The sequence below is a fragment of the Tenacibaculum sp. M1.3A genome, from assembly GCF_057732375.1.
This window is the reverse complement of sequence record NZ_JBYJEF010000002.1, coordinates 230686-346028: the sequence shown is the minus strand read 5'-3', so window position 1 is coordinate 346028 and position 115343 is coordinate 230686. Positions and strand designations below refer to the sequence as shown.

Annotated in this window: 124 protein-coding genes, 1 tRNA gene and 1 pseudogene (2 of these 126 only partly in view); 55 read left to right on the top strand and 71 right to left on the bottom strand. The window is 31.3% G+C overall.

The genetic code is table 11. From position 1 onward, the window contains the following. The 9 genes from msrA to AC28QF_RS04215 form a co-directional block, all read left to right on the top strand. On the top strand, positions 1-141 hold the 3' end of the coding sequence (gene msrA / locus AC28QF_RS04255; protein WP_488200608.1) for a peptide-methionine (S)-S-oxide reductase MsrA. Its footprint begins 399 nt before the window's first position; the window shows 141 of its 540 coding nt (coding positions 400-540); its start codon lies beyond the left edge, outside the window; it ends in the stop codon at positions 139-141. Positions 142-167: 26 nt separating this feature from the next. Continuing rightward, positions 168-1733, top strand: a complete 1566-nt coding sequence (locus tag AC28QF_RS04250) for a protein adenylyltransferase SelO (RefSeq protein WP_488200609.1) — start codon at positions 168-170, stop codon at positions 1731-1733. A 36-nt stretch (positions 1734-1769) separates the two neighbouring features. Continuing rightward, positions 1770-2381 carry a hypothetical protein gene (locus tag AC28QF_RS04245; RefSeq protein ID WP_488200610.1) on the top strand — a complete coding sequence of 204 codons (612 nt, stop codon included), beginning with the start codon at positions 1770-1772 and terminating at the stop codon, positions 2379-2381. A gap of 2 nt (positions 2382-2383) precedes the next feature. Continuing rightward, a complete protein-coding gene (locus AC28QF_RS04240; protein WP_488200611.1) occupies positions 2384-2863 on the top strand; it encodes a (2Fe-2S)-binding protein in 480 nt (159 codons plus the stop codon). Positions 2864-2866: 3 nt separating this feature from the next. Beyond that, a complete protein-coding gene (locus AC28QF_RS04235) occupies positions 2867-5011 on the top strand; it encodes a xanthine dehydrogenase family protein molybdopterin-binding subunit (protein WP_488200612.1) in 2145 nt (714 codons plus the stop codon). Between the two features lie 3 nt (positions 5012-5014). Then, a complete protein-coding gene (locus tag AC28QF_RS04230) occupies positions 5015-6034 on the top strand; it encodes an XdhC family protein (protein WP_488200613.1) in 1020 nt (339 codons plus the stop codon). 121 nt (positions 6035-6155) lie between these two features. Beyond that, positions 6156-6737 (top strand): nucleotidyltransferase family protein, encoded by a 582-nt coding sequence (locus AC28QF_RS04225; protein ID WP_488200614.1) that lies wholly within the window; start codon positions 6156-6158, stop codon positions 6735-6737. A 27-nt stretch (positions 6738-6764) separates the two neighbouring features. Continuing rightward, positions 6765-10421 carry a metallophosphoesterase gene (locus AC28QF_RS04220; RefSeq protein WP_488200615.1) on the top strand — a complete coding sequence of 1219 codons (3657 nt, stop codon included), beginning with the start codon at positions 6765-6767 and terminating at the stop codon, positions 10419-10421. 13 nt (positions 10422-10434) lie between these two features. Beyond that, entirely contained in the window at positions 10435-10803 is a 369-nt protein-coding gene (locus AC28QF_RS04215; RefSeq protein WP_488200616.1) for a DUF423 domain-containing protein, read from the top strand. Here the strand turns inward: AC28QF_RS04215 and AC28QF_RS04210 are convergent. Genes AC28QF_RS04210 through AC28QF_RS04185 form a run of 6 tightly spaced genes read right to left on the bottom strand, consistent with a single transcriptional unit; the run spans position 10796 to position 14849 of the window. Continuing rightward, positions 10796-11644, bottom strand: coding sequence for a hypothetical protein (locus tag AC28QF_RS04210; protein WP_488200617.1), 849 nt, complete (start codon positions 11642-11644; stop codon positions 10796-10798). The two genes, AC28QF_RS04215 and AC28QF_RS04210, sit on opposite strands and share 8 nt — an antisense overlap. A gap of 13 nt (positions 11645-11657) precedes the next feature. Then, positions 11658-12473: a TPM domain-containing protein gene (locus tag AC28QF_RS04205; RefSeq protein WP_488200618.1), complete on the bottom strand. Its 816-nt coding sequence runs from the start codon at positions 12471-12473 to the stop codon at positions 11658-11660. 6 nt (positions 12474-12479) lie between these two features. Beyond that, the gene (locus AC28QF_RS04200) at positions 12480-12920 is read right to left on the bottom strand and encodes a TPM domain-containing protein (protein ID WP_488200619.1); all 441 of its coding nucleotides are present in this window, start codon (positions 12918-12920) and stop codon (positions 12480-12482) included. A gap of 2 nt (positions 12921-12922) precedes the next feature. Further along, positions 12923-13519, bottom strand: coding sequence for a LemA family protein (locus AC28QF_RS04195; RefSeq protein ID WP_488200620.1), 597 nt, complete (start codon positions 13517-13519; stop codon positions 12923-12925). A gap of 13 nt (positions 13520-13532) precedes the next feature. Next, positions 13533-13862, bottom strand: coding sequence for a MerR family transcriptional regulator (locus tag AC28QF_RS04190; RefSeq protein ID WP_483707100.1), 330 nt, complete (start codon positions 13860-13862; stop codon positions 13533-13535). Between the two features lie 18 nt (positions 13863-13880). After that, the gene (locus AC28QF_RS04185) at positions 13881-14849 is read right to left on the bottom strand and encodes a M23 family metallopeptidase (protein WP_488200621.1); all 969 of its coding nucleotides are present in this window, start codon (positions 14847-14849) and stop codon (positions 13881-13883) included. A 152-nt stretch (positions 14850-15001) separates the two neighbouring features. Here AC28QF_RS04185 and alaS point away from each other — a divergent pair, with 152 nt between their 5' ends. Then, positions 15002-17629, top strand: a complete 2628-nt coding sequence (gene alaS / locus AC28QF_RS04180) for an alanine--tRNA ligase (RefSeq protein WP_488200622.1) — start codon at positions 15002-15004, stop codon at positions 17627-17629. A 54-nt stretch (positions 17630-17683) separates the two neighbouring features. Here the strand turns inward: alaS and AC28QF_RS04175 are convergent, their stop codons facing one another. From AC28QF_RS04175 to AC28QF_RS04105, 15 genes are all read right to left on the bottom strand, one after another. Then, complete coding sequence (locus AC28QF_RS04175) at positions 17684-18970, bottom strand: cryptochrome/photolyase family protein (RefSeq protein WP_488200623.1); 1287 nt, start codon at positions 18968-18970, stop codon at positions 17684-17686. Next, complete coding sequence (locus AC28QF_RS04170; protein ID WP_488200624.1) at positions 18960-19445, bottom strand: SRPBCC family protein; 486 nt, start codon at positions 19443-19445, stop codon at positions 18960-18962. The genes AC28QF_RS04175 and AC28QF_RS04170 overlap by 11 nt, the downstream gene beginning before the upstream one ends. Beyond that, the gene (locus tag AC28QF_RS04165; RefSeq protein ID WP_488200625.1) at positions 19446-19988 is read right to left on the bottom strand and encodes a glutathione peroxidase; all 543 of its coding nucleotides are present in this window, start codon (positions 19986-19988) and stop codon (positions 19446-19448) included. Then, positions 19989-20519: a CIA30 family protein gene (locus tag AC28QF_RS04160; protein ID WP_488200626.1), complete on the bottom strand. Its 531-nt coding sequence runs from the start codon at positions 20517-20519 to the stop codon at positions 19989-19991. 2 nt (positions 20520-20521) lie between these two features. Next, positions 20522-21199: an SDR family NAD(P)-dependent oxidoreductase gene (locus AC28QF_RS04155; RefSeq protein ID WP_488200627.1), complete on the bottom strand. Its 678-nt coding sequence runs from the start codon at positions 21197-21199 to the stop codon at positions 20522-20524. Positions 21200-21245: 46 nt separating this feature from the next. Next, complete coding sequence (locus AC28QF_RS04150) at positions 21246-22664, bottom strand: SDR family oxidoreductase (protein WP_488200628.1); 1419 nt, start codon at positions 22662-22664, stop codon at positions 21246-21248. 1 nt (position 22665) lies between these two features. Then, the gene (locus AC28QF_RS04145; RefSeq protein WP_488200629.1) at positions 22666-23277 is read right to left on the bottom strand and encodes a flavin reductase family protein; all 612 of its coding nucleotides are present in this window, start codon (positions 23275-23277) and stop codon (positions 22666-22668) included. Continuing rightward, entirely contained in the window at positions 23277-24587 is a 1311-nt protein-coding gene (locus AC28QF_RS04140) for an ABC1 kinase family protein (protein WP_488200630.1), read from the bottom strand. The genes AC28QF_RS04145 and AC28QF_RS04140 overlap by 1 nt, the downstream gene beginning before the upstream one ends. After that, entirely contained in the window at positions 24584-25237 is a 654-nt protein-coding gene (locus AC28QF_RS04135) for a TetR family transcriptional regulator C-terminal domain-containing protein (protein ID WP_488200631.1), read from the bottom strand. Before AC28QF_RS04135 ends, AC28QF_RS04140 begins: the two co-directional genes overlap by 4 nt. Positions 25238-25243: 6 nt before the next feature. Further along, the gene (locus AC28QF_RS04130; RefSeq protein WP_488200632.1) at positions 25244-25717 is read right to left on the bottom strand and encodes a TspO/MBR family protein; all 474 of its coding nucleotides are present in this window, start codon (positions 25715-25717) and stop codon (positions 25244-25246) included. Next, the gene (locus AC28QF_RS04125) at positions 25704-26405 is read right to left on the bottom strand and encodes a lycopene cyclase domain-containing protein (protein ID WP_488200633.1); all 702 of its coding nucleotides are present in this window, start codon (positions 26403-26405) and stop codon (positions 25704-25706) included. The genes AC28QF_RS04130 and AC28QF_RS04125 overlap by 14 nt, the downstream gene beginning before the upstream one ends. After that, positions 26402-26848, bottom strand: a complete 447-nt coding sequence (locus AC28QF_RS04120; protein WP_488200634.1) for a sterol desaturase family protein — start codon at positions 26846-26848, stop codon at positions 26402-26404. The genes AC28QF_RS04125 and AC28QF_RS04120 overlap by 4 nt, the downstream gene beginning before the upstream one ends. Further along, positions 26848-27690 carry a phytoene/squalene synthase family protein gene (locus AC28QF_RS04115; RefSeq protein WP_488200635.1) on the bottom strand — a complete coding sequence of 281 codons (843 nt, stop codon included), beginning with the start codon at positions 27688-27690 and terminating at the stop codon, positions 26848-26850. The genes AC28QF_RS04120 and AC28QF_RS04115 overlap by 1 nt, the downstream gene beginning before the upstream one ends. A 1-nt stretch (position 27691) precedes the next feature. Beyond that, positions 27692-29155, bottom strand: coding sequence for a phytoene desaturase family protein (locus AC28QF_RS04110; RefSeq protein ID WP_488200636.1), 1464 nt, complete (start codon positions 29153-29155; stop codon positions 27692-27694). Between the two features lie 133 nt (positions 29156-29288). Beyond that, positions 29289-30182 carry a MerR family transcriptional regulator gene (locus tag AC28QF_RS04105; RefSeq protein WP_488200637.1) on the bottom strand — a complete coding sequence of 298 codons (894 nt, stop codon included), beginning with the start codon at positions 30180-30182 and terminating at the stop codon, positions 29289-29291. Between the two features lie 111 nt (positions 30183-30293). Here AC28QF_RS04105 and AC28QF_RS04100 point away from each other — a divergent pair, with 111 nt between their 5' ends. After that, positions 30294-31250, top strand: a complete 957-nt coding sequence (locus AC28QF_RS04100; RefSeq protein WP_488200638.1) for a GSCFA domain-containing protein — start codon at positions 30294-30296, stop codon at positions 31248-31250. A gap of 9 nt (positions 31251-31259) precedes the next feature. Here the strand turns inward: AC28QF_RS04100 and AC28QF_RS04095 are convergent, their stop codons facing one another. Together AC28QF_RS04095 and AC28QF_RS04090 are read right to left on the bottom strand one after the other, a co-directional pair. Next, complete coding sequence (locus AC28QF_RS04095; RefSeq protein ID WP_488200639.1) at positions 31260-31541, bottom strand: rhodanese-like domain-containing protein; 282 nt, start codon at positions 31539-31541, stop codon at positions 31260-31262. 47 nt (positions 31542-31588) lie between these two features. Continuing rightward, positions 31589-33331, bottom strand: a complete 1743-nt coding sequence (locus AC28QF_RS04090; protein ID WP_488200640.1) for an aromatic amino acid hydroxylase — start codon at positions 33329-33331, stop codon at positions 31589-31591. A gap of 110 nt (positions 33332-33441) precedes the next feature. Between AC28QF_RS04090 and AC28QF_RS04085 the strand changes: the two genes are divergently transcribed. Next, entirely contained in the window at positions 33442-34215 is a 774-nt protein-coding gene (locus AC28QF_RS04085; RefSeq protein WP_488200641.1) for a M48 family metalloprotease, read from the top strand. A 155-nt stretch (positions 34216-34370) separates the two neighbouring features. Next, positions 34371-34625, top strand: coding sequence for a hypothetical protein (locus AC28QF_RS04080; RefSeq protein WP_488200642.1), 255 nt, complete (start codon positions 34371-34373; stop codon positions 34623-34625). A gap of 66 nt (positions 34626-34691) precedes the next feature. Here AC28QF_RS04080 and AC28QF_RS04075 read toward each other — a convergent pair whose 3' ends face one another. Then, positions 34692-35186: a hypothetical protein gene (locus AC28QF_RS04075; RefSeq protein WP_488200643.1), complete on the bottom strand. Its 495-nt coding sequence runs from the start codon at positions 35184-35186 to the stop codon at positions 34692-34694. Between the two features lie 145 nt (positions 35187-35331). Between AC28QF_RS04075 and gpmI the strand changes: the two genes are divergently transcribed. The 5 genes from gpmI to AC28QF_RS04050 are packed head-to-tail and all read left to right on the top strand — an operon-like array spanning position 35332 to position 39206. Further along, positions 35332-36849 carry a 2,3-bisphosphoglycerate-independent phosphoglycerate mutase gene (gpmI, locus tag AC28QF_RS04070; RefSeq protein ID WP_488200644.1) on the top strand — a complete coding sequence of 506 codons (1518 nt, stop codon included), beginning with the start codon at positions 35332-35334 and terminating at the stop codon, positions 36847-36849. A gap of 10 nt (positions 36850-36859) precedes the next feature. Next, positions 36860-37390: a thioredoxin family protein gene (locus AC28QF_RS04065; protein ID WP_488200645.1), complete on the top strand. Its 531-nt coding sequence runs from the start codon at positions 36860-36862 to the stop codon at positions 37388-37390. Positions 37391-37420: 30 nt separating this feature from the next. Further along, complete coding sequence (gene map / locus AC28QF_RS04060) at positions 37421-38224, top strand: type I methionyl aminopeptidase (RefSeq protein WP_488200646.1); 804 nt, start codon at positions 37421-37423, stop codon at positions 38222-38224. A 13-nt stretch (positions 38225-38237) separates the two neighbouring features. Beyond that, positions 38238-38435, top strand: a complete 198-nt coding sequence (locus AC28QF_RS04055; protein ID WP_488200647.1) for a gliding motility protein GldL — start codon at positions 38238-38240, stop codon at positions 38433-38435. Next, the gene (locus AC28QF_RS04050; RefSeq protein ID WP_488200648.1) at positions 38436-39206 is read left to right on the top strand and encodes a class I SAM-dependent methyltransferase; all 771 of its coding nucleotides are present in this window, start codon (positions 38436-38438) and stop codon (positions 39204-39206) included. It begins immediately after the preceding gene. On the opposite strand, the gene AC28QF_RS04045 is transcribed toward AC28QF_RS04050, so the two are convergent. Then, entirely contained in the window at positions 39203-40177 is a 975-nt protein-coding gene (locus AC28QF_RS04045; protein ID WP_488200649.1) for an FAD:protein FMN transferase, read from the bottom strand. The genes AC28QF_RS04050 and AC28QF_RS04045 overlap by 4 nt on opposite strands. A 120-nt stretch (positions 40178-40297) precedes the next feature. Here AC28QF_RS04045 and AC28QF_RS04040 point away from each other — a divergent pair, with 120 nt between their 5' ends. The 12 genes from AC28QF_RS04040 (at position 40298) to AC28QF_RS03985 (ending at position 53669) form a co-directional block, all read left to right on the top strand. Continuing rightward, on the top strand, positions 40298-41146 hold the full coding sequence (locus AC28QF_RS04040; protein ID WP_488200650.1) for an OmpA/MotB family protein: 849 nt from the start codon (positions 40298-40300) through the stop codon (positions 41144-41146). Between the two features lie 98 nt (positions 41147-41244). Beyond that, on the top strand, positions 41245-43206 hold the full coding sequence (locus AC28QF_RS04035; RefSeq protein ID WP_488200651.1) for an LTA synthase family protein: 1962 nt from the start codon (positions 41245-41247) through the stop codon (positions 43204-43206). 100 nt (positions 43207-43306) lie between these two features. Beyond that, positions 43307-43762, top strand: coding sequence for a 50S ribosomal protein L13 (rplM, locus tag AC28QF_RS04030; protein WP_028888421.1), 456 nt, complete (start codon positions 43307-43309; stop codon positions 43760-43762). After that, positions 43762-44148, top strand: a complete 387-nt coding sequence (gene rpsI, locus AC28QF_RS04025) for a 30S ribosomal protein S9 (protein ID WP_028888420.1) — start codon at positions 43762-43764, stop codon at positions 44146-44148. The genes rplM and rpsI overlap by 1 nt, the downstream gene beginning before the upstream one ends. 154 nt (positions 44149-44302) lie before the next feature. After that, positions 44303-45076, top strand: coding sequence for a 30S ribosomal protein S2 (rpsB, locus tag AC28QF_RS04020; RefSeq protein WP_488200652.1), 774 nt, complete (start codon positions 44303-44305; stop codon positions 45074-45076). Positions 45077-45156: 80 nt separating this feature from the next. Further along, the gene (gene tsf, locus AC28QF_RS04015; protein ID WP_488200653.1) at positions 45157-46125 is read left to right on the top strand and encodes a translation elongation factor Ts; all 969 of its coding nucleotides are present in this window, start codon (positions 45157-45159) and stop codon (positions 46123-46125) included. Between the two features lie 114 nt (positions 46126-46239). After that, complete coding sequence (gene pyrH, locus AC28QF_RS04010; protein WP_488200654.1) at positions 46240-46950, top strand: UMP kinase; 711 nt, start codon at positions 46240-46242, stop codon at positions 46948-46950. A gap of 47 nt (positions 46951-46997) precedes the next feature. Then, entirely contained in the window at positions 46998-47552 is a 555-nt protein-coding gene (gene frr / locus AC28QF_RS04005) for a ribosome recycling factor (RefSeq protein WP_488200655.1), read from the top strand. Between the two features lie 98 nt (positions 47553-47650). Continuing rightward, positions 47651-50014, top strand: a complete 2364-nt coding sequence (locus AC28QF_RS04000) for an efflux RND transporter permease subunit (RefSeq protein ID WP_488200656.1) — start codon at positions 47651-47653, stop codon at positions 50012-50014. Between the two features lie 78 nt (positions 50015-50092). Further along, on the top strand, positions 50093-51526 hold the full coding sequence (gene asnS / locus AC28QF_RS03995) for an asparagine--tRNA ligase (RefSeq protein ID WP_488200657.1): 1434 nt from the start codon (positions 50093-50095) through the stop codon (positions 51524-51526). Between the two features lie 83 nt (positions 51527-51609). Further along, the gene (gene rpoN / locus AC28QF_RS03990) at positions 51610-53070 is read left to right on the top strand and encodes an RNA polymerase factor sigma-54 (RefSeq protein ID WP_488200658.1); all 1461 of its coding nucleotides are present in this window, start codon (positions 51610-51612) and stop codon (positions 53068-53070) included. Then, positions 53070-53669, top strand: coding sequence for a hypothetical protein (locus AC28QF_RS03985; RefSeq protein ID WP_488200659.1), 600 nt, complete (start codon positions 53070-53072; stop codon positions 53667-53669). The genes rpoN and AC28QF_RS03985 overlap by 1 nt, the downstream gene beginning before the upstream one ends. Here AC28QF_RS03985 and AC28QF_RS03980 read toward each other — a convergent pair. From AC28QF_RS03980 to AC28QF_RS03955, 6 genes are all read right to left on the bottom strand, one after another. After that, the gene (locus AC28QF_RS03980; protein ID WP_488200660.1) at positions 53664-54332 is read right to left on the bottom strand and encodes a porin family protein; all 669 of its coding nucleotides are present in this window, start codon (positions 54330-54332) and stop codon (positions 53664-53666) included. The two genes, AC28QF_RS03985 and AC28QF_RS03980, sit on opposite strands and share 6 nt — an antisense overlap. Before the next feature lie 90 nt (positions 54333-54422). Beyond that, positions 54423-54893, bottom strand: a complete 471-nt coding sequence (locus AC28QF_RS03975) for an ExbD/TolR family protein (protein ID WP_488200661.1) — start codon at positions 54891-54893, stop codon at positions 54423-54425. A gap of 17 nt (positions 54894-54910) precedes the next feature. Then, positions 54911-55537 (bottom strand): ExbD/TolR family protein, encoded by a 627-nt coding sequence (locus AC28QF_RS03970; RefSeq protein ID WP_488200662.1) that lies wholly within the window; start codon positions 55535-55537, stop codon positions 54911-54913. 6 nt (positions 55538-55543) lie between these two features. Next, the gene (locus tag AC28QF_RS03965) at positions 55544-55987 is read right to left on the bottom strand and encodes a hypothetical protein (protein ID WP_488200663.1); all 444 of its coding nucleotides are present in this window, start codon (positions 55985-55987) and stop codon (positions 55544-55546) included. A gap of 3 nt (positions 55988-55990) precedes the next feature. Then, entirely contained in the window at positions 55991-56716 is a 726-nt protein-coding gene (locus tag AC28QF_RS03960) for a MotA/TolQ/ExbB proton channel family protein (protein ID WP_488200664.1), read from the bottom strand. Positions 56717-56958: 242 nt separating this feature from the next. Continuing rightward, the gene (locus AC28QF_RS03955) at positions 56959-57990 is read right to left on the bottom strand and encodes an asparaginase (protein ID WP_488200665.1); all 1032 of its coding nucleotides are present in this window, start codon (positions 57988-57990) and stop codon (positions 56959-56961) included. 96 nt (positions 57991-58086) lie between these two features. On the opposite strand from AC28QF_RS03955, the gene AC28QF_RS03950 reads away from it, so the two are divergent. Further along, positions 58087-58785 carry a zinc metallopeptidase gene (locus tag AC28QF_RS03950; protein ID WP_488200666.1) on the top strand — a complete coding sequence of 233 codons (699 nt, stop codon included), beginning with the start codon at positions 58087-58089 and terminating at the stop codon, positions 58783-58785. 94 nt (positions 58786-58879) lie between these two features. Here AC28QF_RS03950 and lepA read toward each other — a convergent pair whose 3' ends face one another. Then, positions 58880-60676, bottom strand: a complete 1797-nt coding sequence (gene lepA / locus AC28QF_RS03945) for a translation elongation factor 4 (protein WP_488200667.1) — start codon at positions 60674-60676, stop codon at positions 58880-58882. Between the two features lie 102 nt (positions 60677-60778). Here lepA and dusB point away from each other — a divergent pair, with 102 nt between their 5' ends. Beyond that, positions 60779-61780 (top strand): tRNA dihydrouridine synthase DusB, encoded by a 1002-nt coding sequence (dusB, locus tag AC28QF_RS03940; protein WP_488200668.1) that lies wholly within the window; start codon positions 60779-60781, stop codon positions 61778-61780. A gap of 2 nt (positions 61781-61782) precedes the next feature. Here the strand turns inward: dusB and AC28QF_RS03935 are convergent, their stop codons facing one another. The 6 genes from AC28QF_RS03935 to AC28QF_RS03910 are packed head-to-tail and all read right to left on the bottom strand — an operon-like array spanning position 61783 to position 66167. Beyond that, positions 61783-62985, bottom strand: a complete 1203-nt coding sequence (locus AC28QF_RS03935; protein WP_488200669.1) for an ABC transporter permease — start codon at positions 62983-62985, stop codon at positions 61783-61785. Positions 62986-63025: 40 nt separating this feature from the next. Further along, on the bottom strand, positions 63026-63421 hold the full coding sequence (rbfA, locus tag AC28QF_RS03930; RefSeq protein ID WP_488200670.1) for a 30S ribosome-binding factor RbfA: 396 nt from the start codon (positions 63419-63421) through the stop codon (positions 63026-63028). A gap of 21 nt (positions 63422-63442) precedes the next feature. After that, entirely contained in the window at positions 63443-64087 is a 645-nt protein-coding gene (locus AC28QF_RS03925) for a response regulator transcription factor (RefSeq protein WP_488200671.1), read from the bottom strand. A 53-nt stretch (positions 64088-64140) separates the two neighbouring features. Continuing rightward, positions 64141-64890, bottom strand: a complete 750-nt coding sequence (locus tag AC28QF_RS03920; RefSeq protein WP_488200672.1) for a sensor histidine kinase — start codon at positions 64888-64890, stop codon at positions 64141-64143. After that, positions 64863-65477, bottom strand: coding sequence for a hypothetical protein (locus AC28QF_RS03915; RefSeq protein WP_488200673.1), 615 nt, complete (start codon positions 65475-65477; stop codon positions 64863-64865). The genes AC28QF_RS03920 and AC28QF_RS03915 overlap by 28 nt, the downstream gene beginning before the upstream one ends. 6 nt (positions 65478-65483) lie before the next feature. Then, positions 65484-66167: a hypothetical protein gene (locus tag AC28QF_RS03910; protein WP_488200674.1), complete on the bottom strand. Its 684-nt coding sequence runs from the start codon at positions 66165-66167 to the stop codon at positions 65484-65486. 237 nt (positions 66168-66404) lie between these two features. On the opposite strand from AC28QF_RS03910, the gene mce reads away from it, so the two are divergent. The 5 genes from mce to truB all read left to right on the top strand — a co-directional run bounded on the left by mce (position 66405) and on the right by truB (position 69490). Further along, a complete protein-coding gene (mce, locus tag AC28QF_RS03905) occupies positions 66405-66806 on the top strand; it encodes a methylmalonyl-CoA epimerase (RefSeq protein WP_488200675.1) in 402 nt (133 codons plus the stop codon). Positions 66807-66868: 62 nt separating this feature from the next. Then, a complete protein-coding gene (locus AC28QF_RS03900) occupies positions 66869-67747 on the top strand; it encodes a cell division protein FtsX (protein WP_488200676.1) in 879 nt (292 codons plus the stop codon). A gap of 6 nt (positions 67748-67753) precedes the next feature. Next, entirely contained in the window at positions 67754-67996 is a 243-nt protein-coding gene (locus tag AC28QF_RS03895) for a DUF3098 domain-containing protein (protein WP_488200677.1), read from the top strand. A 2-nt stretch (positions 67997-67998) separates the two neighbouring features. Beyond that, positions 67999-68793, top strand: a complete 795-nt coding sequence (locus tag AC28QF_RS03890) for an undecaprenyl-diphosphate phosphatase (protein ID WP_488200678.1) — start codon at positions 67999-68001, stop codon at positions 68791-68793. 1 nt (position 68794) lies between these two features. Then, the gene (gene truB / locus AC28QF_RS03885) at positions 68795-69490 is read left to right on the top strand and encodes a tRNA pseudouridine(55) synthase TruB (RefSeq protein ID WP_488200679.1); all 696 of its coding nucleotides are present in this window, start codon (positions 68795-68797) and stop codon (positions 69488-69490) included. Between the two features lie 102 nt (positions 69491-69592). Here truB and AC28QF_RS03880 read toward each other — a convergent pair whose 3' ends face one another. The 3 genes from AC28QF_RS03880 to AC28QF_RS03870 all read right to left on the bottom strand — a co-directional run bounded on the left by AC28QF_RS03880 (position 69593) and on the right by AC28QF_RS03870 (position 71838). Next, a complete protein-coding gene (locus tag AC28QF_RS03880; RefSeq protein WP_488200680.1) occupies positions 69593-70087 on the bottom strand; it encodes an ABC transporter ATPase in 495 nt (164 codons plus the stop codon). A 90-nt stretch (positions 70088-70177) separates the two neighbouring features. Next, positions 70178-70768, bottom strand: coding sequence for a thioredoxin family protein (locus AC28QF_RS03875; protein ID WP_488200681.1), 591 nt, complete (start codon positions 70766-70768; stop codon positions 70178-70180). A gap of 101 nt (positions 70769-70869) precedes the next feature. After that, entirely contained in the window at positions 70870-71838 is a 969-nt protein-coding gene (locus AC28QF_RS03870) for an NAD-dependent epimerase/dehydratase family protein (RefSeq protein ID WP_488200682.1), read from the bottom strand. A 180-nt stretch (positions 71839-72018) separates the two neighbouring features. On the opposite strand from AC28QF_RS03870, the gene AC28QF_RS03865 reads away from it, so the two are divergent. Continuing rightward, on the top strand, positions 72019-72543 hold the full coding sequence (locus tag AC28QF_RS03865; RefSeq protein ID WP_488200683.1) for a hypothetical protein: 525 nt from the start codon (positions 72019-72021) through the stop codon (positions 72541-72543). On the opposite strand, the gene AC28QF_RS03860 is transcribed toward AC28QF_RS03865, so the two are convergent. From AC28QF_RS03860 to AC28QF_RS03840, 5 genes are all read right to left on the bottom strand, one after another. Next, complete coding sequence (locus AC28QF_RS03860) at positions 72536-73000, bottom strand: regulatory protein RecX (protein ID WP_488200684.1); 465 nt, start codon at positions 72998-73000, stop codon at positions 72536-72538. The two genes, AC28QF_RS03865 and AC28QF_RS03860, sit on opposite strands and share 8 nt — an antisense overlap. 76 nt (positions 73001-73076) lie before the next feature. After that, complete coding sequence (locus AC28QF_RS03855; RefSeq protein ID WP_488200685.1) at positions 73077-76538, bottom strand: efflux RND transporter permease subunit; 3462 nt, start codon at positions 76536-76538, stop codon at positions 73077-73079. A 27-nt stretch (positions 76539-76565) separates the two neighbouring features. After that, complete coding sequence (locus tag AC28QF_RS03850) at positions 76566-77732, bottom strand: efflux RND transporter periplasmic adaptor subunit (RefSeq protein WP_488200686.1); 1167 nt, start codon at positions 77730-77732, stop codon at positions 76566-76568. Positions 77733-77743: 11 nt separating this feature from the next. Beyond that, positions 77744-79084, bottom strand: a complete 1341-nt coding sequence (locus AC28QF_RS03845; protein WP_488200687.1) for a TolC family protein — start codon at positions 79082-79084, stop codon at positions 77744-77746. Between the two features lie 5 nt (positions 79085-79089). Continuing rightward, positions 79090-79698, bottom strand: a complete 609-nt coding sequence (locus AC28QF_RS03840; RefSeq protein WP_488200688.1) for a TetR/AcrR family transcriptional regulator — start codon at positions 79696-79698, stop codon at positions 79090-79092. Between the two features lie 127 nt (positions 79699-79825). Between AC28QF_RS03840 and AC28QF_RS03835 the strand changes: the two genes are divergently transcribed. Together AC28QF_RS03835 and AC28QF_RS03830 are read left to right on the top strand one after the other, a co-directional pair. Then, entirely contained in the window at positions 79826-80797 is a 972-nt protein-coding gene (locus AC28QF_RS03835; protein ID WP_488200689.1) for a polyprenyl synthetase family protein, read from the top strand. A gap of 52 nt (positions 80798-80849) precedes the next feature. Then, positions 80850-80923 (top strand) — tRNA-Ile (locus AC28QF_RS03830). A 42-nt stretch (positions 80924-80965) separates the two neighbouring features. Here AC28QF_RS03830 and AC28QF_RS03825 read toward each other — a convergent pair. Next, a complete protein-coding gene (locus AC28QF_RS03825) occupies positions 80966-81553 on the bottom strand; it encodes a riboflavin synthase (protein WP_488200690.1) in 588 nt (195 codons plus the stop codon). Positions 81554-81616: 63 nt separating this feature from the next. Between AC28QF_RS03825 and pdxA the strand changes: the two genes are divergently transcribed. The 6 genes from pdxA to accC all read left to right on the top strand — a co-directional run bounded on the left by pdxA (position 81617) and on the right by accC (position 86525). Next, a complete protein-coding gene (gene pdxA, locus AC28QF_RS03820; RefSeq protein ID WP_488200691.1) occupies positions 81617-82651 on the top strand; it encodes a 4-hydroxythreonine-4-phosphate dehydrogenase PdxA in 1035 nt (344 codons plus the stop codon). Between the two features lie 72 nt (positions 82652-82723). Then, a complete protein-coding gene (locus AC28QF_RS03815; RefSeq protein WP_488200692.1) occupies positions 82724-83260 on the top strand; it encodes a YceD family protein in 537 nt (178 codons plus the stop codon). Positions 83261-83268: 8 nt separating this feature from the next. After that, positions 83269-83463 (top strand): 50S ribosomal protein L32, encoded by a 195-nt coding sequence (gene rpmF, locus AC28QF_RS03810; protein ID WP_218771557.1) that lies wholly within the window; start codon positions 83269-83271, stop codon positions 83461-83463. A 151-nt stretch (positions 83464-83614) separates the two neighbouring features. Next, the gene (locus AC28QF_RS03805; protein ID WP_488200693.1) at positions 83615-84610 is read left to right on the top strand and encodes a beta-ketoacyl-ACP synthase III; all 996 of its coding nucleotides are present in this window, start codon (positions 83615-83617) and stop codon (positions 84608-84610) included. A 26-nt stretch (positions 84611-84636) separates the two neighbouring features. Continuing rightward, on the top strand, positions 84637-85122 hold the full coding sequence (gene accB / locus AC28QF_RS03800; RefSeq protein WP_488200694.1) for an acetyl-CoA carboxylase biotin carboxyl carrier protein: 486 nt from the start codon (positions 84637-84639) through the stop codon (positions 85120-85122). A 65-nt stretch (positions 85123-85187) separates the two neighbouring features. Then, on the top strand, positions 85188-86525 hold the full coding sequence (gene accC, locus AC28QF_RS03795; protein ID WP_488200695.1) for an acetyl-CoA carboxylase biotin carboxylase subunit: 1338 nt from the start codon (positions 85188-85190) through the stop codon (positions 86523-86525). Positions 86526-86606: 81 nt separating this feature from the next. Here accC and AC28QF_RS03790 read toward each other — a convergent pair whose 3' ends face one another. Next, positions 86607-87599, bottom strand: a complete 993-nt coding sequence (locus AC28QF_RS03790) for a stealth family protein (RefSeq protein ID WP_488200696.1) — start codon at positions 87597-87599, stop codon at positions 86607-86609. A gap of 345 nt (positions 87600-87944) precedes the next feature. On the opposite strand from AC28QF_RS03790, the gene AC28QF_RS03785 reads away from it, so the two are divergent. Next, positions 87945-88505, top strand: coding sequence for a YeeE/YedE family protein (locus AC28QF_RS03785; RefSeq protein ID WP_488200697.1), 561 nt, complete (start codon positions 87945-87947; stop codon positions 88503-88505). A 1-nt stretch (position 88506) separates the two neighbouring features. Beyond that, positions 88507-88920 (top strand): DUF6691 family protein, encoded by a 414-nt coding sequence (locus tag AC28QF_RS03780; RefSeq protein ID WP_488200698.1) that lies wholly within the window; start codon positions 88507-88509, stop codon positions 88918-88920. Here the strand turns inward: AC28QF_RS03780 and AC28QF_RS03775 are convergent. The 6 genes from AC28QF_RS03775 to AC28QF_RS03750 form a co-directional block, all read right to left on the bottom strand. Beyond that, positions 88917-89519, bottom strand: coding sequence for a DUF4230 domain-containing protein (locus AC28QF_RS03775; RefSeq protein ID WP_488200699.1), 603 nt, complete (start codon positions 89517-89519; stop codon positions 88917-88919). The genes AC28QF_RS03780 and AC28QF_RS03775 overlap by 4 nt on opposite strands. 60 nt (positions 89520-89579) lie before the next feature. Continuing rightward, the gene (locus tag AC28QF_RS03770) at positions 89580-90164 is read right to left on the bottom strand and encodes a lipoprotein signal peptidase (protein ID WP_488200700.1); all 585 of its coding nucleotides are present in this window, start codon (positions 90162-90164) and stop codon (positions 89580-89582) included. A gap of 43 nt (positions 90165-90207) precedes the next feature. Then, positions 90208-90831 carry a hypothetical protein gene (locus tag AC28QF_RS03765; protein WP_488200701.1) on the bottom strand — a complete coding sequence of 208 codons (624 nt, stop codon included), beginning with the start codon at positions 90829-90831 and terminating at the stop codon, positions 90208-90210. An 82-nt stretch (positions 90832-90913) separates the two neighbouring features. After that, the gene (locus AC28QF_RS03760) at positions 90914-91291 is read right to left on the bottom strand and encodes a TraR/DksA family transcriptional regulator (protein WP_488200702.1); all 378 of its coding nucleotides are present in this window, start codon (positions 91289-91291) and stop codon (positions 90914-90916) included. 4 nt (positions 91292-91295) lie between these two features. After that, positions 91296-94694: an isoleucine--tRNA ligase gene (gene ileS, locus AC28QF_RS03755; protein ID WP_488200703.1), complete on the bottom strand. Its 3399-nt coding sequence runs from the start codon at positions 94692-94694 to the stop codon at positions 91296-91298. 111 nt (positions 94695-94805) lie between these two features. Next, a complete protein-coding gene (locus AC28QF_RS03750) occupies positions 94806-95564 on the bottom strand; it encodes a TerB family tellurite resistance protein (RefSeq protein ID WP_488200704.1) in 759 nt (252 codons plus the stop codon). 117 nt (positions 95565-95681) lie between these two features. Here AC28QF_RS03750 and AC28QF_RS03745 point away from each other — a divergent pair, with 117 nt between their 5' ends. Then, positions 95682-96095 carry a BrxA/BrxB family bacilliredoxin gene (locus AC28QF_RS03745; protein ID WP_218771570.1) on the top strand — a complete coding sequence of 138 codons (414 nt, stop codon included), beginning with the start codon at positions 95682-95684 and terminating at the stop codon, positions 96093-96095. A 53-nt stretch (positions 96096-96148) separates the two neighbouring features. Here the strand turns inward: AC28QF_RS03745 and AC28QF_RS03740 are convergent, their stop codons facing one another. The 5 genes from AC28QF_RS03740 to AC28QF_RS03720 are packed head-to-tail and all read right to left on the bottom strand — an operon-like array spanning position 96149 to position 99176. Then, on the bottom strand, positions 96149-96586 hold the full coding sequence (locus tag AC28QF_RS03740; protein ID WP_488200705.1) for a LexA family protein: 438 nt from the start codon (positions 96584-96586) through the stop codon (positions 96149-96151). 4 nt (positions 96587-96590) lie between these two features. After that, positions 96591-97847, bottom strand: coding sequence for a Y-family DNA polymerase (locus tag AC28QF_RS03735; protein WP_488200706.1), 1257 nt, complete (start codon positions 97845-97847; stop codon positions 96591-96593). Between the two features lie 27 nt (positions 97848-97874). Then, positions 97875-98081: a helix-turn-helix domain-containing protein gene (locus AC28QF_RS03730; protein WP_488200707.1), complete on the bottom strand. Its 207-nt coding sequence runs from the start codon at positions 98079-98081 to the stop codon at positions 97875-97877. Between the two features lie 2 nt (positions 98082-98083). Beyond that, positions 98084-98593: a DUF2975 domain-containing protein gene (locus AC28QF_RS03725; protein ID WP_488200708.1), complete on the bottom strand. Its 510-nt coding sequence runs from the start codon at positions 98591-98593 to the stop codon at positions 98084-98086. A gap of 10 nt (positions 98594-98603) precedes the next feature. Next, on the bottom strand, positions 98604-99176 hold the full coding sequence (locus AC28QF_RS03720) for a DUF2975 domain-containing protein (protein WP_488200709.1): 573 nt from the start codon (positions 99174-99176) through the stop codon (positions 98604-98606). A 102-nt stretch (positions 99177-99278) separates the two neighbouring features. On the opposite strand from AC28QF_RS03720, the gene AC28QF_RS03715 reads away from it, so the two are divergent. The 4 genes from AC28QF_RS03715 to AC28QF_RS03700 are packed head-to-tail and all read left to right on the top strand — an operon-like array spanning position 99279 to position 102371. After that, entirely contained in the window at positions 99279-99740 is a 462-nt protein-coding gene (locus AC28QF_RS03715; RefSeq protein WP_488200710.1) for an Lrp/AsnC ligand binding domain-containing protein, read from the top strand. A gap of 9 nt (positions 99741-99749) precedes the next feature. Further along, complete coding sequence (locus AC28QF_RS03710) at positions 99750-100331, top strand: HupE/UreJ family protein (RefSeq protein WP_488200711.1); 582 nt, start codon at positions 99750-99752, stop codon at positions 100329-100331. Positions 100332-100390: 59 nt separating this feature from the next. Then, positions 100391-100819 carry a deoxycytidylate deaminase gene (locus tag AC28QF_RS03705; RefSeq protein ID WP_315943997.1) on the top strand — a complete coding sequence of 143 codons (429 nt, stop codon included), beginning with the start codon at positions 100391-100393 and terminating at the stop codon, positions 100817-100819. Beyond that, complete coding sequence (locus AC28QF_RS03700; RefSeq protein WP_488200712.1) at positions 100806-102371, top strand: S41 family peptidase; 1566 nt, start codon at positions 100806-100808, stop codon at positions 102369-102371. The genes AC28QF_RS03705 and AC28QF_RS03700 overlap by 14 nt, the downstream gene beginning before the upstream one ends. Here AC28QF_RS03700 and AC28QF_RS03695 read toward each other — a convergent pair. The 12 genes from AC28QF_RS03695 to thiL form a co-directional block, all read right to left on the bottom strand. After that, the gene (locus AC28QF_RS03695; RefSeq protein WP_488200713.1) at positions 102368-102925 is read right to left on the bottom strand and encodes an MOSC domain-containing protein; all 558 of its coding nucleotides are present in this window, start codon (positions 102923-102925) and stop codon (positions 102368-102370) included. The genes AC28QF_RS03700 and AC28QF_RS03695 overlap by 4 nt on opposite strands. Positions 102926-103381: 456 nt before the next feature. Continuing rightward, complete coding sequence (locus tag AC28QF_RS03690) at positions 103382-104125, bottom strand: LytR/AlgR family response regulator transcription factor (RefSeq protein WP_488200714.1); 744 nt, start codon at positions 104123-104125, stop codon at positions 103382-103384. Between the two features lie 477 nt (positions 104126-104602). Further along, positions 104603-106192, bottom strand: a complete 1590-nt coding sequence (locus AC28QF_RS03685) for a sensor histidine kinase (protein WP_488200715.1) — start codon at positions 106190-106192, stop codon at positions 104603-104605. Positions 106193-106319: 127 nt separating this feature from the next. Next, entirely contained in the window at positions 106320-106805 is a 486-nt protein-coding gene (locus AC28QF_RS03680) for a hypothetical protein (protein ID WP_488200716.1), read from the bottom strand. 446 nt (positions 106806-107251) lie between these two features. Further along, positions 107252-108745 carry a GH3 auxin-responsive promoter family protein gene (locus AC28QF_RS03675; RefSeq protein ID WP_488200717.1) on the bottom strand — a complete coding sequence of 498 codons (1494 nt, stop codon included), beginning with the start codon at positions 108743-108745 and terminating at the stop codon, positions 107252-107254. Positions 108746-108823: 78 nt separating this feature from the next. Next, positions 108824-109687: a M23 family metallopeptidase gene (locus AC28QF_RS03670; RefSeq protein ID WP_488200718.1), complete on the bottom strand. Its 864-nt coding sequence runs from the start codon at positions 109685-109687 to the stop codon at positions 108824-108826. 47 nt (positions 109688-109734) lie between these two features. Then, positions 109735-110319, bottom strand: coding sequence for a nicotinate (nicotinamide) nucleotide adenylyltransferase (gene nadD / locus AC28QF_RS03665; RefSeq protein WP_488200719.1), 585 nt, complete (start codon positions 110317-110319; stop codon positions 109735-109737). Between the two features lie 34 nt (positions 110320-110353). After that, on the bottom strand, positions 110354-110938 hold the full coding sequence (gene gmk, locus AC28QF_RS03660) for a guanylate kinase (RefSeq protein WP_488200720.1): 585 nt from the start codon (positions 110936-110938) through the stop codon (positions 110354-110356). A 1-nt stretch (position 110939) separates the two neighbouring features. Continuing rightward, complete coding sequence (locus tag AC28QF_RS03655) at positions 110940-111806, bottom strand: YicC/YloC family endoribonuclease (protein WP_488200721.1); 867 nt, start codon at positions 111804-111806, stop codon at positions 110940-110942. 34 nt (positions 111807-111840) lie between these two features. After that, positions 111841-112737 (bottom strand): DMT family transporter, encoded by an 897-nt coding sequence (locus AC28QF_RS03650; protein WP_488200722.1) that lies wholly within the window; start codon positions 112735-112737, stop codon positions 111841-111843. Positions 112738-112897: 160 nt separating this feature from the next. Beyond that, positions 112898-113368, bottom strand: a complete 471-nt coding sequence (gene lysM / locus AC28QF_RS03645) for a peptidoglycan-binding protein LysM (protein WP_488200723.1) — start codon at positions 113366-113368, stop codon at positions 112898-112900. Positions 113369-113526: 158 nt separating this feature from the next. Beyond that, a complete protein-coding gene (gene thiL, locus AC28QF_RS03640; protein ID WP_488200724.1) occupies positions 113527-114573 on the bottom strand; it encodes a thiamine-phosphate kinase in 1047 nt (348 codons plus the stop codon). A gap of 130 nt (positions 114574-114703) precedes the next feature. On the opposite strand from thiL, the pseudogene AC28QF_RS03635 reads away from it, so the two are divergent. Together AC28QF_RS03635 and AC28QF_RS03630 are read left to right on the top strand one after the other, a co-directional pair. Further along, a pseudogene (locus AC28QF_RS03635) lies at positions 114704-114949 on the top strand (thrombospondin type 3 repeat-containing protein); the annotation flags it as partial. Then, positions 114926-115343, top strand: partial view of a choice-of-anchor B family protein gene (locus tag AC28QF_RS03630; RefSeq protein ID WP_488200910.1) — the 5' portion only. The gene runs 1007 nt beyond the window's last position; 418 of the gene's 1425 nt are visible here — the first part of the coding sequence; the start codon lies at positions 114926-114928; its stop codon lies beyond the right edge, outside the window. The pseudogene AC28QF_RS03635 and the gene AC28QF_RS03630, both read left to right, overlap by 24 nt.

Genomic DNA, 115343 nt, shown 5'->3' with positions numbered 1-115343 from the left:
ACTACTTACACTAATTTTTATGAGGCTACTCAAGAGCATCAAAATTATTATGTCGAAAACACTAAACAAGGATATTGTACATTTGTTATTGAACCAAAATTAGCAAGACTCAGAAAACTACATGCTGATAAACTAAAGTAAGCACAACACTTTTTTGTTAAAAAATTATGAAACTAAATATCCAAGACACTTTTAATAACGAATTACCTGCTGATAAAATTACAGGAAGTGAACGCCGACAAGTTTTAGACGCTTGTTTTTCGTATGTTAAACCTACAAAAACAGCTAATCCAACATTAATTCACGTTTCTAAAGAAATGTTAGAAGCAATTGGTTTATCTGAAGAAGATACAAAATCTGATGATTTTCTAAAGGTTTTTACAGGGAATAAAGTGCTCGAAAATACGCATCCGTTTGCGATGTGTTATGGCGGACATCAGTTTGGTAATTGGGCAGGACAGTTAGGCGATGGTCGTGCTATTAACTTAACCGAAGTTGTACACAATAATAAACGCTGGGCAATTCAATTAAAAGGCGCAGGTGAAACCCCGTATTCTAGAACCGCAGATGGCTTAGCCGTTTTACGCTCTTCAATTAGAGAGTATTTGTGCAGCGAAGCCATGTTTCATTTAGGCGTTCCAACCACCCGCGCATTATCATTAAGTTTGTCTGGTGATGATGTTTTACGAGATGTTTTATACGATGGGAATCCTGCGTATGAAAAAGGAGCAATTGTGGCTCGTTTGGCGCCAAACTTTATCCGTTTTGGTAACTTTGAAATTTTATCTGCAAGACAAAATCATCCTACTTTAAAAAAGTTGACGGATTATACTATTAAACATTTTTATCCTGAAATTACATCCAAAGGAAAACAAAAATATCTCGATTTTTTAACAGCAGTAAGAAATAAAACCATCGATATGATTGTGCATTGGCAACGCGTTGGTTTTGTACACGGAGTGATGAATACCGATAACATGTCGATTCTCGGACTAACAATCGATTTTGGACCTTACGGATGGTTAGAAGGATACGATTTTGGTTGGACACCCAATACAACAGACAATCAACATAAGCGATATCGCTACGGGAATCAGTCGCAAATCGGACTATGGAATTTATTTAAACTCGCAAATGCTTTGTATCCGCTTATTGAAGAAGTAGCTCCTTTACAAGATATTTTAGATGTCTATGCTGATATTTATAGCCAGAAGCAACATGAAATGATGAAATCTAAATTAGGTTTATTTTCTGAGGATGAAAACGACAAAGAGTTAATTGGCAGGTTAGAAGAAACTTTACAGTTAACAGAAACTGATATGACTATTTTCTTTAGAAATTTATCAAATATTTCTAAAGAAGATGATTCTGAGAACGCTTTCAAAAAAATTAAAGATTCTTTTTATACGATTGATGAACTAAAAGATGAAATAAAAAACCATTGGGCAGATTGGTGTAATCGTTATTTAAAAAGAATACAACAAGAAACTTTTTCTGACCAAGAAAGAAAAGAAAAAATGGATTTAGTAAATCCCAAATATGTACTTAGAAATTACATGGCTCAATTAGCAATTGACGCCGCTGATAAAGGGGATTATAAATTAATTAATGAATTATATGAATTATTAAAAAATCCGTATTCAGAGCAATTAGAACATAAAAAATGGTTTGCAAAACGACCAGAATGGGCACGTCATAAAGTTGGTTGTTCTGCCTTAAGTTGTAGTTCTTAAAAAAAGAGTAACTTTAGGTCGACTTATAATTTTTATATGAAACTTAAAAGCAAATGGTTTGTGGCCTTACTCTTAATTATAACAAGTTTTGTTATCGCCGCAAATTTAAAAAAACCTCAACCTAAATACACTGCAGTAACTTCGATCACCACAAACGAAGATAACTTTAATAAAATGATGGATGTTCTTACGCACAAACGCTGTATGAATTGCCACCCTAATGATAATATACCAAAACAAGGTGAGGATTCGCATCCTCATTATTTTGGCATGTCTAGAGGAACCAATAACTTAGGTTTCGAAGCCACAAAGTGTACAACTTGTCATCAAACAGAAAACAATAAATATTCTGGAGTTCCAGGTGCACCTGAGTGGTCTTTAGCTCCTCCTGAAATGTTTTGGGAAGGATTAGATAGGTATCAAATTGCAGCATCTATGATGGATACAAAACGAAACGGTGGGCGAACACCTAACGAAACAATGCATCATTTAATTGAACACGAACTCGTATTATGGGCATGGAATCCTGGCGTAAATGCCGAAGGAATTCAAAGAGAATTGCCTCCTGTTTCGTTAGAAGAATATAAAAAAACCGTAAAACAATGGTTTAAAGACGGAGCCATAATTCCTAATAAACCAACTAAATAATTATGAAAATAACATTCGAAGTAAATAACCAATCAAAAACAATTACTATTGATGATGGCAATACACCTTTACTTTGGGTGATTAGAGATATGCTTAACTTAAAAGGAACCAAATTTGGTTGTGGTAAAGCCGCTTGTGGTGCCTGCACTTTACATGTTGATGATGAAGCTGTTCGTTCTTGCTCTTTTCCTGTTAAATTTGCAGAAGGTAAAAAAATAACGACTATTGAGGGTTTAGGAACCGAAGAAAATCCTCATCCCGTTCAACAAGCTTGGGTAGAAGAAATTGTTCCTCAATGTGGTTATTGTCAGCCTGGTTTTATGATGGCAACTGCTGCTTTATTAAACGAAAACCCAAACCCTACAGATGATGATATCGACAAAAATATTGTAAACATTTGTCGTTGTGCAACGTATTATAGAATGCGAAAAGCAATTCATCGCGCAGCAGAATTAAACAATACTAATCTTTTAAAATCTTAAATTATGAGTGCTAAATTATCACGTCGTAAATTTTTGGTTCGAGGAGCTCTCGGTACGATAGGTGTTGTTGCTGTAGGAACCTATTTATTCAGAAACCCTATACGTAGAGAAGTTTTAGGATATTTAAATTCGGCAGAATCTCCTTATTCAGGAAGCGGAATGAAACCAATGATATGGTTTGAAATCACAAAAAACAACACCATTATTTTACATTCTCCAAAGGTAGAAATGGGACAGGGAACCTTTACTGGTTTGGCGCAAATTGCAGCTGATGAACTAGGTGTCTCTATAAAACAAATTGATGTTGTACATGCAGCAACTGCTACAGGAAATTTAGATTCTTTCGCCACAGGCGGAAGTACTTCTATTGCTAGTTTATGGCAACCACTGCGTGAATTAGCAGCTACAACTCGCGAAATGCTAAAGATAGAAGCTGCTAAAAAATTAGGTATTAAAGCTAGCACTTTAAAAGCAAATAAAGGTGTTTTTTCTGACGGAAATAAAACAATGTCTTTTTTAGAAACTACTAAAGATGTTACCGATTGGGAAATTCCTGATACACCAAAACTAAAAGATATTAGTGACTATAAATTTGTAGGAAAACCAATACCACGTATAGATTTAAATGCAAAAGTTTTTGGAAATCCGATTTTTGGAATGGATGCAGAAATGCCAAATATAGTACATGGTGCTGTTGTTCGCGCAACACATATTGGAGCAAAATTTATAAGTGCAGATACTACTGATGCTGAAAAATTACCAGGAGTTATAAAAATTATTAAAGAAGATGATTTTGTAGGTGTAGTTGCTAATTCTTACATAGAAGCTTTAAATGCTAAAAACGCTATTAAGGTTAAATGGGAATATAACAACACTTTAAATACTGAAAACATTGAAGAAATGATGAAAGTTGGTAAAGGAAATCCAACTATCATTCAAAAAATAGGCGATGATATAGAGGAAGAAGCAAGTATTTCGATGGAATTTAAAAGTCCGATTGGAGCACATGCACAAATGGAGCCTAATGGAGTTTTAGCCTTTGTTGAAGGAGATAAAGCAACTATTAAAATCTCTACACAAGTAGTGGCTATTACACGAAAAGAAGTTGCTGCTCGTTTAAATATTAATGAAGAAAATGTTAATGTAATCCCCACTTATTTAGGTGGAGGATTTGGGCGCAGATTACACACGCCACATGCTGTTCAGGCAGCTGTAATGTCAAAAGCAGTTGGTAAGCCCGTAAAATATTTTTTTACCCGAAAAGAAGAGTTTCAGCACGATATGTTTCGTCCGCCAACACATCATGTTGTAAAAGGAACCTTAAATTCTGATGGTATGATAAAAGCTATACGTCACGATTTTTCTAGTGGAGATGTTGCTATAGATTCGGCAATACTACCAGGTTTTATAAATACTATTTTAGGTGCCGATATTGGTGCTGTTCGTGGTGGATTTTGCCAATATGGTTTAATTCCCAATATCCGTGCAGTTTCTTGGCATGTAAAACTACCTTTTGCAACCAGTTGGTGGCGTAGTTTAGGACTATTAGCAAATACTTTTGCATGGGAAAGTATGATGGATGTTTTAGCCGAAAAAGCAGGTAAAAACCCTATTGATTTCCGCTTAGCTCATATTCAGGACGATGAAAACGGAAAACGATTAAAAGCAGTTATTAAAGCGGCTAAAAAAAGTGCTAATTATAAAAATGAAGCAGAAAACGGTCGTGTAATGGGTTTCGCCGCCTCTACAGATGCAGGAACACCTTGTGCACAAATTGCTGAAGTTTCTATAGAAAACAATCAAATTAAAGTACATAAAGTTACCTGTGCTATGGATCCCGGAATTGCAGTAAATCCGGATCAAGTAAGAGCACAATGTGAAGGTGCAATTATAATGGGTATGAGTGCCTCTATGCATGAACAAATGTTTGTAGAAGAAGGACAATTACACCCAACAATTTATGGGCCTTATGATATGGCTTTAATGAAACATGCTCCTAAAGAAATTAATGTTATCTTATTACAAGGTATAGATAAACCAAGCGCAGTTGGCGAACCTCCTTTAGGCCCAATTGCGGCAGCAGTTGCAAATGCTGTTTATCGATTAACAGGAAAACGATTAACTTCTTTACCTTTAAAATTAAGTTAATACATGACCCACGAATTCATAGAAATTATACAGCAAATTATTTTAAATCAACAAAACGGAATACAAAACGTATTAGCTACCGTTGTTGACTTAGATGGTTCTTCGTATAGAAAACCCGGAGTTAGAATGTTACTATCTGACGACGGAAAAATGATTGGAGCTGTTAGTGGTGGCTGTGTAGAAAAAGAAGTACAACGAAGAGCGCAATCGGTTTTTAGAAATCAAAAATCAAAAGTTATAACCTACGATGGGCGTTATCGATTAGGCTGCGAAGGAGTTTTATATATTTTATTAGAACCTATTAAAATTTCAACAGCGTTCATAAATGCTTTTTCTGATACTTTATCCAATAGAAAATCATTTAAAATGCAATCCTTTTACAAAAAGGAAGATGAAGCTTTTGGCGATTTTGGCTCTCTTATTCAGTTTGATACTAGCTATAAATTTACTTTTCATGAAGGTTTTAAATCAACAGAAAAAAATAAATCACTCGTTTTCGAACAAACACTAAAACCTTTATTTCGTTTATTGATTATTGGTGGAGAGCACGATGCTGTAAAATTATGCTCACAAGCAACGCAACTAGGTTGGGAGGTAGATGTGGTTACATCTATTAACGACCCAAAAGAGTTAATAGATTTTCCTACAGCAAAATCGGTAGTAGCACAAACACCAGAAATTATTGATTTAGATGATATCAATGAGCACACAGCAATTGTGATAATGAATCATAATTTTACGTATGATTTGCGTTGGCTCGTAAAATTACAAGAACAAAACCCTGTTTATATCGGTATTTTAGGCGCCGCAAAACGACGTGAAAAATTACTAAATGAATTGTTTGATTTCGCTCCTGAAATAAGTGATACTTTTTTAGACAAAATACACACACCTGCCGGTTTAAATATTGGTGCAGAAACTCCGGAAGAAATTGCTTTATCTATTTTAGCTGAAATCTTATCCGTAGTTCGCAAAAAGGAAGTTTTTTCTTTAAAAAAAATTACAGGAAAAATACATACCTAATTTCAAAATACGTCATTGCGAATGCAATGAAGTAATCTCTCACTAAATAAAACAGATTACTTTGCTTTACTCGTAATGGCAATAAAAATTGAAATTCCGTTTAAAATAATACTAATCAAGAATGAAAAAAATTGCAATACTAATACTTGCTGCAGGAAATTCTTCTCGAATGGGAACCGCAAAACAATTACTTCCTTATAAAAAAACTACGCTGTTAGGGTGGACTATTGAACAAGTAAAAACATCAAAAGCAAACGCTATTTATTGTGTTTTGGGAGCAAATGCCGCAATAATTAAAGAACAAATTGATCAATATAAAATTGAAACCATTTTTAACGCTGATTTTAAAAACGGACTAAGCACAAGTATTGTAGCTGGAGTAAACCACATGATTGCTAAAAATTTCGATTCCGTTTTAATTATGCTAGCCGATCAACCAAATATAAACCCGAAGTATTTAGATGAGTTGATAGTTGCATCTGAAGAAAATCCGAAGAAAATAATAGTTTCTAACTATGAAACAAGAATAGGTGTGCCTGCAATTTTTCCAAAAAACTATTTTAATCAATTATTAAATTTAAAAGGTGATAGAGGTGCTTCGGTTTTTTTGAACAATCATGTATCTGAAACTATAAAAATGCCGCTTTTTAACTTAGTTGACATTGATACGAAGGAAGATTATCAAAAACTAATCAATAAATAGTATTTTTACAGTTCAATTAATCACTTTATGAACTTTAGATATTTTCTATATTTTGCCACTCTTTTTTTAATAACAAGCTGTGCTACATTTAAAGCTCAATATGCGGCTAAGGAAAAAAATAAAGAAACAAAATCTGACAAGAAAATTGCGCACTCTTTTTATTTAATTGGTGATGCAGGAAATTCTGAATTAGACTCTGTATCGCCTGCCTTGGCATATTTAGATAAACACATTAGTAGCGCAAGCGAAAATGCTACACTACTTTTTTTAGGTGACAATGTTTATGAAACAGGTATTCCTTCTAAAAAAGACAAAAAATACTCTTTAGCAAAACACAGAATTGAAGCGCAAACGGCAATTGCTAAAAAATTTGCGGGAAAATCTATTTTTATTCCAGGCAATCATGATTGGTATAATGGCTTAGACGGATTAAAAAGAGAAGAGAAATTAGTTGAAAAAGCATTAGGTAAAAACTCTTTTTTACCAGAAAGTGGTTGCCCTTTAGAAAGAGTAAAAATATCTGAAGATGTTGTTTTAATTATTGTTGATACACATTGGTATGTTACTAATTGGGATAATCACCCTAAAATAAACGATAACTGCGAAATAAAAACAAGGGTAAAATTTTTTGAGGAATTTAAAGGATTAATCAAAAAAGCAAGAGGTAAAACAACCATTATCGCAATGCATCATCCAATGTTTACAAATGGTTCTCATGGTGGCTACTACTCCCTTATTAGTCATATGACTCCCTTACCCGTTTTAGGAACTTTAAAAAATGTTTTAAGAAAAACAACAGGCATCACAAATACCGATTTGCAAAACAAAAAATACAACGAGTTAAAAAAACATATTGTAACATTAGCGCAAGAAAACGATAAAACTATTTTTGTTTCGGGTCATGAGCATAGTCTACAATACATTGTTGAAGATAATATTCCGCAGATAATAAGCGGTTCTGGCTCTAAAACTACCGCTACTAAATTAACGGGCGGTGCAAAATTCACTTATGGAAGTCAGGGTTTTGCTAAATTAGATGTTTATAAAGACGGTTCTTCTAATGTGCGCTTTTATGCTGTAAATGATGATAAAGTTGTTTATGAGACGGAAGTATTATCCGCAGATAAAAACAAAACCTTTACGACATATCCTGCTCTTAAAATAACAGAAAAAAAAGCGGCTGTTTATACAGATAAAGAAACAACTAAAAGTCGTTTTTACAAGCATTTTTGGGGAGAACGTTATCGTGAATATTTTAGCACAAAAGTAACCGTGCCAACCGTAAAACTAGATACCTTATTTGGTGGATTAACACCTGTAAGAAAAGGAGGCGGTAACCAATCTAAATCGTTGCGTTTAAGTGATAAAGAAGGAAGAGAATACGTAATGCGGGCTTTGCGAAAAAATGCTGTTCAATATTTACAAGCTGTTGCTTTTAAAGATCAATACATACAAGGTCAATTCGACGAAACATATACCGAAGGTTTATTGCTAGATGCTTTTACAGGTTCGCATCCATACGCACCATTTGTTATCGGAACTCTATCTGATGCTGTTGGAATTTATCACACAAATCCTGTTTTATATTATGTGCCAAAACAAAACACTTTAGGCTCTTTTAATACTGAATTTGGCGACGAATTATATATGATAGAAGAACGTGCTGCCTCTGGCCATGGAGACAAAGCTAGTTTTGGTTTTTCTAATGAAATAATAAGTACAGACGATTTATTAAAAAAACTAGCTAAAAACGAAAAGCACCAATTAGATGAATCTTCTTATATCAGAGCCCGTTTATTTGATATGTTAATTGGTGATTGGGACAGGCATGAAGACCAATGGCGTTGGGCTGTTTTTGAAGAAGGTGAACATACTATTTACCGACCAGTTCCTAGAGACAGAGATCAAGCTTTTTCTATTATGGGAGACGGTCTTCTCTTAAGTTTAGCTACTGAAATGATTCCTGCCTTGCGCTTAATGCAAGCTTATGGAGAAGATATGGAAAGCCCTAAATGGTTTAATTTAGAGCCGTACCCTTTAGATATGTTTTTAATAAACCAATCTGATAAAAACGTTTGGGATGCGCAAGTAAAACATATTACCACTAATATTACAGATAATATTATAGATAAAGCTTTTAATGATTTTCCTGATGAAGTAAAGGGAGAGACCATAAACACCATCAAAAGAAAACTACAAGGAAGACGAAAAAACTTACAGAAGATATCTGATACTTATTTTAACGATATTAATAAATTTCAAGTAATAAAAGGTACGCAAAAAGATGATTTATTTGAAATAGAGAGATTACTTAACGGACAAACAAAAGTTACAGCATACAGAATAAAAAAGGGTGAAAAAGGTACTGTTTTTCATCAAAAAACATACAATTTTTCACAAACGAAAGAAATTTGGATATATGGTTTAGATGATGATGATGTATTTGTTGTAAAAGGTACCGGTAAAGACTTAATTAAACTTAGAATTATTGGAGGTCAAAACAACGATACATATAATATTACAAATGGTAAAAAAGTAAAAATATACGATCACAAAACAAAGAAAAACACTTTTGTTACCAATAAAGGTTCCGTAAAATTGACTGACGATTATGAAACAAATGTTTACAATTATAAGAAGTTAAAAAACAACGCAAATGTTTTTACTCCTTACTTAGGGTTTAATCCAGACGATGGTCTTAAAATAGGTATTTCAAACACGTATACCACTTTTGGCTTTGAAAGAAATCCGTTTACATCACAGCATGAAATATCTGCAGCTTATTATTTTGCTACTACTGGATTTGAATTAAATTACTCTAGTGAATTTGCTAATATTATTGGTCGTTGGAACTTAGGTTTTAACGCAATGTATACAAGCCCTAACTATGCTATAAATTTCTTTGATTTTGGTAACAACTCAATAAATTTAGAAGCTGATGACATTGAAAACAGAGATTACAACCGAGTAAAAATAAGAAAAATCATAGCAGGATCCTCTGTTTATTGGGTAGGAGATCTTGGCGCTAAAATAAAATTAGGCTTAAATTACCAATCTTTTAAAGTAGATCAAACTCCTAATCGTTTTATTTCAACACAACCTATTAATTTTAATAATCAAAATTTCTTAAATGTAGAAGCTAGTTATTCTTTCGAAAACACAGACAATGCTGCTTTTACAACTATGGGAATGAAAACATATTTACAGGTTGGTTACACTTCTAATTTAGAAAATAACAACAATTTTACGTACCTTATTCCTTCTATTTCTTTTGATTATAAATTAGTTTCTAGCGGGCAAATCGTATTCGCTACACAGTTTAAAGGTCATGTTACTTTTGGTAATGACTATGAATTTTATCAAGGTGCAAATTTAGGTGGTAATAATGGCTTAAGAGGTTATAGAAATGAGCGCTTTATAGGTAAAAATGCATTTTATCAAAGTACTGATATTCGCTTAAATTTAAGGAAGTTAAAAACAGGTTTATTACCATTACATATTGGTGTTTATAGTGGTTTTGATTATGGTAAAGTATGGCTTAAAAACGTAGATCCTAAAAAATGGAATACTTCTATTGGTGGTGGGATTTTCTTTAATGCTGCTAATATGATGACAGGAAACCTTTCTGTCTTTAATAGTGACGATGGTTTAAGAATCGCGTTTGCAATGGGATTCAACTTTTAATATAAATATAATAATGACACAACAAATAGTATTAATATCTGGCGCCTTATTTGGCGGATTAGCTGTAATTTTTGGTGCCTTTGGCTCACATGCTTTAAAAAAAATAGTATCCGAAGAACAATTAAAATCGTTTGAAACAGGCGTAAAATACCAAATGTATCACGCAATTGTTTTATTATTTATAGGGAGTTCTTTTTCTATTCCAAACCAACTTATGGCTTGGTCTTTCATAATCGGAATTATTCTTTTTTCTTTTAGTATTTACGGATTAGTTTTGTCGGATGCTAAAGGTAAAAAAATGAAGTTTTTAGGACCAACTACACCTTTAGGTGGCTTATTATTAGTTGCAGGTTGGATTATGTTACTACTCGAGTTTATTTAATCTTAAACTCATATAATTTACCACCTAACGACTTTGTTTTTTCATCGGCGATATAAAGTATTGTATTGTCTTTAAAACTGATACTTTCTTTCTGAGAAACATGTTCTAATGCAAATTCTTTTACATTTCCTGAGAAAAAATCATCATCATTAAAATTCGTAAAAACAAAAACCGATTGATGATTTAACAAGGCTACTTTTTTTCCGTTAGGAGATATGGTTGCAGCGGTTATTGAACAGTGTATATCAGAACAATTTTCGAAAGTTGAAATGTACTTTGCTTCATGGTTCCCTTTTATTGCGGGAATTTTATACAAAGTCGTTTTACCATACTTGCCTTTCACCCTACTCTTTGTAAAAACGTATAAGAATCCGTTTTGATACAATAAACTTTCTGCATCAAAAAAACGATCTTTCTTTTTAGGCGGAAATTTATGTTGTTTTGGATAAGAGAATTTAATTTTTGTTACCTCAACAACATCTTTGTCTATTATATCTTGATGAGAAATTTTGAGTATTTTTAAGTTTTCTCGCTTGTTGTTATTATTTCCAAAATCAGCAATATATAAATTCCCTTTTTCATCGGATGTTATATCTTCCCAATCGTTATTCTTAGCATTAACAACAACTTCTCTTATAATATATCCGTTGGTATTAACGCCGTATATAACAGGCTTATTTCCGCTATCATTTAGCATCCATAATAAATCAGAATTTCTTGTCTTTTCTATTCCTGAAACTTCTTTTAAAGAATTTGGTAAATCTGCAAGTACTTTTAGCTGACCAAAATTCTGACAACTAACTATTAATAAAAAAGATATTAAAATAAGGCTTTTCTGCATCAAAAAAACTGTTTTACCAACTACCACCAGCACCACCACCGCTAAATCCGCCGCCACCAAAACCTCCTCCGAAGCCTCCGCCACCAAATCCACCACCAGAAGAACCACCAAAACCACCGCCACCGCCACCGCCAAAACTACCTCGACCTGCGTTACTCAAAATTATAGTTTCTAAAATACTTCTTGATGTTGAGTTTCTATAATTTCGTTTTCCACCACCTCCGTTTCCTTTATTTCCTCTAGAAATAACGATAAAAAAGACGACTACAATTATAATAAAGATGATGAAACTATAATCTTTACCTTTTTTAGATTTTTCACGAGTTCCTTTGTACTCACCATTTAAAACTTTAAAAACAGCGTTCGATCCGTCATCTAAACCAGCATAAAAATCGCCTCTTTTAAATTGCGGAATGATATAATTTCTCGTTATTTCACCTACAATTCCAGCAGTTAATTTATGTTCTACTCCATATCCAGGAGAAATCCATATTTTTCTATCGTTTTTTGCTAAAAGAATAAAAACACCGTTATCTTCTTTTGCTTGACCAATTCCCCATTCCTGTGCCCATCTCGGAGTTAAAATTCCGATACTTTCACCGTTTGTAGAATCGATAATTCCTACCACAATTTGAGTAGAAGTAGTATCTGAATATTTAATTAATTTATTTTCTAAAGTTGCTTTTTGAGTGTCAGAAAGTAAACCAACATAATCATAAACACTTGTTTGTACTTTTGGTTTATCGGGAATTTTATATCCTTGAGAAAATGTTGTTTGAGCAAACAACAATCCGATTACAAAAAATAAAATATGTATAGTTTTTTTCAAGGTTATTTATCCTTTAGATATTTCGTTAGACAATTCGTCTTCATCATCCTTTTGCCAAGGAAAATGAGCTTTTAACTCCTCTCCTGCTTTTAAAACCCCTTCAACAATTCCATTTTTGAAATCGCCTTGTTTAAAATGATTTTGCATGGTGTTTTTTGTGGTGTCCCAAAAATTAGTTGGTACCACTTTATTAATACCTTCATCACCATAAATTACAAAGTTATGATCTTCAACAGCTACATAAATTAAAACAGCGTTCTGTTGTTTTGTTTCATCCATTTTTAAAGAGTGAAACACTTCTAAAGCACGATTAAAAGCATCATCTTTATGAGATGATGCTTCTATATGTACTCTTATTTCGCCAGAAGTATTGAGTTCGGCTATTTTAATAGCCGAAACAATTTCTTGCTCTTCTTCTTTTGTCAGAAAATCTTCTACTTTAGACATTTTTATTTTTTTGTGCCAAAATCGAAATCAACATCCGGAGCTTTTTCTGCTCCAATATCTGCTTTAAAATAAGATTTTTCATTATAACCTAAAAATCCAGTAATTAATTTATTAGGCAATGTTCCAACGTGATTATTATATGGTTCTATTGTTTCGTTAAATCTTGTTCTTGCAGTCAAAATTTGATTTTCAGTGCTTGCTAACTCATCTTGTAACTTTAAGAAATTCTGATTTGCTTTTAAATCAGGATAACGCTCTACAGAAACTAATAACTTTGATAAAGCTCCACTTAAACCTGATTGAGCTTGTTGAAATTGAGCCATATTTTCAGGCGTTAAATCTCCAGCGTTAATAGTTGTAGAAGTAGCTTTAGCTCTCGCTTCAATCACTTGAGTTAATGTTTCTTTTTCAAAATCAGCGGCTCCCTGAACTGTTTTCACTAAATTCCCAATTAAATCATTTCTTCTTTGGTAAGAAGTTTCTACATTTCCCCAAGATTTTGTTACTGTTTGTTTTAATTTAAAAGCTGTGTTATTTACTTTAACTCCCCAAAATAGAGTTACAAGGACTAAAACTAAAGGCACTAACCATTTTTTCATAATAATTGATTTTCTATAATTGATTTTTGATTTTTTGTAATTCTGCTTTTACTCTTTCTAACCTACTAATAACTTCATGATTATTAATAACATCTTCGGGATTTTTTTTTAGCTTTTGTTTTGCGCCTTCTAAAGTAAAACCTCTTTCTTTTACTAAATTGAAAATCAACTTAAAATTTTCAATATCCTCTTTTGTAAATAATCGATTTCCTTTCGCGTTTTTTTTTGGCTTAATCACCTCAAATTCTTGTTCCCAAAAACGAATTAGTGAAACATTTACGTTAAAAGCTTTAGAGACCTCTCCTATTTTATAATATCTCTTATCAGGTAGTTCTACATACATTTTCTTAGCAAGCTCTATTTAATCATATGATTGCCCATTTTGCTGTGATGCTTTTTGCATCGAAATAAACTCTTCTGGAGTTAAATCTCCGTAATAAAAATAAATAGGATTTACAGGCCTACCGTCTTTATGAATTTCGTAATGTAAATGTGACGCCATAGAACGTCCTGTATTTCCTACATAGCCTATTATATCTCCACGTTTTACTTCCTGATTTCTTTTAGCTATAATTTTACTCATGTGTGCATAAATAGTTTTATACCCATATCCATGATCTATATATACTACTTTACCAAATGTTGAACTTCTGTGAGCTTTGGCAATCACACCATTACCAGAAGCAAAAACTGGTGTACCTTTTGGGGCTGTAAAATCCATACCATTATGCATTCTTCTAGTTTTAAGTATTGGATGCATACGCATACCATAACCAGACGCCATTCGTTTTAAGTCTTGATTTTTTACAGGTTGTATGGCGGGGATAGATGCTAACATTTTTTCCTTTTCTTTTGCCAAACTAACAATTTCGTCTAGTGATTTTGATTGCACAACCATCTGCTTCGATAATATTTCTATTTCTCTTGTTGCATTGGTAATCATTGCACTATTTTTAAACCCCTCTAAATGCTTATACCTGTTTACACCTCCAAAACCTGCCTTACGCTGTTCTTCTGGGATAGCACTTGCTTCAAAATAAGCTCTATAGATGTTATCATCTCTTTCTTGTAGCTCGGACAACCTTTCAGATAACACAACTAATTCTTTGGATATGAGTTCTGTATGCAACTTAAAATTCTCTATCTCTCTTTTTTGAGCTCTTTCGTTAGGTGACATTAAAAACTGACTAAACCCAATAAAACCAAAGAAAGCAATCAATAAAACACTAACAACTCCTAAAAAGGACTTCTTATATTTTTCGCTTTTTTTTGACTCTATTTTTCGGTAAGATAACGTCTCAGGATCGTAATAATATTTTACTTTCGCCATAATACTAAATATACTATTTTTGTGCACGTTAAACAAGCAAAAACTCTTAAGAACTTTTGTTTGACAACACACAAATTTACAAAATGTTTTAAAATTACTTTTATTAAGTTGTTTTTTAATAATTATTTAACAAAATTTCGAGCGCTAACCGTATGAAATCTCAAGAAATAAGATCAAAATTTTTAGAATTTTACAAATCTAAAAACCATAAAATCGTTCCATCTGCACCAATGGTGTTAAAAAACGACCCTACTTTAATGTTTGTTAACGCAGGTATGGTTCCTTTTAAAGAGTTTTTTTTAGGTCAAAAAAAAATAGTAGACACTAGAGTTGCTGATTCACAAAAGTGTTTACGTGTTTCAGGAAAACATAACGATTTAGAAGAAGTAGGTAAAGATACCTATCACCATACGTTATTTGAAATGCTAGGAAACTGGAGTTTTGGTGATTACTTTAAAAAAGAAGCAATAGCTTGGGCTTGGGAACTGCTTACCGAAGTATATAAAATAGATAAGGATATTTTATATGTTACAATTTTTGAAGGTGATGAAGAGGAAAATCTAAAAAAAGATACTGAAGCTTATGAGATTTGGAAACAATACATCGCTGAAGACCGTATTTTATTAGGAAATAAAAAAGATAATTTTTGGGAAATGGGCGCGCAAGGACCTTGCGGACCATGTTCTGAAATTCATATAGATATCCGCTCTGCGGAAGAAAAAGCAAAAGTATCTGGAGCAACATTAGTAAATTTAGATCACCCGCATGTGGTGGAAGTTTGGAACTTAGTTTTTATGCAATACAACCGTAAGGCAAACGGAAGCTTAGAGAACTTACCAGCAACACATATTGATACAGGTATGGGCTTTGAACGTTTATGTATGGCGCTTCAAGGAGTACAATCTAATTACGACACGGATGTTTTTACTCCAATAATTAGAGAAATTGAAACTATTACTAGTGTAAAATATGAAGATCCTAAAGTAGCTGGAGACGAAACAGACATTGCAATTCGTGTTATTGCAGATCATGTTCGTGCGGTAGCATTTTCTATTGCTGATGGTCAGTTACCAAGTAATACTGGTGCTGGTTATGTTATTAGAAGAATATTAAGAAGAGCTATTCGTTACGGATTCACTTTTCTTAATCAAAAAGAACCTTTTATTTACAGGTTAGTAGAAACTTTAAGTGCACAAATGGGTGATGCTTTTCCTGAAATAAAAGCACAAGAACAATTAGCACATAATGTAATTAAAGAAGAAGAACACTCTTTCTTAAAAACATTAGAACAAGGTTTATTGTTATTAGATACAATAACTGAAAATGCTAGTGAAAAAATAATTTCTGGAAAAAAAGTGTTTGAACTAAAAGATACTTATGGTTTTCCTGAAGATTTAACAGCTTTGGTTTTATCTGAAAAAGGATTCAGCTATAATGAAGAAGAATATAAAACTGCCTTAAAACAACAACAAGATAGAGGAAGAGCTGCAACAGCTATTGAAACTGATGATTGGAATGTTTTAATAGAAGATGATGAGGAAGAGTTTATAGGTTATGATACTTTAACGGCAGATGTTAAATTAACACGTTATAGAAAAATAACTACAAAGAAAGATGGTGAGCAATATCAATTAGTATTTAACATGACGCCTTTTTATCCTGAAGGAGGAGGACAAGTTGGTGATGTTGGTTATATAGAAACTTCTAACGGAGATGTTATTTATGTTGTAAATACTAAAAAGGAAAACAACTTAATTATTCACTACACTAAAAATTTACCTGAAAATTTATCAGAAAAATTTAAAGCTGTAGTAAATGAAGAAACTAGAAATTTATCGGCAAGTAACCATACCGCAACACATCTATTACACCAAGCATTACGTACTATTTTAGGAACACATGTAGAGCAAAAAGGATCGTTGGTTAGCGCAAAACATTTACGTTTCGATTTTTCTCACTTTGCTAAAGTAGATGCAGATAAATTACAAGAAATAGAAAACTTTGTAAATGCTCGTATTCGTGAAAACCTTTCTTTAATTGAAAGAAGAAATATACCAATGCAACAAGCTATAGACGAAGGCGCAATTGCGTTATTTGGTGAAAAGTATGACGACTCTGTAAGAGCTATTAAGTTTGGGCAATCTATGGAGTTATGTGGTGGAACACATGTACAGCAAACAGGTGATATCTGGCATTTTAAAATTAAATCTGAAGGAGCTGTAGCATCAGGAATCAGAAGAATTGAAGCGATTACAAATGTTGCTGTTGGTAATTATTTTGAAGATGTTGATCGTAATTTTTCAGCCGTAAAACAATTATTAAAAAACCCTAAAGATATAGTGAAGTCTGTAACTAATTTACAGGATGAAAACACGACTTTAAAGAAACAAATAGAACAATTATTAAAAGACAAAGCTCAAAATTTATCTGGCGAATTAAGAAATCAATTACAAGAAATTAATGGTGTACGGTTTTTAGCTACGAAGGTAGATTTAGATGCAAACGGAATTAAAAATTTAGCTTTTGCTTTAGGAAAAGAGTTTAAAAACTTATTCCTGTTTTTTGCTACTTCTGAAAAAGCAGACAAAGCAATGTTAACTTGTTATATTTCTAAAGAATTAGCTGCAGAACGTGGTTATGACGCAGGAAAAGTAGTAAGAGAACTAGGGAAACTAATTCACGGTGGTGGTGGTGGACAAAATTTCTTTGCTACTGCAGGAGGTAAAAACCCAGGTGGAATACCGAAAGCTTTAGAAAAAGCAAAAGATTATATTGCATAATATATAAATTACACTATCATAAAAGGCTCAAAGAAATTAATCTTTGAGCCTTTTTTAATTTAATGCTTTTTTATAAGTTGAAATAGCTCTTTCTCTTGCTAATTTATGCTCAACCATTGGTTGTGGATATGTTAATTCATCAAAATCTTCAATCCATTTTCTAATATATTCTAAATCTTTATCAAACTTCTTTAACTGAGATTCGGGATTAAAAACTCTAAAATACGGTGCTGCATCACAGCCGGTTCCTGCAGCCCATTGCCAGTTTCCGTTATTAGCCGACAATTCATAATCTAATAATTTCTCCGCAAAATAAGCTTCGCCCCAACGCCAATCTATTAATAAATGCTTGCACAAAAAGCCAGCAGTAACCATTCTTACACGATTATGCATGTAACCAGTTTTATTTAATTGTCGCATACCAGCATCAACCATTGGGTAGCCTGTTTCTCCTTTGCACCACTTCTTAAATTCCTCTTCATTATTTCTCCACGGAATGGCATCATATTTTTGCTTAAAGTTGTTCGTAACCACTTTAGGAAAATGAAAAAGCACTTGCATAAAAAACTCTCGCCATATTAATTCGTTTAAAAACGTTGCATTTGTTTTTAAAGCAAAAAGAACCATCTTACGGACACTTACCAAACCGAAACGAAAATAAGGCGACAAATACGATGTTTTATCTTGAAAAGGAAAATCTCGTATCTCATCATAGTGCGTTAAATTCGATAAATTATACGGTTTTACTTTTATCAAACTCTCTTCAAAACCTATCGCTTTTAAAGTTGGGAAATCTGCTGTAAAATTAGAAAAATTAGAAAAATCAATAACAAATTCTTTCGTATCAATATCGGTATCAAACTTTTGTAGCCATTTATTTTTATAAGGCGTATAAACCGTATATGGCAAGCCATCATTTTTTACAACCTCATCTTGCTCAAAAATAACTTGATCTTTATAACAGTAAAAATCAACATTATTTGACGTTAAAAAAGCTTCAACCTGCTGATCTCTTTTTATAGCATACGGCTCGTAATCTTTATTTGCATAAACTGCCGTAATATTATAATCAGCTATTAAATTTTTCCAAATCTTAAGGGGATTCCCTTTTTTAATTAATAGTGATGAACCTTCTTTTTTTAATTCTGTATCTAATTGGTGTAATGTGTTATAAATAAAAGAAACTCTTGCATCGTCTTTTGGTAAATTATCAATTATTTCTTCATCAAAAATAAAAACAGGAAGTATTTTACCTCCTGATTTTAATGCGTTATGTAATGCTACGTTATCTTCTAAACGCAAGTCTCTACGAAACCAAAAAACAACAATTTTATTTTCCATTAAAAGCTTTATCTAAAATTACATACCTGTATTCAAAAATAGTTTGCAATTGCTTTTTTATAAACAACGCTTGCGCTATATGCCCTAAAAACCCAAAAGGTATTTTATACGATATTTTATCTTTCATTAACGTATTTCCGTTATCTAATTCTTCAAACCAATGTTCGTGATGCCACATAGCATAAGGGCCAAAACGTTGTTCATCTACAAAAAACTTTTGTTCTTTAACCTGAGTTATTTCGGTTACCCAATTTGTTTTTATAAACGGAACCGGAGATACTTTATAGGTAATTATCTGACCTTGATATGCCTTTTTATCGACTTTAGAGGTAATATTAAAACCCATTTTCGGAGGCGTTATTTTAGCTAGATTTTCTGGTGAAGAAAAATAATCCCAAGCCTTATCTAAAGGCATTTTTAGTTCTTGCTCCGTTTCTAACGTATAAATTCCTGAATGTTTTTTAAAATTTATCATTTATAAAAGTTTCGTAATTTTAGAACTCATCGGTTTTGTTGTAGAGTAAAAAACATCTACTAGCCTACCCTCTTCATCTACTAAGTATTTTTGAAAATTCCATTTTACTGAAGAATTCATTTTACCATTTTTTTCTTTATCTGTTAACCAGCTATATAAAGAATGTTGATTATCTCCTTTTACATCTAATTTTTCTGTCATCGGAAATTCAACGCCAAAGTTTAGTGTACAAAAAGATTTAATTTCTGATTCTGCACCTGGTTCTTGGCTACCGAATTGATTACATGGTAAACCTATAACCACCAATTTATCGCCGTGCTTAATGTACAGTTCTTGCAAACCGTCATACTGATTTGTAAATCCGCATTTAGACGCCACGTTAACAAATAATATTTTCTTTCCTTTATATTGATTCAAGTCTAGATTTTTACCATCTATTCCTTCTATTTTAATATCGTATAAAGATTCTTTAGGTGTTACTGTTTGTGCATTTCCTAAAAAGCTAAATAATGCCATAAATAAAGTTAATTTTAATGTTCTCATTTATTGAAGTGTTATGTTGTTGATCTTTAATTTAAATTCCTCATTTTTTTTATTCCCTATAAGAATTGCAATTTCTTTTATTTCTTTTGATGAGAAATTTTCAATATCTAATTTATTTCCTCTAAATGATGCATAAAAAGCATTTAAAGGTAATTCTATTTCTTCTTTTTTTGTTGATGTTTGAAAAGACTGTATATACCAAAAACGTTGCTCTTTTTCTGATTTAATTCTGAATTGATATTTTTTACCATCTCCTTTTAATTTAATCACAAGCTTAGAAGTATTTTCCAACAATGTTATATCTACAGGTAAACGTGTCATCGCAAAACCACCATTATTATCGGTAGAAACGGACCCCGAAAAAACACCTTCACCCCGATCATTAATAACCATTTTAGAAGAAGATAATCCGCCCATTACATTATCATTGGTAATACTCCAATTATTTATATTTTCTTTTTCACTAAAATCAAACACCATAATTTCTGTTATACAAAAGGCAATTAACAAGATGTTAATTAACATTTTCATGATTATAATTTTAAGGATACGATTCCTGCATCAATAGGAAAAACTTGTCCTGAAATTGACGATGCCACATCTGACAATAAATATGCTGCAAGACTAGCTACTTCGGTAGGATCTAATATTTTTTGAAGTGGATGACGCTGCTTCATTCCTTCTCGTTGTTTATCATTTCGCAACAATCTTTCTGCCAAAGTTGTATCAGTAACAGTTGGCGCAATGCAATTGAACCTAATTTTTGTGGCGAATTCTGCTGCTAAAGATTTAACAACTCCTTCTACTGCCGATTTACTTGCTGAAACACTAGCGTGAAAAGGCATTCCCATTTTTGTTGCCACTGTACTAAACAATACAACACTACCGTTATTATTTTTTAACGGATTGATATATTTCTGGATAATTTTTACCGCAGCTACGACATTAATCTCAAAATCTTCACGAAAATCGTCTAACTTTAAACGCCCTATAGGTTTTAAGTTAATACTTCCTGGGCAGTAAACTAATCCGTTAATAGTTTCTAAATCTGGCAATTCGTCATTTAAAACATCTAAAGAATAATGTGTAATGTTTTCATGAGTTTCAACTTCGTTTCTACTTATATTGATAATTTTATGAGTCTCTTTTAAAACGTCAACCAAAGCTTTTCCGATTCCTTTGCTTCCTCCTACTATTAAAATTGTTTTCATGTATTTTCTTACGTTTACAATTTAATTTTTAAATATATTTTTTCTGTTACTTCTTAACTAGCGCATTTATCATCCCTTTAAAAACAAAAGCATGAAATGGTAAAACCGAATACCAATACAAACGCCCTAAAACACCTTTAGGTCGAAATACGGCTGTTTGATATAATTTATCTTTCACTATCTTAAACTCTAACCAAGCTTCTCCTGGCAACTTCATTTCAGCAAACAACAATAATCTTTTTTCTTTTTTATCAGCAAGTAAAACACGCCAAAAATCTAACGGGTCTCCTGCTTCTAAATACGTATTATGTGTTCTTCCTCTACGCAGACCAACTCCGCCAAAAATTTTATCAACATAACCTCTTATTTTCCATAAACCATTAAAACTATACCAACCATTTTTACCGCCAATCGCCCAAATTTTATTTAATGTAAACTGTTCGTCTGTAACTTGAATTGATTGTATATCTTTAAAACAACCATATTGCGGAATTTGAATATGATCGGATAATTGATCTTGAAAAACACCACTACTAATTGCATCTTTCCAACTTGAAACAACAGCATTTTGTTCTATTTTTTGAAAAGCCAAATCAACAGATTCTTTATAAGAAATAGGCTGTATATTTATAAGTTCATTTATATTACTTGGCTTTGCTATCACCTCTACTTTCATACTATCTACTAAAGCTTGAGCTAAATTAAATGATGTAGATGTAACAAAATACAACCAATAAGATGAAAGTTTTGGAGTTAAAAAAGGCAGTGTTAAAATATATCTTTTAAAACCTCTTACTTCTGCAAATTGTAAAAGCATTTGCTTATAAGTTAATACCTCTGTACCACAAATATCAAAAGATTTATTGTACAATTTATCATACCCCACAGCTCTTTCTAAGAAAGTTAATACATCGCGAATGGCAATTGGTTGTGATTTTGTATTTAACCATTTAGGAGTTACCATAACCGGTAATTTCTCTACAATATCTCTAATAATTTCAAAAGAAGCACTACCGCTACCTACAATAATACCTGCTCTGAATGTAGTAAGTCCATATTTTGTTGATTGTAAGTTTTGTTCTACTTGAAAACGTGATGCTAAATGTTTAGACAACGAGCTATCGTTTACAATACCACTTAAATAAATTACTTGTTTACAATTTGTTTTTTCTACTAAACTTTTAAAGTTTTTAGCGCAATTTTGTTCTAAATCCTCAAAATTAACAGCATCTGTAGCCATTGAATGTATTAAATAATAAGCCACATCAATATCATTTGGCAATACTACTTCTTCAGTATCTAAAAAATCTACTTTTATAAATTCAATGTTTTTTTTGCGCTCTATCTCATCAGGAATTCTTTGTAAATCACGCACACAACAAACTAATTGATGCCCTGCTTCATGAAGTTTTAATACCAATCGTTTTGCAATATACCCTGTAGTACCTGTGATTAGAATTTTCATTTTATTTTGGTCTTTGGTATGATAAGCGTTTCTGTTTACCAGATATTATATAGGTATCTAAACCATTGATAGCTGCAATTTTTGCTTCAGCTAAGTTTAAAAAACCGTCTTCAGAAAGCATTTCGTCTTTAAAATACAAATCAGTTACTTCACCCAAAACTAAAATAGTTCCGTTTGCTTTTATATGATACTCTTCTAAAAACTTTAATCCAATCTTTAATGGTGACTCTGTAATATAAGGTGCATAAAAATCTCCTTTATATTCTTCGGATAAATCAGTTTTATCAAACTCTGATATTCCTGGGGCATATTTAGCAGATGTATGATGCGCATCTTCAATAATATTTTCACTAACTGAATTTATCGTATAAAATCCTGTTTTTTTTATATTGTCATAGGTGTTTCTTGCAACCGTAGTTGGGCGCAACACAAAACCTAATATTGCAGGACTAGAGCCATAATGAACCACGGAGCTAAAAATAGCAACATTTGTTATTCCGTCTTCTGATTTTGTTGCTATTAAGTTAGCTGATTTATAACCAGAAATACTGTTCATTAAATTTATTTTATACAGATGATCCATCTCATCTATTGCCGCTCTAGATAAATGCATTATATATTTTTATAATTATTAATTTTAATATTTTTAGCTTTTAAGTCGTGCATTAAATTATACAGCCCAAAGAAAGTTCTGTTAATGTAAATAAAGTGTTTTGACCCTCTATTCCCATTCATCTTTTTAAGCTCGGTACTTTTAGAATATTTTTGACCTAATTCCGCTATTTTTCCGAAGAAATTTTCATCCGAAAAATCAAATTCTTCTTGCTGAAATGGCTGTGTAAATAACGATAGCATTTCATAAAACAATTCTTTAAAAAAAGTTATTTCTTCTTGGCTATCTTCTTTTTTTAGAATTTCTAATTGATATAATTTACTTTCAAAAAAAGCTGGATTATCAATATTCTCACGAACTGCCAACTCAAAGTAAGGAACATAAAAACTTTCAGGAACTTCTTTCATACATCCAAAATCAATAACTATTAAGTCATCTTCAGGTGAAACTAAAAAATTACCCGGATGCGGGTCTGCATGTACTTTCTTTAATACATGTAACTGATACATGTAAAAATCCCATAAAGCTTGGCCTAATTTATTTGACGTTTCTTGATTTAATTGCTTCTTAGTAAACTCAGATAGGTGAATTCCGTCCATCCAATCCATCGTTAAAATTCTATCAGAAGAAAACTCCTCGTAATATTTAGGGAATTTTAAATTCGGAATATGACTACATGCGTTTGCAATCTCATTACTTTGTTTTAACTCTAAAATATAATTAGTCTCTTCTAATAATTTACTTTCAACTTCTTTAAAATATTCATCAGATCCTTCGCCTTTTATATTAAACATTTTCATTGCAATAGGCTTAACCATTGCTAAATCTGTAGAAATACTGTTTGCAACGCCTGGATATTGAATTTTGACTGCTAATTTTTTATTGTTGGCAGTAGCTTTATGAACTTGACCAATACTTGCTGCATTTACCGACTCTACCGTAAATGTATCAAAAACTTCATCTGGTGTTTTTTTAAAATATTTTAAAAATGTTTTAACTACTAAAGGTCCTGAAAGTGGCGGAACTGAAAATTGTGATAAAGAAAATTTTTCTACATAAGCATTTGGCAACAAACTCTTTTCCATACTTAGCATTTGAGCAACTTTTAATGCCGATCCTTTTAACTCCTTTAATCCGTCGTAAATATCTGTAGCATTGTCTTCATTTAACTGCTCTCTTGCTTGCTCTTCTGTTTTTGTTATTTTATTACCGTAATATTTTGCATAATTAACGCCAACCTTAAGCCCTGTAGTTACAAGCTTTGTTGCTCTTTCTATTTTTGATGTAGGTATTTTATTTAATGTTTTCATAATGATGTACCTTTTTCTTTCCACAAAAACTTCGCTAAATCAATTACACTTTTTACTGGTGCAATTTGCTGAATATCAAAACTTGCTTTGATAGATTTTTCTATAAAAACATCTGTCTTTTCAAAATTAGAAGATTCATCATCTATCCAAAATTTCATCACCATTAATAGCTGTATCCAGTAGCTTTCTGAAATTGTTTTATCTTGAATTTTATTGATTTTATCATTTTTAAAATCAATTTTTTCTAAACTAATTCCGTTTACAAAATGTATAAACTCAGTATGTAGTTTTTTTAGAACTGATAACTTCGAAAAATCAGATTTTATATCCTTTAATTGCATTAAAACATAAGACCTGTTTGCTGTTAACAATTCGAAAAAAGTAAAATAAAAACTTAGTAATTTATCTTTTGATGAATAGTCTTTATAAGCCTCTGTTTTATGTAGCAAATGGATTGTTTCTTTCGCAAAAATTGCAAAAATTGACTTCTCTAAACTTTCGAAAGTTGCATAATGCTTGTAAAAATCTGATTCTTCGAAATTATTTTCATGTGCAAACGAGTATACAGAAGTTGGCTTACCAGAAATTAAAACCGAATTCATGTACCATTCTACTATTTTCTCTTGGGTAATATTCTTTTTTTTTGCCATAATTTTTTAATTATAAAATACGATGTATGCGTTTAAACTTGTTGCAATCGTCATCCATATTAAATACGGAAGTATTAGTAATGTGTATACTCTTAATTTCTTTAAATGCTCGAAAGTAAAGTAACCAATTAACAGCCATAATAATGTAATAGAAACTAATCCGACAACTGTTAATTGTTGGTTGAAAAAAAAGTAATTCCAACTTACATTTAAAATCCATTGAGCTATAAATAGTAGTAGTAATTTTTTATCTAAAAATTTATACTCGAAACTTAACTTGGTCATATAAAATGAAAACAATAACATTATTGTTGTCCAAGCGGCTCCAAAAACCCAGCCAGGTGGTGTCCATGGCGCTTTATTTAAAGAAATATACCACTCTTTTTGAGGGCCATTTTCCATTAAAGAAGCACCTATACCCAGTGCTAAAAAATTTACTGTTAAAAACAGTAAAAACCGTATGTATTTACTTTTTTTCAAACTTTTTAGTTTTTAAATAATTGAATATCAATTGTGCTGAAAACAACATTGTAAATGCATAAAAAACATCTTCAAACGGAATTGTAAACAGCCTAAAACCAAGGTTCTCATCATTATTATACCAAACAACTGGTTCATCAATAAAACTTCCTGTTAATATTCCGTTTACGATTAAAAACGGAATTAAGATGACTAAAAAACTAGGTAAATATTCTTGTAATGTTTTTAAGTGATTTTTTAATCCGTAAAAAAGTAATACTAAAAAGAGTATAAAATTTATTGTTGTATATAGTTTTCCGAAATTAAAAATCAATAAAATTCCTGTTATAAGAATCAATAAAAAACTGATAATTATTACTGCTGCTTTTGATAATTTAAATTCAGGAAGTAAATATTTTAAGACTTCATGAGTAAACAAACAAGCATAAGGAATACAAAAGAAAAATAACCATTCTTCAATAGGCATTTTAAAAATTTCTATTGATAAATGATAGTCTGAATTAAATCCCCAAACACCGAACTTTGTAAACAAACCGTCCCAAATTAAAAAAGGAATAGCAACTAATAAAATACTTATAAAAGCTTCTTTAAAGTATTGAATAAAATGAAATTTTTTTTCAATTATACTATACAGTAATGGAATACTTAAACTTCCTAATGTTAATATGAGGTATAGGTATTGACTCATTGTCTTTTCTTAAAATATTTAAAGGGCACAAACAGCATTCCAAAACATTCTCCGTCTGGTTTACCTAAATGTTTATGATGAATTTTATGTGCCTTTCTTAATCCTTTTAAATATTGATTATTAGTATTCTTAAACCAACTAAATCTTCTGTGTATTAAAACGTCATGCACTAAAAAATAAGCGATTCCGTAACATAAAATTCCTAAACCTATAAAGAACAAATAATTTAACTCTGGTCTAATTCCGAAATAAAATAATAAGATACTAGGTGTTGCAAAAACAACAAAGAAAGCATCATTTTTTTCGAACACATTTGGATAACCTGGTTGATGGTGATCTTCGTGTAAAAACCAACCAAAACCGTGCATTATATATTTATGAGTACACCATGTAACACCTTCCATCGTTACAAAGGTTAAAATAGTTATAATTGTAAATAACATTATATCATTTTTAATTTATACTTAACGTAACTTCTCGCTAACAAGTTTATTTTCATCGGATTAGAAATTCTAATTCTAGTATCCATAATCTTAGATGACGGAGTCGCTTTTAGCTTATTTAATAATTTTTTATAATATCTGTATGCCATATAAACTCCGAATTTTGCATCAACAGGTAGTTTTAAAATACCGTTCGTAAGCGCGTATTCAAAATCAGCTTCTATATCTTTAATAATTGTATCTTTTGATGCTTCATCTAACTTCTTAAGATCTACATTCGGAAAATACGAACGATTTAACAACTCAAAATCATCTTTTAAATCACGTAAAAAATTTACTTTTTGAAATGCTGAACCTAAACGCATTGCAGCCACTTTAAGTTCATTATACTTTTTATCATCTCCGTTAACAAAAACCTTTAAACACATTAAACCAACAACATCTGCAGACCCATATATATAGGCGTCATATTCTTCTTGAGTTTTATACTCGGTTTTAAACAAATCAGCTTTCATACTTTTTAAAAAAGCTTGTACCATATCATCTGTAATACCATAAGTATTTACCGTATAAACAAATGAGTTTAAAATAGGATTTAAACTGATACCTTCTTTTTTAGCTGCATAATATTCATTCTCAAAACGCACTAACAAATCTTCTTTGTTATAATCATGAAAAGAATCTACAATTTCATCAGCAAAACGCACAAAGCCATAAATATTATAGATAGCTCCCCTTATTTTAGGTGATAACATTTTTGTTGCTAACGAAAAGGAAGTACTATATTTTTGAGTTACCAACTTACTACACGAGTAAGAAACTTCATCAAATAATTGTTTCATTTTAGTGGTTTTTTAAAATTAAATCTGATGCTATTTTACCAGATATTAATGCCGGTGGAACTCCTGGTCCTGGCACTGTTAATTGACCCGTGAAAAATAAATTCTTAACTTTTTTACTTTTTATTTTTGGTCTTAAAAAAGCTGTTTGTGTTAAAATATTTGCCAATCCGTATGCGTTACCTTTGTACGAATTGTAATCTTTCACAAAATCATTTACACAAAAACTTTCTTTAAATAATATATTTTCTTTGACCGATTGACCAGTTAGTTTTTCTAATCTTTCAAGAATAAGATTAAAATATTTTTCTCTTATTTCTGGAGTGTCTTCTAAACCTGGAGCAAGCGGAATTAAAAAAGTTGCTGCTTCTTTATTAGTCGGCGCAAAAGAGTCGTCGGTTATTGAAGGAAAACTCGCATAAAACAATGGTTTTTTAGGCCAACTAGGTGTATCGTAAATCGTTTTTGCATGTAAATCAAAATCCGTATCAAAAAATAATGTATGATGACAAACATTTGCTAGTTTCTTATCAAAACCTACATAAAAAAGTAATGATGATGGTGCAAAAACCTTCTTATCCCAATATTTCTCTGAATATTGTCTGTACTTTTTTGGTAATAAAGTTTCTGTATGATGATAATCTGCACCACTTAAAACGATATCTGATGAAACAAACTCTCCGTTAACTACTAACCCAATTGCTTCACCTACATCATTTACAGTAAGTTCCTCTACATTTGCTTCAGTTTTAAAATTAACACCTAAATCGGTTGCTAACGTAATCATCGCTTCAATTACTTTATACATTCCACCCTTTGGATGCCAAGTACCTAAACCAAAATCTGCATAATTCATAAAATTATAAAAAGCTGGCGTATTACTAGGTTTTGCTCCTAAAAACAATACCGGAAATTCTAAAATCTGAATTAACTTTTTACTTTTTATTTTCTTTCTTACTTGTGTTCTTATTGTTGAAAAAAACTGAGTAATCTTACCTATAGTAACTGGCGTAACCAACTCTAAAGGAGAAACTCCTGGCTTGTACACCAAATCATTTATAGAAACATCGTAATTATACTCTGCTGATTTTAAAAAGCTTTTTAAGTGTTTTGAACTTCCTTTTTCTTCTTTCTCAAAGACCTCGTATATTTCATCTAAACTCCCAGGAATTGTAATTGAATCTAAGGTATCGAAGTATACTTGATAAGCCGGAGTTAATTTCTCTAGCTCATAATAATCAGCAGGTTTTTTACCAAAGTCAGCAAAAAACTTTTCGAATACATCAGGCATCCAATACCAAGTCGGACCTATATCAAAAGTAAAGCCATCCTTAATTAATTGCCTAGCTCTACCACCTACCGTTGCGTTCTTTTCTAAAACTACAACATCATAACCTGCTTTCGCTAAATAACATGATGCTGCTAAAGAAGAAAAACCTGAACCTATTATTGATATTTTTTTTTTCAATTTTATTATTTAAAAAGATTATTAGCTTCGTTGTTAAATATATAACAATTAAAACATGAAGCAAAAAAATGAATTAATCAAATTTACGATATTTTTGTTTAACATAAACAAAAAAATGATAAACATTATTTTTTTATAATGTTTTTAACAATTCAATAACAGAAGAATAAAGGGTAATATTAGCGCTAAAATCTAGGTCTTTTATCTTTTCCGTTTTAGCTCCTACGGCAATTAGTTGATGTTTTGTATCTTTTAAAACAGTTTCTATTTCACGAAAATAATCTACAATCTTATCATCATATGGCTGAATAGTTAATGATGTAATAAATCGTACTTCGGTATCGCTTTCAAAAAAATAATTTAAATTATTTAAAGGCAAACTTTGTCCTAAATAAATAGTCATATTACCTCTTAAAACTAATTCGTAATTCAAATACATCAATCCTAATTCGTGTATTTCATTTTCAGGTAAAAAAAGCACATATGTAATATTAGACTTCATTGTTATATATTCTAATCTTTCTGTGCTAATTTGAATTTTTTGAGAGATTAAATTAGATATAAAATGCTCATGCGCTGGCAATAAAGTATCTGTTTGCCACAATAAACCTATATGACTTAAAAAAGGTACAAAAACGTCTTTAAAAATCTCTCTAAAGGTTTTTTTATTTAGTAACTTATTATAAGTGTTATTAAATAAAACCTTATCGAACTGAAACATAGCCAACTTAAAAGAGTTGATTGCCTCATCATTTAACGCTGTTTTAAAAGCCAATTCTCTTGCCTTAACAATAATAGTATCGTTAGACATTTGGGCTATTTTAGATATCTTATTGTTGTTATTATATAATAAAACAACATTTAATAACTTCTGAAGATTCTCTGAAGAGTAATACCGAATATTGGTATCTGTTCTTTCTGGCGTTAATAAATCATATCTTTTTTCCCAAATACGAATCGTATGTGCTTTTACTCCTGAAATATTTTCAAGATCTTTAATTGTAAAAGATTTTTTAATATTGTTCAATTTATGTTTTATTTTATTAAACAAAGATATGTTTTTTTAACATAAAAAAAGATTATTAATTATTTACAAGAGTTTTATCTTTATTTTTGAACAGTTATTTATATTTCTTCTATGATTCTTCAAACTATAATTCCTTTAAAAAAACAGCAATTTTATAATATCGACTACAACTCTAACCTTTTACTATTAGGTTCTTGTTTTTCAGAAAACATAGGGAAAAAACTAGCTTACTACAAGTTTCAATCAACTACGAATCCGTTTGGAATTTTATTCCACCCAAAAGCCATTGAAACACTAATAACAAACGCAATCAATGAAAAAGAATACACGACCAAAGATGTTGTTTTTAATAATGAACAGTGGCATTCTTTCAACGCGCATTCTAGCTTAAGTTCTTCGGATAAAAACGAACTAATATATAACTTAAATACTGCGAATACCCTAACATTACAGCAATTAAAAAACGCCACACATATTATAATAACCTTAGGAACTTCTTGGGTATATCGTTTTATTGAAACAGATAGTATAGTTGCGAATTGTCATAAAATTCCGCAGAAAAAATTTTTAAAAGAAATTTTAACTGTTGATGAAATAACAGAAAGTATTGATGCTATTACTAAATTAATCACATCTATAAACAAGAATGTTACGATTACTTTTACGGTTTCACCTGTTAGACATTTAAAAGACGGATTTACAGAAAACCAGCGAAGTAAATCTCATTTACTATCAGCAATTCATCAACTTCTCGACTCCACTCAAAACAACAAAATTAATTACTTTCCTTCTTATGAAATAATGATGGATGAGCTTCGTGATTATCGTTTTTATACTGAAGACATGATTCATCCTAACAAAATTGCAATTGATTATATATGGGAGAAATATACAGAGGCTTGGTTTTCTGAACAAACCAAAGAAACAATGAACAAAGTAGAAACCGTTCAGAAAGGCATAACACACCGCTCTTTTAATCCGACTTCTGAAGCGCATTTAAAATTCTTAAACAACCTTCAACAAAAAAAGGAAACACTTCTTAAAGCATTTCCTTTTATGAAATTTTAATATTTAATCTTATTTAACCAAATACTGATCTACATTTTGCCAAGGCCCACCGTTAATTACATCTATTCCGTGGCTTGCTAAAAATTGCATTGCCTGCCCGCTTCTTCCACCACTCTTACAAACGGCAATTACTGGTTTATTCCAAGACCTTATTTCTTCTACATTTAGTGGTATTACTGTTAAAACAATATGTCTTGCAATATCAGAATGCCCTTCGTTCCATTCTGCTAAAGTACGCACATCTAAAACTACAGCATCTTTATCTAAATATTCTTGTATTTCGTTTCTCATGTTTTTCTTTCTAAATAAATTAAATAACCCCATTCGCTTTGTTATTATTAAGACAGCAAATGTAATCCGTTTTCAATTAAAGTACTGTAACTCTTGTTACTTTTCAATTTTTCTAGATAATCTTTTAACTCTGTTTTTACTTTAAAATCTTTACTCAATGCTAACTCATACAATTCTAAAGACAATAACCAATCATTTTTAAAATCATTTTGTAGTTTCGTAAAAATTCTTAAGATATCATTTTCTAGAACAAGATCCTTGTTTCTCATTTCTTTAACCTCATCATATAACTTATATAATTCTTTTTGAGAAGCGGTGTATTCGATTTTAGTTGTTTTTGTTTCAGAAACCTTACCCATATCACCAAAAGAACTTACATCCGCAGGCCCAGAATAAGCCGAAACTAATTCCTTACCAATCGCCATATCATAAACTCCCCATTCTGGCTGGAATAATACTTCATCTTTATAGGTTACCGTACAATCTTTAAAAGATATAATTAAAATTTTCCCTCTTAAATCACGAGTTCCAGTAATTATTTTTCCTTCTACAACAACACCACTTTCAAACTCTAATTTTATTGCTTCTCCTTCGTAAATTCCGTACGCTTTTAAATCACGCGGACTCATATCTTCAATAGGTAAATTGATTCCTTTTAATTTTCCAACCGGACTTCCAAAACCTTCTGCATGATATACAACTCCGTGACCAATCAATTCTTTATCTCTACTAGCTAAGGCTGTTGGTCCTGTTGTTTGTAAATAAGCTACATTATCTTTTGCATCACTTATTACATTCGTAAAAACTCCCGATACCTGTACACCTGTACTTAATTCTATGGTTCCTAAATTACTAGAATCAATTAATTTCTTAACCCCTTTTAATCCACCTGTTCTAAGCGCCATAGAGTTCGCAAACTCATTTAACACCATACTTAAATAGGCAAAATCTGGAGTTACAAATAACTGCGGTTGTGGTTTTGTAATATCAAAACTTACACTTGCTGCTTCTATAGAATAGGCTACTTTTTTAACCTCGTCTTTCATGCACCACATACTCTCTCCTATAGACGATAATAAACCTGCTCCATATATCTTCGGATCATCAATTTTACCGATTAAACCATACTCAACTGTCCACCAATGTAAATTTCTTATTTGTGCCATTTCAGATAATTCACCCATATTATCTTGCAGCCATTCTACTTTTTCTTGTGCTTCGTTTATTTCTTTTTCGGTTGAATTCGGATTCTCTTTTAAGATAGATAGCAATCTAATAGCTTCATACATTTCATAATCTTTAGATGATGAAATTGCCTTAGACCCTATCTCTCCAAAACGACGCAAATATTCTGAATACTCTGGGTTTGCAATAATTGGTGCATGCCCTGCTGCTTCATGAATAATATCTGGTGCTGGTGTATATTCTATATGCTTTATGGTTCGCATATCAGAAGCAATCACTAAGACATTATAAGCCTGAAATTCCATAAATGCATTTGGCGGAATAAAACCATCAACCGAAACCGCAGCCCAGCCAATATCTTTTAAAATACGGTTCATACCAGCCATATAAGGAATATCTTCAATAGAAACACCTGTTTTATCTAAGCCTTCTAAATAAGAAGCATGTGCAACTTTTCCCAAATAATCAACATTCATACGCATAACATATCGCCAAACCGCTTGGTTTTGGGCCGTATATTCATGATACGGTTGTTTAACTACAAATTTATGTAAGTGTTTCGGTAACTTTTTAGTTACTTCATTTAGCTCAAAATGAGATTCCATATTATTGTTTGTTTTGCTTGGTAAATTTAAGTTTTTTATAGTTCACAAAAAATCGTTATCCGTTAAATTATATATTTTGTATTTTTACTTTTATAACAAATTTAAAAACTATGAGAAATCGCGGAAGTTTAAAAGTTAGACTTTTAATTGGTGCTGCTATTGCATTATTCGCCTTAGTAAAATATTGTTCTAGCGCAGAAACAAATGCTTACACAGGTAAAAAACAACATATTTCTATTTCTAAAAAACAAGAAATTGCTATTGGCTTAAGTAGTGCTCCACAAATGGCACAACAACATGGTGGTTTGTATCCTAGTAAAAAATATCAGGATTTAGTAGATAATATTGGTAAGAAATTACTGCAGCATAGTATCGCAAAAAAATCTGGATACCCTTTTGACTTTCACTTATTAAAAGATGAAAAAACCATTAATGCCTTTGCCTTACCTGGCGGACAAGTATTTATCACTTTTGCTTTGTTTTCGAAATTAAAAAACGAAGATCAATTAGCTGGTGTTTTAGGTCATGAGATTGGTCATGTTATTGGTCGTCATTCGGCTGCTCGTATGGCAAAACAAGATTTAACTCAAGGACTACTTTCTGGTGCTTCTGTTGGTTTTGACCCTAGCACTGCCCAAGGAATGGCTGGTATAGCAAATGTTGTTAACATGAAATATGGTAGAGATGATGAGCTTGAAAGTGATGATTTAGGTGTGAAATTAATGATAGATGCTGGTTATAACCCTGAAAGTTTAATTGGCGTGATGGAGATTTTAAAACAAGCTGCAGGCCCGAATAGAACTCCCGAGTTTCAAAGCACGCACCCAGATCCTGAAAACAGAGTCGAAAAAATTAAAGAAGCAATTCGTAAGTATCGTAAATAACTACAAACGTCATTACGAACAAAGTGAAGTAATCTTAAGCTTATCTAATTACTATTTACAGACTGCTTAATGCCTCGAAATGACGAATTAAACAGTAATTCTATAATATTTATATTAAAAAAACTACCTATAAGTATAATCCTAAAATAATAGCTATGAGTTTTGGAGGTGCAGTTTCTAGTATGATTACTAGTATAAAAAACAATAAGAGAAACAGAAAAAATACTTTTGAAAAACTAGAACGATTTCAAAAAGAAAATAACGATCAATTACATTTTAATAATACCGCAACTAAAAAAGAATTGCAAGAAATAAGAACTCAGTTAAAAAAAGAGAACCTCATTAATATAATTAAAAAAGGACTTTTATTATTAGCTGTAATTCTTTTATTTAGTTACTTTTTATTGTAAACAATAAAAAACTGAATCCATTAATTTGGATTCAGTTTTTTTTATATTTTAAAAGCATTGCTTTTATTATTTACCTTGAATAATGTTATAATTAACACCTACACCTACTGATGCTGGCGAAAAATTATCAACCGATAATCCTTGATAATATGCAAAGATATTCCAAGAATCATTATGGTACCCTACCTCTGGTCTATAATAAAACCCACCTGTTTCATCTCCTTCTGTTAAAAAACCATATCCTAAATCTGCTCCTAAAAAGAAGTTTTCAGTTGGGTAATACCTAAATAAACCCGCTAATGGAATAATTCCGAAATCTTCAAATCCATCTTCAGCAAAATAATTTGTATACCCTGTAGAAGCACCTATTGCAAAACTTTCAGCATTTAAAAATTGATATTTTAAATCAAATCCTAATGCAAAATTAGAAACATCTGATACATCTCCTACTGGCACACCACCGTGGACACCTATTTTTAACCAATTTGTTCCTTCTCCTACTTGTGCGTTTGCTATTGAAAAACTCGTTATCGCTAGTACTAATAAAATTACTTTCTTCATGTTCTTTGTTTTTAATTACACTGCAAAACTACGTTAGGTTTATACTTTAGGTTATCTCTTTTAAAAAAAATATTAACTCAAATGAATTTTACTTTTAACAAACAATCATTATGTGTATTGTTATCAAAAAAAGTAAATTTGTAATATGAATAAGAAAGTAATTTTAATGATACTAGATGGCTGGGGCATTACACAAGACCCAAAAGTATCTGCTATATACAATGCTAAAACACCTTTTATAAATTCATTATACAACAAGTTTCCGCATGCCGAATTACGAACAGACGGAGAACATGTAGGTTTACCTGAAGGGCAAATGGGAAATTCTGAAGTTGGTCACATGAATTTAGGCGCTGGTAGAATTGTATATCAAAACCTTGCAAAGATTAACAAAGCTGTTAAAGAGAATACGTTAGCACAAGAAACGGAATTACTCAACGCTTTTGCTTACGCTAAAAAGCACCATAAAAACGTACACTTTTTAGGCTTGGTTTCTAATGGCGGAATTCATTCACACATCAATCATTTAAAAGGGTTGCTAACAGCTGCTGATAATTTTGGCTTGCAAGATGTTTTTTTACATGCTTTTACTGATGGACGAGATTGTGATCCGAAATCAGGTAAGTTCTTCATCAATGATATTCAAGAACACATGCAAAAAACTACTGGAGAACTCGCTTCTGTTACTGGTCGTTATTTCGCTATGGATCGCGATAATCGTTGGGAAAGAGTTCAATTAGCTTACGATGCTTTGGTAAATGGTAAAGGAAATTTTTCTTCGGATGCTATAGAAAGTATTCAACAAAGTTATGATGAAAAAATTACTGATGAATTTATCAAGCCAATTATTATGGTTGATAAAAACAAGCAACCGAAAACGATCATAAAAGAAGATGATGTGGTTATTTTCTTCAATTTCAGAACTGACAGAGGTCGTGAATTGACAGAAGCTTTAAATCAAAAAGATTTCCCAGATTTTCAAATGAAAAAACTGCCTTTGTATTTTGTTACCATGACAAATTATTCAGAGGCTTTTAAAAACATCAAAGTAATTTACAACAGTAATAATATTGAAAATACTTTAGGAGAAGTTTTAGCATCCGCAGGAAAAAATCAAATTAGGATTGCTGAAACGGAGAAATATCCACACGTAACATTTTTCTTTTCTGGCGGAAGAGAAGAAGAGTTTAAAGGCGAAAAACGCTTATTATGTCCGTCGCCAAAAGTTGCTACGTACGATTTACAGCCCGAAATGAGTGCCTATGAAATTCGCGATGCTATTGTACCTGAATTACAAAAAGGAGATGTAGATTTTGTATGTTTAAATTTTGCCAACGGCGATATGGTTGGTCATACTGGTGTTTTTGATGCAGCGGTAAAAGCTTGTGAAACTGTAGATAACTGTGTGAAAGATGTAATTACTACAGCATTAAAAAATGAGTACACAACTATTTTAATTGCAGATCATGGTAATTGCGAAACAATGATGAATCCTGACGGAACACCACATACAGCACACACTACAAATCCGGTTCCTATAATTTTAATCGACAAAGAAATTAAATCAATAAAAAATGGTGTATTAGGTGATATTGCACCAACTATTTTACGACTAATGGATGTAAGTCAACCTAAGGAAATGACCCGAAACTCACTTATTTAAAATATCAATGATGAAAAAAATTACATACACATTAATTACTTTATTTATTATTTCATGTGCTTCTGTACCTAAAAATCCTGCCATGAAAGACAACGATGGTAATTTAGTAGGAGTTGCCACAAAGAAAGATTTTCAGCAAGAGCCTTATGCTTCTGAATGGTTTAATGACTTTTATGGTTATTATGAAACCGACAAAAGCACTATCACTCAATTAAAACCATACTTAAAAGACATTACCATTAAAGGATTTATGGGAACTTGGTGTGGCGATAGTCAAAGAGAAATTCCTAATTTTTACAAATTATTAGATCAATCAGAATTTAATTACAAAAAATTAGAATTAATAACTGTTGATCGCACAAAAAAGGCAAACGGATTAGAAGAAGGATTTAATGTACTTAGAGTACCTACTTTTATCTTTTATAAAGACGGAAAAGAAATTGGTCGTTTTGTAGAACACCCTTTAGATGGCAGCTCGATTGAAGAAGATATTTTAAAAATAGTTTCTGGTAAGCCATACACACATCCATATCAAAAATAACCGTAAATTTGCGCCTCAATATTTTTTAAGATGATCATAGCCAAAACTAGAGAAGAAATAGAATTAATGCGCGAAAGTGCTTTAGTAGTATCAAAAACATTAGGAATGCTTGCCAAAGAAGTAAAACCTGGAGTTTCTACTTTATACCTTGATAAACTCGCTGAAGATTTTATTCGTGAGCAAGGAGCTATTCCTGGTTTTTTAGGATTGTATGATTTTCCGAACACACTTTGTATGAGTCCGAACTCACAAATTGTACACGGAATGCCAAACAAAGAACCGCTTAAAGAAGGAGATATTATATCTATTGATTGTGGCGCTATTAAAAACGGTTTTTACGGAGACCATGCCTACACATTTGCTGTAGGTGAAATTGCTGCTGAAACTAAAAAATTATTAGACGTTACAAAAGAAAGTTTATACGTAGGTATTCGTGAGCTTAAAGTAGGTAATCGCGTTGGTGATGTTGGTTTTGCGATTCAGAATTTTACTGAAAAGCATGGTTACGGAGTAGTTCGTGAATTAGTTGGTCATGGTTTAGGTCGTGTAATGCACGAAGATCCTGAAATGCCAAATTACGGTCGTAGAGGTCGTGGTAAAAAGTTTATTGAAGGGATGGTTGTTGCCATCGAACCAATGACAAACATGGGGACTCATAAAATACTACAACACGATGATGGTTGGACAATTACTACTTTAGACGGTAAACCATCTGCGCATTTCGAGCATGATGTAGCTATTGTTAATGGTAAACCTGAATTATTATCAACCTTTAAATATATTTACGACGCTTTAGGTCTTGAAAGTAATGAGGAAGATGAGTTTAGAGCTTAAAAGTTAAAAAAGCATGAAATTAAAGTACATTATTTTTGTTTTCATTGTAGGAATTATACTAATAACACTTGGGGCTTTATTTAAAATACTCCATTTAATATTAGCAGTAGAATTACTTACAGCTGGAACAATTTTACAAATCATTGCTTTTATTTTATTTATCATCAAATTATTTACTAACAAAAAATTTAAAGGCACTTTAAATCAATAATTGAAAGTTTTTAAATCCATATTAAACACCATTCCGAGGCCTTTATTAATTAAAGCAAGTTATTGGGTTCGCCCTGTGATTGCTTGGTGGTTAAAAGGTGATAAATTTACCGACCCTATTGATGGGAAATCTTTTCGTAAACTTTTACCGTATGGTTATGGAGTGCAGCGAGAAAATGCACTTTCTCCTTCTACATTATCTTTAGAAAGGCATCGTTTATTATGGTTATATCTACAAAATGAAACTGATTTTTTTTCTTCGGATAAAAAATTAAAAGTATTACATATTGCGCCTGAACAATGTTTTTTAGACATTTTTAGAAAGCAGAAAAACTTAGACTATATTACTTCTGATCTAGAATCGCCAATTGCTGATGTAAAGGCTGATATTTGTGATTTACCTTTTAAAGATAATGAGTTTGATGTGGTGTTTTGCAATCATGTTTTAGAACATATTACGGATGACACGAAAGCAATGCAAGAATTATATCGTGTATTAAATAAGGGCGGATTCGGAATTTTTCAGATTCCGCAAGACTTATCAAGAGAAAAAACTTTTGAAGACGATACTATTACCGATCGTAAAGAACGTGCCGAAATATTTGGTCAATACGATCATGTACGTGTGTATGGTCGCGATTATTTCAACAAACTTTGCTCTATAGGTTTTAAAGTTGATGAAGTTGACTTCACAAAAAAAATCGCTCCAGAAAAACTAGAACGATTTGCATTGATGAAAGGCGAAATTTTGCCTGTGTGTTTTAAAAATTAGTTTACAAACTCTTGTAAATTATTATCTTTATCATTGTACAATAGAACTACTTTTAGCTCAGGATGCTTTACTAAAAACTCTTTTGTTTTATCTAACCCCATAGCTAAAAAAGCAGTTGCATAAGCATCAACATCAGCACAGTCTCCTTTTAAACGCACAGACACACTTAAAAGATTACTTTCAAAGGCTAACCCAGTTTTTGGATTTACTGTATGCACAATTTTCTCTCCCTTTTCATTCATTTTATACTTCCTATAATTTCCTGAAGTAGCCATAGACTCCCCATCTAATTCTATTACTTTTTGAAGTGATCGTGTACCATCAACATTTGGTTTCTCAATAGCAACTTTCCATAATTTCCCTTCTTTTTTTCCACGTGCTCTTATTTCACCCCCTATTTCAACCAGGTAATTTTCAATATTCTTACGCTCTAAAAACCGCCCAATAACATCAATTCCATATCCTTTTGCAAATGCGTTTACATTAAATTCTATATTAGAACTCTCTCTATAAACCTTTCTTTTTTCAAGCCTTACTTTATCAAAACCTACTCCACTCATAAGTTCTACAACCTCTTCCGAGCTCAAATTTTTCTTTTCTTTTCCCGATCCAAATCCATATGCGTTAATTAAACGCCCTATAGTAGGATCAAAATATCCATCAGTTTCGTTATAAATTCGTTTTGCTTTCTCAAACACATCAACAAACATATCATCAACTACCACAGTAGAATCTCCACTATTAATTTTAGAAATATCAGAAGTTGGTATATAGGTAGACAACGATTTATTTACCAAAGAAAACAAACTATCAATAGACCCCTGATAATCAACCACATCCAAATAAGTAATATGATAAGTTGTACCAAAAATCAAACCCTCAAGCTTCGTTTCTTTTATTTTTTTTTCTTGTTTACAAGCAGCTAACAAAAACAAAACTACACTTGCTAAATAAAATATCTTTCTAACCATCCTTTTAATTTATCACAAAAATAATTCATTCTCACTTCATAAAAGATTGTTAATTATATTTTTTATGTACGCATTTTCATAAATTTGCGTTGTTATCACATAATTATAAAACAATACAAAATGAAGAAAATATTTTTATTTATTGCTGCTTCTCTTATATTAGTCTCTTGTGCTTCTACTAAAGAAATGGAGGCGCTGAAAGCAAAGCATGAAAAAACAAAGGAAGAGTTATTAACTGTAAAAACTAATTTAACGAAGTGCTTGGTAGAAAAAGAAAGCTGTCAAGACAAAGTTTCTTCTTTAAAATCATCTGTTGGTGATTTAAAGGCTGACAAACAAAACACACTTCAGCAAGTAGAAAATTTAACCGTTTTAACTAAAGGAGCTAATGATAACATTAAAGAAACTTTAACTCAGTTAAGTAAAAAAGACAAATATATTAACAGAATTAGAGCTGCTGCTTCTAAAAAGGATTCATTAAACTTAGTTGTTGCTTTTCATTTAAAGAAAGAATTACAACAAGGTATTGAAGATGAAGATATTCAGGTTAATGTTGAAAAAACTGTTGTTTTTATCTCTATTTCTGATAAATTATTATTCAAAAGCGGAAGCTATACTATTTCAGACAAAGCTTCTAAAGTTTTAGAAAAAGTAGCTACTGTTGTTAACGGTCAGCCAGAAATGGACGTAATGATTGAAGGACACACAGATAACACTCCTGTTACAAAAGGATCTAGTATAAAAGACAATTGGGGTTTAAGTGTTTTACGTGCAACATCTATTGTTCGTGAATTACAAAACAAATACAGTGTAGCTCCAAGTAGATTAATTGCAGCAGGTAGAGGTAGCTACGTGCCTTTAACAACTAACGATACTCCTGAAAACAAAGCAAAAAACAGAAGAACCAAAATTATTATTCTTCCTCGTTTAAACCAATTCTTCGAATTGTTAGAGCAAAAAGCTGAGTAATTACAAACTCTCTTAATAGTAAAAAGACTACTCTAATGGGTAGTCTTTTTTTATTCAAAAAAAAGTAACGTTCTTTGTTCTCTAGAATCAAATTTAACATGCTAAATATTATTTTACCGAAAAGGTTTCAATTACTAAAAACATTTAGTTTAACTATTTTGTTTTTTTCTTTTATAACAAGATTAGTTTTATATGTTTTAGCTTTTAAACACATTGACTTCTCAATAATAAAATTAATAAAAATATTTATTGTTGGTTTATTTTTCGATATCAATAACCTACTTTACTTAATTAGTATTTACGCTATATACTTATTACTATTCCCTTCAAAATTTCACGGGAGTTTACTCGACAAAATTATTACCAAATTCTCTTACGGACTTTTCTTATTTGTTTTTATTTTTTCTTTTTTAGCAGAAATTCCTTTTTGGGACGAATACCAAAGACGTTATAATTTTATTGCAGTTGATTACCTTTTGTATACTTATGAGGTTATTGAAAACATTCATCAATCTTTTCCTATTCCCTTAATAGTTGGTATCATTATTTTAGTATTGATTATTAGTATTCGCTATGCATCTAAGAAAAACGCATACAAAAACACTTTTAATAATTCAGATACTTTTAAATCTAAACTTATACCTACTTTCATTATAGTAATTAGTTTAGTTTTTGGTCATAACCTTATTACGAATGATAAGGCAGAGATTTTTACAAGTATTAATGAGAATGAGCTTACCAAGTCTGGCATGTATTCGTTTTTCGCTGCTTACGAGAGTAATGAATTAAATTACAACGAATTTTACGCAACAATACCAGAAGAAAAAACATACAAACTGTTATCAGAGAATATAAAAGCTTCTAACGACAGCTTATTAGTAGAAAAAGGTATATATCGTTATACAAAAAATGACAGCACTGAATTAAAACCTAATGTAATTTTTATCGGATTGGAAAGTATTAATGCTCGTTTTATGCAGAGCTTTACAAATACTAAAAACTGGACTCCAACATTAGATTCCCTTGCTAATAATTCAGTTTTTTTTACAAACTTATACGCTACAGGTACAAGAACTATAAGAGGCATAGAAGCTATTAGTTTAGCTATTCCGCCAACACCAGGTAGAAGTATTGTAAAACGTGAAAACAACGACAACTTAGCTACTGTAGGTGAGATATTTAAACAAAAAGGATATAGTAGGACTTTTTTTTATGGAGGTGATGGTCATTTCGATAATATGACAAATTATTTTAGTTATAACGGATTTGATATTGTTGACAGAAGAAAATCACATCGCCTAAAAGAAGAACTACCTACCAACAGAACACGTATTGAAGATGATGAAATGACTTTTGAAAACGCCTGGGCAGTCTGTGACCAAGATCTTTTTAATAAAGTTTTAAAAGTTACAGATGAAAAAGCAAAAAGTAAGCAACCTTTTTTCAGTTTTATCATGACAAGCTCAAACCACAAGCCATATACATATCCTGATAATGTTGTTGATGTTCCATCAGGGAAAAACGTAGAGGGATCGATTAAATATCTCGATAAAAGTTTAAATGAGTTTTTAACAAAAGCTAAAACAAAAGATTGGTATAAAAACACAGTCTTTGTAATTATGTCTGACCATTGTGGTTTTAGCGCTGGTAAAACTGAAATTAATGTAAGAAATCACCACATTCCAGCTTTTATTACAAATTTAAAAAATCAAACACCAGTTAAAATAGATAAGCTGAGTTCTCAAATAGACATATTTCCAACCTTATTCGGTTATTTTAATTGGTCTTACCATACAAATCTATTCGGAACAGACATCAATAAAATGCAACCAGAAGATGAACGTGCATTTATAGGAAATCATCGTAAAGTAGGCTTATTAAAAAAGGATAAGTTGTTACTATTACAAACTAACAAAAAACATAAATCGTACCGTTGGAATAAAGATAAAAATGAAATCACACCAACAAAAACAGATTCTTTATTTTTAAACGAAACAATCTCTTATTATCAAGCTGCTTTCGACCTATTTAAAAACGGGAAATTAAAAGTAAAAAATTAAACTAACACGCTATTTGTCAATCAAATAATTAAGCGTACATTTGCAGTCCTTTTTCAAGGATAAATTAATATATTAATAAACAAAAACTAATCGTGTAATTATGAACACATTAAGTTACAAAACGGTATCAGCAAACAAAAACACTGTTAATAAAGAGTGGGTTTTAGTTGATGCGGACGGGCAAACGTTGGGTCGTCTAGCTTCTAAAATAGCAATGCTAATTAGAGGTAAGTACAAACCAAATTATACTCCTCACGTAGATTGTGGAGACAACGTGGTTGTTATCAACGCAGAAAAAATTGTTTTAACTGGTAAAAAGTGGACTGATAAGTCTTACATCCGTCACACAGGATATCCAGGTGGACAAAGATCATTAACTGCTACAGAAATGTTCGAAAAAGATCCTACAAGATTAATCGAAAAAGCAGTAAAAGGAATGTTACCTAAAAACAAATTAGGTAGTGCATTATACAAAAACTTGTATGCTTATGCAGGTACTGAGCACCAACAAACTGCTCAAAACCCAAAAGCTATTAACCTTAACGATCTTAAATAATGGAAACTGTACACAAAATAGGTAGAAGAAAAACAGCAGTTGCTCGTATTTATCTTTCAGAAGGTAAAGGAAACATTACTGTAAATAAAAAAGAGTACAAAAACTACTTTACAACAGGAACTTTACAATACAAGATCCAACAACCTTTAATGTTAACTGAGAACTTAGAGTCTTATGACATTAAAGTTAATGTATACGGTGGTGGTATTACAGGTCAAGCAGAAGCAATTCGTTTAGCAATTACTAGAGCATTAGTAGCTATTAACGAAGAGCACAGAGCTGTATTAAAGCCTGAAGGTTTATTAACTCGTGACCCTAGAATGGTTGAACGTAAGAAATTCGGTCAGAAGAAAGCACGTAAGAAATTCCAGTTCTCTAAGCGTTAATATTTTTATTGCTTTGTAAAAAGCTATGGAGATTTATTTTCGAAAGAGACTGTTATTTATAAATTTATTTTTAACAGTTTAGTATCTAAATATTTCAGACTTATTATAACTACTGAAATATTGTGAAAACAGAACGTAAACACATTTTATTAAAATGGCAAATATTCAAGAATTATTAGAAAGCGGAGTGCACTTCGGTCACTTAACTAGAAAATGGAACCCTAACATGGCTCCGTATATATATACAGAACGTAATGGTGTTCACATCATCGATTTGTATAAAACATCTGCTAAGATTGATGAAGCTGCATTAGCTTTACAAAAAATAGCAAGCTCTGGTCGTAAAATATTATTCGTTGCAACTAAAAAGCAAGCGAAAGATATCGTAGCAGAAAGAGCAGCAAACATTAACATGCCTTTTATTACTGAGCGTTGGCCAGGTGGTATGTTAACTAACTTTGTTACTATTCGTAAAGCTGTTAAGAAAATGGCTACTATTGATAGAATGAAGCAAGATGGTTCTTTTGATGCATTATCAAAAAGAGAAAAATTACAAATTAATCGTCAGAGAGCTAAATTAGAAAAGAATTTAGGTTCTATTTCTGATATGACTCGTTTACCTGCGGCTGTTTTTGTAATTGATGTAAAGAAAGAGCACATTGCGGTTGCTGAAGCACAAAAATTGAACATTCCAATCTTTGCATTAGTTGATACAAACTCTGATCCAAGACCAGTTGATTTTGTAATTCCTGCAAACGATGATGCTTCAAAATCTATTGACAAAGTATTATCTTATATTACTGATGCTATCACTGAAGGCTTAACTGAAAGAAAAGCTGACAAAGAGAAAACAAAAGTAGAAAAAGCGCCTGCTAAAGCAGAAGCTACTGCTACTGTTGAAGCTCCAGTTAACGAAGAAACTAAATAATTTCAATTTAAAGGTTTCATTAAATTGAAACCTTTAAGTTTTTTACAACAATATATTTACAACTAAAAATAACTACAGAAATGTCAGTAAAAATTAGCGCTGCAGACGTAAAAAAATTAAGAGAAACTACCGGAGCTGGTATGATGGATTGTAAAAATGCATTAGTAGAAGCTGAAGGGAACTTTGATAAAGCAATTGATGTTTTACGTAAAAAAGGACAAAAAATAGCTGCTAAAAGAGCAGATAGAGAGTCTACTGAAGGTGTTGCTATCACTAAAATTAGTGATGATAATACTTACGGTGTTGCTATTGTATTAGCATGTGAAACAGATTTCGTATCTAAAAATGATTCATTTAAAGATTTAGCTTCTCAATTTGTTGATATTGCTTTTAAAACTAAAAGTAAAGAAGAATTTTTAGCTGCTGATTTTGGTGGAATAACTGTTGCTGAAAAGTTAATCGAACAAACAGGAGTTATCGGTGAAAAAATCGATATTACTTCTTTCGAAAGACTTGAAGCACCATATGTAGGAGCTTATACTCATATCGGTAAAATTGCTGCTATGGTTGGTTTATCTAAATCTATAGACAATGCTGATACTTTAACGAAAGACTTAGCAATGCAAGCTGCATCTATGGGTGCTGTTTCTTTATCTTACAAAGGTTTTGATGCTGCTTATGTAGAATCTGAAACTGAAGCAAGAATTGCTGCTATCGTAAAAGATAATGAAGAACTAGTTCGTTTAGGTAAAACTTTAAAGAACGTTCCTCAATATGTATCTAGATTACAATTAACTGATGCTGCTATAGCTAAAGCTGAAGAAGAAGCTAAAGAGCAATTAAAATCAGAAGGTAAACCGGAGAAAATTTGGGATAAAATTTTACCAGGAAAAATGGAAAGATTTGTTTCTGATAATACAACTTTAGATCAAGAACAATGTTTATTAGATCAAAAGTTTATTAAAGATGAAAAGAAAACTGTTGCAGAATATGTTTCTTCTTTTGGTGATGTAGAAGTTAAAAACTTCGTAAGAATCACTTTAGGATAATTCTTAACAAATTACTTATAATTAAAACCATCCAATTTTTTGGATGGTTTTTTTATTTTATCAAAATTCAAACTCGAAAAAAAAACGTAGTTTTGCATAACTTTCAACAAAACTATGCAATACAAGAGAATCCTTTTAAAATTAAGTGGCGAATCATTAATGGGAGACCGTCAATACGGTATCGATCCTAAGAGACTTAAAGAATACGCACAAGAAATTAAGCAAGTACTAGAAAAAAATGTTGAAATTGCCATAGTTATTGGTGGTGGAAATATTTTTAGAGGTGTAGCTGGTGCCAGTCAAGGTATGGATCGCGTACAAGGTGACCATATGGGAATGCTTGCAACCTGCATTAACGGTTTAGCTTTACAAAGTGCTCTAGAAGATGAAGGAATTCACACTCGCCTACAAACAGCTATCGAAATTAAAGAAATAGCAGAACCTTATATTAAGCGTCGTGCAAATCGTCATTTAGAAAAAGGCCGTGTTGTTATTTTTGGTGGTGGAACAGGAAATCCTTATTTTACAACTGATACCGCAGCCGTATTAAGAGCAATTGAAGTAAATGCAGATGCGATATTAAAAGGTACTCGAGTAGATGGTATTTACAATGTAGATCCTGAAAAAGATGAAAACGCTGTAAAGTATGATAAAATAACCTTTAAAGAAGTTATCAAAAAAGACTTAAAAGTAATGGACATGACTGCTTTTACTTTAAGTGAAGAAAATAAATTACCAATTATTGTTTTTGATATGAATAAAAAAGGAAACTTATTAAAGTTAGTTTCTGGAGAAAAAATTGGAACAATAGTTAATAACGAATAAATTAAAAGAACCTCTTATTTTTTTACAGAGGGAATAAAACGAACAAAATGAACGAAGAGATAGATTTTATTTTAGATTCGGCCAAAGAGGCAATGAATAATGCAATAGAGCATCTGGTAAAAGAATTGCGTACAATTAGAGCTGGTAAAGCTTCACCAGCCATGTTAGCCAACGTACAAGTAGATTATTACGGTTCTGCAACACCTTTAGGGCAAGTAGCCAATGTAAATACTGCTGATGCCAGAACAATTACAGTTCAACCTTGGGAAAAAAATATGTTACAAGAAATAGAAAAAGCTATTATGCTTGCTAACTTAGGTTTTAATCCTATGAATAACGGTGATAATATTATTATTAACGTACCTGCCTTAACAGAAGAACGTCGTAAAGATTTAGCGAAACAAGCGAAGGCAGAATCTGAACATGCAAAAGTAGGAATTCGTAATGCGCGTAAAGATGCTAACAACGAAATTAAAAAAACTGACATTTCTGACGATTCAAAAAAAGACGCAGAAGCTGAAGTTCAAAAAATAACAGATCTTTACATTAAAGAAATTGATGCGAAAGTTTCTGTAAAAGAAAAAGAGATAATGACCGTTTAATTATTTCTAACATATATTAAAAAAAAGAGTGTCTTTATGACACTCTTTTTTTTTCGTTTAATTGGTTCATTTACCATAACTTTACAAAAAATATTTTAATGACTTTTTGGACTAAAATCGCTGGATTTATTTTACGAAACCGATACTTGGTTTTAATTGCTATCGCTGTTATTACAGGACTTTTAGTCACTCAAATGAAATATATGCGCTTCTCGTATACAGAAGCAAATCTACTTCCTAAAGATCACGAAGCTAACATACAATATGATCAGTTTTTAGATATTTTTGGTGAAGAAGGTAACTTAGTTATCTTGGGGGTAAAAGACTCAACAATTTTCACTCCAAATAAATTTAATGCTTGGAACAAGCTTGTAAAAGATCTAGACAGTGTACAACAAGTAGATTTTACTTTATCTATTGCTGATGTTAAGGAACTAAAAGCCGATAGAAAAAAACGAAAATTTGTTCTTGAACCACTTTTTAACAAAGCGCCTACCACAAACGAAGAAGTAAATAGAATAAAGAAACAATTATTTGAAAAACTTCCTTTTTACGACAACTTATTATACAATGAACAAGGTACGTTACAAACTGCTATTTATATAAATAAAGACATTGTAAACAAACCTGCCAGAAGAGATTTTATTGTTGAAATTTTAATTCCTACTGTTGAAAAATTTGAGAAAGAGCATAAAATAGATGTTCGAATGTCTGGAATGCCATATATACGAACTATAAATTCTCAGAATATAATTGATGAAATGCAGCTCTTCGTATTAGGAGCTTTAGGTATTACTGCTGTTATTTTCTTTTTCTTTTTTCGTTCTTTTAGGGCAACTTTTATTACACTTTTAGTTGTAGGTATTGGTGTTGTTTGGGCTTTCGGGTTTATTGGTTTATTTAGATATGAAATTACTGTATTATCAGCCTTAATTCCGCCATTAATTATTGTAATAGGTGTACCGAATGCTGTTTTTCTTATCAATAAATATCAACAAGAAATAAAAAAACACGGTAACCAAGCAAAGTCTTTACAACGCGTAATTTCTAAAATTGGTAATGCAACATTAATGACAAATATTACAACAGCCTCTGGTTTTGCAACCTTTGTTTTTGTAAAAAGTCAACTACTTAGAGAATTCGGAATTTTAGCTTCAGTAAACATCATTAGTATTTTTATTTTGGCGCTTTTAATTGTTCCTATTATATACAGTTTCATGCCTCGTCCTGAAAAGAAACATTTAAATCACTTAGAAAAAAAGTGGATGGGAAATGTAGTTGCTTGGATGGAACTTATGGTAAAGCAAAGGCGTATTACAATTTATATTACTACCGTTATTGTAATTATATTAAGTATGATTGGTTTATTTCAAATTCGTGTTTCTGGAAGTTTAATTGAAGATATGCCTAAGGGAATGCAGTTTTATAAAGACATTAAGTTTTTTGAAACTGAATTTGGCGGAATTATGCCTTTAGAAATTCTGATTGACACTAAAAAAGAAAAAGGTGTGATGAAACTTTCTACACTAAAAAAGATGGAAAAGTTAAATGAAACTATTGAAACCTTTCCTGAGCTTTCAAAACCTATTTCAATTACCAACTTAGTTAAGTATTCTAAGCAGGCCTATTATAAAGGAAATCCGAAATATTATCAATTACCAACGAGTCAGGAAAAAGCATATATTTTCGCTTACACCAAAAACTCTGACAGTAATTCGGGAATGCTAAAAAACTTTGTAGATAGCACTGGGCGTTATGCACGTATTACAACTTTTATGAAAGATGTTGGTACCGATAAGATGGATATTATTCAGGATCGCTTAGACGCTGTTATTAAAAAACAATTTCCGGAAGAAAAATTTACTGTTTCTATGACAGGAAAAGCATTGGTTTTCTTAAAAGGAACAAATTACTTAATTAAAAACTTAGTTATTTCATTATCGCTTGCCATATTATTGATTTCAATTTTTATGGCATGGATGTTCCGTTCTTACAAAATGATTTTTATATCATTAATACCAAACATGCTTCCGTTATTAATTACGGCTGGTTTAATGGGGTTCTTTAGCATTCCTATAAAACCATCTACAATTTTAGTTTTTAGTATTGCTTTTGGTATTTCGGTAGATGATACAATTCACTTTTTGGCAAAATACCGACAAGAGTTACTTGCTAATAATTGGAAAGTAAAACCTGCTGTGTACTCTGCATTACAAGAAACCGGTGTAAGTATGTTTTATACATCAATCGTGTTATTCTTTGGCTTCTTAGTTTTTACACTTTCTAGTTTCGGGGGCACAATTGCTTTGGGAGGTTTAGTCTCAGTTACGTTACTATTAGCAATGGTATCTAACTTGTTATTATTACCTTCTCTCCTATTATCTTTCGAAAAGAAAATAGCAAACAAAAAGGTCTTAAAAGAAACTAACTTTAAAATTTTACCACCAAAAGAAGAAGACTAAAAGTTTCTTTGCATTTTAAATATCAAGATTGCTCAATTCTTTGTAATAAAGTATCTTTGCTTCTCAATTTTTTAAAAGATGAAAAGAAGTAGCGTTAAAGAATTATTACATTCTGATAAATTTTTACAAGAAGTACATGTAAAAGGATGGGTTAGAACCTTTAGAAGCAATCGTTTTATTGCTTTAAATGATGGCTCTACCATTAATAATATTCAATGTGTTGTAGATTTTGAAAATACAGATGAAGAACTTTTAAAAAGAATTACTACAAGTGCTGCTATTAGTATTACTGGTACTTTAATTGAAAGTGAAGGTAAAGGACAAAGCGTAGAAGTTAAGGTTACAAAATTAGAAATATTAGGAGATTCTAATCCTGATGAATATCCTATTCAGCCTAAAAAACACAGTTTAGAGTTTTTAAGAGAAAACGCACATTTACGTATTAGAACAAATACGTTTAGTGCTGTAATGAGAGTTCGTTCTGCCTTGTCTTTTGGAGTTCATAAATACTTTCAAGAAAACGGATTTAACTACGTTAATACGCCTATAATTACTGGATCAGATGCTGAAGGTGCAGGAGAAATGTTTCATGTATCAAATTTCGAGACAAATAAGGCGCCATTAAACGAAGAAGGAAATATAGATTATACCAAAGATTTTTTTGGTAAAGAAACAAACTTAACCGTTTCTGGTCAGTTAGAAGCTGAAACTTATGCTATGGCTTTGGGTAAAGTATATACTTTCGGACCTACTTTTAGAGCTGAAAACTCTAACACAACACGTCATTTAGCTGAATTTTGGATGATTGAACCTGAGGTTGCATTTAATGATTTAGATGCAAATATGGATTTATCTGAAGATTTCATTAAATCTGTTTTAGGTTATGTTTTAGAAAACTGTAAAGACGATTTAGAATTTTTAGACAATCGTTTAACGCAAGAAGAAAAATCAAAACCGCAAGCTGAACGTAGCGATATGGGATTAATTGAAAAATTAAACTTTGTTGCAGAAAACAACTTTAAAAGAGTAAGTTATACGGAGGCTTTTGATATATTACGTAACTGTAAGCCAAATAAAAAGAAAAAATTTCAGTTTCCTATTACAGAATGGGGTGTTGATTTACAATCAGAACACGAGCGTTACTTAGTTGAAAAACACTTTAAATGTCCGGTAATTTTATTTGACTATCCAGCAACGATTAAAGCTTTTTACATGCGTTTAAACGACGATGGCAAGACGGTACGTGCAATGGATGTTTTATTTCCAGGAATCGGAGAAATGGTTGGTGGATCGCAAAGAGAAGAGCGTTTAGATGTGTTAAAATCTAAAATGGCAGACTTAAATATAGACGAAGAAGAATTATGGTGGTATTTAGATACTCGTAAATTCGGAACAGCAGTGCATTCTGGTTTCGGTTTAGGTTTTGAACGTTTGGTATTATTCACAACAGGTATGAGTAATATACGTGATGTTATTCCTTTTCCTAGAACGCCTCAGAACGCAGAATTTTAAAGAAATCATAAAATTATATACTACAATCGTCATTCCTCACAGAATGACGATTTCTTTTTAACCTATTTCTTATATTTGTAAGTATGTTAAAACAAGGTTTACATTATAAGTTACTTCAAAAATTATCTCCACAACAAATTCAGTTGATGAAGTTAATTCAGTTACCTACGCAAGCTTTTGAAGAAAGATTAGAGCAAGAGATTGAAGAAAATCCTGCTTTAGATACAGGTAAAGAAGAACCAGAAAATTTTGAAGATACTTTAACCAATGCTGATGACTATGAAGAAGGAAGTGAAAAAATTGATACTGACGATATAAATATTGATGAGTATTTAAGTGATGATGAATACCCTAGTTACAAAACACAAGCTAACAATTATTCGGCTGATGATGAAGATAAACAAGTTCCCTATGCAGCAGGAACAAGTTTTCATCAATCATTAAATAGTCAATTAAATACTTTTAGAATAAACGAAGAAGAGCGTGCAATTGCCGATTTTTTAGTTGGTAGTATTGATGATAGCGGATATATTCGTAGAGAAATTATCGATTTAGTAGATGATTTGGCTTTTACACAAAATGTTTTTACCTCTGAAGCTGAAGTAGAAAGAATTTTACTTAACGTAGTTCAAAAATTAGATCCAGTTGGTGTAGGTGCCCGAGATTTAAAGGAATGTTTAATTATTCAATTAAAATCAAAGCCACAAAAAGAAACAAGAGCTTTAGCTATTGATGTCCTTGAAAATGCTTTTGATCATTTTGTTAAAAAACATTACAAAAAACTTTTAGAGAAATTCACGATTGATGAAGAGCAACTAAAAGAAATAATTACCGAAATTGGTCGACTAAACCCAAAACCTGGTAGCTCATATGCTGGTAATAATAAGATAGCCGAACAGATTGTTCCAGATTTTTCTATTCAAATTATTGATGGTGTCTTAGAACTTTCTTTAAATTCTCGAAACGCGCCTGAATTACATGTTTCACGTGAGTATAACAACATGTTAAAGGGTTATAGTGATTCTAAAACCAAAAGTAAAAGTCAGAAAGATGCAGTAATGTTTATAAAACAAAAACTAGATTCTGCAAAATGGTTTATTGATGCCATAAAACAACGACAGCAAACATTATTAGTTACTATGAATGCCATTATGCACCGTCAGGAGGCTTATTTTTTAACAGGTGATGAGCGCAAGTTGAAGCCAATGATTTTAAAAGATATTGCTGACGAAATACATATGGATGTTTCAACAGTATCTAGAGTTGCTAATAGTAAATATGTTTCTACTCCTTACGGTACAAAACTAATAAAAGTATTTTTCTCTGAATCAATGAAAAATGATCAAGGGGAAGATGTTTCAACACGAGAAATCAAGAAAATTCTTGAGACCGTAATTCAAGAAGAAGATAAGCGAAAACCACTTACTGATGATAAATTATCTAAGATTTTAAAAGAAAAAGGATACCCTATTGCAAGGAGAACTGTTGCTAAATATCGAGAACAATTAGATATTTCTGTTGCGCGTTTACGTAAAGAAATATAATGCGCTGGCAAAAATTCATATCCACCATTTTACACCCGATTGTGATGCCTACAATTGGTATAATACTCTACTTTATTTTAACACCTGTTAACTTAAACCAACAACAGCAATATAAGATGTTGGCTGTTGTTTTTATTGCTACATATATAATACCTGTGCTATTATTAGTTTTATTAAAGGCAATTGGCGCTATAAAATCATATCAAGTACATAGTATTGAAGAGCGGAAAATACCGTTGTTTTTTATGATGACACTTTTGTTTTTTTTGGGTAAGTTTTTTTCTGAAATAACAATTATTAAAGACCTAAGTTATTTATTTTTTGGAGTAGTATTCGGGTTGGGTTTGATTTACACCTTATTTATTGCAAAAATAAAAACAAGTTTACATTTACTTTCTATCGGTGCTGCAACAGGATATTTTCTATTATTTCAACAACTGCATAATATATATATAATTCCGTTGATCATATTTTTTATATTGCTCTCTGGTATTTTAGGGAATGCTAGACTCCAATTAAAAGCTCATACTTACAACGAAGTATATCTTGGTTTTTTTATTGGCTTAGCGTCCCCTTTTTTAGCCTACTACATATTATAAAAGATAAAAACTTAATCCGAAGCGAATAATATTTGTATCAATTTTATTGCCATTTAAAGAAGCATTTTTAAATATAGGTGTTAAACCATAATACACGTGAAAATTAAAAGTTCCGTACCCTGCCGAAAGTATTAACCCTGTTTGAAACTTATTGTATTCAGAAAAGTTTGATATATCAATTTTAGCACCAGCGTCGTCATATGTAAAATTATTACTGATATTATAACTTAGCTTAATACCAGTGTAAAAACGCCAAAAAGAATAGGTATTAACCGTTGATGATCTCCATCGAAACTGAATAGGCATTTCAATATTGTGTAATACTAATTTATTATTCGTAATACTATTATCAATCTGAAAATTAGCTGGCTCTTTTTCAACAACTTTTAATCCGTGATTGTAAGAATCAAACCCATACCCTAAACCAACACCTAATGCTATTTTCCCATTTTTAGCAAAAGGAATATCCTTTATATAACCTGCTGAAAAACCAAATGAAAATCCGCTTTTGGAAACTCCTTTAGGCTGATTATCTAATATATTATATGAAACATTAATATACAACTGATCTTCCCAATAAGAATCTCCTACTTGTAAAGAATCTTTCTGAGCGTATATATTTATTGATAAAAAAACTAAAAAGAAAATTAATCTATTTGTCATAACACTTAACTATTGTTAAATATAGTTTATTTGTATAAAAAAAGAGCAATCGTATGATTGCTCTTTTTATTATTTATTCGAAAAAAGTGATTACTTTTTAATAGCACTTCCTTTGTGTGTAGATAAACTTAATTTAAGAGCATTTACATCTCTTAATTTCTCACGAATATCAGCTAACGTACCAACACTCGATTCTTTATCCGCCTTAATAGAAGTAGTCATAAAAGGAATTTCAGCTTCAGATACATTTCCTCTTTCTAAGAAAATAAAAGAAGGTACATCATCTGGCGTAGCAATCTTATCGTTTAACTGAATTCTGTTATAACCAGTACCATATTTACTATCTTTTGCTTTACCCACAAAAATTGTACTCACTAAACTTTTACGCTCTAACTTCTTTACTTCTGCAGCACTAGGCAAACGTGGAGCCTCAATAGCTAAATCGTTTTCACGCATTACCGTGGTTACCATGAAGAAAAATAATAACATAAAAACAATATCAGGTAGTGAAGAAGTATTCACCGCTGGCATCTCTTTTTTTCTCTTTTTAAATTTAGACATACTTTAATTGTTTTAAATTATTGCACATTAGTTGGATCGATATCAGAAATTATCTGAGGATAACTATTCTTAACATCTTCAACTTTTATTCTTAATGCGCCATCTTTTCTTGCTCCAGCAATAAAAGCTTTCTCTAATTCAGTAAAACTCATACCATATTTCTCCTCACAAAATCTATTACGTAATTCCGAATAAGCTTTTAATAACTCATCCTGAACAGAGACGTATGTACCAAATTCAGTTCCCCTGTCACTTTGTACAGCAATAACAGCTTTGTTTGGGTGATCCGATGATTCAGGATCCTTTGCTCCCTTACAATAGTTACAAGCTGCTCCCGCTTCTTTCCCAGGCATTGGGTTACCAATACCACCACCGTTATCTATAAATTTGATAGCAGCATCTTTTAAGTCTTTTAACTCCATTGCTTCGTTTTCTACAAGCAATTGGTTATTTCTGTTAATATCAACTTGAAGAATGTTTTTCTCTTTTACAATTGGTGGTTCAACATCTGTCTTTTCAGCTAACTTTTTAGGGATACCTGAATCAACATCCATTGTTGTTGTTACAAGGAAAAAGATAAGTAGCAAGAATGCAATATCTGCCATCGAACCTGCATTAATTTCTGGATTTTCTCTTCTTGCCATAATACCTTACGATTTTACAATTCCTTTTAATAAATCTAGTACAAAAAATGCACCCGCTACAAGCATTAATAGAGCACTAAACACTATACCTGTACTTGTCAATTTAGAGACAGAACTACCAGCTGCTGCAATAACTTCATCTTTTGCATCAATAACCTGATCACTGTTTGCTAATAAATAAGATACTAAAAGCACAACGCCTAAAATAACTAATCCCATTATTGCTTTCTTTAATGCTGCTGGGTTTTTAAATAAAGAAAATAAAGAACCAATGACTGCTACTGCAGCTGTAACAGCTAATAAGACCAATGAATAAGATACTAATGGTGAGGCTGCTTCATTCGCTGCAATTAAATCAACATCAGGATCTACTACCATAGCCATAAGCGCAAACACTAAACCTATAATGGCTAGTACGGCTACTACTAAAGTTATAATTTTATTATTCATCTTTTATTTTTTATAATTTGATAATAAATCTATTAAAGATATAGAAGCATCCTCCATATTGTTAACGATACCATCCATCTTAGAAATGATATAGTTGTAAAAAACTTGTAAGATAATAGCCACAACAAGACCGAATACAGTTGTTAAAAGTGCTACTTTAATACCACCTGCTACTACTGCTGGAGAAATATCATTTGCCACTGCAATCGCATCAAAGGCACCAATCATACCAATTACAGTACCCATAAAACCTAACATCGGTGCTAATGCAATAAATAAAGACAACCAAGAAATATTTTTCTCTAATAACCCCATCTGTACACCACCGTAACCTACTACAGCCTTTTCAGCAGCCTCTAGACCTTCACTAGACCTTTCTAATCCTTGATAAAAAATAGAAGCTACAGGTCCTTTTGTATTTCTACAAATCTCCTTGGCTGCTTCTACACCTCCAGAACTTAATGCTTCATCAACACTAGCTAATAACTTTTTAGTATTCGTAGTTGCCATGTTTAAATAAATAATTCTTTCAATTGCAATTGCTAAACCTAAAATTAAGGCCACCAATACAATCCCCATAAAACCTGGACCACCTTCTATAAAATAACGTTTTAAAATCTGGTGAAAAGTTTCTGTGTTTTCTGCTGCTGCTTCCTGAGCATAAGTTGACTGAATAGCTCCTAAAAACATAAATCCTGCAATAGTTAGGAAATTTACTACTTTTTTCATTTTGTTATAATTAATTTTAAATAGTTAACGGGTTAAAAATACAAATTTTACTATAAATTACTTACTTTTTTAACAATAAGTAATTATTAACTTGTACTTATTACACTTTTTTATTTTTCAGACTGCCAAGTAACAAAAAAATGTTGGGACATTAAAAAAAAACGAAGGTTTTTACTTCTTTTTCTTCTTTCTAATGCTATTTCAAGTACTTATGATTGTAAATCTAGTAAAAAAAACACAATTTAATTAATTTCTCCTCTTAATGATGTTTCAAAATAGTGCTTAAATTGTTCTTTTGATAGCTTTTCGCCTAATAAATACATCATTTTTGCTACTGCTGTCTCGGTTGTTATATCTTTTCCGTCTACAATTCCGATACGTTTTAAGTCTGAACTTGTTTCATAATGACCTAAAATAACACTTCCACCTGCACATTGAGTAACATTTACAATATATATGTTCTGGGCAACGGCTTTTTCTAATAAATTGATAAACCATTTTTCTGTTGGAGCGTTTCCTGCACCATATGTTTCTAAAATCACACCCTTTAAGTTCGGTATATTCATAAAACTTTCTACTACAGATGCTGTTATACCTGGAAACAGTTTTAAAATAGCAACATTATTATCTAAATTTTTTCTAAAAACAAGCTTCTCTTCTTCTTTAATTGACCGAAACAATACAGGGTAATTAAAATTTAAATGAACTCCACTTTCAGCCAAAGGTGGATAATTCATCGATGCAAAAGCTTCAAATTGCTCTGCATTTATTTTTGTCGTTCTATTTGCTCTGTATAATTTATACTCAAAATACAACCCTACTTCCTGAATTACTGGTTTTCCGTTTTCGTACGTTGAAGCTACTTGTATCGAAGTAATTAAGTTTTCTTTTGCGTCGGTTCTTAAATCTCCAATTGGTAACTGAGAACCCGTAAATATTACTGGCTTATGTAAATTTTCAATCATAAAACTAATTGCTGATGATGTATACGACATCGTATCTGAACCTGTAAGCACTACAAAACCATCAAACTTATCATAATTATCAGCAATAATTTCTGCTATATCAATATAATAATTTACATTCATATTTGAAGAGTCAATGGGCTCGTCAAAAGAAATAGTAGAAATGTCACAATGTAATTGTTGTAATTCTGGAATTTTACTAGATATCTGACTAAAATCAAACGCTTTTAACGCTCCGGTTTTATAATCCTTAACCATACCAATGGTTCCTCCTGTATATACTATTAAAATTTTTGGCTTATTTGACATTATGACACTTTTATTATAGGTAATTTAATAATGGAATAATTTATGTTGTAAATTTATCAAACAAAATTGATACAAAATTTTAAAACCAAATAAATTATGATAGGATTTTATATTCTAATAGGTATTATCTCTTTATTCAGCTGGATAGTAAGTAATACACTTAAAAGAAAGTTTAAAAAATATTCGCAAGTTCATTTACGCAATGGAATGAGCGGAGCAGAAATAGCTCAGAAAATGCTAGATGACCATGGTATTAACGACGTAAAAGTTATTTCTACACCAGGTATGTTAACCGATCATTACAATCCGCAAAACAAAACCGTAAATTTAAGTGAAGGTGTTTACAATCAAAGAAATGCATCGGCTGCTGCAGTTGCTGCTCACGAGGTTGGCCATGCCGTACAACATGCAAAAGCCTATCAATGGTTAACAATGCGATCTAAATTAGTACCTATCGTTAGTATTTCTTCTCGTTTTTCTCAATGGATGATTATTGGAGGTATTATTTTAGGTGCCGGTGCTGGTCAGCCAGGAATTGGACAAATGGTTGCTATAGGTGGACTTGTTTTTATGGCAATGGGTACGTTGTTTAGCTTTATTACCTTACCTGTTGAATATGACGCAAGTAACAGAGCGTTAGCTTGGTTAGAAAACAAGCACATTGTAACTCGTGAAGAATTAGCGGGTTCTAAAGACGCCTTAAAATGGGCTGCAAGAACTTACTTAGTCGCTGCACTAGGTTCTTTAGCAATGCTTTTGTACTGGGCGTTACGTATTTTAGGAAGCAGAGATTAAGTATCTTAGATACTTTTACATTTACTTTTAAATAAAAAAATGCTCTCGGAAAACCGAGAGCATTTTTTTATACTTATATATTTATCCTTAAAGCTTAATCATTCAACTTTAAAACTGCCATAAATGCTTCTTGTGGAATTTCTACATTACCAACCTGACGCATTCTTTTCTTACCTTTCTTTTGCTTTTCTAATAACTTACGTTTACGTGAAATATCTCCACCATAACATTTTGCTGTTACATCTTTACGTAAAGCTTTGGTAGTTTCTCTTGCTATAATTTTTGCTCCAATTGCAGCCTGAATAGGAATATCAAACTGTTGTCTTGGTATTAATTGCTTCAATTTTTCTACAATTTTCTTTCCAATTGTATACGCATTATCAGCGTGTAATAATGCTGAAAGTGCATCAACAGGGTCACCGTTTAATAAAATATCTACACGAACTAATTTAGACGTTCGCATTCCTATCGGAGAATAATCAAAAGAAGCATATCCTTTTGATACTGTTTTTAATCGATCATAAAAATCAAAAACAATTTCTGCCAATGGCATATCAAAAGTTAATTCAACTCTTTCTGTAGTTAAATAGGTTTGATTTACGATTTCTCCTCTTTTTTCAATACAAAGCGACATTACTTGTCCGACAAAATCAGCTTTTGTTATGATTGATGCTTTTATAAAAGGCTCTTCTACTTTTTCTAATCTAGACGGATCTGGTAAATCTGTTGGATTATTCAACAAAACAATTTCCGTAGGATTTTTCTTCGTGTATGCGTGATAAGAAACGTTTGGTACTGTAGTAATCACAGTCATGTTAAATTCACGTTCTAAACGTTCTTGAATAATTTCCATATGTAACATTCCTAAGAATCCACATCGAAAACCAAAACCTAACGCTGCCGAGCTTTCTGGCTGAAATACTAAAGAAGCATCATTTAACTGCAACTTTTCCATCGAATTACGTAATTCTTCGTAATCCTCAGTATCTACAGGATAAATACCTGCAAAAACCATTGGTTTTACATCTTCAAATCCATCAATAAGGCTCTCAGTCGGATTTTCAAAATCAGTAATAGTATCACCTACTTTTACTTCTTTTGCAACTTTAATTCCGGTAATTAAATATCCTACATCACCGGTTTTCACCTCTTGTTTTACTACTTGTTCTAGTTTTAAAGTACCAACCTCATCTGCTTTATATTCGGTACCTGTTGACATAAATTGAATACGTTGGTTCTTTTTAATTGAACCATCAATTACTCTAAAATACGTTTCAATTCCTCTATAAGAATTATAAACAGAATCAAAAATTAAAGCTTTTAAAGGCGCATCAGGATTTCCTGTTGGTGCCGGAACTTTTTTAATAATTGCTTCTAAAATGTTCTCGACTCCAAAACCTGTTTTTCCACTAGCGTGGATAACATCTTCAGGATTACAACCTAATAAATCTACAATATCATCTGTAACCTCTTCTGGATTTGCAGATGGTAAATCAACTTTATTTAAAACCGGAATAATTTCCAAGTCGTTATCTAAAGCCAAATATAAATTAGAAATTGTTTGCGCCTGTATACTTTGCGCAGCATCAACAATTAACAAAGCACCTTCACAAGCTGCTATTGAACGAGATACTTCGTAAGAAAAATCTACGTGCCCAGGTGTATCAATTAAATTTAAAATATAATCTTCACCCTCAAACGTATAATCCATTTGAATTGCGTGCGACTTAATGGTAATACCACGTTCACGCTCTAAATCCATACTATCTAATAACTGCGATTTTTTTTCTCTCTCAGTTACCGCTCCTGTATAATCTAGTAATCTATCGGCAAGTGTACTTTTACCGTGATCAATATGTGCAATAATGCAAAAATTTCTTATTTTCTTCATGCGTCGTATTTCTAGCCTCTTATGACTGACAAAGATACTTTATTGAAAAACGTTGTACAATTAAAAATTTATTCAATAAAAAATAAAAAGTAACTTTGCACCATGGTAAAAATTGGTAATATAGAACTTCCGGATTTTCCGCTATTATTAGCGCCGATGGAAGATGTGAGTGATCCACCGTTTAGAGCATTGTGTAAAGAGAACGGTGCTGATGTTGTTTATACTGAATTTATTTCTTCGGAAGGACTGATTCGCGACGCTGCAAAAAGCGTAATGAAGTTAGATATTTACGAAAAAGAACGTCCTGTTGGAATTCAGATTTTCGGTGCAAACTTAGAATCGATGTTAAAAACGGTAGAGATTGTAGAAAAATCGAATCCTGATATTATTGATATCAACTTCGGATGCCCCGTTAAAAAAGTAGTTTCTAAAGGTGCTGGTGCAGGAATTTTAAAAGACATTGATTTAATGGTGTCTCTTACTGAGGCTATGGTAAAACACACCAATTTACCAGTTACCGTAAAAACACGTTTAGGCTGGGACCATGATTCTATTAAAATTGTAGAAGTTGCCGAGCGTTTACAAGACGTTGGCTGTGCTGCAATTTCTATTCACGGTCGTACACGTGCGCAAATGTATAAAGGTGATGCTGATTGGGCACCAATTGCTCAAGTTAAAAACAATCAGAGAATGCATATTCCTGTATTTGGAAATGGTGATGTTACTTCGCCAGAAAAAGCAATGGAAATGCGCGACAAATATGGCTTAGATGGCTGTATGATTGGTAGAGCTTCTATTGGATATCCTTGGTTTTTTAACGAAGTAAAGCATTATTTTAAAACAGGTGAATACTTAGCTAAACCAACAATTGCACAGCGAGTAGAAACAGCCCGTAGACATTTACAAATGGCTATTGATTGGAAAGGACCTGTTTTAGGCGTTTTTGAAACAAGAAGACACTATACAAATTACTTTAAAGGAATTCCGCATTTTAAAGAATACCGTATGAAAATGGTAACTTCGGATGATGCAAAAGATGTGTTTGCTGCTTTTGATGAAGTAGAAGCTAAATTTGGGAATATGATTATTCCGGAGATAAAGTAAGTTTATTTCTCAATAAAATCTTTAGAAATTCTCGAGCTTGCTACCTTAGATGCTATAAAACCCAGTATTGAAATTGTAAATATTACAACTAATAGATTCATCCACCTAAATTCAACTGGGTAAGCTAAATTTTCAGTAATCATAAATAACTCGTAACGTTGTTGTATTAACACTAATAAAATACCAATAGCAATACCTACAATCATACCAACTATTGTTAATAAGAACCCTTGTAGCACAAATATTTTTTTTATAGCATCAATACTTGCTCCTAAATTAAATAATGTTTTAAGATTTTTTCTTTTATCAATAATCATCATAATTATTGACCCGATTACATTAAATAAAGCTATTGCGAGTATTAAAGTGAAAATTAAATACGAAATAAATCGCTCAGTATTTATTACTTTATAGTATAAAACATTTAATTGAGCTCTTGTTTTAACACTAAAAGCTTCACCTAAATTATCTTGTAATTTTTCTTGAAAATCATCTAAATTAACATCCTTTTTTAACTTGAGTTCTATTCCTGAAATTTGATTTTCATCATAATTCAACAGCTCTTGTGCAGAAGACAACTCAGTAAAAACGTATTTATTCTGAAATTCTTCTGACCCTGAATAAGCACCAATAACCTGCGTAGAAATTGAATGAAAAGCATTATTAACATTTACAAACCCTTTACCAGGCTTTGGCACCATTATTTGTAATGGTTCACCAAAATTAGCAACATTAAGTGAGAGTTTGTATGAAATTCCGTAACCTATAACAGCCGTATTTTTAAACTCAGGATCTACCCAAGTTCCCAGCGCTAACAAAGTATCTACAGGAATTATATCCTTATAATTTGTATCAACACCTTTTATAAAAGCAACTTGATTTTTATCCTTATACTTTAAAAAAACACGTTCCTCAATTGTTTTTGAAATTGCTTTTATTTGAGTATTCTGAAGTAATTCTTGATGAATTTCATCAGAATACTTAAAAGACTTTCCTTTTACAACTGTTATTTTAATATCAGGATCTGATACTTTAAGCAAAGAATCGCTAAAAGTTCTTAAACCTGAATACCCCGATAAAATAACAAACAAAGCTAAAGCCCCAACAACAACACCAAAAACTGCAATAAATGTAATTATATTTATGGCATTGGTGCTTGTTTTAGAAAACAAGTATCTTTTAGCTATGTATAGAGAAAAATTCAAATTATTAATAAATCTTAATTAGCAATGTAAATAAAATTTATTAACGCTTTTGACGACGTGGTAAAACATCTGGATTTTTAATAGGATCTATATCATCACCTTTTAAAGACTTATCAATATCTTCGATATAATCTAAACTATCATCACCAAAAAACAATAATTCTGGCATTCTTCTTAATTGATGTCTTGTTCTTTTCGCCATTTCATGACGAATTAATGGTGTATTAGATTTTACTCCACCAACAATTTCGTCTCTTTTATCAGAAGGAAAGACGCTTAAATATACTTTTGCAACTCCTAAATCGGCAGTAACCGAAACTTTAGATACAGATATTATTACACCCTTCATTCCATCTTGCGCAGCACGTTGTAAAACATCTACCAAATCTTCTTGCAATACTCCTGCAATTTTTCGTTGTCTATTAGTTTCTTCCATGTTGCAAATTTACGGATAAAATTACGGAGTGTAAATTTTATTTTTCACGGCATATATTACCAATCCAACCCGGTTTCTAATATTTAGTTTTGTAAATAGGCTATCGCGATAACCATCAATAGTTTTGGGGCTTAAAAACATTTTTTCGGCAATCTCTTTATAAGTCAACTCAGAACAAGCTAACTTCATGAATTTCATCTCATTATCTTTAAAACACACATTGTTTTTTCCGTTTTTACCAGAAACAGAATCTAATAATAATGTCGTTACATTTCTTGTGTGGTAAAAACCGTTATCCATCATTTCTAACAATGCTTTTTCTAACACTCCTTTTTGGGTGTCTTTAAGCAAATACCCAACGGCTCCTGCTTTTAGCATCTTTAAAATCGTATTATCAGCATCTTCAACCGATAATGCCATTATATGCACTTCTGGGTGATGTTCAACAATCCACTCTGTGGTTTCAATACCATTCATTATTGGCATGTTTACATCTACCAAAACAATATCAGGTATATTTTTGGGTGATTCTGAAAATTTATCGGCAACTTCTTTACCGTTTTTGCAGGTGTATAATACTTTAAATTTATCAAAAGTATTTACCATTCCTTCAATAGCTTGCGACAATAATGTATGATCATCTACAACTACAACTGAGTATTTCATAATTAAGTAGGTTTGGTTACTATTATGTTGTAGGGGGAATTACACTTGGTTTTCTAAATATAATAATTTATTATTAAACTTGTTCCTTTTTTAGGTTCTGATTCCATTTTAACTTCTGCTTTTATTAATTTTGCTCTGGCTTTTATATTTTGTAAACCAATACCTTTAAGTACGTTTTTATCCGCCTCAAAACCAATACCATTATCTTTAGAAATAATTTTTATAACATCTTTGCTATAAGATATAGAAACATCTAGCTTAGAAGCCTTAGAATGTTTTATCGTATTTGAAAAAAATTCTTGTAACATTCTAAAAATTATAATTTCATGCTTCTGATTTATTCTTCTTTCTTTTCCTGTAATCATTAAACTTGATTCTATATAATTTAATCGATTAAATCGTTCTATTTCTAATTTTAAAGCTTCTATTAATTTTATGTTTTTGATAAAACCTGGATTGATTGACTTAGATAATGCTCTTATTTCTGCTAAACTTTTTGTGATAGTATCTGATATTTCACCTATATTTTCAGGAGAAGCATGCTGCATTTGTATTTTTGCTAAAGTTAAAAGTTGTCCGATATTATCATGTAATTCCCAGCTAATATTCCGCAAAGTTTCTTCTCGTATTTCTATTTGAGTTTCAGTAATTTCTTTTTCATAGCGTTTTTTATTTTCTGCTCTTTCTAATAATAATTTGTTTTTACGGCGTTGAAAAACGGTAAATAAAACAATTACAAAGATTATAATTGCCATTAAAATAAGAGTTGTAATTACTAATATTCTTCCTTCTTCTTGCTCCATATTAAACCAAATGAAATAATAATATTCATGATAATAATCAAAATATTTAAAACAGGAAATAAATCTCTACTTTTCATATAACTAACTAAGCTAAAAAAAGGTATTGAAGGTAAATAAAAAACTAAAAAACCTACTGAGACCCAAAAAGAAAGCATTTTTTTATAATTCAAAATTTCATCAGAGAGCAACAACTCTCGTAGATAAAGAAATACTAACAAACCTATATTAATTGCTCCTATAATTATAGCGGTATAAAAGAAGCTTTTATTATATAGTATTAAAAACCATGCTACTAAAAAAGTTATTAAAAAGAAATTAGACAGCTTTAACCATGCTTTATCTTTAATTAAATCATTATACATTTTACGAATTATTATAAGTTCTAATAATATATATATCTGGTGATGTAAAAAAACAGGTTTCTCTGTAATAATACAATAAGCACCTATCGATTCTACAATAACAGTTATTATTAAAAGTAAGGCAAGCCACTTTGCAAATGTTTTTTTTGTTTGCAAGAAAAACACTGCGCCTAGTATGGCAGCTATATATTGGGATAGTAAACTTAAATTACTTAATAAATCCATTTTTCTTTAATTAAAAGGAGGTGTTAGGGTTCCTTTATTTCCCACTCCACTTAACTCATCTTCTCCTAATACCGTGCTTTCTTTATTTTTATTTAATGTTTTTAAAGCATAATCGTAATTTTTTCTTTTTCCTGCTTCAAAGTTATCTTTTGTATTATAAATCCATTTATAACCATTTAAGGCTAGCATTTCTTTAAATGTAACTAATTTACCTTGCTTAGCAGACTGCACAGGATCAAAAGCTATTTGCTCACCATTAATAGTTGTAGTAGGTATATAAATTAAATCTTGATAACTTTTACCCGTATTACTATAGTTTGGTTTAGCTGCTGCGATAAAACTAATACCTGTTATATTTATTTTAGCCTTTTTACTTAAGTTTTCAATTCTTCCTAAATACTTTTTAAACTGAATAAAATTATAATTATTAATACGAGAATCTTCATATCCTAGCGCTTTTTCTAAAGGAGCAATACGTGTAGTATCATAACTTTTTAACATTGCCACAATCTCTGTATAATTTAACATCTCTTTTGTTCTTCCTTCATCAGCATAACAAAAAGCACCTTCTGGTGTTTGATCTTCTTCATGTTCACATTTGCATTCATGCCTTTCACAAGAAAGCATACAAGCAATAAAAATTAATATGTAAGCAGTAATGAATAACTTAAGTAAATCAGATTTTTTCATAAAATAAAAATTTATAAAATACTTTTTAAATATAACTACTTATTTTTTAACATTCTCTTATCGATAAAAAACAAAAATTAGCAAACCACTAAAAACAAACACTTTACCAAATTACTTAATAAATAAAATAGGAAAAACACCTTTACCTAGACAAGGTTTATGCTACTTACTTTTAATGTGATACACTCTTGTTTTTTCATTAGTATTATAACCAATAGATTTTATTATTTTTACAAAATGAATAAAATAGAACACATTGGTATTGCCGTTAAAGATTTAGAAAAATCAAATGAATTATTTGCTGCTCTTTTCGGAAAACCTCATTATAAAACCGAAGAAGTAGCTAGTGAAGGCGTAAAAACTTCTTTTTTTAAATCTGGCCCTAATAAAATTGAACTATTAGAAGCCACAAAACCAGAAAGCCCAATTGCTAAATTCATAGAGAAAAAAGGAGAAGGTGTTCACCACATTGCTTTTGCTGTTAGTGATATTAAGACCGAAATAAAGCGCTTGCAAAAAGAAGGTTTTACGGTACTAAACGAAACTCCAAAAAAAGGTGCTGATAATAAATTAGTTGCTTTTTTACACCCTAAAACAACAAATGGAGTTTTAATTGAATTATGTCAAGAAATCGAGTAATTCATTCATTTAAAACTTCCTAAATATTTGTATCTTGCAAAGTTTAAAACGCATATTAAACAATGACAAACTCTTTTGATTCTTTTCAAAAACGCCGTTTACAATCATCATATGTTTCTGTAGTCGTAAGTATTGCATTGGTACTTTTTATGATGGGGTTTTTAGGCTTAATTTTACTGAAATCTACCAAAGTAGCGAATCACTTTAAAGAAAAAGTGGTAATGACTTTATTTTTAAAAGATGATGTAACCGAAAAGCAAGTAACTAAATTTAAGGAAACACTTAAAAAAGAAAACTTTACAAATAAAGTAGTTTATATAACTAAAGATGAAGCCGCTAAAACCTACAAAAAAGATTTAGGGGAAGATTTTTTAAAGTTCTTAGGAGATAATCCTCTTAAAAACGGAATTGACATCTACTTAAAAGCTGCTTTTGTTACTCCTGAAAAAATGGATGAAATTAAAAAATCATTTGATAAAAATAATTTTGTTGCAGAAGTAAATTACGACAAACCTTTAGTTCAATTACTAACAAAAAACATTAAAAAAATCAGCTTTTGGTTATTAGTTTTAAGCGGTTTTTTTGCTTTAGTAGCTATAATATTAATCAATAGTTCTATTCGATTATCTATTTACTCAAAAAGATTTAATATCAAAACCATGCAAATGGTTGGTGCTACCAAAAGCTTTATTCGTAAACCTTTTATTTGGCAAAGTATTAAATTAGGTGTTTTGGGTGCTTTCATTTCTTTAATTGGCCTGGCAATTGTAATTTATTACACCAATAAATACATCCCATCTTTAGAGTTATTAACCGATTATATTTCTTTAGCCTATGTAGCTGGTGGTGTTTTATTCACAGCCTTTTTTATTACATGGATAAGCACTTTTTTTGCCACACAACGTTTTTTAAATTTACAAACGAACGATTTGTATTACTAAGATTATATGAAAAAAGAAAACACCCCGAAACAAGAATTTTTATTCGGCAAACGAAATTACATCATTATGCTAATAGGTGTAGCTGTTATTGCTTTAGGTTTTATTTTAATGGCCGGTGGCGGTAGCGAAGACCCAAATGTATTTAATAAAGAAATTTATAATTGGCGCAGAATTCGTTTAGCACCAACTTTAGTTCTTATTGGTTTAGGTATCGAAATTTATGCTATTTTTGCCAACCCTAAAAAATAAGTATGGATTTATTAGAAGCTATTATTCTTGGAATTATTCAAGGTCTTACCGAGTTTTTACCCGTTTCGTCAAGTGGGCATTTAGAACTTGCTAAAGCTATTTTAGGAGATACATCTGTACCCGAAGAAAGCTTAACTTTTACTGTTGTGCTTCACTTTGCAACCGCTTTAAGTACTTTAGTTGTTTTTAGAAAAGAAGTTGCTGAGATTTTTAAAGGATTGTTCCAATTTAAATGGAATAGCGAAATGAAATTTTCATTAAAAATTATTCTTTCTATGATTCCAGCAGTAATTATCGGGTTATTATTTGAAGAACAATTAGAATCTTTTTTTGGCGGAAAAATACTATTTGTAGGTATTATGTTATTAGTTACAGCTGTGTTATTATTATTTGCTGATAAAGCTCAAAACACCAACAAAGAAGTATCTTTTAATAGCTCAATAATTATAGGTATTTCTCAAGCTATTGCAATGCTGCCTGGTATTTCTCGTTCAGGAGCAACTATTTCTACGTCTGTTTTACTTGGTATTGATCGTAGTAAAGCAGCTCGGTTTTCATTTTTAATGGTAGTACCACTTATCTTTGGTAAAATAGCAAAAGACTTACTTAGCGGAGATATTAATTTTCAATCTTCTGAAATCGCTCCAATATCAGCAGGTTTTATCGCTGCTTTTTTAGCAGGTTTAGTTGCTTGTAATTGGATGATTGCACTGGTTAAAAAAAGCAAATTATCATATTTTTCTATTTACTGCGCGATTGTAGGATTAATCGCTATCGGATACTCTTTATTAAACTAATATGAAAACGGAAGAAGATTACAAAAACGGACAAGTTTTATTGATTGATAAACCACTAGAATGGACTTCTTTTCAGGTAGTAAATAAACTACGCTGGCATATTCGCCAACGTTTTAACATCAAAAAAATAAAAGTTGGGCACGCAGGTACTTTAGATCCATTAGCAACTGGTTTGCTAATTATTTGCACCGGTAAAAAAACTAAGATAATCGATACGTACCAAGGGCAAATAAAAGAATATACCGGTACTATTACTTTAGGAGGAACAACACCTAGTTATGATTTAGAAACAGAGATAAATGAAACTTTTGCTACTGATCATATCACAAAAGAATTAATTCATGAAACAACCAAACAGTTTACAGGAGTAATTCAACAAAAACCGCCTATTTTTTCTGCTATTAAAAAAGAAGGGAAGCGTTTATACGAGTTAGCAAGAAAAGGTGAAACTACCGAAATAAAATCGAGAGAAGTTACGATTCCTGTATTTGAAATAACAAACATTAATGCCAATAATCTTGATTTTAGAGTTGTTTGTAGCAAAGGAACTTACATTCGTTCGTTAGCATACGATTTTGGAATTGCTTTAAATTCTGGCGCTCATTTATCGGCATTAAGAAGAACTAAAATTGGTGATTTCCCTGTTGAAGATGCAGTAAGTGTAGATGCCTTTATAAAATCTTTAGAAGTAGAATAGAGTTCATAACAAATTAACATCATAAAAAAAGACTGAAGTATCAATATTTATTAAATTAATATTCCAGTCTTTTTTCAATTAATTAAGATAGAGAAAAGTGTATTATGACTTTTTCTTCTTTAAAAATCGATTATACCAGCTTTCTAAAATTGGTACTTCCCAATGATTTTCTAACTCTTGTTTTGTTTGAATTAAATTATCAAAAACAATCGTTTTTTCTGTTACAGCTTTATTTTTAATCAACTTTTTAAAGTCTTTAAGTTCTTTGTATTGTGTATACTCACCTTGCTTAAAACACACATTCATTCTATCTAACAATTCAACTTCGTATTGTTGTTGCAATTGCAATATAAAACCAACTTGCGTATCAATATCAGTGTTAGACAAGTCTACATCTTCTTCTGCAGAAAAAATAATAAAACGATTATATTTCACATCAAATGAAGCTTTAAAATTTTCATCTTCTGATTTCCAGTTTTCAGTAAAAGTTTTTAACTGCTCATTTAATCCGTCTATTTCCTGCGGATAAAATTTTCTACTACAAGGATAAATCCAAACTTTTGCATCTTCTGATAAACTACTAAAATCTACTAACATAATTATTTTTTCTAAACCACAAATATACAGAAAACAAAACCTCCTTCTTGAGAATCAAAAAGGAGATTTATTATTTATAAAAAGCGATTGTTATTTTAAAAATGAAACAAGATTTTCCTGAACATCTTCACCCTTATTTTTATTATACCAAACCTGTAAGTCTTTTTTAAAATCAGCATCTAAACTACCATGCTCTGCTTTATAATCGGCTACCATTTTAGTGGCAATGACTGGTCTTGGGCCCCAAGTATCAATAACTTCATTATTCTTGTTTAAAGCTATTAATTTAGGTATCGATCTACCGCCGTTGGTTAAAAACTCATCCATCAGCTCAAGATTCTCATCTCTTAACACAACTTTTAATTGAATGTTAGCATTTTCTTCAGCTATTTTATTAATAACAGGTAAGTTTTGAGCAGCATCACCACACCAACCTTCTGTTAAAACCAACCAAGTTTGAGGCTCTTTTACTTCCTTAAGCTTAGCTGTGGTAGCTTCTGAAATCTTTATAGTTTTATCTAAACGCTTCATTCGCTTATCGTTTAACAAACTATAATTTAATAAATCGTCAGACTGGTTTGGCCCTGTTGATTTACCTTGCTCTAATAAATTTTTTACTAAAATTCTATATTCTGAATATGAAATGGCTTTTTTTAAACTATTTTCTATAATCTCTTTCATCTTACTTATCTATATAATATTTTTTTTTCTGTTTTAAGTATTATAACCTAGGTTAAAATACTTAAAACAGCGATAGTATAGACGTGCTTAACTTTAAAAACTTACACTTCTTCTAGCTTTTGCTTTTCTAGTGCTTTTAAATTGGTAACAATATCATTTGTCATAGAAGCTAAATCAAATTCATGACGCCATCCCCAATCTTTTCTTGCGTGAGAATCGTCTATAATTTGAGGCCAACTATCTGCAATTGCCTGTCTAAAATCTGGCTTATAACTAATTTCAAACTCAGGAATGTATTTTTTAATTTCTGCGGCAATTTCATTCGGTGTAAAACTAATTGCTGCCAAATTATATGATGTTCTTGTTTTAATTTTTTCTGGATCAGCTTGCATAATTTGAATTGTTGCATTAATCGCATCATCCATATACATCATTGGCAAACGTGTATTTTCTGATAAAAAACATTCATAAGTTCCGTTTTTTATAGCGTCAAAATAAATATCAACCGCATAATCTGTTGTTCCTCCACCAGGTAATGTTTTCCAACTAATAATACCAGGATAACGAATACTACGAACATCTACTCCATATTTTTCATGATAGTAATTACACCAATGTTCACCAGCTACTTTACTTATTCCGTAAACTGTTGATGGTTCCATTATGGTTTGCTGAGGCGTATTAATTTTCGGTGATGTAGGACCAAATGAAGCCATTGAGCTTGGCCAATATACTTTTTGAATATGTTTCTCTCTTGCCAACTCTAAAACAGCTAATAAAGACGTCATATTTAAATCCCATCCTTTTAAAGGATGTTTCTCTGCTGTTGCAGATAGCATTGCTGCCATTAAATACACTTGTGTTACTTTATATTTCTCAACGACTTCAAAAATTCGTTCTTTGCTTGTAGCATCAATAATTTCGAAAGGCCCAGAGTTCATCATTTCTTGGTTTCCTTCTCTAATATCAGAAGCTATTACATTATCTCTTCCGTATAAAGAACGTAGCTTTTGAGTTAGTTCTGTTCCGATTTGCCCGCAAGCACCTAAAATTAATATAGTATCATTCATTCTTAAAAGTTCAAAAATATAGGATTGCAAAGTTATTAAATTTCATAATTCGTAAAAAATATTTCTACTTTTTTAATTATCAACAAAATAACAACATAAACTACTGATTACAAACTTATAATTTTGTTCTTATTCATAAACCAAGTAAAATATGTACTTTTATCACTTCAATTTTTAGTGATGAGATACTTTTTATTTATTTTATTTTCTGTTTTATTAATCTCTTTTTCTTGCAAAAAAAAAGATGTTAAAAAAAATGATCCTGTTAAAAAATCAGCAATGGATGTTGTTATTAAGAACTCTAAATACGCACATTTAGATGATGCTTCTTCGAAAGAAATAAAGTTATGGAAAGAATATTTTATAACTGCTGATTTCTTACAAAAACTAGAAAAAACAAACCCTACAGAGTCTTTAAACAATGCTATTGAGTTAAAAAAACTGACAAAACAATTAAAGGATAGTTTAAATATAAACATACTTAAAACACCTGCTTTTAAAGCACGTATAAATGTTTTTGAGAATGAAGTTTTAAGATTGGCTGATATGACTTACATTCCGGCGATTACAGCTACAGAAATAAATACACAAGTAGCAAAAATCTTATCGCTTTATGGTAGCATGAATACCAAAATAAATACTGTTTACGCAAAACAAAGATTCGATAAAGCTATAAAATTAGATAGCCTATTTAATTTTAAATAGTTTTTAAAGCCTCATATACTAAGTTGCTCTCAAAACCTCTATACAATAAGTAATCTGCTATTTTCTTTTTTCTCTTAAACACATTCGATTCGGTTACCAAATCATTCTTTTTATCTAACAAACTATATAAAGTTGCGATATAGTCTTCTTCGTTGATTTCTTTTAATGCTGTTTTTATATTGTATGCTGATATATTTCTGAATTTTAACTCTCTAACAATTCGTTGTTTTCCCCATTTTTTAATTCTGAATTTTCCTCTTGCATAGCTTTTAGAAAAGCGTTCTTCATTTAAAAAATCATCTTTTAACAAACTTAAAAGAATCATCTCTATAGCTTGAGGAATTATACTGTACTCTCTTAATTTATTTTCTACTTCTTTATGACAGCGATCTTGATAGGCACAATAATCTTCCATTTTTCGTTTAACCTCATCAACAGTAAAAACTTTTTTATCCATAGTTCAAAAATAAAAAAAGAGTTGAAAGTACAAATACTTTCAACTCTTTTTGATTAACAAAAATTAAAAAAACATATTATACGTTTCTCTTTGTCCACATTTTAAACTTTGTAATTAAAAAGAATAATATTGGCACCGCAATTAACGTTAAAAAGGTTGCAATTAACAAACCATAAATTACAGTCCATGCTAATGGACCCCAAAACACAACGTTGTCTCCTCCCATATATATTTTAGGGTCAAAATCTGCGAATAATGAGAAAAAGTTAATGTTAAGTCCGATTGCTAACGGAATTAAACCTAAAATAGTTGTAATTGCTGTTAATAATACCGGACGTAAACGAGCTTTACCTGCTCTTACAATTGCTTCAAAAAGATCATCTGTTTCTAGGTAGGCATCTTCATCTAAACCTAAATCATTTTTCTTTCTATCAATTAATAACTGTGCATAGTCTAACAATACTACTCCGTTATTTACTACGATACCTGCCAGAGAAATAATCCCCATCATGGTCATCATAATAACAAATGCTGAACCTGTAATTACCATTCCACCAAATACACCGATAAGGCTTAACAGAATCGAAATCATTATAATAGTTGGCTTTGAAATAGAGTTAAACTGGAAAATTAATATGAAGAAAATTAAACCTAAACCAGTTAATAATGCTCCCATTAAAAAGGCCATTTGTTTATTCTGCTCTTCAATTTGCCCTGTATAATCTATTTTAATATTTTTTGGCATTCCTTCAAACGATTTCATTTCGTTTTGAACTTGATTTACAATTGCACCAGCATCTGTAAAACCAGGTGATAATTGAGAGTAAACAGTTACAACTCGTTTTAAATCTTTGTGCTTAATAGCACTAAAACCAGAATTATTACTATGTGCTGCAACTGCAGAAATTGGAATTTCTTTTAAACTACCTGTATTATCTCTAAAAGTAATCTTTTGATTAAAAATAGCACTTGTATTATACCTGTTCGCCTTATTAAAACGCACATATATATCGTAATCTTCACCATCTTCTTTAAAAATACCCGCCTTAGAACCGAAAATAGAATTACGAATTTGCTGTCCTACTTGTGATGCGTTTACACCCAGTTCACCAGCTTTTTTTCTATCTACAAGAACTTGCATTCCTGGTTTATCTTTATTTACATCTATCTTAATTTCATCTACTCCAGGAATATTTCTAGAGGTTATAAAATCTCGCATTCTTTCTGCAATAACAATTAACTCACTATAATCATCTCCTTCAATTTCGATGTTAATTGGGGCACCTGCTGGTGGACCGTTAGCATCTTTCTCTACAGAAATTAAAACCCCAGGATATATACCTACTAATGCTTCTTGTACTTTTTGACGCAACAATTCGCTATCTTCTCCTCTACGATATTTATATTCTCGCATAGAAGCTGTTATTTTTCCTTTATGTGGTAACTCCCCACCTGAACCTGCATCAACAGCAGGATTACCTGCTCCTTCACCTACTTGAGAAACATTACTTTCTACTAAAAAATTATAATCACCATCTGTATATTGCGAATCATTTAAAACAACAGCAACCTTTTTCTCTATTTGCTTGGTAATTTTATTTGTCTTTTCGATATCTGTTCCTTGCGGATATTCGATATAAACAATAATTTGATTTGGTTTGTTATCTGGAAAAAACTCAACTTTAGTACGTTGTGAAGCTAATGAAGCTCCAAAAGCAATAAAAGAGATAATAAGTAATGCAAAAGTTCCTCCTACCAGCCAATATGGTGCCGACTTAGATAAAGCTCTACGAAGTTGGCGTTCATACCAGTTTTCTAAACGAGGTAATACTTTTGTTTGAAAAGAGTTTGCCCACTTACGTAAAAACATCCTGTATGCCCAAAGCATTATCGCTGTAAAAAACATTAATGTTCCTAATCCTCTATACACACCTCCTACTAAGAATATTAAAACTCCAATTACAGCTATAATTGCTGTCATTGTAATTATTTTCTTTAAAGGCATATCTTCATCTTCTGTACTCATAAAGTTAGAAACTAAAACAGAGTTAAAAAAGATAGCTACTACTAATGATGAACTTAATACAATAGCTAAAGTAATTGGTAAAAGTTTCATAAACTCTCCCATTACTCCCGGCCATAAACCTAACGGAATAAAAGCTGCCACAGTTGTTGCGGTTGATATAATAATTGGAAAAGCAATTTCTCCGATACCTTTTTTAGCTGCTTCGGTTCTACTCATTCCTTCTTCATCCATTAAACGATATACATTTTCTACAACAACAATACCGTTATCTACCAGCATTCCTAATCCCATAATTAATCCGAAAAGAATCATGGTGTTTAATGTATAGCCTAACATGTTTAAAATCATAAGCGACATAAACATCGACATCGGAATTGCAAATCCTACAAAAATGGCGTTTTTAAATCCTAAGAAAAACATTAAGACTATTACCACCAAAATAACTCCGAAAATAATATTATTCACCAAGTCATCAACTGCAGCAATTGTTACCGATGATTGATCATTAGTTATAGTAACTTCTAAATCTGGCGGAAATACGTTATCCTTGGCATCTTGCACCATTTTTTGAATTTGTTCTGCAGCTGCAACCATGTTAGAACCTGCACGTTTTTTAACGTCTAACATAATAACTTGCTCTCCATACTGTCTTGCATACGTTGTAATGTCTTTTTCTTTAAAAAACACCTCAGCAACATCTTTTAAGTAAATAGAACTTCCTTTTTCTGACTTTACAACAAAATTTTCTAAATCAGCTGGTTTGTCTATTTCTCCTAAAATACGAATCGTACGACGCTGCCCGCTTGTAATTAAATTACCCGCTGACATTGTTGAATTACCTCCGTTAATTGTATTTATAATATCACTAAAACTAACTTTAGCGGCTTGCATTTTATAAATATCTACAGCTACTTCAACTTCTTTATCTTGTACACCACGAATATCTACTTGTTTAATTTCTTGCAATCCTTCAATTTCATCTTGAAGATATTCTCCAAACTCTTTTAATTTACCTACAGTATAATCTCCAGAAATATTAATATTAAGTATTGGCATTTCTTCGCTCATACTTAAAGCAAAAACATTAGGCTCTACTTTAGCACCGTTAAAGGTTGGCCAATCTTCACCAGATGTTTCAGAATCTATTTCATCTTTAACCTTTTGTTTGGCATCTTTTACCTCGATATTTTCATCAAACTCAACAATTACCATAGAGTAATCTTCTTGTGATGTTGATGTAATTTCTACAACATTACTTACCGTTTTTAATTTTTCTTCTAACGGATCTGTAATCAATTTTTCAATATCTTCAGCTGTGTTTCCAAAAAACGGAGTGCTTATATATATTTTTGTTTCTTTAATTTCCGGGAAACTTTCACGTGGCATTTCAAAAAAAGCAGAAACACCTAAGTAAAATATAACAGCCATAACCACATACATTGTAGTTTTGTTATTAATTGCCCAAGAGGATAAACCAAATTCTTTATCTACCTGTTTGTTCTTTTTAGACATATTTATATTTTTATTGGTAAATTTAAATTAGTTTAAAACTTGTACTTCTTGACCGTTCTGAACACTACGAGCACCTTCTTTAATTATTTGATCCCCGGCTTTAATACCTTCTAAAACCTCTACAACATCTCCTTGTGTTTTACCTGTAACAATAATCACTTGCTTTGCCTTACCTCTTTTATCTTTTAAACCTGTAACAACATACACATACTGTTCTCCTTTTGCATTTTCTGAAATAATACTTTGAGGCACCAATAATGCTTTATCATTAGTATAATCGTTAATTTTTAACTTAGCACTTAAGTTTGGCTTTATATTACCGGCTTTATTATCTACAGCTATTTCTACTTTAAAAGTACGGTTTGCCGGATTTATAAAGTTACCAGCTTGGCGAACTGTTGATTTTATTTTTTCTCCTAAAATTGGAAACTCAACATCAACACTTTTTCCTTTTTTAATAGATGTTATATACGTTTCTGGCACAGCTGTTTCGATATACATTTTAGAAAGGTTTACGATTCTAAAAATTTCTGCTCCCATTCCTGGCGCAACAACAACTCCTTGTTCTTTTATAACATCATCTATAACACCTGTAAAAGGTGCTCTTATTACCGATTTTCCTAATTGCCTTTTTAATTGGCTTACAGCATTTTTCTGTGCTTCATACTTCGTTTTAGCTTGTAGAAACTGTATCTCAGAACCTATTTTCTGATCCCATAGTCGTTTTTGACGCGCGTATGTAGTTTCTGCTAACGTAGTTTCTACTTCTATTTGAGCAAGTTGATTAGACAATCCTCCATCATCAATTTTAGCTAATATTTGTCCTTCTTTTACGTATTGTCCTTCTTTTACGTAAATCTTAGTCAATTGCCCAGCCATTTCAGGATATATTAAAACATTTTGTTTTGTTTTAACATCACCTTGTAATTCTAAATAGTGATTAAATACTGTTTTTTTTGCTGATAAAACAGTTATTAAAGGCACTTTTTTAGTTTTATCTAGCGTAGCTATTTTAGCATCTAACGTTTTAATATTTTCTGATAGTGTTTGCACTTCAGTATTTAATTCCGTTTTTTTGGCGCGTATTTTCTCTAAATCATTAGAGGCGATTACATCTTCTACAGATTGTTTTTTATTACCTCCGCAGGAAACTAAAAATAGTGTTATCGCAAGAATTGAATATATATTTTTCATTATTTATTACTTTATTTTATTGGTATGTTTAGTGCGTTTTCTAACTGTGCTTTTCTTGCTATTACGTTAAGCATTGATTGCACATAATTGTTTTGTTGTGAGTATAATTGATTTTGCGCTTGTAATAAATCGAAACTTGATGAAAGCCCTTCAAAGAATTTAATCTGTTGCTTCTTTTCTATTCTTTCTGCTAATGATAAATTTTTCTTTGCAGTTTGAAAACTTTCAATACTTAATTGATAATCGCTTTTTGCAGTTTCAGATTGCAACATTAGTTTTTGCCTAACATCTTCACTTTTAATCGCTGCATTTTCAAGTTCAATTCTTGCTCTTGCTGTTTTAGAACGTCTTCCGAAACTACTAAAAATTGGCACATTTAAACTTACTCCCATCAATGAATAATCAAACCATTTTTGCGAATCCTTTAAGAAATCAAAATCATTTGAATTTGCGTTTGCCCCATAGTTTACAAATGCTGATAATGTTGGCAATGCTTTACTTTGCTCTAATTTCATTAACAATGCTTTACTTTCTTTATCGTTTTCAGCCATTTTAAAATCGATATGACTCTTTACGTTAAAAGATTTTGTAAGTAAACTTAAATCTGTATTTGCTAAAACTAAATTATCTAAATTATCAGTTAAAACTATTTTCTTCTCTATAGAGTTACCTAAGGCTATATTTAACATCTTATACGCTATGCTTTTCATTCTTTTAGCATTATTATAATTATTTTCAATAGTACCTAGGGTAATCTGCAACTGCTCTACATTTTCTAACTCAGTTAATCCGTTTTTATAAATCTTCTGTGTTTCTTCTAAATTCTTTTTAAGAACACCTCTATTCTTTTCTAAAATTTCGATATTTCTTTCTATAACTAATACGTTTCCATACGAATTAATAACAGCTTCTCTTGTTGCTAACTCTGTTTTCTCTTTAGCCTGCTCTGATATTTTTAAATAGGTTTTAGCTGATTGTAAGCCTACTAAATAAGATCCGTCAAAAATTAACTGTGTTAAAGTTAATGAAGCATCCATGGTTTGTTTTGTTCCAAATTTAACTGGAGTAAAAGTACCTGGTGCTCCTCCTGAAATTTCAGCTGGCAATAACGAAACTTGTTGTTTTAACCAATTTTGATAATCGACCTTACCACTTATTTGAGGTAAGCCCATTGTTGTTGTTTCCCACTTTCTTTCTTTAGCCGCCTCAATATTATTTAAAGCAATCTTATTGTCGTAATTATTTTTTATTGCATAATCAATGGCTTCTTGCATTGATATATTAAGTTCTTCTTGCGCAAACAGAAAGCCCGTACAAAAGAATATAAATACACTATATATGTATTTTTTCATTGTTATTAATTTTGATTTATTATTTTTAATTGTTTTTCTAACTCTTCTAATCCATTACTTGTTGCAATTGCTCTTATATGGTATTCTAAAATTTGATATTCAACTTTCATTAATTCTTGCATTTCACTACCATACATTTCAGTATCGAAAACTCCAAATATTAAAGTGGAATAAAAATTAAATATCAAGTCGATATTTAAACCCTCTCTATAAAAACCTTGCTCAATTCCTTTTTTAATATTATCAACATTACACTCCTTAAACATACAAACCTCACGCTCCATTAAGCTTGTGTATGTTTCTGGATAATATTTTTTCAGCTGAAACATTGGTGAAGTCTTTGCGTTTTTAAACATTTCTTTAAAAATTGCTTTTACCGCAAATTCCTCTTCAATAGCATTATAACCACGCTCTTTAATCTTAATTATTGTTTCATTTATAGTCGCATGAACCGCTTCTGTACTAGCATCAACCAAAGCTGTTTTATTTGAAAAATACTTATATAACGTCTTCTTAGAAACCCCAAGTTCTTTAGCAATATCATCCATAGTAATACTTTTAAACCCAAGGCTTAAAAACATTTCTCCTGCTTTATTTATTATTTTATCTCTCATAATTCGACCGCAAAGATACTGCAGGAAACTTTAGAAACAAAAAAAGTTTCCAAAGTTTTAATTATTTTTTTCATTCTATTGATAATAAAATTATTCATTATCTTATTTTTACAAAAAAAATTAAGATTTGGACATATTACAATATCAGTCAGACTTTTTATCTTACCTAGAATCTAAAAAAATTATAAGAGAGCCTAAAAACCTCTATGAACCTATAGATTATATTCTTCAAATAGGTGGTAAAAGAATTCGACCAATACTAACTCTTATCGCTTCAGATATTTTTTCTGGAGATTACAAAAAAGCAATGCCTGCGGCTTTAGCTGTTGAAGTTTTTCACAACTTTACATTAGTGCATGACGACATTATGGATGATGCTCCTTTAAGAAGAGGTCATAAAACTGTTCATGAAAAGTGGGATATTAATAGAGGTATTTTATCGGGAGATGCAATGCTTATACTCGCTTATCAACATTTCGAGAACTACAATCCAGTTGTTTTTCAAAAACTAGCGCAGTTATTTAGTAAAACAGCTCTTGAGGTTTGTGACGGACAACAATTAGATGTTGATTTTGAAACAAGAAATGATGTTACTATCGAAGAGTACATTAAAATGATTACCCTAAAAACATCTGTTTTAGTTGCCGCTGCTTTAAAAATGGGCGCTATTGTTGCCGAAGTTAACGATAACCAAGCGCAACATTTATATAATTACGGATTAAATTTAGGAATTGCCTTTCAATTACAAGATGATTATTTAGATACCTACGGTAATCCTGAAACTTTTGGGAAACAAATTGGTGGTGACATCATCGAAAACAAGAAAACTTTTCTTTATTTAAAAGCCTTAGAAGTCGCAAATGATGACGATAAGGAGAAATTAAGTATTCTTTACAATGAAAAACAAGAAAATATTTCAACCAAAATAAGTACCGTTTCTGCCATATTTTCGAAAAATGATATCCCTAAATTTACACACGAACTTATTGAGTATTACACTAATAAGTCTTTCGAGAGTTTAGCACACCTAAACATTTCTGATCAAGCCAAAGAGGGCTTGCGTTTGTTCGGTGAAAATTTAATGAGCAGAAAAGTGTAAAAAAAGTTTTTTTATTTAAAAAAGTTACTATTTTTGCAGTCCTAATTTAACCGGTCTTATAGCTCAGTTGGTTAGAGCACCTGACTCATAATCAGGTGGTCCCAGGTTCGAGTCCTGGTGGGACCACGTTTAAATTCAACCACTTACAGAAATGTAAGTGGTTTTTTTTTATTTTAATTGGGTTAATCTTGCCACGTATTTACCAATCACATCAAATTCTAGATTAATTTTACTCCCTACTTTAAAATTTTTAAAAGTAGTATGCGCTATGGTATAAGGTATAATAGCTACGCTAAACTCATCCTTTTTAGAGTTTACTACCGTTAAACTTACTCCGTTTACAGTTATAGATCCCTTCTCAATAGTAACATTGTCACCATCAAAATCATAAGAAAAAGTAAAAATAGTACTTCCTCCCTCATCTTTAACACCTGTACAAACTCCAGTTCTATCAACATGCCCCTGTACGATATGACCATCTAAACGAGCACCTAATTTCATAGCTCTTTCTAAATTCACTTCTTCTCCTTCTTTTAAATCACCTATATTGGTTTTATCTAACGTTTCTTTAATTGCCGTAACAGTATATTCATCATTAAAAACACCAACCACAGTTAAACAAACACCATTGTGGGCCACACTCTGATCTATCTTTAACTCGTTTGTAATATTACTTAAAACAGTAATGTGTAAATTCTCTTTATCTTGCTCTAATCTCTTAACAATTCCAAGAGTTTCAATTATTCCCGTAAACATTCTCCTAAATTTTAGTTACTTTTGTTAACATCAAAAATACAACTTTTACGTACGAAAGTAACTATGGATACTACAAACAAAATTATTGTTGGGATTTCAGTTGGGGATATAAACGGAATTGGGATTGAAATTATTTTAAAGACTTTTGAAGACAAACGTATGCTTGAGTTTTGTACTCCTGTTTTATTTGCTTCAACTAGGTTGATATCTTACCACAAGAAAAACCTAAAGTTAAGCACTAATATTCATGGTATTAACTCTATTGATAAAATTTCGCATGATAAAATCAATTTAATGAATTCATGGACTGATGAAGTTAAAATTGAAATAGGAAAAACTACTGAAACCGGTGGTAAATTCGCATACAAATCACTTGAAGCAGCAACAAGCGCTTTAAAAAACAACCATATTGATGTTTTACTTACCGCACCAATAAGCAAAGAAAATATACAATCTGAAGATTTTAACTTTCCAGGTCACACAGAATATTTAGAAGAAAACTTAGAAGGTAAAAGTTTAATGGTTTTAATGACTGATGAATTACGAATCGGTTTAATTACAGGTCATATTCCTATTTCTGAAGTAGCAGCGACGATTACTCCTGAGCTAATTAAGGAAAAAGTTGAGATTATGCACGCTTCTTTAAAACAAGATTTTAGTATTAATAAACCAAAAATTGCCATCTTAGGATTAAATCCTCACTGTGGTGATAACGGAATTATAGGAAAAGAAGATGATGAAATTACCCGTCCTGTAATTGCAGAAATAAAAGAATCTGGGAAATTAGTTTTTGGCCCATATGCTGCAGATGGGTTTTTCGGCTCAGAAACCTATAAGCAATTCGATGGTGTTTTAGCAATGTATCACGACCAAGGACTTGCCCCTTTTAAAGCACTTTCTTTTGGTAACGGTGTAAATTTCACAGCCGGCCTAAACAAAGTAAGAACCTCTCCTGATCACGGAACAGGTTTTGATATTGCAGGTAAAAACATAGCAAACCCTTCTTCATTTAAAGAAGCTTTATTTACCTCATTACAAATATTTAAGAATAGAAAACAGCATGCAGAACTAACAAAAAACACTTTAAAAGTTAAATAGTTTTTTTTTTTAGGTAAAATATAAAAATATAAACATTTTTTATATCTTTGCACGCTCAAATTGATCTTACAGATGAAAGACATAAAAGAATTCAATATACCTTTTGTAGGTTTAAAAGAAGGAAGTCATTTATTTCAGTATCAAATTGGAAAAAAGTTCTTTGAAGCATTTCAGTTTGATGAATTTAACGACGCAAACCTAACCGCGGATATTAATTTTGTAAAAAAAAGCACATTATTTGAGCTTACGTTTACAATACAAGGTACTGTAAACGTACCTTGTGATAGCACCGGAGAACCATTCGATTTAAAAATTGATGGTGTTTTAGATTTAATAGTTAAATTTGGACCTGAATACAACGACGAACATGATGAAATTTTAATACTTCCACATGAAGTATATGAAATGAACGTTGCTCAATATATATATGAGTTAATTGTTTTATCTGTTCCTAGTAAAAGAATTCATCCAGATATTTTAAATGGCACGATGAAATCTGACGCTTTAGATAGATTAAACGAATTAAGAATAAACGAAGAAAAAACTGTTGAACAAACGTCAGCAGACCCAAGGTGGGATAAATTAAAGGATTTACTAACAGATAAATAAAACATAAAATGGCACATCCAAAGAGAAAAATATCGAAAACTAGAAGAGATAAAAGAAGAACTCACTATAAAGCTTCTGTACCTCAAATAGCTGTTGATCCTACAACTGGAGAAGCTCATTTATACCACAGAGCTCACTGGCATGAAGGAAAATTATACTACAGAGGTCAAGTAGTATTAGAAAATGCAGTTGCTGAGGCATAAACACTAGTTTTTACAACACAAAAAAACCCTCTTTTTGAGGGTTTTTTTGTGTTTTTTTGTTAAAAAATAACCTTTTTGATGTTTTTTCTTTAAAAAGGTCAACTATTTTTCATTACTTTTGACAACTAGTTTTATTACAAAACAAACAATTATGACTAAAATAACTGCAGCGATTTCCGCAGTAGGAAAATTTGTTCCTGAGTATATCTTAACCAATAAGGAGCTCGCAACTATGGTAGATACTAATGATGAATGGATCACTAGTAGAACCGGTATCAAGGAAAGAAGAATCTTAAAAGGAGAAGGTAAAGGAACTTCTTTTATGGCTGTTAAAGCGGCTGAAGATTTACTTAAAAAATCAAACATCGACCCTAAAGATATTGATTTAGTAATTGTTGCTACTGCAACTCCAGACATGCTTGTTGCCTCTACCGCTGCTTACACAGCTTCTCAAATCGGTGCTACAAATGCTTTTTCTTACGACTTACAAGCTGCATGTTCTAGTTTTTTATTCGGAATGTCTACGGCTGCTAAATATATAGAAAGTGGTCGCTATAAAAAAGTATTACTAATAGGAGCTGATAAAATGTCTTCAATTATTGATTATACAGATAGAGCTACATGTATCATTTTTGGTGATGGGGCTGGTGCTGTATTATTCGAACCAAATACTGATGGGCTTGGTTTACAAGACGAATATTTAAGAAGTGACGGAATTGGTAGAGAGTTTCTTAAAATTGATGCTGGTGGTTCTATTTTACCTGCTTCAGAAGAAACACTAAAAAAAGGTCAGCACTTTGTGCATCAAGAAGGAAAAACGGTATTTAAATACGCTGTTTCGAATATGGCTGATGTTTCTGAAAAAATATTACAACGAAACAATCTTTCTAAAGATGATATTGATTGGTTAGTTCCACACCAAGCGAATAACCGAATTATTGAAGCTACAGCAAATAGAGTTGGTTTAGAATCAGAAAAAGTAATGGTAAACATCCATAAATATGGAAACACCACTTCTGCTACTTTACCTTTGTTAATTGCTGATTATGAAAAGGATCTAAAAAAAGGAAATAATTTAATTTTTGCAGCATTTGGTGGAGGCTTCACATGGGGAGCTATCTATTTAAAATGGGCATACAATTCATAAAAAACCAAACAACTAAAATTAGGAATATGGATATTAAAGAAATTCAAAATCTTATAAAATTTGTAGCAAAGTCAGGTGCAAGTGAAGTAAAGTTAGAAATGGAAGATATTAAAATCACCATTAAAACTGGAAGCGAAACTCCTGAAACTACAATTATTCAGACAACAGCTGCCCCAATGAGCGCAGCTCCTCAAATAATGGCGCAAGCTCCTGCAGCAACAACTCAGGCGGCACCTTCAAATGATAATTCAAGTGCTGATGAAGATTCTAAATACATTACAATTAAGTCTCCAATAATCGGAACTTTTTACAGAAAACCTTCTCCAGACAAACCAAACTTTGCAGAAGTTGGTACCGAAGTAAAAGTAGGTGATACTGTATGTGTTATTGAAGCAATGAAATTATTTAACGAAATTGAATCTGAAATTTCAGGGAAAATCGTTAAAGTATTAGTAGATGATTCTTCTCCGGTAGAATTTGATCAACCATTATTTTTAGTAGATCCATCTTAAGTAACATATAACTCCAAATAAAAGTATATACTTACTTATTTGGAGTTTTAAAATTTTTAGAACGTATGTTTAAAAAGATATTAATTGCCAATAGAGGTGAAATTGCGCTACGCGTAATTAGAACCTGTAAAGAAATGGGAATAAAAACAGTAGCTGTTTACTCTAAAGCAGATACTGAAAGCTTACACGTAAGATTTGCTGACGAAGCAGTTTGTATTGGACCAGCTGCAAGTAGTGAATCTTATTTAAAAATGGATCGTATTATTGCTGCTGCAGAAATTACAAATGCAGATGCAATTCATCCTGGTTATGGTTTCTTATCAGAGAATGCTAAATTCTCTAAATTATGTGAAGAGCATGAAATAAAGTTTATCGGAGCTTCACCTGATATGATTGACCGCATGGGAGATAAAGCAAATGCTAAATCTACCATGATTTCTGCTGGAGTACCTTGTGTACCTGGTAGCGAAGGTGTTATCGAAACTTTTGAAGATTGCGAAAAAACAGCTATAGAAACTGGTTATCCTGTTATGCTAAAAGCATCTGCAGGTGGTGGTGGAAAAGGAATGCGTGCTGTATGGAAAGCAGAAGATTTAAAAGACGCGTGGGATTCTGCTCGTCAAGAATCTAAAGCTGCCTTTGGTAATGATGATATGTATATGGAGAAGCTAATTGAAGAGCCTCGTCATATCGAAATTCAAATTATTGGAGACTCTTACGGTAAAGCATGTCATTTATCAGAAAGAGATTGTTCAGTTCAACGTCGTCACCAAAAATTAACAGAAGAAACGCCTTCTCCGTTTATGACGGATGAATTACGTACTAGGATGGGAGATGCTGCTGTAAAAGCTGCTGAATTTATTAAATATGAAGGAGCAGGAACTGTTGAGTTTTTAGTAGATAAACACCGTAATTTCTTCTTTATGGAGATGAATACACGTATTCAGGTAGAACACCCTATTACTGAAGAAGTAGTGGATTACGATTTAATTCGTGAACAAATTTTAGTAGCTGCAGGTGTACCTATTTCTGGTAAAAATTATTTACCTCAATTACACTCTATCGAATGTAGAATTAATGCTGAAGATCCTTACAACGGGTTTAGACCTTCACCAGGTAAAATTACATCTTACCATGCACCAGGAGGTCATGGAGTTCGTATAGACACACATGTTTATGCAGGTTATATGATTCCGCCAAATTACGATTCTATGATTTCTAAGCTAATTGTTACTGCACAAACTCGTGAAGAAGCAATTAACAAAATGAAACGTGCTTTAGATGAGTATATTATTGAAGGAATTAAAACAACAATTCCTTTCCATAGACAATTAATGGATCATCCTGATTATGTTTCTGGTAATTATACCACGAAATTCATGGAAGATTTTGAAATGAAATAATATTAAAATAAAAAACCTAATATGCTTTAAAACATATTAGGTTTTTTATTTATTTCTTACAAAATAATCCTGTTTTGCAAACTACTTTTCAAAACTTGATTTCTCTGGTAGTATACTATCAAATGCATCGCTTATATCTTGCATTACTTTATTATAGTTTCTAATATGTATATTATCATTTAAACAAACGAGCTTATAAGATTGTTCTCTTACCGCCTTAATAGCCTTTTTAGATTTAATTAATAATGGAAACATTTTGGTGTCTTGATATGTATTATAAGGCACAAAATTAGAACTACAAATTTGCCAAGTTTTAAACAATTCAGGAGTATAATCATCATTACTTCTAAACCTATGCTTAGACATTTCGGTAAGCTCTTCATTACAATGCTCCCATACATCTACAAAGGTAGATTTTAAAAAAGGCTGTGCGTTATGAGGTGTACGAAGTGTAATAAATTCATTATAATACTTTAATAACTTTGTTAACCTTCCTTTCTTACCGTAAGATGGATCGTACCATTTATCGTGATCCTTCTTAAAAACTTCCTTCTTATCAAAATGCTTGTTAATAAGGCGAATATTATTTTTAAGCATTTTTTCAAATTGAGAAATACCTGTATTTTTCCTAAAAGTAGCTATATCTTTAGGTAATCCGTTTTCAAAAAATCTATTTTCAGAAACATTATTTATAATGAAAAAATCATCATTAAAATACACAAATTTCTCAGATAAATCAGGTATTTTGTGCATGTATATCTCTATTAAATTAGAGTTAAAAACAGGCAAAAATTCGCTTGGAATATAATCTGAATGATTTACTAAATTTATTTTCGGATGATTTTCATCAAGCCAATCTGGTTTTTGACCACTTGTAACAAAATGAATTTTTCGAACCCAAGGAGCAAATTTCTCAATACCTCTAAACCAATATTTTAAAAACCCATGATCACGAAAACGTGCCTCTGAAAGTTCATTTACAGAGTTATCTATTTTGTTAGAATACTTTGAAAACTCTTTAATCCATTTAGGATCATCCATATCAACCCAAGTAACTACAAAGTCTATCCCCATCTCTTTTTATATAAAATTAAACGAATCTTTCTAAGCTTCAAAAGTAAGTTATTTTCAATATAAATATAGTGAAATTACTTAAGAATTAAAGGTTATCTATTAATTCAATATCATTAAAATATGGTGAAAAAATTAGATTCTGAATAAATTTAAAGATGCAACTGATTTACTAGATTTGGGCAGTGTTACAATTGTTACAAATAATGCGGAATTTTCGAGTATTTTTACCACACTTAAAAACAACCGTATTTTAAGAACTGAATTAGGAAGCACAAACCAAAAATATATAGCAAACAACGTTGGTGCAACTAAAATTATAATAGATTATATAAAAAAAACTTTATAATGGATATCATATTACAACCTTGGCCTTGGTACATATCTGGCCCATTGATTGCCTTTGTTCTTTTCTTGTTTTTTTACTTCGGAAAAAACTTTGGTGTATCCACAAACTTAGAAACAATGTGTACTATTGCAGGCGCCGGTAAAGTTTCTGATTATTTTAAAAAAGATTGGAAAGAACGCGATTGGGCGCTTGTATTCTTAGCTGGATTAATTATTGGTGGGTTTATAACCATTAATTATTTATCGACAACAAACACTATTAATCTAAACCCTAAAACCGTACAAGAACTCGCTGAGTTAGGTTTTGCCAATGCAGGTGACTCTTTCGTGCCAAATGAAATTTTCAGCTTAGAAAACATGCTTACTCTTAAAGGGTTTTCTATTTTACTAATTGCAGGGATTTTTATTGGTTTCGGAACCAGATACGCAGGCGGATGTACTTCTGGACACGCAATTACTGGTTTAAGTAGTTTACAATTACCATCATTAATTGCAGTAATTGGTTTTTTTATAGGTGGGTTAGTAATGACTTGGATAATATTTCCCTTAATTTTCGGATAAGATGAAAAATATAAAATTTTTAGTATTAGGTGTTTTCTTCGGAATTATCATGACAAAATCTGAAGCTATTTCGTGGTATAGAATATACGAAATGTTTAAATTTCAATCGTTTCACATGTATGGTATTATAGGATCGGCTGTAGCAATTTCAATGGTATTAATGTATTTCTTTAAAAGTGGAAAAATTAAAGATTACTTAGGAAATCAAATAAACATTAAAGAAAAGAAAAAAGGCTTTATAAGAACACTTGTTGGTGGAACCATTTTCGGATTAGGATGGGCTCTTGCAGGCGCATGCCCTGCACCTATTTTTGTTTTAATTGGCCATGGTATATTACCAATAATTATTGTTTTACTTGGCGCTATGTTAGGTGCTTTTATTTACGGTTTATTAAGTAAAAAATTACCTAATTAATCCTGCAATAAAATAGCTTCTAATAAGTTTGAATTCGTATTATCAACCACTTTCCAATTATAAATTTTAGAGAGTTGGTATATTTTAGACAGTTCTTCGAAAAGACGCTTCTTAGCATCTTTTTGAAGGTCAGATACTGTTATGGTTGCTTTTATCTTTTCGATAGCTCTACCATTAAGCATATTTAATTCTGATCTAGAAAAGGTATTGAATTGACTTTGTTGTAAATCGAAATATTTAATATCTGGCGAAATTAAAACCTCTTCTTTAGGAATTTTATTGATAATTATTTGCTTGCCGATACTATCTATTTGTATTTCTAACTTAGATAAATCATAACCAACCTCAACTTTGGCGCTAACTGATAGTATCGCTTTTTTTTCAAATGAAAGGTAATTGTATAAATATTTCTTGGTATCAGAAAAACTATACATTTCAGAAAAAACGCCTTCTGAAACTACTAATTTACTTAGATTTTGTATACCACTTAAAACTACTTTTATTTCTTCTTTTTGATGCTTTTCTTCTTTTTTTTCATACCATAACTTGGCAATCAAAAAACCCAATAAAAAAATAGCAATATATTTAAGGAAACGCATAATTTCTTTTTCATAAATATAGAAAAAGTATATTAAACCAAAGCTTTGTAGTGTTTTAATTTAGGCTGTAGTTTCTTCTTCTTTCGGAAAAGCTTGTTTATTAAATATAAATAATAAAACAACACCAATAGTTATCCAAGAATCGGCACCGTTAAAGATTGCATTAAAAAAAGTAAAACTCTCTCCTTCATACATCGGAAAATATAACATATCTACTACTTTACCATAAAATAAATCACCATACGGTTTATCTGAAAACAATGTTGCCACATTATGATACGAATTATCAAAAATTACTCCGTAAAAAATTGAATCTATAATATTACCTATTGCACCTGCTAAAACCAAACCAATAGCGATAACAACACCTGTATGAGCTTGCCTTTTTATAGTTTGCCATAACCAGTAGATAATACCAGAAACCGCAAAAACCCTAAACAATGTTAAAAATAATTTACCTGCTCTACCTCCAAACTCAAAACCCCAAGCCATACCATTATTTTCAGTAAAATGGATTTTAAACCAATCACCAAAAACAACTACTTCTTCCCCAAGTTGAAAATGAGTTTTAACATATATTTTACTAATTTGATCAATTAAAATTGCCAAAACTACAGTAAGTATTGCGATATTTTTTTTAGACATTTTATAAATTTAACAGCAGCTAAAATAAGAAAAGTATTCGTTTTTATTCTGTTATTAAGATAACATTAGCGTTAATAGAACGTACATTGAATTTACGAATAGCTTTTGGATTACTTTTAGTGTAAAATTGCTTGCTATAGCTATTTTCATTTACATGAATTTCTCCATTATTCGTTTCTATATTTATAACTGTGGTTTTTTTTATCCTACCGTATACGTTACCAGAAAATAATTTAACAAAAGTATTTCCCTTTACTTCGTTTAGCTTCACGTTTCCTTTATCAATATAAATTTTTAAATCTCCTTTGTAACTTTTAGAAGTGATATCAATCGTTTTTCCGTAAATATTGATACTTTTATTACTCGGAATTTTAATTATCGTAGTAGCTCTTTGCAGTCTTTTTGTTATAAATTTTCTAAAAACAGGTTCCTTAAATAGGTTAAAATGAAGTTCAAAACTTACTTTTAAAACACCGTTTTGCTCATCTATAAAAATAGTATGTGTATTCGGATTTTCATCTAATAAAACAATTTCTATTTGATTACTTAATGAATTTTCTATAGTTACATTATCCAGGCCATCCGTAATTATTTCTATTTCTTCTGATTGATAAGTGCTTTTTTTAAGTAACTTTTCTTGTGCGAATAAAGTTAAGTTAATAAACAAAAAAACAATTATACAAAAGGGTTTAATGCAAAAAAAACCTCTTATTAGAGGTTTCTTATTATTGTTATAATTATACAAAACGTTACTGTTTACGTTTCGCCTCGATACTTAATGTAGTATGAGGAACTAATTTTAAACGTTCTTTCTGAATTAACTTATTAGTAACTCTACAAACGCCATATGTTTTGTTTTCGATACGAATTAATGCGTTTTTTAAATCACGGATAAATTTTTCTTGACGAATAGCTAACTGCATATTTGCTTCTTTAGCCATCGCATCAGAGCCTCCATCAAACGACTTAAACGTAGGGGAAGTATCTTCCGTTCCGTTATCAGAATCATTCTTATACGAAGATATTATTAACTTTAAATCCTGTTCTGAATCTTGTATTTTCTTTAAAATGATTCCTTTAAACTCCTGTAAATCACTATCTGAATATCTTATTGTAACCTCATCCATAATGTTATGCTTTTTCTATTAACATTTTACTTTTTATGGTATCAAACTCAATTTCTATACCATCTTTTAAGTCATCAACAAATAATAGTTCATTTGTTAATGTTTCTGCTTTTATATAATTTTCATTTGCAGTTACAGATTCTTGTAAATCATTAGAATTTAAAATGGTTAATTTTATTTTATCTGTTACTTCTAAACCGGTTTCTTTACGTGCATTCTGAATTCTATTTATCAATTCTCTAGCAACACCTTCTTTACGTAAATCTTCGTTTATTGTAACATCTAAAGCAACAGTTAAGCCTTCTGCATTTGCTACTAACCAACCTTCAATATCTTTCGATAAAATCTCTACATCTGCGGTTTCTAAATTAATCATTTTATCATTAATCTCGACAGAAATAGTTCCTTCTTTTTCTATTTTAATGATATCTTCTTGCGTAAATTTCCGTATCTCATTAGCAATCAACTTCATATCTTTACCAAACTTTGGACCTAAAGCTTTAAAATTTGGTTTTATCTGTTTTACTAAAATACCTGAAGCGTCATCTAACAACTCTATTTCTTTAACATTTACCTCTGATTTTATTAAATCAGCAACTGCTAAAATTTCTTCTTTTTGAGTCTCATCTAAAACCGGAATCATGATTTTTTGTAATGGCTGACGCACTTTTATCTTTTCTTTAGCTCTTAACGATAAAACTAATGAAGATATTGTTTGTGCATTTTCCATTTTACGTTCTAAAGACTTATCAATTAAATTAGCATCGTATTTTGGAAATTCTGCTAAGTGTACACTTTCAAATCCTTCGCCATTTGTAGTACTTGTTAAATCTTTATATAACTTATCCATAAAAAATGGTGCCACTGGCGATGCTAATTTAGCAACTGTTAGCATACAAGTATATAAGGTTTGATATGCTGATATTTTATCTTGCGCATATTCTCCTTTCCAAAAACGTCTTCTACATAAACGAACATACCAGTTACTTAAATGGTCTTGCACAAAATCAGAGATTGCTCTCGTTGCTTTTGTTGGTTCATATTCTGAATAGAATACATCTACTTTCTGAACCAAAGTATTTAATTCTGATAATACCCAACGATCAATTTCTGGTCTTTGATTTAACGGTACCTCAGCTTCGCTGTAATTAAAATTATCTAAGTTTGCGTATAAGCTAAAGAATGAATAAGTGTTGTAAAGTGTTCCGAAAAACTTTCTACTAACCTCTGTTATTCCGTCTAAATCGAACTTTAAATTATCCCAAGGATTTGCATTCGATATCATGTACCAACGCGTAGCATCCGGTCCATATGTATCTAACGTAGTAAATGGATCTACTCCATTCCCTAAACGCTTCGACATTTTTTGTCCGTTTTTATCTAACACCAATCCGTTAGAAACAACGTTTTTATAGGCTTTATCATCAAAAACCATGGTTGCAATTGCATGCAATGTATAAAACCAACCACGAGTTTGATCTACACCTTCAGCAATAAAATCGGCAGTTTTCCAACCTTCTTCTACTAATTCTTTATTTTCAAACGGATAATGCCATTGTGCATATGGCATAGAACCAGAATCGAACCAAACATCAATTAAATCTGCTTCACGTTTCATCGGTTCACCTGATGTTGATACCAATGTAATTTTATCAACTACATTTTTATGTAAATCAACCGTATCGTAATTTTCGTCTGACATATCTCCTGATACAAAATCAGCAAAAATATCTTCAGTCATCACACCTGCTTTTACAGCCAATGCCATTTCTTCTTTTAACTCAGCTACAGAACCCATTATTTTGGTTTCCTTACCATCTTCGGTTCTCCAAACTGGCAATGGAATTCCCCAAAAACGAGAACGCGATAAGTTCCAGTCATTGGCATTTTTTAACCAATTTCCAAAACGACCTGTTCCTGTTGATTCAGGTTTCCAATTAATTTCTTCGTTTAAAGAGTGCATACGTTCTTTAACGTCTGTTACTTTTATAAACCAAGAATCTAACGGATAATATAAAATAGGCTTATCGGTTCTCCAACAATGCGGATAACTGTGCACGTATTTCTCTACCTTAAAGGCTTTATTTTCTTCTTTTAATTTAATCGCAATTTCTACATCTACCGAACGCTCTGGAGCTTCGCCATCAGTATAATATTCATTCTTTACATATTTTCCTGCAAACTCACCCATTTCTTTGGTGAATTTACCTTGTAAATCTACTAAAGGAACTAGGTTATCATTTTCGTCTTTTACCAACATTGGTGGTATACCTGCATCTTTACAAACGATAGCATCATCAGCTCCAAAAGTTGGTGCTGTGTGTACAATTCCTGTTCCGTCTTCCGTAGTAACAAAATCTCCAGGAATTACTCTAAAAGCTTCTTCTGGGTTTTCATATGGTAATGCGTACGGTAATAATTGCTCGTATTTAACACCTACTAAATCGGTACCTTTACATTCGGCAACTACCAAATAAGGAATTTGTTTATCATCTGTTTTATAAGAAGCTAAATCAGCTTCATTTTCAACCACTTTAAACTTTTTTCCTGCAAACTGTTTACCTACTAAAGCTTTTCCTAAAAGAACTTGTGTAGGTTCGAACGTATATTGATTGAATGTTTTTACTAAAACATACTCAATTTTTGGACCTACTGTTAAAGCTGTATTACTTGGCAACGTCCAAGGAGTTGTTGTCCATGCTAAAATATGAACATCACTTCCGTTTTGTAAAACACTTGGTAAAGTTTCGCTAATTGCTTTAAATTGTGCAACTACCGTTGTATCTGTAACATCTTGGTATGCTCCTGGCTGATTTACTTCGTGAGAACTTAAACCAGTACCTGCTTTTGGTGAATAAGGTTGAATTGTATAGCCCTTATACATCAAATCTTTGTTATAGATTTGTTTTAACAACCACCAAACGGTTTCCATATATTTTGGTTTATAAGTAACATACGGATCTTCCATATCTACCCAATATCCCATTTTTTCGGTAAGTGTATTCCAAATATCAGTATACTTCATTACTGCTTTTTTACAAGCAATATTGTATTCTTCTATCGTAATCTTTGTTCCGATATCTTCTTTGGTAATTCCTAATTCTTTTTCTACCCCTAATTCAACAGGCAAACCATGGGTATCCCAACCAGCTTTACGCTTTACTTGAAATCCTTTTAAGGTTTTGTAACGGCAAAAAATATCTTTAATCGTACGTCCCATTGCGTGGTGAATACCCGGTAAACCATTTGCTGAAGGTGGTCCTTCGAAAAAGATAAACGGTTTGTTATCATCACGGGTAGTTATACTTTTTTCAAAAATGTTGTTTTCTTTCCAATAATTAAGAATTTCATCAGCAACATTTGGCAAGTTAAGCCCTTTGTATTCAGTAAACTTCGTACTCATTTTGTAATTGTATTAATTGAATTCGCGAAATTACGTATTTTCTTGTAATTGTAGTAGTTGACACTTAAAAAAAGCCTTTAAATATAGGCTTTAAAATTTAGCGCAATCCTTTTAAGAAATTCCTCTTTCGTTTTTAATTTGTTCGTAGGCTGCCTGAATTTTTTGAAATTTTTCATTTGCCCCTTCTTTATGTTCTTCTCCTAAGCCTTCTAACTTATCTGGATGGTATTTTTTAGCCATTTTTCTATAAGCCTTTTTCAACTCATCATTAGTCGCTTCTTTAGTTATTTCTAAAATCTTGTAAGCACCATCTGTTTCATCATAAAACATTGCTTTTATTGATGAATAATCATGATCGTTGATATATAAATAACCTCCTATTTTTCTTATTTCTTCTTCTTCGGATGCTGTTACTTGTCCGTCTGCTTTCGCTATTCCGAATAAAAAGTGCAATAATTGTAAACGGGAAGAATGCGACATGTGTTGACGGATTTGCATACACACCTGACGCGTTGATATTTTCCTTTTAATAATTCCGTTAAACAATTTAAACGCATGATTTGCACGCTCTTTTCCGTACATTTTTACGAAATGCATGCGCACATAATCTAACTCTCGCTTATCAACTTTACCATCTGCTTTAATAACAACAGATGCTAAAATTAGCAATGTAATTTCAAAATCGCCAGAAGTAGCTCTTCCTCTTTGTTGTGATCTAGACTGTCTTTGGTATTCTTGTTGTTCTTGCATAAAATCTTCAACAGATACTCCATCAATAAAACTACCTACCGCAAATCCTATAATAGCTCCTATCGGACCACCCATTGTAAATCCCGCTCCGGCTCCAAGCCACTTTGCAAATTTTCCCATTCTTAAATTTTAAAGGTGTAAATATACTATTAACTACTTACAAAAAAGCCGATTTGTTTAGGCTTGACTCTTGCTTTTAAATAAAGTATCTTTGCCTAAATTATTTAATAAAAAATTATGTACCCAGAAGAATTAGTAAAACCGATGCGTGACCAATTAATCGATGCTGGTTTTGACGCTTTATATACTGCCGAAGATGTTGATACAGCTTTAGCAAAAAAAGGAACAACTTTAGTAATGGTAAACTCTGTTTGTGGTTGTGCAGCAGGTACTGCAAGACCAGGAGCAATTGCTTCTTTAGGAGCTGATAAAACTCCTACAAACTTAACAACTGTTTTTGCAGGTGTAGAAAAAGAATCTACCGCTAGAGCAAGAGAACTTATGGTTCCTTTTCCTCCGTCATCTCCTGCAATTGCATTATTTAAAGATGGTAACTTAGTACACATGTTAGAGCGTCACCATATCGAAGGACACTCTGCACAAGCTATTGCTCAGAACTTAGCAGGTGCTTATGATGAATTTTGTGAATAATAATTCGCACTAGAATCAATAAAAAAAACCAGCAAATTTGCTGGTTTTTTTTGTTATACTTTTTTTATTACGCTGGTAACAATACCCCAAATAACAAAATTATTCTCTGCTGTTATTTTAATTATCGGATAATCCGGGTTTTCAGGTTGCAACCAAACTTCGTCTTTTTCTACTCTTAATCGTTTTACAGTAAACTCACCATCTAAAAAGCAAACGGCTATTTTGTTGTTTTCTGGCGCTATACTTCTATCAATTACCAATAAATCATTATCATCTAATCCGGCACCAATCATAGATTGCCCACTAACTTTTGCAAAAAAGGTCGCTTCTTTATTTCGTATCAACTCTTCATCTAACGAAATACGCGTTTCCCTAAAATCATCCGCAGGTGAAGGAAATCCAGCAGATATACCAATATCCTTAAAAATTGTACCTACTGTTTTACCCATTTCTTTAGGTGAAAAAAAAGTTAATGTTTCTGATGTGTTCATAAATTTATTTTACCGTAATAATATCGTTAATATTCGTGGTGTATTTTGGCGACAATCGCTCTTGGCGCATTTTCCAAGTTCGTTGTAAATCTTGATTTGCTAATTTAACCTTATCTGACTTAAATGTCTGATTTATTTTATCAATAGCTTGCATTAGCGGTTTATGCTTCGGATTTTCTGTAGCAAACATATTTATTTGATAATTATCCGACGGTACTAATCCTGTTACAATAACTCCTGCTCGTTTATACTTTACGCCTTTTTTAAAAATAGTTTTTACGGCTTCTACCGCACTTTTACTTATTGTTAAAGTTGAATCTGTTGGATATGAAAAAACAACCGTTCTGCTTGCCCGATGTTGTTCGCTATCTTTTTTATGGCGGTCGCTGTGCAACACAACCATAACCATGTGACAGCTTGAATTTTGTTTTCGTAATTTCTCGGCACAACTTGTTGCAAACGTAGAAATCCGCTCTTTTATATTATCAATATCAGAAAAAGTATATTCGAAACTTCGGGTGGTAGCAATTGCTTTTTTGGTTACTGGTTCGTCTAACAATATTTTAGCTTCACCTTCTAAGTCTTTTTTCAACTTCCAAACCGTAATTGATAAGTTCTTACGAACCCAGTTATCATCTAACTGTGTAAAATCGTAGGCTTTTATGCAACCTTTTGCTTGTAGCTTTTTTGATAAACGACTTCCTATTCCCCAAACGTTTTCTATCGCAATCCATTTTAAGGCTTTTATTCTTTTTTCATCAGAATCTATTACATACACTCCTTTTGTTTCCTTCGGATATTTACGCGCAATTTTATTCGCTATTTTAGTTAATGCTTTAGTTGGTGCAATACCTATGCAGGTCGGAATCCCCGTCCATTGTAAAACTCTGCTTCTAATTTGCGTTCCGTATTCTTGTAGATTATAATTCTCAAATCCTTTAAACTGTAAGAAAGCTTCATCGATAGAATATACTTCGATATCTGGAGAAAATTGTTCGAGTGTTTTCATAACCCGTGCACTCATATCGCCGTATAACGGATAATTAGAAGATAATACGGTAATGTTATTTTTCTTACAAAACTGATTCCATTTAAATATTGGTGCACCAAACGGAAGTTGTAATTTTTTAGCTTCGTCGCTCATAGAAATTACACAACCATCGTTATTGCTTAAAATAGCAACAGGTTTCCCTTCTAAATTCGGATTAAAAACCCGTTCGCAAGAGGCATAAAAATTATTACAATCTACAAGTGCATACATGTTTGTAAAAGTAATACATCTGTGGTTTTAGTCTTCTAAAAATTCTAAAATATCTGCTGGTTGACATTCTAAAGCTTTACAAATTGCTTCTAAAGTTGAAAACCGAATTGCCTTTGCTTTTCCTGATTTTAAGATGGATAAATTTGCCGTAGTAATTCCCACAATTTCTGCCAAATCTTTACTTTTCATCTTGCGTTTAGCAAGCATTACATCTAAGTTTACAATTATCGGCATAGTTATATGGTTAGATCGTTTTCTTGTTTAATCGATCCTGCTTTAGCAAACACTTCACTTAAAAACAAAAAGAAAAGTCCCATTATCAAGAATAAAAGTACTGAGGAATCTGATTCTATTCCTATCTTTTTTTTCATTATAACTCGTAGCACAATTCTCCCTATAAATTCTACAGTACAACTAATTAAAAATAATTTCCTTATTTTATTAAAGTTGTTTATTACTAATTTTGAAAAGTAATTTCCTGACGACAAATCACCTAAACTATTTTTCAATAAAAACACAGCTCTGGTATACATAAAATACACTGTTAATATAACACTAAGCACAAGCATTCGCTCGTGAAAATTTAATTGATTAAGATCAATACTCATTTCTAATACTTCAGAAACCATTTCAGTATTTTGAGTAAAAAAAGATCTAGAAAAAGCAAAAACAGAAGTTATAAAAATTAATAGCACTAAATAATAATACACATTGATAAAATTCTTTAAAATTGATATCGTTTTCATTATTTAAAATTTATATCGTTAAGTCATTTTCTGTCTTAAGCAAATTACCTTTTACTACTATAAAAGACATGAATTGCACAAATAATGCAACTACAAATATTGGTAAAACTTTACTTATTGCTGTTCCTATTATAAATCCAAACGTATACCCTATTGAATACCCATACTTAACTGTGGGATCAGAAATTGAACTTAAATCTGGTTGACTCATTGTAATTAAACTTAATACAATTGTAAAAACTAAAATCACGCCTCCATAAATAAACAACCCTTTTCCTACTCTTCTTAATCTTTCACAATTCTCTTTTGTAAAAATATTTTCTTTCGAAAAATTAAAAATAACTTTTCTAAATTCAATTATTAAATATATTAAATAGGCCATTAATGTTAATCCTATAAGAGAAAGACAATAATAATACCTGTCATTCCAATCTTCTGGAATTGAAAATTTAAACACCTTTATTTTACTACCTTCATAAATAGCATAATGGATTAACTTATATACCTTCTCAAAAAAACTTATCCCTGCACTAAACACTAATAACGTACAGAACCACTTTAAAACAGTTAATACTTTTTTCATTTTTAAAAACTTGATTAATTCTGATACAAATATAATAAAATTATCGAAAAACAATAATTTATTATTAATTATTGATAATTAAACTTTTCTTATTTTTGCTGTATGATTAAGAAATTAAAGATTGACGGAATTGATAAAATCATCATCAAACGATTGGTTGCAGATGCTCGTACGCCTATTTTAAGTATTGCTCGTGAAGTAGGAATTTCAGGAGCTGCTATTCATCAACGTTTACGAAAACTAGAAGCTTCCGATTTAATTGACGGTTATAAAATGACGCTAAACCCTAAAGCTTTAGGTTATAACACAACTGCTTTTGTAGGTGTTTTTTTAGATTCATCTAGCATGTATTCATCAGCAATAAAACGTTTAAAAGAAATCCCTGAAATTGTTGAAAGCCACTATACAACTGGTAACTATGCTGTTTTCATTAAAATACTATGTAAAAACAACGAAGATTTAATGCATTTATTAAATAAAGATATTCAGAACATAAAAGGAGTTTCAAGAACAGAAACTTTTATATCTTTAGACCAACAAATAGACCGACAAATAAAAATTTAAAAACCCCGAATGAACGAATTTATTTTCTACTTTAAAATGGGCTTATTTCATGTACTTGATATTAGAGCTTACGATCATATTTTATTTTTAATAGTACTTGCCGTTGTGTACTTATTTAAACAATGGACAAAAGTATTATGGCTTATCACATTGTTTACCATTGGCCATTCTATAACCTTAGCTTTATCGGCTTACGGAATTTTAAATGTGAATAGTAATTTAGTGGAGTTTTTAATTCCGTTAACCATTTTTATTACCGGTTTAATGAACGTATTAACCGCTAAAAAAGCATCTGTAGGAAAAGAAAATCAGAATTTATTTTTTGCCCTTTTCTTCGGATTGATTCACGGACTTGGTTTCTCGAATTACTTTAAAATAATGATCGGTAAAACTTCCGATAAATTTATACCTTTATTAGAATTTGCAATCGGTGTAGAAGCTGCACAAATTATTATCGTATTAATCATTTTATTAGTAGGAACCTTGGCGCAATCTATATTTGGTGTAAATCGTCGCGATTGGATTTTAATTATATCATCAATCGTAATTGGTTTCGCTTTTCAAATGATGGTAAACCGCGTTTTTTGGTAAAAATTTAACCATACACCTTTTTTAATCTACCTATATTAGCACTTCACACAACTTTAACTTTGAGCAAAAAACAATTAAAATACGACAAAGCCTATTTAAAAATGGCGCAAGAATGGGGTAAATTATCGCATTGTAAACGTAAACAAGTAGGTGCCATAATTGTTAAAGATCGTATGATAATTTCTGACGGCTACAACGGTACGCCATCAGGGTTTGAAAATTATTGTGAAGACGAAGAAGGTTATACAAAATGGTATGTTTTACATGCCGAAGCAAATGCCATTTTAAAAGTTGCAGCTTCTACACAATCGTGTAAAGGAGCTACTTTATACATTACACTTTCTCCTTGCCAACAATGCAGCAAATTAATACACCAAGCAGGTATAAAACGTGTTGTATATGCTGAAGCTTACAAAGATTCCTCTGGAGTCGACTTTCTAGAAAAAGCAGGTGTTGAATTAACCAATTTACCTTATGAACAAGAATAACCTCCCTATATATTTTTCAATCGCCGTAGTTTTCGGTATTCTTATCGGAACTTTTTTTAGTAATGGAAGCTCAACTAATTTTATTGGCAAAAGCTCATCCAACGAAAAAAAGATAAAACGACTCATTGATTATATTCAAAGTGATTATGTTGATAATGTAAATACTGATGAATTATTAGACGGAGCTATTACCGAAATGCTAGGTAAGTTAGATCCGCATTCAGTATATATTCCAAAAGAAAACCTTCAATTGGTTACCGAAAACATGCAAGGTAATTTTGTAGGAATCGGCGTGCAATTTCGTGTAATTGGTGACACTATTACCGTTATTTCACCAATTAAAGGAGGACCAAGCATTAAAGAAGGTGTTAAAGCTGGTGACAGAATTTTAATGGCAAATAAAGATACTTTGCATGGTAAAAACCTACAAACTCCTCAAATAATGAAAGCCCTAAAAGGGAAACCAAATACAAAGGTAGACGTTCAGATTTACAGAAAAACAACTGATAGTATTTTTAATGTAACCATAAACAGAGGCAAAGTAAATATTAAAAGTGTTGATATTGCCTACATGCTAAACGACAGTGTTGGTTATATAAAGTTAAACCGTTTTTCACGTAATTCTTACCGAGAATTTAAAACATCTTTAGATGCTCTTAAAGAAACCGGAATGACCGATTTAGTACTCGATCTTCGTGGAAATGGCGGTGGATTTATTGATATTGCCAATAGTATTGTTGATGAGTTTTTAGAGAATGATAAATTAATTGTTTTTACAAAAAATAATAAAGGAGACATTAATGAATCTTTTGCAACCGATAAAGGTGATTTTGAAAAAGGTGGTTTATATGTTTTAATTGATGAAAACTCTGCTTCAGCTTCAGAAATTGTTGCGGGTGCTTTACAAGACAACGATAAAGGAATTATCATCGGGCGGCGTTCTTTTGGTAAAGGATTAGTGCAACAAGAAATGGATTTAGGTGATGGTTCTGCTGTTCGTTTAACAACGGCTCGTTATTACACACCAACTGGTAGATCTATTCAGAAACCATACACAAAAGAAGCGCCTTCTTCTATTTATGCAAACGATTTAGAAAACAGGTATTCTAACGGTGAATTATTTAACAGAGATAGCATAAAAACTATTGATAGCTTAAAATTTACAACTCCGAAAGGCAAAATAGTATATGGTGGTGGTGGAATAATTCCTGATCATTTTGTAGCTGTTGATACAGCTACCTATGTTCCTACCATATTTTTTAGACCTTTAAATAATTTCGCATTTACCTACGTAGATACAAATCGTAAAAAGCTAGAGAACACAACTGTTAGCGATTATATTGCTAATTTTGATTCAGATAACAAAGTATCTAACGAATTTTTAGCAAAACTTAATAGTTATAAGCTTTCTCAAAAAACAAAAAATCAACTTAAAAGAAACTTAAAAACATTAATTGCTCGTGAACTTTTTAGCGATGAAGGTTTATATAAGGTAAACGAGATAGATGATAAAATGCTTCAAAAAGTATTTGAATTAGAGAAAGAAAACTAAACTTCTTTTTCTACTCTTTTATTTTGATAAACAGCTGTAATTGTTAAATTCTCGGGGCAAGACTTTATTTGCACAAATTCATCTCCTGTTTTCACAAAGCCAGTTTGTAGTATTTTAAAATAAAGCCCTGGTAAGTTTTGTTTCCAAAATTGTTTTACCATTTTCATATCATTAAAGCGAACCCCTAATTTTAAACAAGGCAAGCGTGGTTTTGTTACCTCTAAAATAGTTTCACCAATCTTAAAAGTATCTCCTACATGCAGTTTCGATTCATCTAAATCATCAATCGTTAGGTTTTCACCAAACATTCCTAATTGCCATTCTAAATTTGAGTGTATTGTTTTCCAATACTCATAATGCTTTAAAGAATATGCGTACACCGCCTGATCAATTCCACCATGGTTTTCTCTATCACACACAGTATCGCCAAGAACATCTTCTGTATCTAAAAAAATAGGCGAAGTTACTGGGTATTTAAAAATCCCTGTAGTAATTATTTCACCTTTCCAATTAACATCCTTTCTATCGCCGATATTTGTAGATACAATTTTCATTTAATGTCATTTTTATTTAAAATACTTTTCTACCCTAAAGCACTTATACCTTTTTATAACACGCTACCCCTCTATTTTAAATCACTAAAGAATTGCATTTCAATAAAATAACAATAACTCATTATATTTACATCAGTTAAGATATAATAAGGGGATTATTTTAACTGACTAATTAAGAATACACGTAGGGGTAACATTCTTAATAAAAACGTTCAAAAAAAGGAGCTTTAAGATATAATCCATAAAGGGGAGATTATATTTTACACCTCCTTTTTTCATATACTATTCTTTAAATAAAAACGCTTATATCATTTCTATATGCGCTTATACTTAAATAGTATTCATTTAAAGATTTACTTCACAAAAAACCTTAACAGAGGTATACTTTTGAAATAGTTAAAAGCGGTAATTAACATAACAAATTTCGGGGGAAATACTTGTGCTTTTTACTGCTTTTTATCTGAAAATGGTATTATTCTTTATAAACCGATTCTTGAAACGTTCGCTAAAAGGTATTTTATGATTCCCTTGCAAAATCAGTAAATTATCTTCAAAATAAATTTCTTTAATCTTTTTGGTATTTATCAAGTAATTTCGATGCGTTTGCGTAAACTCAGTATCTCCAAGTAGCTCTTTAACTTTCGTTAACGAAAGCTTAATTAAGTAATCACCCTCATCACAAGCAAGTTTGCAGTATTTTTCTTTAACTTCAACATAAATAATAGAAAGTGTATCTACTTTCATTATACTTCGTTTCTTTTTCACGAATAAAAACGACGGACTTATAATTGCATTTTCATTACTTAGACTAACACTACTTGACTGTTCGTGAAACTTCTCTAAAGCTAACTCTAATGAATATAACAACTCTAATTTGTTAAATGGTTTTAATAGATAGGTATATGGTTTCGTTAGTTTAGCTTCATCAAACACCAGTTTACTCTGCATACTTGTTAAAAACAAAAAAGGGGCTTCTATACCTTCCTTATTCAAACGATGTGCTAACGAAATACCTTCAGGTTTCCCTTCTATCATGATATCAAGAAGAATAATATCAAAAAACCTATTTTTTATTTCTTTTTCAGCTTCAAAAGCATTTTTAACACGAATAACCTCATAGTTATTATCTTCTAAAAAATCAATGATTTCTGTAGCTTCATCATCTGAGTCCTCTAAAAGAAGTAATCGTAAGTTATTCATTAAATTAAATATTTATACTGTTAGTTTTTACGAAGATACTTATTTGATAATAAATTTTTACTAAAAATAGTATTTCGTTACACTCATAATAGCTTTTGAGAAGCCTTTACTAATAAGCATTACCAAGTAATCTTAATATTCACAACTAACAATAAACAGATTGCTTCGTTCTACTCGCAATGACGGAAAGTCATCTCCAGCAGCAATAAAACATACGTCATTACAAGGAAAAATGACCAAGTAATCTTAATATTCGAAACTAATAACAAATAGATTACTTCGTTCCACTAGTAATGGCGCAAAGTCATCTCCAGTAACAACAAAACAGCAAGTTATTACGAGGAAGTATGACGAAGTAATCTCAACATTTAGAACTCATAAACAAACAGATTGCTTCGTGCCTCGCAATGACGAGGTGATTAAAAAAAAGTGTAAAAAAATACGAGTGGCCTTTACACCACTCGTATTATAAGAAAATTAAGCTAAAGGCAACAATATAACCGCAGTGGTACTTGCTCCTTCTTCGCTTTTAAAGAATAACGTTCCGTTGTTTTTCTTAATTAGTGTTTGACATAATAACAAACCTAACCCGATTCCTTTAGAACGATCTATCTTATCGATAGATAAATCTTTTAACGCATTAATTTTTTGAAGTTTTTCTTCGGATATTCCAACACCTGAGTCTTTAATTTCAATACGCGCATGCGTTTCTGAATGTCTCTCCGTTTTCACAGAAATACTCCCAGAACCATCCATGTACTTTATTGAATTATCAATTAAGTTTCTAATTACAATTTTTAAAGATTCTATGTCTGTTAACACAACAATCTCACTTTCTAAATTACTAGAAATTGAAATATCTTTCGCTTCTGCTAAATCTTCATAATCGAATAACACATGCTCTATAACAGGCTGCAATACATGTTCTTCTTCAGAGAAATTTAACATATTACTTTGCTCTAACGACCAATGTAATACATTGTTTAGTAAGTGACTTGTACTTTCGGTAACTGCAATAGCCGATTTCGTAGCTTCTTTAATCGCTGGTAAATCGTTATTAGCAATGTGTTTTGCTAATTTTTTATGCTGCCTTTTTATACTATTTATAGGTGAACGTAAATCGTGCGACACCACAGAAAACAAATAATCTTTTGTTTTGTTCGCTACATTTAAAGCCTCTTTTTGCTCTGTAATTAACTTATTTTTACTTTGCAGTTTTTTATAAAAAAAAGCCAAACCACCTAAAAAGACCAATAAACCAGAAGCACCGAAAAGCAACCCTTTTTGAACTACTTTTTGACGCTTTATTTGCTCGTTTTGTACAGCTATTTCTTGCTGTTTTTGTGCTACTGCTATTTTTTTATCTTTCTCTGTAAGTTGCCAAATACGATCTCTATTCCAAATAGAATCTTTCCATCTATCATGCTCCTTATAATAGGCAACACTTTCTTTATAATGTTTTCTATTTTCTTCTACAACTGCCATGTTTTCAGTTGTAAGTTGTTTTAACTCAATCTCAGAATGCAACCGTGCTAAATCATATGCTTCTTTATATAAAGAAATAGCTTCACTATCTAAATATTGATTATAATATACATTCGCTAAATCCATTTTAACCCTAATTACAGAAGACGTATCATTTTCCATAATTAGAGAAAGCTCTTTGTCAAAAAAATATTTGGCTTTTTTAAACTTTTTTTTATGTAAATAACATAATCCTAAATTATGATATATGAACTTTCTATTAGGGCTCTTTTCAATTGTGTCTATTCTTATCCATCTGTTAAAATTTAAAATAGCCTTATCATATTTTTTTTGATTTAAAAAAACAGTACCTTTTATGGATGTTTTTTTAAATTCATAATCCTCATTATTTGAGATTAATGAAAAATCATAAAGTGCTTTGTCGTAAAGTCTTTTTTTATAAGAACTATAACCAGAAATATAATGTAAATAATCTTTTTCTCTATTATTTATAGGTTCTAACAAAGCTTTATTAGAATAAATGTAGCAAGAATCGTATTGTTTTTTCTTAAAAAAAAAGAAAGCCTTACAGAAAAGATTCATTTTATATTTATCACAAATCTGTTCTCCTTTTTGGTAAATAGAATTGACTTTCTTTCCTTTTTGTTGAGAAAAAGAAAAGGAAGTCAAAAAAAACAATAATATAATAATTATTTTCCTCATGAACATATTACAAAGTCGGAGGTATCTCTGCAGGTGCTGTTACAGTTCCTCTATCAGTTCTTGGGTCTTCATCTTCATCTCTAACCCAAATAACATCTGCAGAAGCACCTTGTTCTACTTTGTATGTAAATTGAACATAGTACAAATCAAAATTACCTACCACTTCATCACAGTTAAACTCTACACGAAATTCTCTCCCTTGTACAGTATCAAACCCTCCTTTTTTATTTAAAACCTTTACTGGATTAATACCATAATAATTTAAATAAATTTCATTTCCTTGTAACTGTAAACCACTTGTATTCTCTACTGGGTTTAAAGTATTGTCTGGCAAGTATGCTAAAACAGTTACCGTATAAGGTGCATCATTACTACCTTCCGCTCCTGACATATTTACTAAGGGCCCAGTTGGTTTACTCGCAGCTGGAATATTAGTTACAAATTTCTCGAATTTCTTTAACGTTAATGTTACTCCGTTAGTTGTTACACTCATTTTATTTTTTGTTTGGTTAGGGTTTCAATTTACAACAAAAAATAACTTTTTCTAAAGAAAAATTTTCATGAAATTATATATAGTTTCATTAGAAGGAAAAAACTAACTTTAAACAGATTGCTTCACTGCGTTCGCAATGACGAGTAGAACGTTATTACGAGAAGGTACGAGGAAGTAATCTCTTAATAACATTGAACTAGCCTTGGGTAGATTGCTTCATGCCTAGAAATGACAAAACACACTCGTCATTACGAGGAGAAACGACAAAGTAATCTCTTGGTAGAATTAGAACTAACCCTGAATAGATTGCTTCGTTCCTCGCAATGACAAAACACACTCGTCATTACGAGGAGAAACGACGAAGTAATCTCTTAATAAAATAGAACTAGCCTCAGATAGATTGCCTCACTTCTTTCGCAATGACGTTATTAAAATACTGTGACGATTTACACTAAGAAATTTTGTAATAAATCAGCAATTTTACGATTGTCTGATAATTGCGGAATTTTATTTTGTCCGCCAAATTTACCTATCGATTTCATGTATTCATGAAACCCGCCTTTTTTCACTCTTCTAATAATTAGTGGTTGTAAAATTTTTCCTGAAATTAAATCGAAATAATATACATTTTGGCTTTGCATAGAGGCATCGATTTTTGCTGATAATTCTTCTAAATTATCAGGTTCATTTTCAAACTCTATAAACCATTCGTGATATGGTAATCCGCTTTCAGGATTTACTTGGGGTGCTACTGTAAACTCACTTATATTTACATTAGTTCCTACAATTGCATCATTTAATGCTTTTTCTACTTCTTTACCAATTACATGTTCGCCAAAGGCAGAAATAAAATGCTTTATACGACCGGTCACTTTAATTCTATACGGTTTTAACGAGGTAAACTCAACAGTATCGCCAATATTATATCCCCAAAGACCTGCAGAAGTGTTTAAAATAATTGCATAATTCACCCCTAATTTTACATCCTTTAAAGAAATACGTGTTGGATTTTCATCAAAAAACTCAGTTGCAGGAATAAACTCGTAAAAAATACCCGAGTTTAATTGTAATAACATTCCTTTTTCTGTTTGTGAATCTTGGTAAGCTATAAACCCTTCGGATGCTGGATAAAGCTCTATATAATCGATTTTTTTTCCGATTAAAGCTTCAAATTTATTCTTATAAGGTTCGAAGTTTACACCTCCATATACGAAGAAATTAAAATTCGGAAACAACTCTGAAATCGTTTTTCCTGTTTTATCAATTAATTTCTCAAAATACATTTGTACCCAAGACGGAATTCCGCTAATTACAGACATGTCTTCATTTATTGTTTCTTCAACGACTTTATCAACCTTCGTATCCCAATCTTCAATACAATTAGTTTCCCAACTTGGCAGGCGGTTTTTTAATAAATAATTAGGTACATAATGCGCTGCAATTCCGCTTAAGCGACCCAATTTTATACCGTTCATATCTTCTAAAACCGGACTTCCTTGTAAGAAAATCATCTTTCCGTTTACAAAACTAGCATCGTTTTTTTCTGCCGCATAAAACAACAAAGCATTTCGTGCCGCTGTAATATGTGTTGGCATAGATTCTTTTGTAATAGGGATGTATTTAGCACCAGATGTTGTTCCTGAAGTTTTAGCAAAATACAGCGGTTTTCCTTTCCATAATACATTTTCTTCTCCTGCAACCATTCTATCTACATAGCTACGCAAACCTTCGTAGTCGTTTACGGGAACACGTTTTTTAAAATCCTCATAATTATTGATAGAAATAAAATCGTGATCTTGACCAAAAGCAGTCTTACAACCTTCAGTTACTAAGTACTGAAAAACTTTTTCTTGCGTTTCATGAGGTTTATTGGCCCATTTATAAACTTGCTTTCGTACTTGTTTTGCAAAAGGAATTGCTAGGATAGATTTGATACTCATCTTAATTCTTTAATATTTTATATTCAATAAATTCAATTATCTACATTAAAAATAATCGCTTAACCTCCTCTATTTTTACTATTGAAAATCTACATAATCTGTTGGATCAACAGGAAACCCGTTGTTCCATAATTCGAAGTGCAAATGCGGACCTGTCGTTAACTCTCCTGTAGAACCAACACTTGCAATTGCCTCTCCTGATTCTACAATATCACCTTGTTGCTTTAACAATGTTCCGTTATGCTTGTATACTGATATAAAATTATTAGGATGTTGTATGGTTATTACATAGCCTGTTTCGGCTGTCCATTCTGCTAAAATTACGGTTCCGTCAGCAATTGCCTTTACAGGAATCCCTGTTTGCGCAACAATATCAATAGCATAATGTTTATCATCCATGCTAAAGTTCTGTGAAATACTACCTGTTAAAGGTGAGAAAAACACAACTTTAGCTCTTCCTGCACCACCTGCTAATAATGGAAATCGATCTTTACCATCTACTTTTGCTCTAAACAAGGAATCTTGTTTTGTAGCTTCTAACTTACTTTCATCAATCACAATATTTTGTGATTCAGTTTTTATAGAATCTATTTTTTCAGGAGCTATTTCACCTGTTAAAACGGGTCTTAATGCTTCTGTATAACGCTCTATAATTGCCAATCTTGTTTTTAAAGAATCTGCTTGATATATTAATCGTGTTGCTTTCTTTTTTAGTGTTGTAGATGAATAACCTGGTATGTATTCTCGTAAACCTGTAAAAGCTATTAATAGTGAGGTTAAGACAATAAGTAATACAGAAAATAAACTTCCAAAAACAAATACATTTAACCGTGATAGTTTTAATGAAAACTTTTCTTGAAAAGTATTTTCATTTAAAATTACCAATCGGTATTTATCAATAAGTTTTTGTTTAAGCTTTCGCTTTTTTTGAATTTTAGCCACCTTAATACTAATTTGAGATTCAAATATACAACGAAAAAATTTCGAAACTATTTTTTATAGAAATTCATCTCATCAATATAAGTCCAAACATTTGCAGACAACAATGGTTGTATGTTTTTTTGATTTTTCACTCCGTTACGAATCATGGTAGATGATATTTGTACAATTGGCGCAGCTACTCTATTAATTTTAGCGTGCTCTTTAAATTGATTATCAACAATTCCTTCTGAAATTCGCGGATATACATAAATATTATAATCTTCTAAAATAGCTTCGAAATTTCGCCATTTATGAAAACTTTTTAAATTGTCTTCACCCATAATTAAATTAAAATTATAATCTGGGTATTTTTCTGAAATATGCGCTAATGTATTTATAGTATAATTAGGTTGTGGTAAATTAAACTCAATATCTGATGGTTTAATCTTCGGATATTCTTTCGTTGCTAAATACACCATTTCTAACCGATGATGATTATCTAACAAAGAGCTTTTCTTTTTAAACGGATTGTGAGGTGTAACAATCATCCATATTTCATCTAAATCCGAGTTTTCAACCATATGATTTGCAATAATCAAGTGCCCTATATGAACAGGATTAAAAGTTCCGAAATACAATCCGATATTTTTCATACCTTTTTAAAACGTTTTTTTATTGAAAAGTCGTTTAACTTAATTCTAAAAAATCACTCATCAAAACTTCAGCTTCTTTTAAAGCGACTTCTAATTCGTAATTTTTTATAATTTTATCAAACTGAGGCGCTGTTGCCAGCTCTACTGATGCTTTAGCAATACGCATGTTAATTTTATCCTCACTCTCGGTACTTCTTTTCTTTAAGCGAATTTTAAGCTCGTCAACACTAGGTGGTTTTACAAAAACAGCTAATGTTTCTTCTGGAAACTTGTGCTTTATACGTAAACCGCCAACTACATCAATGTCAAAAATAACGTGTTTATTTAAAGCCCAAATACGTTCTACTTCTGTTTTTAAAGTTCCGTAGAAGTTATCACGATATACTTCTTCCCACTCTAAAAACTCATCTGCTTTGATTTTATCTTTAAAATCTCTTGTAGATATAAAATAGTAATCTTCACCATCAACTTCAAAGCCTCTTGCTTCTCTTGATGTTGCTGATATAGAAAATTCTAAATTAAATTTTTCTTGTTTTAATAAATGACGAACAATTGTTGTTTTCCCTGATCCTGAAGGTGCTGAAAACACAAATAATTTTCCTTTAAAATCTTTAGACATTTTATAAAACGTTTAAAATTTGTTCTTTTATTTTTTCTAGTTCGTCTTTCATTTGGATCACTATTTTTTGCATCACGGCAAAGTTAGCTTTAGATCCCATGGTATTTACTTCTCTACCTATTTCCTGCACAATAAACCCTAATTTTTTTCCGTTAGAATCGGCAGTATCTAATTGCTCTAAGAAATATACTAAATGATTTCCTAAACGAACTTTTTCTTCGTTTATATCTAACTTTTCTAAGTAGTAAATAAGCTCTTGCTCGAAACGATTTTCGTCAATTTCAACCTTTAATTCTGTTAAAGCTTTTTGTAAACGTTCCTTTACGTTTTCTATTCTTTCTCCGTCTAACTTTTTAACTTCTTCTAAAGCAACTTCAATATTTGCTATTCTTAATTTAAAATCGTCTTCTAAAGATTTAGCTTCATCTGTTCTGTAAGCTATAATTTCTTTTAAAGCTTCATCAATATGAGTATCAATTTGACTCCATTCATTTTCATCTAACTCTTCACGCTCAGTTTTTAAAGCATCTGGCATTTTTATTGCCATTTTCAACAACTCAATATCATCTGTAGCATCAATAATCATTGCATTTCTTAACTGGGCTACATAATTTTCAACAACTGCTTTATTTACTTTTGTTGAAGTTACTTCTGCTGTTGTTTCGACATAGATAGAAAAATCTATTTTACCTCTTACCAAGCTACTAGCTAGTTTCTTACGAACAGCTAATTCTTTTTCTTTATAATAAGATGGCATTCTTGTATTTAAGTCTAAATTCTTACTATTAAGAGACTTAATTTCAATGGTTACTTTTTTAGAAGGTAAATGTAATACGGATTTTCCATAACCCGTCATAGACTGTATCATATTGTCAATTTAAAAAGAAAGGGCAAAGATACATTTATTTATTTTTAGCTGCTACTTGTTTGGTTACCAAAAAGACACCTAAAAAGATAAGAAGTGTTGCTGCAATTTTTACCATATTTAAACTATCGCTACCTACAATTAAAGCATAAATTGATGCAATAACTGGCTGTAAATAAATAAAAACACTTACTGTTGTTGGCTTTAATTTAGACAATGCAAATAAATTAAAAAGATATGTTATACAGGTTGTAAACAATACAACAAAACCAACTTTTAAATAAATGGAGGTTGGCATTAAGTGCCACTGAACTTCAGTTAGTTCTGAAAAACCAAAAGGAATTACGAAAAGCAAACCAAACAAATACAACCACTTTACAAATACTATCGGATTGTATTTCTCTATTAACTTCTTTGCTTTTACTAAGTACATTCCGTAAGAAGCAGCGTTGATAAACACCAAAAAATTACCTAACATCATATTTTTAGCGTCTACATTAGGCGAACTCCCATAAGCTATTAAGACTACGGCTCCTATTAGCCCAATAATTACTCCTACTATCTTTCTTAAAATCAACTTTTCTTTTAAGAGTATACTTGCAAATATCAAAACCAAAATAGGAGATGTTACCATCATTACAGAAGCACTAATTGGCGTTGTATAACTAAGCCCTTTAAAAAAAGTAAGCATATTAAGCCCTACTCCAAAAAAAGCAGCAATTATAATATTCTTATAATCTGATTTTTCTATGGGCTTTGCTTTTACAAAAACACCTAATAACCAAAAAACCATAGCTGCACATCCTACACGAATTAAGATAAAACCAGATGGCTTTATATATAATGGCATTACCTCTTTTGCCACTGTAAATGTAACACCATAAATAAGTGTAGCTATCGATGTTGCTATTAATGCTAGCGTTCTTTGATTCATTTTTTACTTTTAAATTTAAAATACAAAGATGAAAAATATTATGTTTTCTTTTTAACTAAATAAGTGTTTAAAACACATAAATAAATACTGTTAAATTTTACTCATAAAAAAGCACTGCAAATGCAGTGCTATATACTTTGATTGTAATAATCTGTTATGATTAATCCATTAAAGGTGGTACTCTTAACACTTGTCCTGGATAAATTTTATCAGGATGTGATAACATTGGCTTGTTAGCCTCAAAAATTACAGGATACTTCATTGCATCACCATAAAATTCTTTTGCAATTTTACCTAAAGTATCACCGCTTACTACTGTATGAAATTGTGCCATAACTGCAGCTTCTATTTCTTCAACCTCAGCAACAGTCATATTATCTTCTACAGAAGCAATACCGTTTGTATTACCCACAACTAAAACAACTTTTTCTTTAGTTGCTAAATCTGAAGCTTCACCTGAAACTGTTGCTTTATCATCTTCAATATCTATTGATAAATTCTCTACAGAAAACTCTAATTTATTTACTGCATCTATAAGTTTAGCAGATTTTTCAGTAGCTTCCTCTTCAGTTGTTTTTCCGATACCAAATACTTTGGCTCCAGCATTTTTAATAAATGAAAAAATTCCCATTCTTTTTTGATTTTTTTGTTAATTAATAAATTCACTTTCTGTTTACCAATATACAATATTATATGATTTTAACTTTACTATAAGCATTATTTTTTATTCATAAAAAAAAGATCATACTTCAATGAAGCATGATCTTTATATAATATTAATTATAAAACTTATTCTTCAAATGAATTCCAACCTTGTGCTTTTAATGCTATTTCTTGATCGGCTCTAGTTACCAAATTCACACCTTGATTCTCTTCAACCATATGACCAATAATTGATAAATTAGGATTCGCCTTTATCTTATCAAAATCAGCAAGTGGCACTGTAAATAGTAATTCATAATCCTCTCCTCCGCTTAAAGCAATCATGGTACTATCCATATTAAATTCTTCGGATGTAGAAATAACCTGCGGATCTAGCGGTAATTTTTCTTCATAAATTTTGCAACCTAATTTACTTTGCGAACAGATATGCATTACTTCAGATGACAATCCATCAGAAATATCAATCATTGCTGTTGGTTTTACGCCTAGTTCTTTTAATAATTCAGAAATATCTTTTCGTGCTTCTGGTTTTAATTGACGCTCGATTAAATAGGTGTAATTATCTAAATCTGGTTGATTTTTCGGATCTACCTGAAATACTTGTTTTTCTCTTTCTAAAATTTGTAATCCTAAGTATGCAGCTCCTAAATCTCCAGACACAACTATTAAATCCGTTGCTTTTGCACCGTTTCTATAAACAATATCCTCTTTTTTTGCAGATCCTATTGCTGTAACAGAAATTAACATTCCTTTAGTTGATGATGTTGTATCTCCTCCAATTAAATCTACTTTATAAGTATCGCAAGCTAACTGCACACCTGCATATAATTCTTCTAATGCTTCTAACGGAAAGCGATTAGAAACAGCTATTGATACGGTAATTTGCTCTGCAACACCATTCATAGCATATACATCTGATAAATTTACCATTACAGCTTTGTAACCTAAATGTTTTAAAGGCATATAACTTAAATCGAAATGTACACCTTCTATTAACAAATCAGTCGTTATTAATAGTTCGTTATCTGACGAACTTATAACTGCGGCATCATCACCAATTCCTTTTTGAGTTGATGAATTGTATATCTTAAAATGTTCCGTTAAATGGTTTATTAATCCAAACTCTCCTAGTTCAGCTAACGATGTTCTTCCTTGGTTTTTATCTTCTAACATTTTGCAAAGGTACTAAACATAGTTTTTAAACAAAACCAAACAATTTTTAAATTAAAATAGGGTTTAACTATTTATAACTGTTTTATATATAGTTATTCTTTAACTTTACCCTTTTTAAAAATAAAATATTATGATTAATAAGATTAAACCTGTTCTTTTATTCTCTTTTTTATTACTATTATTTTCTTGTACTTCAAGTGAGAATATTAACAATGATAAAGATGACGATAAAATAGTTAACTCTTCAGATAATTGCCCAGACGCCCCAAATCAAAATCAATTAGATACAGATGGTGACGGAATAGGAGATGTGTGTGATGATGATGATGATGATGACGGAATAAAAGACGACGTGGATAATTGCCCGTTAACATCTAATCCTGACCAAAAAGACACAGATGGTGATGGAAAAGGCGATGCTTGTGATAATGATGATGACGAGGATGGAGTGGTTAACTCAATGGATAATTGCCCAAATACCGCTAACTCCGATCAACTTGATACAGATGGTGACGGAACTGGGGATATTTGTGACGATGATGATGATAACGATGGTATTAATGACGATGTAGACAACTGTCCTTTGCTTAAAAACCCCGATCAGCTTGATACAGATAATGACGGAATAGGCGATGTATGCGACGAAACTCCTATGGGAAACAAAATACCTTGTGTATCTGGTATGGCAGGAATATATCCTTGTAATAATTACGATCTACTTTTAAACATACCTCTCAGTACTTTTGGAGCTACAGAAGGTAATGATTCTT

Bases quoted from the DNA above. Each gene is read 5' to 3' on its own strand.
- AC28QF_RS03970 (WP_488200662.1), bottom strand. From the start codon at position 55,537: ATGGCAAGAAGAGAAAATCCAGAAATTAATGCAGGTTCGATGGCAGAT.
- AC28QF_RS03960 (WP_488200664.1), bottom strand. From the start codon at position 56,716: ATGAAAAAAGTAGTAAATTTCCTAACTATTGCAGGATTTATGTTTTTA.
- AC28QF_RS03910 (WP_488200674.1), bottom strand. From the start codon at position 66,167: ATGAAAAAATCTGATTTACTTAAGTTATTCATTACTGCTTACATATTA.
- AC28QF_RS03895 (WP_488200677.1), top strand. From the start codon at position 67,754: ATGAAAAAAGAAAACACCCCGAAACAAGAATTTTTATTCGGCAAACGA.
- AC28QF_RS04115 (WP_488200635.1), bottom strand. From the start codon at position 27,690: ATGAAACAATTATTTGATGAAGTTTCTTACTCGTGTAGTAAGTTGGTA.
- AC28QF_RS04210 (WP_488200617.1), bottom strand. From the start codon at position 11,644: ATGCAGAAAAGCCTTATTTTAATATCTTTTTTATTAATAGTTAGTTGT.
- pdxA (WP_488200691.1), top strand. From the start codon at position 81,617: ATGGATACTACAAACAAAATTATTGTTGGGATTTCAGTTGGGGATATA.
- AC28QF_RS03985 (WP_488200659.1), top strand. From the start codon at position 53,070: ATGCGCTGGCAAAAATTCATATCCACCATTTTACACCCGATTGTGATG.
- AC28QF_RS04155 (WP_488200627.1), bottom strand. From the start codon at position 21,199: ATGAAAACAATTTTAATAGTAGGAGGAAGCAAAGGAATCGGAAAAGCT.
- AC28QF_RS03685 (WP_488200715.1), bottom strand. From the start codon at position 106,192: ATGAATCTTTTCTGTAAGGCTTTCTTTTTTTTTAAGAAAAAACAATAC.
- alaS (WP_488200622.1), top strand. From the start codon at position 15,002: ATGAAATCTCAAGAAATAAGATCAAAATTTTTAGAATTTTACAAATCT.
- thiL (WP_488200724.1), bottom strand. From the start codon at position 114,573: ATGTTAGAAGATAAAAACCAAGGAAGAACATCGTTAGCTGAACTAGGA.
- lysM (WP_488200723.1), bottom strand. From the start codon at position 113,368: ATGGGAATTTTTTCATTTATTAAAAATGCTGGAGCCAAAGTATTTGGT.
- AC28QF_RS03850 (WP_488200686.1), bottom strand. From the start codon at position 77,732: ATGAAAAATATATATTCAATTCTTGCGATAACACTATTTTTAGTTTCC.
- AC28QF_RS03790 (WP_488200696.1), bottom strand. From the start codon at position 87,599: ATGGGGATAGACTTTGTAGTTACTTGGGTTGATATGGATGATCCTAAA.
- AC28QF_RS03875 (WP_488200681.1), bottom strand. From the start codon at position 70,768: ATGAAAGAGATTATAGAAAATAGTTTAAAAAAAGCCATTTCATATTCA.
- AC28QF_RS03860 (WP_488200684.1), bottom strand. From the start codon at position 73,000: ATGGATAAAAAAGTTTTTACTGTTGATGAGGTTAAACGAAAAATGGAA.
- AC28QF_RS03735 (WP_488200706.1), bottom strand. From the start codon at position 97,847: ATGTATGCACTTGTAGATTGTAATAATTTTTATGCCTCTTGCGAACGG.
- AC28QF_RS03695 (WP_488200713.1), bottom strand. From the start codon at position 102,925: ATGAAAATTGTATCTACAAATATCGGCGATAGAAAGGATGTTAATTGG.
- AC28QF_RS04120 (WP_488200634.1), bottom strand. From the start codon at position 26,848: ATGTTATTTACAATTATAACTATTTTAACCTTTGTAACGATGGAAGGT.
- AC28QF_RS04145 (WP_488200629.1), bottom strand. From the start codon at position 23,277: ATGCATTTATCTAGAGCGGCAATAGATGAGATGGATCATCTGTATAAA.
- AC28QF_RS03750 (WP_488200704.1), bottom strand. From the start codon at position 95,564: ATGGGAAAATTTGCAAAGTGGCTTGGAGCCGGAGCGGGATTTACAATG.
- AC28QF_RS03780 (WP_488200698.1), top strand. From the start codon at position 88,507: ATGAAAAATATAAAATTTTTAGTATTAGGTGTTTTCTTCGGAATTATC.
- AC28QF_RS04245 (WP_488200610.1), top strand. From the start codon at position 1,770: ATGAAACTTAAAAGCAAATGGTTTGTGGCCTTACTCTTAATTATAACA.
- truB (WP_488200679.1), top strand. From the start codon at position 68,795: ATGAAAACGGAAGAAGATTACAAAAACGGACAAGTTTTATTGATTGAT.
- AC28QF_RS03725 (WP_488200708.1), bottom strand. From the start codon at position 98,593: ATGAAAACGATATCAATTTTAAAGAATTTTATCAATGTGTATTATTAT.
- AC28QF_RS04135 (WP_488200631.1), bottom strand. From the start codon at position 25,237: ATGGCAAAAAAAAAGAATATTACCCAAGAGAAAATAGTAGAATGGTAC.
- AC28QF_RS03655 (WP_488200721.1), bottom strand. From the start codon at position 111,806: ATGATACAGTCTATGACGGGTTATGGAAAATCCGTATTACATTTACCT.
- rpmF (WP_218771557.1), top strand. From the start codon at position 83,269: ATGGCACATCCAAAGAGAAAAATATCGAAAACTAGAAGAGATAAAAGA.
- AC28QF_RS04075 (WP_488200643.1), bottom strand. From the start codon at position 35,186: ATGAAGAAAGTAATTTTATTAGTACTAGCGATAACGAGTTTTTCAATA.
- rpsB (WP_488200652.1), top strand. From the start codon at position 44,303: ATGGCAAATATTCAAGAATTATTAGAAAGCGGAGTGCACTTCGGTCAC.
- AC28QF_RS04090 (WP_488200640.1), bottom strand. From the start codon at position 33,331: ATGGAATCTCATTTTGAGCTAAATGAAGTAACTAAAAAGTTACCGAAA.
- AC28QF_RS04200 (WP_488200619.1), bottom strand. From the start codon at position 12,920: ATGTCTAAAGTAGAAGATTTTCTGACAAAAGAAGAAGAGCAAGAAATT.
- AC28QF_RS03920 (WP_488200672.1), bottom strand. From the start codon at position 64,890: ATGGAGCAAGAAGAAGGAAGAATATTAGTAATTACAACTCTTATTTTA.
- AC28QF_RS03880 (WP_488200680.1), bottom strand. From the start codon at position 70,087: ATGTTAGTAGATTTTAGTAGTTTATCAGAAGATGCAAAAGTTTGGATT.
- accB (WP_488200694.1), top strand. From the start codon at position 84,637: ATGGATATTAAAGAAATTCAAAATCTTATAAAATTTGTAGCAAAGTCA.
- AC28QF_RS03650 (WP_488200722.1), bottom strand. From the start codon at position 112,737: ATGAATCAAAGAACGCTAGCATTAATAGCAACATCGATAGCTACACTT.
- AC28QF_RS03680 (WP_488200716.1), bottom strand. From the start codon at position 106,805: ATGAGTGTAACAACTAACGGAGTAACATTAACGTTAAAGAAATTCGAG.
- AC28QF_RS04140 (WP_488200630.1), bottom strand. From the start codon at position 24,587: ATGAAAACATTAAATAAAATACCTACATCAAAAATAGAAAGAGCAACA.
- ileS (WP_488200703.1), bottom strand. From the start codon at position 94,694: ATGAGTACGAAGTTTACTGAATACAAAGGGCTTAACTTGCCAAATGTT.
- rplM (WP_028888421.1), top strand. From the start codon at position 43,307: ATGAACACATTAAGTTACAAAACGGTATCAGCAAACAAAAACACTGTT.
- AC28QF_RS03965 (WP_488200663.1), bottom strand. From the start codon at position 55,987: ATGAATAATAAAATTATAACTTTAGTAGTAGCCGTACTAGCCATTATA.
- AC28QF_RS03870 (WP_488200682.1), bottom strand. From the start codon at position 71,838: ATGAATGATACTATATTAATTTTAGGTGCTTGCGGGCAAATCGGAACA.
- frr (WP_488200655.1), top strand. From the start codon at position 46,998: ATGAACGAAGAGATAGATTTTATTTTAGATTCGGCCAAAGAGGCAATG.
- AC28QF_RS03730 (WP_488200707.1), bottom strand. From the start codon at position 98,081: ATGCCGATAATTGTAAACTTAGATGTAATGCTTGCTAAACGCAAGATG.
- AC28QF_RS04195 (WP_488200620.1), bottom strand. From the start codon at position 13,519: ATGAAAAAATGGTTAGTGCCTTTAGTTTTAGTCCTTGTAACTCTATTT.
- AC28QF_RS03775 (WP_488200699.1), bottom strand. From the start codon at position 89,519: ATGCGTTTCCTTAAATATATTGCTATTTTTTTATTGGGTTTTTTGATT.
- AC28QF_RS03925 (WP_488200671.1), bottom strand. From the start codon at position 64,087: ATGAAATACTCAGTTGTAGTTGTAGATGATCATACATTATTGTCGCAA.
- AC28QF_RS04000 (WP_488200656.1), top strand. From the start codon at position 47,651: ATGACTTTTTGGACTAAAATCGCTGGATTTATTTTACGAAACCGATAC.
- mce (WP_488200675.1), top strand. From the start codon at position 66,405: ATGAATAAAATAGAACACATTGGTATTGCCGTTAAAGATTTAGAAAAA.
- AC28QF_RS04065 (WP_488200645.1), top strand. From the start codon at position 36,860: ATGAAAAAAATTACATACACATTAATTACTTTATTTATTATTTCATGT.
- AC28QF_RS03805 (WP_488200693.1), top strand. From the start codon at position 83,615: ATGACTAAAATAACTGCAGCGATTTCCGCAGTAGGAAAATTTGTTCCT.
- AC28QF_RS03690 (WP_488200714.1), bottom strand. From the start codon at position 104,125: ATGAATAACTTACGATTACTTCTTTTAGAGGACTCAGATGATGAAGCT.
- AC28QF_RS03815 (WP_488200692.1), top strand. From the start codon at position 82,724: ATGAAAGACATAAAAGAATTCAATATACCTTTTGTAGGTTTAAAAGAA.
- AC28QF_RS03715 (WP_488200710.1), top strand. From the start codon at position 99,279: ATGATTAAGAAATTAAAGATTGACGGAATTGATAAAATCATCATCAAA.
- asnS (WP_488200657.1), top strand. From the start codon at position 50,093: ATGAAAAGAAGTAGCGTTAAAGAATTATTACATTCTGATAAATTTTTA.
- nadD (WP_488200719.1), bottom strand. From the start codon at position 110,319: ATGAAAAATATCGGATTGTATTTCGGAACTTTTAATCCTGTTCATATA.
- AC28QF_RS04240 (WP_488200611.1), top strand. From the start codon at position 2,384: ATGAAAATAACATTCGAAGTAAATAACCAATCAAAAACAATTACTATT.
- AC28QF_RS03890 (WP_488200678.1), top strand. From the start codon at position 67,999: ATGGATTTATTAGAAGCTATTATTCTTGGAATTATTCAAGGTCTTACC.
- AC28QF_RS04225 (WP_488200614.1), top strand. From the start codon at position 6,156: ATGAAAAAAATTGCAATACTAATACTTGCTGCAGGAAATTCTTCTCGA.
- AC28QF_RS03955 (WP_488200665.1), bottom strand. From the start codon at position 57,990: ATGTCAAATAAGCCAAAAATTTTAATAGTATATACAGGAGGAACCATT.
- AC28QF_RS04150 (WP_488200628.1), bottom strand. From the start codon at position 22,664: ATGAAAATTCTAATCACAGGTACTACAGGGTATATTGCAAAACGATTG.
- AC28QF_RS03975 (WP_488200661.1), bottom strand. From the start codon at position 54,893: ATGTCTAAATTTAAAAAGAGAAAAAAAGAGATGCCAGCGGTGAATACT.
- AC28QF_RS03840 (WP_488200688.1), bottom strand. From the start codon at position 79,698: ATGAGAGATAAAATAATAAATAAAGCAGGAGAAATGTTTTTAAGCCTT.
- AC28QF_RS04095 (WP_488200639.1), bottom strand. From the start codon at position 31,541: ATGAGAAACGAAATACAAGAATATTTAGATAAAGATGCTGTAGTTTTA.
- AC28QF_RS03760 (WP_488200702.1), bottom strand. From the start codon at position 91,291: ATGGATGAGGTTACAATAAGATATTCAGATAGTGATTTACAGGAGTTT.
- AC28QF_RS03915 (WP_488200673.1), bottom strand. From the start codon at position 65,477: ATGGATTTATTAAGTAATTTAAGTTTACTATCCCAATATATAGCTGCC.
- AC28QF_RS04250 (WP_488200609.1), top strand. From the start codon at position 168: ATGAAACTAAATATCCAAGACACTTTTAATAACGAATTACCTGCTGAT.
- rpoN (WP_488200658.1), top strand. From the start codon at position 51,610: ATGTTAAAACAAGGTTTACATTATAAGTTACTTCAAAAATTATCTCCA.
- AC28QF_RS03740 (WP_488200705.1), bottom strand. From the start codon at position 96,586: ATGAACACATCAGAAACATTAACTTTTTTTTCACCTAAAGAAATGGGT.
- AC28QF_RS03825 (WP_488200690.1), bottom strand. From the start codon at position 81,553: ATGTTTACGGGAATAATTGAAACTCTTGGAATTGTTAAGAGATTAGAG.
- AC28QF_RS04045 (WP_488200649.1), bottom strand. From the start codon at position 40,177: ATGGTTAGAAAGATATTTTATTTAGCAAGTGTAGTTTTGTTTTTGTTA.
- AC28QF_RS04220 (WP_488200615.1), top strand. From the start codon at position 6,765: ATGAACTTTAGATATTTTCTATATTTTGCCACTCTTTTTTTAATAACA.
- AC28QF_RS04230 (WP_488200613.1), top strand. From the start codon at position 5,015: ATGACCCACGAATTCATAGAAATTATACAGCAAATTATTTTAAATCAA.
- AC28QF_RS03675 (WP_488200717.1), bottom strand. From the start codon at position 108,745: ATGAGTATCAAATCTATCCTAGCAATTCCTTTTGCAAAACAAGTACGA.
- pyrH (WP_488200654.1), top strand. From the start codon at position 46,240: ATGCAATACAAGAGAATCCTTTTAAAATTAAGTGGCGAATCATTAATG.
- AC28QF_RS04175 (WP_488200623.1), bottom strand. From the start codon at position 18,970: ATGGAAAATAAAATTGTTGTTTTTTGGTTTCGTAGAGACTTGCGTTTA.
- dusB (WP_488200668.1), top strand. From the start codon at position 60,779: ATGGTAAAAATTGGTAATATAGAACTTCCGGATTTTCCGCTATTATTA.
- accC (WP_488200695.1), top strand. From the start codon at position 85,188: ATGTTTAAAAAGATATTAATTGCCAATAGAGGTGAAATTGCGCTACGC.
- AC28QF_RS04040 (WP_488200650.1), top strand. From the start codon at position 40,298: ATGAAGAAAATATTTTTATTTATTGCTGCTTCTCTTATATTAGTCTCT.
- AC28QF_RS03745 (WP_218771570.1), top strand. From the start codon at position 95,682: ATGTACCCAGAAGAATTAGTAAAACCGATGCGTGACCAATTAATCGAT.
- AC28QF_RS03710 (WP_488200711.1), top strand. From the start codon at position 99,750: ATGAACGAATTTATTTTCTACTTTAAAATGGGCTTATTTCATGTACTT.
- gmk (WP_488200720.1), bottom strand. From the start codon at position 110,938: ATGTCTAAAGATTTTAAAGGAAAATTATTTGTGTTTTCAGCACCTTCA.
- AC28QF_RS04185 (WP_488200621.1), bottom strand. From the start codon at position 14,849: ATGGCGAAAGTAAAATATTATTACGATCCTGAGACGTTATCTTACCGA.
- AC28QF_RS04085 (WP_488200641.1), top strand. From the start codon at position 33,442: ATGAGAAATCGCGGAAGTTTAAAAGTTAGACTTTTAATTGGTGCTGCT.
- AC28QF_RS04165 (WP_488200625.1), bottom strand. From the start codon at position 19,988: ATGAGAACATTAAAATTAACTTTATTTATGGCATTATTTAGCTTTTTA.
- rpsI (WP_028888420.1), top strand. From the start codon at position 43,762: ATGGAAACTGTACACAAAATAGGTAGAAGAAAAACAGCAGTTGCTCGT.
- lepA (WP_488200667.1), bottom strand. From the start codon at position 60,676: ATGAAGAAAATAAGAAATTTTTGCATTATTGCACATATTGATCACGGT.
- AC28QF_RS04190 (WP_483707100.1), bottom strand. From the start codon at position 13,862: ATGTATGTAGAACTACCTGATAAGAGATATTATAAAATAGGAGAGGTC.
- AC28QF_RS03900 (WP_488200676.1), top strand. From the start codon at position 66,869: ATGACAAACTCTTTTGATTCTTTTCAAAAACGCCGTTTACAATCATCA.
- AC28QF_RS03700 (WP_488200712.1), top strand. From the start codon at position 100,806: ATGAACAAGAATAACCTCCCTATATATTTTTCAATCGCCGTAGTTTTC.
- AC28QF_RS04055 (WP_488200647.1), top strand. From the start codon at position 38,238: ATGAAATTAAAGTACATTATTTTTGTTTTCATTGTAGGAATTATACTA.
- AC28QF_RS04215 (WP_488200616.1), top strand. From the start codon at position 10,435: ATGACACAACAAATAGTATTAATATCTGGCGCCTTATTTGGCGGATTA.
- tsf (WP_488200653.1), top strand. From the start codon at position 45,157: ATGTCAGTAAAAATTAGCGCTGCAGACGTAAAAAAATTAAGAGAAACT.
- AC28QF_RS04035 (WP_488200651.1), top strand. From the start codon at position 41,245: ATGCTAAATATTATTTTACCGAAAAGGTTTCAATTACTAAAAACATTT.
- AC28QF_RS03980 (WP_488200660.1), bottom strand. From the start codon at position 54,332: ATGACAAATAGATTAATTTTCTTTTTAGTTTTTTTATCAATAAATATA.
- AC28QF_RS03865 (WP_488200683.1), top strand. From the start codon at position 72,019: ATGAGATACTTTTTATTTATTTTATTTTCTGTTTTATTAATCTCTTTT.
- AC28QF_RS03845 (WP_488200687.1), bottom strand. From the start codon at position 79,084: ATGAAAAAATACATATATAGTGTATTTATATTCTTTTGTACGGGCTTT.
- AC28QF_RS03770 (WP_488200700.1), bottom strand. From the start codon at position 90,164: ATGTCTAAAAAAAATATCGCAATACTTACTGTAGTTTTGGCAATTTTA.
- AC28QF_RS03720 (WP_488200709.1), bottom strand. From the start codon at position 99,176: ATGAAAAAAGTATTAACTGTTTTAAAGTGGTTCTGTACGTTATTAGTG.
- gpmI (WP_488200644.1), top strand. From the start codon at position 35,332: ATGAATAAGAAAGTAATTTTAATGATACTAGATGGCTGGGGCATTACA.
- AC28QF_RS03855 (WP_488200685.1), bottom strand. From the start codon at position 76,538: ATGTCTAAAAAGAACAAACAGGTAGATAAAGAATTTGGTTTATCCTCT.
- AC28QF_RS03785 (WP_488200697.1), top strand. From the start codon at position 87,945: ATGGATATCATATTACAACCTTGGCCTTGGTACATATCTGGCCCATTG.
- AC28QF_RS04160 (WP_488200626.1), bottom strand. From the start codon at position 20,519: ATGAAAATGTTAATTAACATCTTGTTAATTGCCTTTTGTATAACAGAA.
- AC28QF_RS04170 (WP_488200624.1), bottom strand. From the start codon at position 19,445: ATGATAAATTTTAAAAAACATTCAGGAATTTATACGTTAGAAACGGAG.
- AC28QF_RS03950 (WP_488200666.1), top strand. From the start codon at position 58,087: ATGATAGGATTTTATATTCTAATAGGTATTATCTCTTTATTCAGCTGG.
- AC28QF_RS04100 (WP_488200638.1), top strand. From the start codon at position 30,294: ATGATTCTTCAAACTATAATTCCTTTAAAAAAACAGCAATTTTATAAT.
- rbfA (WP_488200670.1), bottom strand. From the start codon at position 63,421: ATGGAAGAAACTAATAGACAACGAAAAATTGCAGGAGTATTGCAAGAA.
- AC28QF_RS04125 (WP_488200633.1), bottom strand. From the start codon at position 26,405: ATGAGTCAATACCTATACCTCATATTAACATTAGGAAGTTTAAGTATT.
- map (WP_488200646.1), top strand. From the start codon at position 37,421: ATGATCATAGCCAAAACTAGAGAAGAAATAGAATTAATGCGCGAAAGT.
- AC28QF_RS04080 (WP_488200642.1), top strand. From the start codon at position 34,371: ATGAGTTTTGGAGGTGCAGTTTCTAGTATGATTACTAGTATAAAAAAC.
- AC28QF_RS04235 (WP_488200612.1), top strand. From the start codon at position 2,867: ATGAGTGCTAAATTATCACGTCGTAAATTTTTGGTTCGAGGAGCTCTC.